Here is a 114552-nt window from a genome sequence, read left to right on the forward strand (position 1 = left end):
AACGTCTGATTCACGAGTTGGCCTTGACCTCGGCACAACAAGCCGAAATCGAACCGATCGTCAAACGGACTCATGTGGAAATTCTGCAGGTGCGCTTTCAACACCAGCCTGAAGTGGAACAGGCGCTGACCCGTGGGATGGCCGAGATCAAGACGAAGTTGTCCGCAGGACAGCAGGCAGAGCTGGATAAGCTCTATGCCACACTCCAGCGGCGTTGGCAGGCCTCTCGGGACTATTTGCAACCGGCCCAGGAACGGTTGAAATGAACGAAGTAGGAATGTGGTCGATTGATGTGATGGGCCTGTCGTAGCCTGCCTAGGCTACGGGTAGACAAGAACCGAGGAAGAACGAGATGCAAGAGTCTATTGGTTTCGCGAAGGTGCTCAAGCGTTGGCTGCTCGGGCTATTCGTAGCTTGTGTGCTTGCCGTCGGTCTCTATGCCCTGTTAACCAAGTCCGATGAGACGCCATTACGTGCCGCCGGCCAAGGGCAAAATCCCCAGGCTACGCGGACGGTACCAGTGCTGACCGCGACTGCGAAAACAGGTGATATCGGCGTCTATCTCAACGGACTGGGGTCGGTTGTTCCGCTCAATACTGTGACGGTGAGAAGTCGCGTCGACGGGCAATTAATGCAGGTCCGGTTCAAAGAGGGCCAGATCGTCCGCAGCGGAGACCTCCTGGCTGAAATCGATGCACGTCCATTTCATGTGCAACTGTCCCAGGTCGAGGGACAGATGGCGCGTGACCGGTCGCAGTTGAAAAATGCCCAACTCGATCTCGAACGATACCGGGGACTCTTACAGCAAGAGTTTATTCCCAAGCAACAACTGGATACTCAAGAGTCACTGGTCCGCCAGCTCGAGGGAATGGTCCAGACGGATCAGGCACAAATCGACAACGCCAAATTGCAGATTACCTATTCCCGCATCACCGCTCCCATTAACGGACGCATCGGGTTGCGCCTCGTGGATCAGGGCAACCTGGTTCGTACAAGCGACGCGAACGGATTGCTGGTCATCACGCAACTTCAACCGATTACTGTGATATTCACCATTGCCGAAGATAGTCTTCCCCCCGTGCTTGAAAAACTCAAAGCCGGGAAGCCGTTGTCGGTCGAGGCGTTCGACCGGGAGCAGAAGCGAAAGCTGGCCACAGGGACGTTGTTGACGGTGGACAATCAAATTGATCCGAATACTGGTACGGTGCGGCTCAAAGCGGTCTTTCCGAACGACGACAGTGAGCTGTTCCCCAATCAGTTCGTCAACGCGCGTCTCCTATTGGACGTTAAGCGCGGGACCACGGTCGTGCCTTCTGCCGCCGTACAACGGGGGCCGAAGGGAACATTCGTCTATGTCGTGAATGCCGACCAGACGGTGGGCGTGCGGCAGGTCACGGTGGGCGTCTCCCATGGCGATGAAACGTCCATCAATACGGGCCTGGCACCCGACGAACTTGTCGTGGTCGATGGTACAGAGAAATTGCGCGAGGGGAGCAAGGTAGAGGTCCAGGGTCAGAGCGGCTCGCCCGGAAAAGGCGGGCCCGATCAACCGTCCCAAGGGGCAGAAAATCCGCGGAGAGGAAAGCGGTCGTGAACCCGTCCCGTCTGTTCATCCTGCGACCGGTGGCAACGGCCCTGTCCATGGCCGCCATTCTGCTTGCCGGCTTTGTCGCCTATCGTCAGTTGCCGGTGTCGGCTCTTCCCCAAGTCGACTATCCCACGATTCAGGTACTCACCTTCTATCCTGGCGCAAGTCCGGACGTCATGGCCTCCTCGGTCACGGCGCCCTTGGAGCGCCAGTTCGGGCAGATGCCCGGTCTCAACCAGATGACCTCCAGCAGTTCAGGCGGCAGTTCGGTCATCACCCTGCAATTCAGCTTGGAATTGAATCTGGACGTCGCCGAGCAGGAGGTGCAGGCTGCCATCAATGGCGCGTCTACATTTTTGCCCCGCGATTTGCCGAGCCCGCCCGTCTATAGCAAGGTCAACCCGGCGGATTCGCCGATCCTGACGCTGGCGCTGACGTCGCACACTCTGCCGTTGTCTCAGGTGGAGGATCTTGCAGAGACGCGGTTCGCCCAGAAGATTTCCCAATTGTCCGGGGTCGGACTCGTGAGCATCAGCGGTGGACAGAGACCGGCGGTGCGGATCCAGGCGAATCCCAGAGCCTTGTCGGCCTATGGACTCACGCTGGAAGACCTGCGCCTCGTCGTGGCTTCTGCGAACGTCAATCAAGCGAAAGGCGCCTTTGACGGACCGAAACGGGCTTCCATCATCAACGCGACAGATCAGCTCCTCACGAGCAAAGAATATCAGCCCCTGATCATCACCTATCGCAACGGTGCGCCGGTGCATTTGTCCGACGTGGCCGATGTCATCGACGATGTGGAGAACGTCAAGCAGGCGGCCTGGATGAACGAGGAGCCTGCGGTCATTGTCAACATCCAGCGTCAGCCTGGGGCCAACGTCATCGATGTCGTGGACCGGGTTAAAAAACTATTGCCGCAGTTGCAAAGTGCACTGCCCTCGTCGGTCCAGGTCACCGTGTTGACCGATCGCACGATCTCCATTCGCGCGTCGGTCCGTGACGTGCAGTTCGAGCTGATGCTGGCGGTCGCGCTGGTGATCATGGTGATTTTTCTCTTCCTACGGACCCTGTCCGCCACGGTCATTCCCGCCGCGGCCGTCCCTCTGTCGCTGGTCGGCACCCTCGGAGCCATGTATCTGATGGGGTTCAGCCTGAACAACCTGACCTTGATGGCACTTACAATCTCCACAGGCTTCGTTGTGGATGACGCCATCGTCATGATCGAAAATATCTCACGATACATCGAGAAAGGCGACTCGCCGTTGCAGGCTGCCCTCAAGGGGGCGGAGCAGATCGCGTTCACCATTCTCTCTCTGACCGTCTCGCTCATCGCCGTCTTGATTCCCCTCCTGTTCATGGGCGACGTGGTGGGCCGGCTGTTCCGCGAGTTTGCCATCACCCTTAGCATCACGATTTTGATCTCAGCCGTGGTCTCGCTGACGTTGACGCCGATGATGTGCGCGCGGCTGCTTCGCCATACCCCGAAGTCGGAGGAGGGCAGGTTCTATCGCGTCTCCCAGGATCTGTTCGATCGGACCATCGCGGCGTACGGCAGGACATTGCGATGGGTGTTGAACCATCAGCCGGCAACGCTGGCCGTGGCAGGAGGCACGCTGATCTTCACCGTCCTGCTCTATATCGTCGTGCCCAAGGGGTTTTTCCCTGTGCAGGATACGGGAGTCATTCTGGGAATCTCCGAAGCCCCTCAGTCGATCTCGTTCGCAGGAATGGTTGAGCGGCAGCAGGCCCTGGCCGCCAACATTCTGACCGATCCTGCCGTGGCGAGCCTCTCCTCCTTTATCGGGGTGGATGGCACCAATAGCACGTTGAACAGCGGGCGCATCCAGATCAACTTGAAGCCTCTTGCCGAGCGGAGGATCAGTGCTGTCGACGTCATCCACCGTCTGCAAGCGCAAGTGGCGACGGTCGAAGGAATCGCGCTGTTCATGCAGCCAGTTCAGGATCTCACGGTGGAAGATCGCGTGAGCCGGACGCAGTACCAATATACCCTCGAAGATGCAGACCCGCTGGAGTTGAACCGGTGGGCGCCCAAACTCGTCGAGGCCCTGCAGACGCTGCCCGAATTGCGCGACGTAAGCAGCGACCAGCAGGATCAGGGGCTGGCGTCCATGTTGGTCATCGACCGCAACACGGCGGCACGCATGGGCATCACGCCACAAGTGATTGTCGATACCCTCTACGACGCGTTCGGTCAGCGGCAGGTGTCTACGATGTTCACCCAGTTAAATCAGTATCGCGTCGTGTTGGAGGTGATGCCCGAGTTTCAGCAGGGTCCAAACGCGTTGCAGTTCCTCGATGTCCGGTCACTGAGCGGCGGACAGGTACCATTGAACGTGTTCACGCAGGTCACGGAAACGTCCACGCCGCTGGTTATAAGCCGTCAGGGCCAGTTCCCCGCCGTCACGCTCTCGTTCAATCTCGCGCCGGGTAGCTCGCTCGGCGACGCGGTGACGACGATCGAGCGTGCGGCACAAGAAATCGGGCTGCCGCCCAGCATCCGTGGGAGTTTTCAAGGCACGGCCCAAGCGTTCCAGGCTTCGCTGGAGAACCAGCCCTGGCTGATTCTCGCGGCGCTCGTGACCGTCTACATTGTGCTCGGAGTGCTGTATGAGAGCTACATCCATCCCTTGACGATCCTTTCGACCCTCCCGTCTGCGGGAGCCGGGGCGCTGCTTGCCCTGATGCTCTTCCGGACTGAGTTCAGTGTGATCGCCCTGATCGGTATCATTCTGCTGATCGGCATCGTGAAGAAGAACGCCATCATGATGATCGACTTTGCCCTGGAGGCGGAGCGGAAAGACGGGAAACAGCCGGAGGAGGCGATCTATGAGGCCTGCCTCTTGCGGTTCCGGCCGATCATGATGACGACGATGGCTGCGTTACTGGGGGCGCTCCCTCTGGCCATGAGTACGGGAGTCGGGTCCGAGCTCCGCCGCCCGCTGGGCATTGCTATTGTCGGCGGGTTGATCGTCAGCCAGGTCTTGACGCTCTATACGACACCGGTGGTGTATCTGGCATTCGACCGACTGGCGCGACGGATCGGAGAGCGCCGATCCTCGATAACCGGTCCTGAGGTCATAGACCAGAGCTCGGCATGAACATCTCGGCGACCTTCATTCAACGACCGGTGGCGGCCACGTTGCTGACGATCGGCATCACGCTGATCGGACTGGTTGCGTTCCAACTCCTTCCTGTGGCGGCTCTCCCGGAAGTGGAATTTCCGACGATCAATGTGACGTCAAATCTGCCGGGCGCGAGCCCCGAGACCATGGCGACCTCGGTCGCGGCTCCATTGGAACGTCAATTTACGCGCATCGCCAGCGTCACCGAGATGACCTCCACCAGCACGCTCGGGGCCACGAGTATCACCTTGCAGTTTGAGCTGAGCCGCGACATCGATGGCGCCGCCCGTGATGTTCAGGCGGCGATCAGCGCCGCGCGCGCCGACCTCCCGGCCATTCTTCCCAGCAATCCCAAGTATAGAAAGGTCAATCCGGCCGATGCGCCGGTGCTGATCCTCGCCGTGACTTCGGAGATCGTCGGCCGGGGCAAGATGTACGATGCCGCGTCGAGCATTCTTCAGCAGAAGCTCTCGCAGGTGGAGGGAGTGGGGCAGGTGAACGTGGGAGGCGGCTCGCTTCCGGCTGTCCGCGTCGACCTCAATCCGACTGCGCTGAATAAGTATGGGATCGGGTTGGGCGACGTCCGCCGGATGCTGAGCAGCACCAACGTAAATCGTCCGAAAGGTCAACTGACAGATGGAGCCCGCACGTGGGAGATCAGAGGCAACGATCAACTACACACAGCCGAGGACTACATGCCACTGGTCGTGGCCTTCCGGCAAGGCCGGGCAGTGCAACTATCGGACGTGGCGACTGTCGAAAACTCAGTCGAGGACTTGCGGGCAACGGGGATGGCCAACGGCAAGCCGGCGGTCCTCGTCATTATCTATCGGCAGCCGGGGGCTAACATCATCGAAACAGTAGATCGGGTGCGCGCCCTGCTCCCTCAACTTGAAGCCTCCATTCCCGGCAGCATGGCGCTCTCGGTGGTGATGGACCGGACGCCGGTCATTCGCGCATCGCTGCATGACGTCGAACGGACGCTGATCATCTCCGTGGTCCTCGTCATCCTGGTGGTGTTCATTTTCCTCCGGAGCGCCCGGGCGACCCTCGTGCCCATCGTGGCGGTGCCGGTGTCGCTCATCTCCACGTTCGGCATCATGTACCTCTGCGGATACAGTATCGACAACCTCTCGCTCATGGCGCTCACGATCGCCACCGGTTTCGTCGTGGACGACGCGATCGTCGTGCTGGAGAACATCAGCCGGTATCGCGAACAGGGCATCCCGCCGTTCGAGGCGGCGTTGCGCGGAGCAAAGGAAATCACCTTTACGGTGCTCTCGATGAGTCTCTCGTTGGTGGCGGTGTTCCTCCCCATTTTATTGATGGGCGGCATGGTCGGGCGGCTGTTCCGCGAATTTGCGGTGACGCTCTCCGTGGCCATCATTGTGTCGCTCGTCGTGTCGTTGACCACGACGCCCATGATGTGTGCCAGGCTTCTCACGCAGCAACAGGCCACACCCCATGGGTGGTGGTACCGGGTCAGCGAGCGGTTCTTCGAGGGGATGCGGGGCGGCTATGAGACGAGTCTGGCCTGGGTGCTGCGGCATCCGCGTAGCATGTTGGCTGTGACGCTGGTCACCATGGGTTTCAGCATCTACCTCTATGTGATCGTGCCCAAAGGGTTTTTCCCCCAACAGGATACCGGCCGCCTCAGCGGTAATATCCAGGCGTCACAGGATATTTCGTTTCAGGCCATGCGTCAAAAACTGACCGAAGTGGTGGGGATCATCAAGAATGATCCTGCCGTGGACAATGTGATGGGATTCTCCGGCGGCGGCGGAAGCACGACCAATACCGGGCGCATGTTTATATCCTTGAAGCCGCTCGAAGAACGACAGCTCAGCGCCGATCAAGTGATCGCCAGGCTCCGCGGTAAACTCGCCAAAGTGCCCGGGGCGCCGACCTATCTCCAGGCGGTCCAGGATTTGCGGATCGGCGGGCGTGCCAGCAGCGCGCAATATCAATACACGCTGCAGAGTGTCGATCTAGGCGAACTCAGCACCTGGGCACCGAAGGTCGAGCGAAAGCTCCGCACCCTGTCGCAAATCGTGGATGTGAACAGTGATCAGCAGGATAAGGGCCTGCAGTCCCTCGTCATCTTCGACCGTAGCACCGCCTCCCGTCTTGGTCTGAGTCCCCAGCTCATTGACGACACCCTGTACGATGCCTTCGGCCAACGGCAGGTCTCGATCATGTATACCCCGCTGAACCAGTATCACGTCGTTATGGAGGTTGCGCCGCAGTTTTGGCAGAACGCCTCCGCCTTGAACGACATCTTTGTGCGATCGCCGACCGGGGCGCAGGTCCCCTTGAGCGCGATCGCCCGCTATGAGCCTACCGCCACGCTCCTATCCGTCAACCACCAGGGACAGTTTCCCGGGATTACGCTGTCGTTCAATATGGCGCCGGGGGCCTCGCTCGGGGAAGCCGTGCAGGCAATTGAGCAATCCATGCGGGAGATCGGCCTGCCGGGCGATATCCGGGGCAGTTTCCAAGGCACGGCTAAGGCTTTTCAGGCGTCGTTGGAGAATCAGCCGTTGTTGATCCTTGCCGCACTGGTCACGGTATACATCGTGCTGGGGATTCTGTACGAGAGCTACATCCATCCGCTCACGATTCTCTCCACTATTCCGTCCGCGGGCGTCGGCGCGTTGCTCGCCTTGCTCCTCTTCAAGACGGAGCTGAGCATGATCGCGCTCATCGGCATCATTCTACTGATCGGGATCGTGAAAAAAAATGCCATCATGATGATCGACTTCGCCTTGGATGCAGAGCGGAAACAGGGGAAGCCCCCGGAGGAGGCGATCTATGAAGCCTGTTTGATGCGCTTCCGTCCGATCATGATGACGACCATGGCGGCGTTGCTAGGGGCACTGCCTCTGGCCGTCGGGACAGGGGTGGGATCGGAACTGCGCCGGCCGCTCGGCATCGCGATCGTCGGCGGCCTGCTCGTCAGTCAGCTCCTCACGCTCTACACGACGCCGGTGATTTATCTCTACATGGACTGGTTGCGGCTCTGGTTCCTACGGATGCGTACGGGATCGGTCCAGCAGACTGAGCAAGGCGTGAGTGGAGCGGTGACGACGACACGTTAGCAGATTGCACGGGAGAAGCAGATGACAATGCGCGCACAGAGTCTCCGGCCCACACGATCGAGCGGCATCGTATTGCTGTGGGGCAGCCTGGTATGGCTCTCCGGCTGCTCGACGTCGCCAGTGCCGCCCCCTAATCCCGACGCCGTGCGTCAGCATGCGGACAAAGCGTTTCAACAGTTACATGCGCAGGAACAACCCCTGGTTCACACTGAGACGTCCTCACCGCCACAGTCTTCTGCCACCGCGGACCAGCCTTCCGGGCAAGCCTCGACCAAGAAGGCCTATGTCCAGGTTCCTTTAGCCGAAATTCAACAATCCGATGATGGGTATGTCCGAGCAACCGGATATGGGAACCTTTCAAAAGGACTCTCTCTCTGTCAGCATTCCGCCGATCTGGCTGCACGGGTGGAACTCTCGAAACTCATCCGCGTGAAAGTCACAGAGCGGTCGACCGATCGTATTCGTGAACGGACGGGGAAAGAGGCCGAACAGGATATCGAAATCGTCCGCGAAGGACTGGTCAACGAGGTGCTGTCCGAGGTCCGGATTATGGATCGTAACGTAGACAAGGATGCCGCCATCTGTTCGAGTACGGCGGTGATTCCCAAGAAGAACCTCACCTCCCTGCCGGTCTCCGGCAGCACGGCCAACGTCAAGCCACAGTAACGACCTGCTCGCCGGTCTTGCCGGACGGACGAGCGACGGATCCTGTATCTCACCGAAGAACAGCCAATCCATCCGAGAGGTCAGATGTCTCCGATACGACGATCACCTGTCAGCGGAGTATGATTGAGCCACATTCGCACTCTTGACAGATCGCCACGGTGCCACGTAGTTTTATCGGTTCTGGCCCCTGTCTTTTAGCGTTGGGACGACGTCTATATGGATCCTCTCACGATCAATCCTTCCTCCCCATCGGTGCTCCTCGCTCATTCATCGGACGACGGGAACCGGTGGTTCAATATCGACTCGCGTTTCATCATCGGGACGATCATGCTGTTTGGGATCGTGATCGTCACGGTGATTCGCTTCGGCCATGAAGTCTTTGACCCGCTTGCCGAGTCGCTGTCGATCCAGGGTTGGGCCGCCGTCATTGCGAGGCCGAGCTTGCTGTGGTTCACCATGGGGATGGTGCTTCTCGCGGTCCGTACCCTCCTCTGGTTGCGGTATCATCCGGTTGCTCCGGTCGAATGCGAGCAGGCTCCCAGGCTATCCGTGGTGATTCCCGCCTACAATGAAGGTGCGATGGTTCGGCAAGCGGTGGACGCTTGTGTGCGGGCCGAATATCCTCGCGATCGTCTGGACATCATCGTCGTGGATGACGGCAGCACGGACGACACCTGGACGCATGTGAGCCTGGCGGCGCAACAGCACCGTAATCTCGTGCGAGCGGTGCGGTTGCCGGTCAATCAAGGAAAACGTGCTGCGCTCGCCGCCGGATTTGAGAGAGCGGCGGGAGACATTATTGTGACCGTCGATTCTGACAGTCTCGTGGAGCAGGGGGCGCTTCTGGCCATCGCAGGTCCGTTCCGAGACGAGCGGGTCGGCGTGGTGGCGGGGAAAGTCTGTGTGCTGAACCGATTCCGTGGACTGCTGCCTCGCATGCTCCATGTCCGGTTTGTGCTGTCCTTCGATTTTCTGCGGAGTGCGCAGTCCTCATACGGCACCGTGTATTGCTGCCCGGGAGCCCTATCGGCCTATCGTGCATCGGTGGTCAAGCCTCTGGTACCCGCATGGCTCCGGCAGCGTTTTCTTGGTCAAGCCTGCACCATCGGCGAAGATCGTGCGCTCACGAACGACGTCCTGGCCTCTGGGTACAAGTCTGTGTACCAACGTACTGCCGTTGTCCATACATTGGCTCCGGAACGCTACAGGATCCTCTGCAACATGTTCCTGCGCTGGGAGCGGAGCTATATCCGGGAAGAAATCAGACTGTGGAAGATTATGTGGACGCTTCCGTTTCCGGCGATGGTCCTGACCCTGATCGAAACCACCGTCACGAACCTGCGTTACCCGGTCGCCTATAGCTCCCTCGTCCTCATGATTTATCTAAGCCTGCAAGACCCCTGGACGATTCTCCGCCTTCTGCTGTCGATAGGGTTGGTGTCACTGTCCTATACGCTGTACTTTCTTCACAGTGAGCGCTCGCGCGAGTTCCTGTACGGAGTGCTGTATGGCTATTTTTCCTTCTTCAGTCTCTTTTGGATATTTCCCTACGCGCTGATCACGTTGCGCAACCGGTCGTGGTTGACCCGCTAGGCCCCCAGGCCTTTTCTAGGTCCAGCTTTCTTCATAGTCGTCCCGAGTATCCATCACCACATGCGCGCGCCGGGATCCGCCGTATCCACGGATCTCCGGCACGCCTTCGCTGGGACCGGCTTCCCTGTTCTGCGTCTCCTTTCCTCCCGCGTTACGCGGCGATGCGATAGACCCACCGGGCATTGTTGCGATTCATCTCAGCCATGGCCTTTTGTTCCCGGATGGTCGCGGCCATCGTGAGTCCTGTGAAAAATATCGCCACTAAGCCGAATGCCGCCGCAGCCAGGGCACCGACCGGGATTGGCGGCCACGAAGCCTGGTCCTGCGTGGCAACGACCAGGGGCGCCGACGTGGGTTCGGTAATCGCAAGTTGCGTGAGTCGGTCCGTCAAGGCATCGGTCCGAACGGCTGCGACGATCAAACTGGCCAGTTGATATTCATTCTTGGTCCAGCTCTCTTCCAACGTCGCCTGGAGATGGGTCATCCGCAGAATGGCATGACCCAGTTGTTCCTGGATCGACAGGCTCAAGCTGCGATAGTCCTGCGCCGCTGCAATGATGCGGTGTCCGAGCGTGGCTTGCCAGGTCGAAGCAAACTCCCGGTCCAGCAATTCCCCTCTGGCTTCGGCCGTCCGGATCATACGGTCGTTGTATTGTGAGACGTATTGATCTGCGGACAGCATCTCGCTCCGTACGCCCCGTTTCGTGAAGTTCACGATCTCGCGTCCCATGACGGTTTGGACGCGGGCGGCATGGTGATCAGGAACGGTCACGGCATCTCGCAGGATCGAGCCGAAGGGCCCGCCGGGGATGGATTGCAGATTGTGCTCGGCCATGGTCGCCTTGTTCCATTCAGTGATGGCTTCGGCCATGCCCAGGTTGCTACGGCGGGTTAGAATCGCACGCTCGACGATGGCCTGGCCAAGAGCCGGCTGGAGCATCGCCACGCCGGCCTGTATCCCCGTCGGTTGTTCAAGCGGAGTATAGGCAACCGGCGCGACCAGGAAGGTGCCAGTCGCCGCGACGAAAAACAGGAGCGCGCCGAACACGATGGCGCAGAGGCCCACTCCCACGATGACATCGATGGTGGTGTATTTGTTGGACATAACGACCTCCTTGTTGCCTCGGGCCATTCTGGGAGCGGTCGAGTTCCGCAGGCTGTCCGGCTCGAGTGACGTGTGACTGAGTGAGGCGATTCGCGGGAATCGTGATGGGCACAGTCAATTGAAGCATGTGTCGAGAGGCGGGCTCGATGTCAGCGATGGACCGAGTGCGCGGAAGAGCCCAGCTGCGGGGTACCAGGGCAATGGGAGTGGGAGATATGAAACTGCAATGGAGGGTAAACCCAGCAGGCCCGAACCGGTGGATCTGTGTTCCACGGAGGACCATGACAAATGCCTCATAGACCGAGGCGATTCGATGAGCTCCATTCACTCTACGCCCCGGTCATAGGCCGGTCAAGAGGGTGAGGGCGCAGGATAAGCATGTTGATTCTTCTCTGCATCAGACGTAGCCTAGGCTCGCGATGGGGACTGTGATGTTGTCCGCAGTTGAGAAGGGGGCTGAGATGCAGAGACGTACAGGGGCAGGGCTGATGATTGCAGCGGTGCTTGGCTTGCTTGAGGGGTGCGCCGGGCAGAGTCCGTTTGCGACGTATGTGGACTCCACAAAAGATTGTGTGGAGATGCTCGTGCAACGGGATCTGCAGAAAGTTGCCACGATACGAGAGCGGCGATTTCTCGGAAAGGTTCCGGATACCACGGCTCGTTGCCTTGGGGGGAACCATGCCGAAGGTCTCCGCGAAGGGCCTTGGTTGGATTGGCCCAACTATTGGGCCGCAGGCGATAGCACCTCACGAGCCCCTGCGCGTCTGTTCGCTCATGCCAAGGTGCTGGGCCCCAACGCGCATGGGATTAACGGCGCACTCTACGATCTGGAGGTGCAACGGATCGAACTCATCAAGTTCAACCTCTTTGACAATAATGGGACCTACGAATCCTACGTCACGGGCCGCGATGGCGAGGCAGGGACGGTGCTCAAAACATGGCCGGAGCTGCGATTGCCGCAGAGCCATCCCGACTATACAGACGTCGGCGGCGACCGAACACAAGTTTGCCGAGGAGAACTCATTCGCTTCCGCAGCCTGAGCGGTATCTGCAACGACATTCGCAATCCGCTGATGGGATCGACGCAGCAACTATTCGCGCGGAATGTGCCGTTTGACACGACGTTTCCCGACCTGGGCCTGACCGAGACTGCCAGGAATCGCCATGGGGATCGTCTGGGGCTTTTGAAGCCAGACCCCCAGGTCATCAGCCGGAAATTATTCACGCGCCCGCAATCGCAGCCCGATCGATGCCGCGAGGGCCATGGGTTGGCGGGGAACGCGAAGGAAGCCGAGTGCGAGTACAAGCAGGCACCCTTCTTCAATGTGCTGGCCGCTTTCTGGATCCAGTTCATGACCCACGATTGGTTCGCCCATGTGGAAGAGGGGCACAATCGGCCAGATTGGATGCCGGTCGGCTGTGCGACGCAACTGGTTAAGAACGTCGAGCAGCCGCTGACCGGTGATGAGGTCAAGCAGTTGGGCTGCCGTCCTGACGACAAGATCGATGCGGCCTTGATCGCCGACAGCACGGAGCCCCGCTCATTTATGCAGGGCGGCAAGACCTATCTTACGAGGGCGCCGAAGACCACCGCCAATCACGTCACCGCCTGGTGGGACGCCTCGCAGCTGTATGGATATGACGAGCGTTCCAGTAAACGTGTGAAGCGCGACCCCAAGGACTCAGCCAAGTTGTTGTTGCTGCCGGTTGAAGCGGGAGACAACGCAGGCTATCTGCCGATCTTTGAATCGGGCGACCCGATCAATCTTGAATGGTCAGGGCAGGAAGCCACGGCCTTTCCCGACAACTGGTCTATCGGCCTGAGTTTTTTTCATAATGTCTTCGCGCGTGAGCACAATGCGTTCGTCGAGGCATTCAGAACCCAGACCGAACTCACGCCAGATGGCGACAGCGGCTTGAGAAATCCCGCCGAGCCGGACCGCGTCATCCGCTACCGGGACGTCACTCCGAACGAGTTGTTCGAAGTGGCCAGGCTGGTCGTTGCGGCGGAGATGGCCAAGGTCCACACCATCGAATGGACCACGCAGTTGCTCTACAACGAGCCCTTGAACCGGGGCATGCATGCCAACTGGCAGGGGGTCTTCGCGAATCAGGAGCTGGTGGCGGGTGCGCTGCAGGAAGTCGTGCGGCGCCTCGGCGATTCGGAGGATGCGAAGAAGGCCAACAGCCTCTACGCGGCGCTGGCAGCCGGGCCCGGCATCTTCGGCTTGGGCAACCGGGTCTATGAGGGCGTGCCGCTCGTGGGCCTGATCGATTCCGGCAAAGTCGACCGCTGGGATCTGAAGAACGACGACCACATCAACGGGGGCGTGAACCATTTTGGCTCCCCCTTCAATTTCCCCGAGGAGTTCATCACGGTGTACCGGCTGCATCCGCTGTTGCCGGACCTGATCGACTACCGCGAGTGGAACAGGGAGCCGAACGTCATTCGGCAAAAGGTGCCGGTGATCGACACCTTCCGGAGCAAGGCCACCAGGGCGATGCGGGAGAAGGGTCTGTCCAATTGGGCGCTCAGCATGGGCCGCCAGCGGCTGGGAGCCTTGACCCTGCAGAACCATCCGCAGTTTCTGCAGAACCTCACGATGAATCGGCTGCAGTCTCCCACCAGACAGATCGACGTGGCCGCCCTCGATCTCATCAGGGATCGGGAGCGGGGTATCCCGCGTTACAACGAATTCCGCCGGCAGTATGGGCTGACGCAGTTGACCAGCTTCGATGAATTCGTGGACCAGCGCGAACAGGATGTGAAGAAGCGGAGCGAGCAGGAGCAGCTCGTGAAGACCCTGCGCGAGGTCTATGGACAGCACCGGTGCGATGCCTCCAAGAGGATCACCGACGCACGGTTGAATGACGACGGCTCACCCGTCAACGATTGTCTGGGCCATCCGAACGGCGCCATGATCGACAACATCGAGGACGTCGATACGGTAGTGGGATGGCTGGCGGAGTTTCGGCGTCCGCATGGCTTCGCCATTTCCGAAACCCAGTTCGTCGTGTTCATCCTCAACGCCTCGCGCCGCCTCTTCAGCGACCGGTTTTTCACGTCCAGTTTCCGTCCCGAGTTCTACACGACGTTGGGCGTCGACTGGGTCATGCATAATGGGCCTGGCCCTGAGCAGATGGAGCAGGGGAAGATCAACGGGCACACACAGCCGGTCTCTCCCATGAAACGTGTGCTCTTGCGGACGATGCCGGAACTGGCAGGCGAACTGCAGGGCGTCGTGAATGTGTTCGATCCCTGGGCGAGGGATCGTGGAGAATATTACAGCCTGGATTGGAAGGCGAGGGCTGGAGCAGAACAAGATGAGGCGTTCGCCAACAAGAAATAGGGGAGGAGGGTGTCCTGTTGATCTCCTGTGCTCGCGCAACGCGCGGTCGCGGACTCCCCTCGTTGGACGCGCGCAGTGGGAGATCAAGCAGGCCACCCTCCTAGAGAGAGATTGGCGAATTGAGAGGGGGAGAGGAGAGAAAAGAAGGAAGGGGCCTGGTCGTCCTCTTGCTCGCGGAACGCACGCGCGGTTTACTTAAATTGCTCCCGGTCTTTTTGGAATTCCGGATGGTACGGTCCTGCGGGGAGGCCAGACCGGGGTTGTTTGGCGACGAGGGTATTCGCTTGAAGAGCGATGGGTCGATATTGAACGGTTGAAGCGGTAATTGCCGCCTGGACTGCTGCGACGACCAGGGCTCCAATGAGCCCGCCTCCGCCACCCCCGCCGCTATTGTGAACCACTTTTTGTTTTCCCGTCCACAGCAGGGCTCCCGTACCGGCATCCACGAGGCGATAGTCGGCTCCCACGATGATGTTTGAGGCAAGGACAACGTAAGAGGTCGTCCAGTCTGTGATCGTCACATACAGGATCGAGTCCGCGCCGAAGACCTCTTTAAATTTCTCCGGGGGGATGGCGGCGATGGCGCCTTCGTCGGTTGCGCCCAGATCGTTGAGGACGTCTTGGACGAGGAATACCGGGAATACATAGTATCCGCGCTCGGCGAACGCGGCGCTGACGGTCGTGAGGAACACAGCCGGGGCATCCACCGCCGTGGTCTTGTTGGCGGGTGGAACGACGAGAATGGAACGTGGTTGATGGTCGAAAAAGTTCGAGTAATCCGGGTTGGGCTGTGTGACGCAACCGGAGAGGACGAGGGCCGCGCACGCGACAGTAAGATACGAGAAGTGGCTCATGGCGCGGGTTTCTTCTCTTTCTCTTTATCCTTCCGTCCTTGAATCCTGGAGACCATCGTGTCCATCAGCGGTTTCGACTCCGGGTACAACGCCGCTTCTTTCTGCAGTTCTGCCATGGCCTCCTCGGCTCTTCCTTGTTTGAAGAGGAGATACCCATAGTCGCCATGGATCCCCGGGCCCACTTTGGCGTTGGTGGTCTGAGCGTCATTAATGGTGGCGAGGAGCATGGTCGCGGCTTCGGTCTCACCTCCCGCTCCGGCATGCTGTTGGCGCGAGTAGAGGCTGTCTTCATAAGAGCCCCAATAGAACTGGGAGGCGGGCATACAGGCCGTGACGCCCAAGACGCAGGCGAACAGCGAGGCGACGGTAACGAGACGTGGCATCATCGGATATCGATCGTCCTGGTTGAGCCGGTTCCGATAAACACTTTCTGTTTCAAGCGCACGAGGCCGGCCTCACGGATTTCGATCTCATGTGTGCCGGGGGTGACGCCGAGCTGGCCCCCAGACCGATAGGCTTCTCCGGTTCCGATCGCGGTCCCGTCCAGGAAAATTTCATGCTGGTTCGCGATATTCGAAAATCGAATATAACCTTCGTCTTTGTTCTGATCGACGTTCGAGGTCGTGGTTTGCGATACGGGTCCGAAGAGGGGGGCAAACAGGCCGCAGGCAGGCAGGAGCAGGAGGCCGAGCAGGAACAGGCTGCGCAGTAGGATGGTCCTCATGAACGGCTCCTTCCCGTTAGAACTGGATGATGTGATCGGTCGTCGGCATCGGCCCATTGACGATCCGGCAGATCGAACCCTCGTTGGTGTCCGAATCCCCGAAGAACGACAGCACTTCCAGTTCGCCCAGCTGGGTATGGGGCAGCTGGATATTGAATCCCGTTTGCGGACTCTTGATCACCTTGCCGGCGGCCATGACTTTGAGATGGTCCCCGACTCTCAGCCCCTGCCGCGCTCCGCCGGCGACCATCACGTTGGGACCTTCCACCGTCAGGATGCTCGTGGTCCAGGGTTTATCGGCCAGCTTGTTGATCAGTTTATCGATCAGGTTCACCACGGCGGCAGAGAGGGCCTTGTCGTTCAGGGTCGAATCGAAGGTCGCTCGATCGCCGAGTCCGAGAATCGTCGATTGCTCGAGCGTCGCGTCTCCGGCGCCGTCATCGCTGAAGAAGGCATGTCCGGTGCGGGGATCGACCAGCCGGGCGTTCACCTTGGCATGGGCGATCTGTTGCCGCGACCGGGAAAACATCTGGACCTCGCCGACGTCCTTGCGTCCGAATTCGGCGATGGACCCGAAGATCAGCGCATCGACACCGACCATGCTTTGCTTGAATTGTTCGCGGCTGAGGCCCATCAGCTCGCTTTCCGCTTCGAGTTTGTTGAGGTCCTGCCGTTCGAGCACGATAAATTTTCCCGAGCGGGTCAACTCGGTCGAGAGCATGTCGGCAGCCTGTTTACCGAGCCGATCGAAGTTCGGGTCCCGGTTGTAGGCCTCCCCGAAGAGACTCGGCGACGTGGTGCGGGCCTCATTGGTGAAGCGGGCCACCGCGATCTTTCGCTTGAGGATGCGGACGGACGTGTTGGATGAGGCCCCTGAAAGATTCGCCGGGGCCTGGGCGGCCGGATTTGATGGGGTGGGACGGGAGTCCACCACCTCTCGTTTATCGTAGCTGGCGCAACTGGTACAGAGGAGGAGGACGGGAAGGAAGAATGAGGAGCGTCTCATGGTCACCTCAGTCAAGGACGAGGAGTTGGCCAATCTCAAACCGGGCCCACGGTACCAGAAATGCGATGTCCGGGCAAGTGAGGGTTCCGTAGAGAGCGTTCAGTAATGTAAGTCAGGTCTCTGTAGCAGGATTGGGAGACGTCATTTGATTGTCTCTGCGTCCAGCCTGTACCACCACTGACGAGCTATCGCTCCCGTCTGATCGTCTTGTCTCCTGCCGCCGGCTTGGCGAATTCGAATTTCAAGGCATTGACCCTGGACAGGTAGCTGTTCACGTCGTGGTCGCCGCATCGTTGGTTGGGAGTCAGCCGGAATCCTCGTGACGCATAGGCATGGCCGGCACCGGCTCCGCAGAGGTGTATCAAGGCCGCGAGGTCCTGCTTCTGTCGAAGCGTGACTCTGCCTCCCAGCCTGGTGCCAATCGCCTTGGCGACCGCGCGATCGAGCGAGGCCGAGGTCACTTCGATGGCATGGCTCGGCAGGACGCGGGTGTAGAGGCTGTTGAACCAACAGGAGTTCAGGTCGTTCCAGGGGCCGTCTTCGACCACCACATGGTCGTGGATGCAATAACGCGTTGCCTCGCGAAAGGTCCCGTCGGTGATCTGGTACATGCCGACCGCGCTCGATGCCGGTTGGTACCACTCAAATGGATTCCAGGAGAGATGCCAGCGCCAATAGGTTCGCGCCACCGGATTGCCCGCTCCCTCCGTCTGTGCTAATGCCGCCAGCAGATCGGCCGTAATGACCGGGGTCGCATGTTCGCGGAAGAGTGAGCCGTATTCCTTCCAGGTCTCAATGGGGCGCTTGTTGAGGGCCCGGTCCAGAGGAAAGAGGACTTCACTCGGCTTGTTGAATACGTGATAGGCCCAGTTCAAGCCGAGCCACATGAGGAGAAGGAAGACGGCGATCAGGACGGCCCGCATCGTCGGCGGCGACTTGAGCACGGCCTTCATCACGCGACGAAAATTATTCCATCGTGCGAGCAGAAACCGCCAGAAAGCTTTGATTGGCCCACGACGCCCGCGCCTGGTTCGGCGGCGTGGGCGTTTGGGGGAGTGGCGATTGGGTCTGGAGGACATGGGGACAATATACCCGATTGGACGAGGAGGAGAGGGGGCAGCCTGGTCGTCCTCCTGCTCGCGGAACGCGCACGATCAGAATGTGCTCGTTCGACGCGCGCAATCGAGGATCAACCAGGCCACCCCCTTGAGTGGAACGAGCAAGCATAGAAGGATCATTTATATCGTTGGACGCACGCAGTTAGAGACCAATCGGCCCACTCCTTTAAGTTAATGGGATATTGAGAGAGGAAGGGGAAACGAGCAAGCTTGGAAGGAGAGGGAGGGAGCGGCCAGATGCCCTTCTTGCTCGCAGAACGCGCACGATCAGAATGTGCTCGTCCGATGCGCGCAGTAAAGGGCAGCCTTGGCCACTCCCGTGAAGTGAGGTGGAGGGAATTGACAGGCATCCCGTCTTGCTGAATGCGAGGCAGAAGGCAGCTCTTGCCATTGCGATGAGTTGACACTCACCGACAGCGAGTCGTAGCCTGTGCCCAAATTCTTGTTGGCAACCAGCCGAAAAGTAGAATGTCCCCGTTTTGGTTCCTGCGATAATGCCGGTGATACTCCGCAATTGCTGGAGGAGGGGCCATGAAGAAAGCGAATGGTAAAGCAGAGGCGAAGTCCTTCGCGCAAGACGTCGGACGTGCGCTGCGGCGAGCGGCTAAAGTGGCCAGAGCCACAGCGCGAACGCACCATACACCTATTTATGTGTGGGAAAATGGCAAGGTCGTTGCGAAGAAGCCCTAGCCCACGCATCGTTTCCATTCCACCCGCTCTTCCCTTCTCATCAGCATTCTCAACTCAGCCGCGCGTCAGCGATCCTTTCTAGGGGCCTATCTCTTGACGACTGACGATTGGCGCACCCCATTCCCAATCCCTATCCCAGCAGGCTGTTCAGAAAGGTCGTCCAGCAAGGCCGCAGTAAGCGGAGGGGCGAGGCATACTCTCGGCAGTAGGTTGAGCCACTCCGCGCCGCGAGAACGATGCTGGCGGCTTTTATCAACGGCTTGTTAGCAGCGCGGCAAGTTGAGGCAGCCAGGGAAGCAGTGCCACGCCGACACAGATCGAGAGGGCCACGATCGAGGCGACCAGATCTTCATCCAGGCCGGTTTCCGTCGCGAAGATTACCGCCGTCACCGCTGACGGCATCCCGGCGATCATGATCACGACCGCTCGTTCCAATCCGGTGAGATCCAGCAGCCAGGCTGCGACCCATCCCAGCAACAGTCCGCCCCCCATCCGCATCGCCGCACCCAGACAGGTCAATGGCCAGGTCCGCCGCAGCGCCGCGAAACTGATCGAGAGGCCGAGCACGAGGCTCGCGAGTGGCGTCGTCGTCAGATGGACCGGCGTCAGGATCGTGTGGAGCCAGGAGGGCAGATGGAGGGCGGCGGCCTTCAAGGCGAGCATGAGCGTCAAGGCCAGGAACGGGGGCGCGGAGAGCAGGCGCAACAGCGGCGAGCGCGCCGTGGGTGAGGCTGTGCCATGCCACAGGGCCATCGCATACAAGGCTGTGAGCGTGAGCGCGGTCTGGCCAAGGTCGAAGAGAATCGCCTGCGCGAGTCCCTCGTCGCCGAACGTCGCGAGCGCGACGGGATAGGCGAAGTACACGGAGTTGATACAGCCGACGGCGAGCAGGAATCCGCCCTGCGTCGGGCGGGCGAGGTGCAGCAGTCTGGCAAGCGGCCAGGAGGCAAGCACCAGCGGGAGCGACACGAGGCAGGCAGCGAGGGGCACCTTCCAGGCCGTCGGCGCGAAGGCCACGCGATCGAGCGACACGAGAATCGTGGCAGGGAGACTGACTGAAAAGACGAGCAGGCTGAGCCGTTCGGTATGGTGCTTGGTGAGGAGGCCGGACCAGCGCAGTGCTGCGCCGGCGATGAAGAGGATGAGGAAGGCTTGGAGGGAGGGGGGCATGGGGGGAGAGAGTAGCAGAAAAAGAGGAGCGGGTCGTGGCACTCACCAACCGGAGGGGGGATGCCGTCGCGGTTCGCGCACCGACCTCCCGGACCGATCCTTCCGGGCTGCACCGGGCGGAAGCCTTCTGGAATTCCCGCCGCCACGGTCTTGCGACCGTGGGCGTTGGTCAGTTCCAGCTTTCCTTCCCGGCTCCGCCTCGGTGGATACCTCGGTCCTCCGGTCAGGTGCGCAACCCGCGACGGCACCCCTTGGTGAGTGCCACCTGTGAAGAAAAATATTGGGATAGTGGGGGGAAGAGGGAAATTCGAGCAAGTTTGGAAAGAGGGGGGCAGCCTGGTTGTCCTCTTGCTCGCGGAACGCACACGATAAGTAATGTGTTCGTCCTACGCATGCACGATGGGACCGATTCAGGCCACTTCGAAGGCATGGTCCCCATGAAAGGAGGAGAGAAACGAGCAAGCGTGGAAGGGCGATTATGTTGCCCTTGACGCCCTCAAGCTTCCCAGGCTCCTTCTAATTGGAATAGTTGTGTTGTTCGCAGTACTCAAAACCTTTCCCGACTGGTTCGTATTTAGCGCATACGGCGCTGACATGAGAATTTTGAAAAATGTCCAAATAAGTTACCTTCCCAATAATAAGTATCTTCAACCGTCCAGCCTTGATTTCCGCAATAGATTTTTCCGTAGCTGGGCTGGTTGCTTCAGTCTGAATGGACAGTGTCGCATTGGGGAAGGTGGTGCCAATGCTTGGGCGATCCTTATGGCTTCTGGCCATTTGGTCCAGATTGAAATTCCCTATGTTAATGGGAAGCTCCTTTACTTCCATGTAAAAAAACCCCTTGGCTTTCAAGGCTGGACTATGACCAGTATTGGTGAAAATAATTTCAATGCGGATCGGCTTACCAACTTCGAAAGTCATTACTTTAATGTTAGTTAGTCCAACCCAAGCTCGCTGTCCCAAACGCGAAGCCTCAATAGTCGCCTCCAGCGCAGCTTTGCTTTGTGCTGCTCCTGTAGAGGCGGCCTCAGCAATTTTCTCTGTTGCGGCAATAAGCTTTCCTGTTTCAACACCACCCGCTTTCATCTCGGCAAGTTGAGCTTGCATTGAAGTGGTTTGCTCTCTCATGGCATTCAATTGATTGATAGCCGTCACGGCAAGGACTCCGGCTACAACCAGGCCAACGAGAGTAACGCCGCTCTCAATTTGGCGGTCGATGCCAAGGTCTTGCCATTTTTGATGCAAGGATTTGGATGGTTGCTTATCTTGGCTGCTCTGCCTCTCTCGGCTGGAGTACTCTACTATGTCCACGCCGGGAAATTCGTAATCGCATTCCTGTTCCTTGTTGCTATGTTGATCGTCACTCATTTTCCTCTAAACCCTATTTGGCCTTCGGCTGGTTACTCGCTGTCTTTGATGCATTCACTGATACACGGATATACGCTTGCAACGCAGACAGTCAACGAATAAGCTTGGTGAGAGGCCGGGCTACTTATTCGTAAGGTCTCCCCCTGCGAGTTGGCTAGCCCTGTGATGATCGATGTGTTCCTGCCGTTATCGTCCACGACTTCTACCGGTTCTCCGCTCTGCCTGGAGGAGGAAAAAGTGCCAGGAACCATTGTTTGGGTGAGTCCCTCGCCGTGGTTCTGCGGGGAGGCGTCAATCTCAGCGAAGATCACCGGTCTACATTTCGCCAAGACTCACCGGGTTAGATCATGATGCGTTTCGGGGGGACCATGGGCTGCCGCTCAGGGGCATTCTAGGGTTTCTTGTTTCTGGTGAAGGTATGCGGCCCTGAGCGTTCCTGCGATGGCGTTGACGGTCTTGATGTCGTCTTCGTGTCCCGCGAAGATTTTGTCCGCGACATCCCTGTGCTTTTTGATGTATTCAACTGCCACATCGAGCACGCGGGCTTCTTCTCTGGTCAGTTCCAGCTTCATGCTTCCCTCCTCTACTAGCTGTTTTTCAACCTATCTATCTATGTGGTCTAGAGGTCGATCCTGTCACCGTCCCAATATGTTTATCGTTAGGACAAGCATAACGCTATTCTCAATACGTACACAATCTATCGCGATTGTATGAACTGCCAAAACGGCGGACTGTGAGGATCGATGTGTTCCTGTAGCCGTCGGCCCCGCCTTCGACCGGTTCTCCGCTCAGACTGATGCCGCAGTGGTTCTGGCCAATCCTGCCCGGATGGGTTCGTTGACAGGCTGATGTGCCGGCGGTAGCCTACGGCTCTTATCTTTCATCCTCGGAGGGTGCCATGGCGACTGTTTCAGAGATTGCGCCGGACTTGTTTCGGATTTCGACCTTCGTGCCGGATTTCAATTTGCAATTCAATCAATTCCTGGTGCGCGATGCCGAACCGTTGCTGTTCCACACCGGCCCGCGCGGGATGTTTGCTGCGGTGCGTGACGCCGTGGCGACGGTGCTCGATCCCAAGACGATACGATGGATCGGGTTCAGCCATGTGGAGTCCGACGAGTGCGGTTCGTTGCCGGAGTGGCAGGCCCTGGCCCCGCAGTCGACGGCTGTCTGCAGTCTGGTGGGCAAGCTGGTGAGCGTCGGTGATTGCGTGGCGACGCGGCCTGCCTTGGGGATGCAGGATGGGGAGGTGCTGACTACTGGAAAATATCGCTTCCGGTTTCTCCATACGCCGCATGTACCCCATTGCTGGGAGGCGGGCCTGTTGTTCGAGGAGACGCAGCGGACGCTCTTGTGTTCGGATCTTTTTCACCAGGCAGGCGATGTTGAGGCATCCACACAGGCGGATGTGTTGGGCCGCTGCCGGCAGGTGCTGGTCGAGTATCAGCAGGGCCCCTTGGCCAACTATATGCCCTATTCCACGCTCACGGATCCGACGCTTCAGCGCCTGGCGGCCCTGCAGCCGAAGACCTTGGCGACAATGCATGGCTCGGCCTTCGTCGGCGACGGCTCCCGTGCGCTCCGTGACCTGGCTGTCGTGCTCAAAGAGGAGCTGGGCCCGAGATCGTAGGCTTGTTGGCTCGGCTCGCTTGCTCGTAGCAGGCGTGACTCGATAGTTGACGGTCGGGGAGCGACGCTCCGAACACTTCAGCCTTAAGACCGCCGTACACAGTCTCACTGTTTTCGCACCTCCCGCGCACCTCGTATACAGAGAGAGGGCCTGTTCCTGCATCCGTCATCAGCTCTTCGCGGCGCTATCAGCCGATATGAGCCGGTCGGATCTTGCATTTTGATTGAACCAGGCATAGCCTGTTGCCTGGAGGTCTGCTATGGCACAACCCGGTCAATTCACAATTGAATTGGAACAGGAAGACGATGGGCGATGGATCGGCGAAGTGCCGACATTGCCCGGTGTGATGGCCTATGGACCGACTCGGGCCGAGGCACTGGCGGCAGTCCAAGCCTTGGCGCTCCGCGCGATGGCGGATCGCCTTGAACATGGCGAGGCCCTTCCTGACGAGTTTTTGAGCGTGTCGTTTATCGCCGCATGAGCCGATGGCCTTCGACCCACGCTTCCCGCGTTCTTTCTGCCCTGCTCCGTATTGGCTGGTCTATCAAACGAACTACTGGGTCCCATCGAGTGCTGGCTCGACCCGGCTGGTCCGATGTCGTGTTCGCGTTTCATGATCGCGATGAGATCGGTCCCAAGATGCTGGCTCGTGTGGCGAAGGCGACAGGTCTTGCGCCTGAGGATCTCTGAGCCCGCAATCACATGGGGCAGAAACGTGTGTCGGGATTCCTGGTCTGCTGGCGACTCGTGATGGGAAGGCATCTGGCTAGTCCCGCGTTTCTCGTGTGTCTCGCTCAAATGGCGAGATTCCACCTCTGATCATGCAATAGGGCACTCCGAGCATGCCGTCATCTTTCTGTAGCGTCCGGAGGCGTCATCATCCGCAGGGAATGGGTAGCTGAAGAGGGGCGGCATTGCTTGGTTGCCTGTTGCTGGCCAAACTTGCCTGCTTCTCTTGACCTGTGGTTTGCGATATATTTCCAACCGTAGGAATTCTCTCCATGTCCAAGATAGTCCCTACTCCTCCTCCAGGGTTCGACGATCTCTCAGTCGACGCGCAGATCGATGTCGTGCAATCGCTGTGGGACCGGATCGCGGCGCCCCCTGAGCAAGTTCCTGTGCCGGAATGGCATCAGCAAATTCTTCGTGAGCGCTTGGCCTCATACAAGGCGAGCCCAGACTCTGGTCGACCGTGGGCCGATGTTCGCGCAGACATTGAGCGCAAGTTGCGCGATCGTTGATCTGACGGATGCACAGGGTCTCGTCTGGCCGCCAGAATCCCGTTTCGCATAGACATGGCTCAATTAGTCCATTCAATGGGTGCGTGAGGGTTTGCTGTGATTCCCAGTGACAAGCGCGGGTATGGGCTCAAGCGAGGCGAAGGTCATGCGATCGACTTTCGCGGGACGAAGATGACGGTGAAATTTCCTGGCGTGCAGCTGGGAGAATCCTACTCGCTGATTGAAATGGTCCATCCGCCGAACGCCGGCCCCGCATCGCACATTCACCCGACCGGCGCGGAAGCGTTTTATGTGCTGGACGGCGCCTACACGATTCAGAGCGGCGAGGAGGTCTATCGGGCTGCTCCCGGCGACTTCGTCTACATTCCGAAAGGGGTTCGGCATCTGTATCAGTCCGGCGCGAGCGGCGGGACGGTGCTGGTGCTGTCGCCTGCAGGACTCGAACGGTATTTCACCGAAGTCTCGGACTTGCTCCGGGTCGGCACGATCACCTGGGACCTGGAGCAAACGATCGCCAAGCAGTACGGCCAGGAATTTCTCGATAGACTCAAACATTGGGGACAGTGATCTGATCCATGATCGCCGTTCGACGGCAGGGAGCATTCGATGGCGCAACGATATCGCGAACTCTCCGACGCACATATCCAATTCATCGCCAAGCAGAGGATATTTTTTGTTGGGACTGCCACGACAGACAGCCGCATCAATATCTCACCCAAGGGCATGGACTCCCTTCGTGTACTTGGCAACGGGCGAATTGTCTGGCTCAGCGTCACCGGGAGTGGCAATGAAACGTCGGCCCATGTCCAACAGCAGCCGCGCATGACGATGATGTTCTGTGCCTTTGACGGTCCGCCTCTCGTCCTGCGGGTCTATGGCACCGCGACAGTCGTGCACCCGCGTGATCCCGAGTGGCGCGAGCTCTTGTCCTTGTTTCCTCCGCTCCCCGGCGCGAGGCAGATGTTCGATGTGGCGATCGACCTCGTGCAAACGTCTTGCGGGATGGCGGTTCCCTATTTGTCGTACGCCGGAGACCGGGAGCTGCTGAACGAGTGGGCCGACAAGAAAGGCGAGGAGGGGTTGCGGCAGTACCAGGAGGAGAAGAACCAGGTGAGTCTCGACGGCATTCCCACGCATATCGTTGTTCCTCATTCTTGACCTATGGCCGTGGCACGCGCAGGGTGCCCAGCGCTGAGAGGTGCGCATGATTCCAGTATTGGTCGGTATGCTCACGGCCGTCGCGGTTGCTGTTCTTGCCAAGTCCATGCGATTTGACCAGGACCGCAGCTTCTATCCTACCGTGCTTGTCGTCATTGCGGCGTACTACATTCTCTTTGCCGTGATGGGAGGTTCAGGCCAGGCGCTTGCTTGGGAACTGGTGGCTGCCGTCGCCTTTTCGGTGGTGGCGATCATGGGTGCGCTGCACATGCCAGTTCTTGTCGGAGTCGGGATCGTCGCCCACGGCCTCTTCGATCTCGTTCATCACATGATGATTGAGAATGCCGGTGTCCCGGACTGGTGGCCGGGCTTTTGTGGTTCGCTTGATGTGGTGCTAGGCCTTTGGGTAATCGGCCTCTCCCGTTCAGGTCGCTCGGCAGCCTGTCGATAAAGGCCACCAGCGGCGTTCTCGCGGCGCGCAGCAGCTCCACGCACTGCGAGAGTGCGCTTCGCTCCTCCGCTTACTGCGGCCTTTCTGAACAGCCTGCGACGATTTCTCCCCGTGCCTGCACCTGTTCTGGTCTGTGCATTTCTGCCGTGGCCTGGCAATGTGTGAGTAACCTGCTGGTCAGAACATCTTCTGGCTGAGGGCTGTGCGGGGAGCCGTCCTTCTGGTGGGTACGTATCTGGATTCGCTACAGGCCGATCCAATGAGGCGTGAGCGGCATTTGCTGAATAGGCAGCCGATCATCTCTGGGCGGCTCAGGTCCGTTTTAGGGTTTCTTGTCTCTGGTGAAGGTATGCGGCCCTGAGCGTTCCTGCGATGGCGTTGACGGTTTTGATGTCGTCTTCGTGTCCTGCGAAGATTTTGGTCGCGACGTCCCGGTGCTTTTTGATGTATTCAACTGCCACATCGAGAACACGGGCTTCTTCTAGTGTCAATTCCAGCTTCATGCTGTCCTCCTCTACGAGCCGTTTTTCAACCTATCTCTCTGTATGGTCTCGCGGTCGATCCTGTCACTGCCACAGCACGTTCATCGCTAGGATAAGAATAGCGCTTTTGTAAATACTTACACAATCCATCGCGATTGTATGGACCGTCAAACGGCGGACTGTGAGGATAATCACCGGCTTATGATCTTTGGTCGGAATGTTTTCGTGACACGATTGTCGAAGGGCAATGTTTTTTCCATGTCTCACGGTGTCTGAACGATTTTTAACTGAACTATCCCTGCTAGGGGCTTGCCTGGTCTGAGTCTGCTGTATCTGTCCGCCTGTTCGGATTTTACACCTGTCTCGATGGCCATAAGCATCCTTCGGTTGACGATTGACTGAAATGGCGGAGAATGGGGCTTTGTGTTGGGCGCGAGTGCGTCTGCTCGCGCTGAAGATCCGGGAGGAGTTCCATGCTAGTTGGTCCATCGATCATGGGTGCGATCCCGTTTGCGGGGGTTGCGCTCGCGGGATATGGGTGTGCCGGAGTCCGGCTCAACGTGGTGTACAGGAATATCGGTACCGTGGCTCCGTGGAAATTCAGCGCGGTCCGAACAGCCTTCGGTCTTGTGGTCGGAATGGCCTTCGCCTATTCCATGGCCCTTTGGGGCATGACGCATTCTATGTATCTGTGGTACCTGCTGCTGCTCCCGATCCGCTTGCTTGTATGGGTGGGTACGATCTGGTTGTTCTACGAACGAAAGGCCGTGCTCCCTAATTGGGGGAGGTTAGCAACGCACTCACTCGCGGGCTCTGCCTGGTCCTGTGTGGTGGATCTCCCCGCAGCCTTGGCCATGATTGTCGTGCCGGACGGAATATGGATTTGTTGAAGGAATTGTGATTGGATTCAGAGCGTGGACCTGCGACGAACCACCTCAATCTCATGGTGGTGAGACAACTCTTCGCAAGTGCGCCTTTCTGCGAACCATCGTGTGCTGCTCGGCCTTCATAGACATAAACAGAGGTCCTCAAACTCTCGCACCCGTTTTCAGGGTCGCAAGTCGATGGGCCCGCAAGCGCGTGTGGGATCATGGCTGACCGTGCATGTCGCGGGTGAGCGGTTCCCTCAAGGCCGTCCGTGCTTCGGCTGCGCCTGCGGTCCTTCAGGCCGATGAGCCTGCTCGGCCCTAACGCTTTTTACATCGCGGGTCGGCGGTTTGCAGTTCTGCGATCTTTGCATCGTCGAGCGGGACTGGCGCACAGCCATGTCCCTTTTCGCAGACGAAGTCGTATTTCACCGCTGGCTGATGACAGCTGAAGCAGGTCACTCCTTGGAAGTTCACCACGTGGTCTCCCCGGGTTTTTATTGTGGTACCCGCTGCCGAGAGGTCCAGGTCAAAGAACTCCCACCCATTGGTCTCGGGAAACTTCTGGCGCGAGTGCTTGACCATCGCCTCGCCCGGTAGGAGTTGGAGGAACGTGCCGACCGGGTATTCCGTATCTGCCACGCTGTTCTTGAAAATTCGCACGGCTTCCTTGAGCTTCTCGGGATCGGCATGCGTGATATAGGTGTTTCTGACCTTGGTCCCATCTGTCATGCAGCTGAATGAGCTCTCGGACACCGTGACGGTTTCGGCAGAGAGGCTGGATGCCATGGCGAGTCCCAATGCGGAAGCCACGACGACCCTCATGCAGACCAGACCCGACTTTCGTGATAGGGATGTGATGAGAGGGCGCATGCGAGTACTCCCTTCTGCTTGAAGTGAACGGCGTGGCAGGCTGAGCCGGCCCTTGTATCTTGCCCTATTGTAATCGTGAAAGGGGCAGGATTCATCTGTTCCTATACCGGCAAGAGACCCTCTCATAGTTGACTCTGTTTTCTTCCCCACGTAGCCTATCTCATTTTTTCCACTCTCAACCGGTTGTGGAGGATGAGGAAGGGGGAGGGATGGAGGGGCTGCATCAACTCGAGACCGTCATCCTGCTGCTCGCAGTGGTATTGGCGTTGACGACGGTCGCTCAGAAGATCTTCATTCCCTATCCCATTCTTCTTGTGATCGGTGGGTTGATCCTTGGTATGGTTCCAAGGCTCCCGGCAGTCACGCTCAGTCCTGATCTCGTCTTTCTGGTCTTCCTGCCCCCTATCCTTTGGTCCGCCGCCTATTTCACGTCGTGGCGTGAATTTCGCGACAATCTCAGGCCGATTTCATTGCTGGCGGTCGGGCTCGTGCTGGCGACGACGGCTGCGGTTGCGGCGGTTGCGCATGCGATGCTGCCGGGTATGGGATGGGCCGGAGCCATCGCGTTGGGCGCCATCGTCTCTCCGCCGGATGCTGTGTCGGCGACGGCGATTGCACGGCGTCTGCGCATCCCTCGCCGTATCGTCACGATCCTTGAAGGGGAAAGTTTGGTGAACGATGCCACGGCGCTCGTGCTATACCGTGTCGCCGTCGGCGCAGCCGTGGGCGGGAGCTTTGCGCTGGGTGACGCGCTGCTGCAGTTTGTCTTTGCCGCCGTGGTGGGCGTGGCAATTGGATTTGCCGTGGGCATGGCCGCACGCTGGGCGCTCTGTGCCACGGAGGACAGCTTTACTCAGATTGCGATCACATTGCTGGCGCCCTATATCGCGTGGGTGTTGGGCGAATTGACGCACGCGTCCGCGGTGCTCGCCTGTGTCGCGGGTGGCCTGCATGTGCGGCAACATTTTAGCGCGGCCGTCGCGCCGGCCACGCGGCTGCAGGCTCGTGCGGTGTGGGATCTGCTTATCTTCGTGCTGAACGGCTTCATATTCATTCTCATCGGTCTGCAGCTTGGGGGGTTGCTCGAGGCTGTGCCGTCCGGTCAGTTCAGGCTGCTGCTGATGGTCGGTGCGCTGGTGAGCGTCACGGCCATTGTCGTCCGTATGGGATGGGTGCCCTTGGCGGCGATCCTCCCCCGGCTGCTGAGCCCTTCGTTACGGGTGCGCGACCCCATGCCCCCTTGGCCTCCTCTCTTTCTGATCGGCTGGACCGGGATGCGAGGGATCGTCACGTTGGCGGCCGCGTTGGCGTTACCGGTCACGACTGCTTCCGGACAGCCGTTTCCCTTTCGAGCCGAAATCATCTTGATCAGTTTTTCGGTGATTCTGGCCACGCTGGTGTTGCAGGGGCTTTCACTGACCCCGTTGATTCGGGTCTTGAAACTCGAAGAGGACCGCGGGCAGGAGCAGGAAGAACGGCAGGCACGCGAGCATGCAGCCACGGCTGCAGTCCGACGGTTGGACGAATTGGCAGGGGAGGAGTGGTTGACTGAGAACCATGTCGATCGGCTGCGTGTCCATTATGTCCGGCAACTGGAACGCTTTGCGAGTTCCGGTACCGTGGACCCGGACTGTTCGTTGGAGTCGGGCGCCACGTTTCGGCGGTTGCGACATGAAACCTTGTCGGCAGAGCGCCTGGCCCTGATCGATCTGCGCAATGACGGAACGATCGGTGACGAACTGCTGCATCGTCTGGAGCACGAGCTCGATGTTGAAGCCTTGCGTCTCGGGATCGGAGAACGTCGAGTCGCGAGGCCTTGAGGTATGCCCATGAGGACGATATCGCCAGACATATTCTCGAAGAGGCCCGAAGCGGACATCACGATATCATCGTCGTGAGGCGGTATGGGACGTCCCGGACTATGGGACGAAAAAGAGCCGGGAGTTGTCGTCAGAGCGCTTCTTCTTCCCGCGGCACGACAGGCTGACAGAAGAGACACCGTTCCATGGCCACAGGGGTTGTTCCGCCACAATGAGCGGTCCTTGCGCGGTGCGATAGCAGGCGGCTTCGCCGCTATCGAGCAAGACGCTTCCTCACTGAATTGAGATCCTGCCCCGTGTAACATTGTAACCAGGCAGGGATCGAGAATTATCTGGAGCCTCGTTTCCTCTCGAATGTCGATCGTCGGCTCGGCGAAGGGCAGATACAGTACCAGCTATTGTGTTGGAGGGCGGCTCTGCCCTGCCAGGAGGTATGAGATTGAAGTAGTGGGATTAGGGGATCTTTTCGAGCGAAATAGCGCGACTTCCCTTGTTCCTGTTCGGCTCGACCGTGGGTATTGTGGAGAGGCGATGAGAAAGAGGAGAACCTGTGAGTCTGCGACTCGCTCGCGACATCCTGGCAGAGGGCGCCCCGATTCGTGCAGTGAGCAATATTGAGCAGGCCGACAGGCCATTCTTGGTCATAATGATCGCCATGTAGCCCTAGGTGCCACCGGATGCCGTCGGGGTAGAGAGCTCTGCCGAGAAGTGATGCCAGCGGCAACCTCACGACGAAGGAAGGAGCCATTATGAAACATGGAATGATTGCGTTGATGGCATTGTCGATCTGTGTCCTCCAGGGCGCTATTGCCGACGCTATGGAAACGAACCGGTCTTCTTATCTTGTATCGGGCCCGACAGATCCTCTGCCGCCCAAGCCGGTACCGGCTCCACCGTTGCCGGGGCCACCTGGGCCGAACCAGCCCAACCAGCCGAACCAGACTCTGTCACGTATCTAACGTGTATACGAGGAGAAGATGTCTGTGAAGATAATCCTGTTGTTCACACTCCTACTCACTCTGCCGTTGTTAATGACGGCAACCATGGCTGCATCACCTGAGCCTATGGGCCAGAATACGCATGTCGTTATCGGGACGCTCGAGGAGTTCGATCTATCCAAGATGAGTGGAAAGATTACAACAGATCTAGGTCAGACGGTTGTGTTCATGGTGACGAGGCCGGACTTGTTTAAGGGACTGTCGGTCGGACAACGCATTGCCGTCCGTCTGGACGACCAGGGATACGTGAGTAGAGTCATGGATACGACCGTACCGGAACTGCCAGGCCCTGACAAATAATCCGATCAGCCACGAGGTATTCTGATTCGGGCCTGGCCCGCCATGTCCTATTAGCCGGTCGCATGATCACCGTAGGAATGTCTGCGGGCGTTGCTGGACCTTGCATCTTGAAGTTTGAGTCACCGCGCGCTTCTTCTGTTGCGACCGCTTCCTCAGGCTCTTATGATTGAACTATGGATATGAAAGCTGTCACCCGCATCACGTCGAAGGAGCCTCAGCCCTACGAGCTCACGGCCATCCATCGGGATACCCACGATACGAAGACCTTCCGCTTTGCTCTGCCTGCCGACGCCACGTTGGATCTGCTGCCGGGGGATCATCTCTACCTCCATGCGACGATCGACGGGAAAGCGGTGAAGCGGCCCTATACGCCGTCATCGATGCCCGGCGCTACCGGGTACTTCGATTTGACGGTGAAGCGGTACGAGACCGGCTTGGTGTCGAAGTATCTTCATGCCCGGGAGGTCGGAGACCGCGTGCTGATGAGCGGGCCGAAATCCGGCGGCCATTGGGTGGACGGTATGGCAAAGAAGGTGGGGTTTATCGCGGGAGGCTCCGGTATTACCCCGATGATTGCCATCATTCGTTGGATTCTTGCCAAGAGCCTTCCGGTCGAGTTGTATCTGGTCTTCGCCAACAAGTCAGAGGCTGACATCATTTTCCGGGAGGAGTGGAACGAGAACGCGCGTGAACATGCAAACTTCCATTGCTATCATGTGTTGGGGGAGCCGCCCCCGGGATGGACGCAAGGCAAGGGCCACGTCACCGAAGCTCTTCTGCGCGAGCATCTTCCGCCGCCAGGCCCCGACACGGTGATCTTTCTCTGTGGTCCCCCGCCGATGGTCGATGCGCTGGAAGTCACGCTCAAAGCGATCGGCCATGCCGAACAGGCCATCATCTTTCCATAGCGAGCTCCAGGATCGCGCGTCCTTCGCTAAATGAAACCGCCTGTGGAGAGGCATCTCTCCACAGGCGGTCAGCCGATCCGCTTCTCGGATACGTTACTCTGTCTTGGCTTTGAGTTCCTTCGCCTCGCCTTTGATTCGCTCTCCGGCTGCTTTGGTTTTCCCCTTCGCCCGTTCGACTGCGCCTTTCACTTTATTCCCTTTGGCCTCTTCGGTCAGGGCTTTTGCTTCCCCCTTGGCCTCTTGGGCGTTGGCCTTCGCTTTGCCCTTCATGTCCTCAACCGCGGCTTTCATCTCATCGGCCTGAGCCGTACCGTGGGTGCCCACGCAGACAAACAGAAACGCCATAGCGACAATCGTAAATGTTCGCACGGGAACCTCCCTGGTAAGAATGTGGAGCATTGAGGTCTTGGATGGTGCGATGCACCATCATGAGTTGACCGTCGTAGTCTACCTGATGAGACCGGCTGAGTCTGGTCAGTATTGCACAGTGGTGAGCCCCACCGCTGCGAGGCTGCTAGGCGAGACCGGCTCGTTCATCGAGTGCCGGTGAGGGAGCCGGTAGCTCTCTTAATATGTAATCCTCCCGCTCGCGGCATTGCACTGTTGTTTCTGCCTCGTTAGAATCCTTCCATGCCGATCTTCTCTCCGGAACGACTCATGCTCATGAAGTATGTCGCAGGATTGAAGGTGAATCGCTGTCCTCTTGAGAGGAACGCGTCACTGTCGTTGTTGGTCCGGTTGGCCATTGTTTTGTTGGCGGTTCCTTGTGGTGCGCAGACGCCTGCACCAGCGCCGCCGGTTCAGAATCAACTTGGACAGAGTCCTCAAGCCGAGCTCAATGTCGGGGGCTCTGGCCAATCAAACGTGGGACCTACATCTGCGCCGGCTTCCGGAGTTGGCTCCTCGGCGAGTTCAAGTCTTGGGAAGAGGTTTGGCTCAGCTGGACGGGGACTCCCGGGGATGCCAGGCGGTCCGCCGATGAAGGAATCGATGGGGTCCCAAGATCCCTCGGGCCGATATATGACTCCTCCGACCATTCCGCCGTTGTTGTGCGATCCAGCCATCAATATTCCTTGCTAGTAGCAGGATGCTGAAAACGTCCGCCAGCGTCGTTCTCGGCTCATCGAAATCCTCAACGTACCCCTGAGGGTCCGCCTCCGGTTTCGACCAGCCTGCGGCCTTACTGGACGAACGTTTTGAGCATCCTACAGGGAAATGGAAAGCCTGATATTGCTTATGCGGCGCTCATCATAGGATCTGCCAGGCCAACCTTCTTTTCTTCCTGTCTAGTAGTTGTCTATACTCCTGCATCGCTTTCGCGCCGTTGAGTTTCTCTCACATCGTTACGCGAGGTCGGGACATGGCCCAATCGGAAGAATATGTATTTCGCCGAGTGGAGGATCAGCCGGAGCTTGAACGGCTGCGGATGATCGAGCGGGTGTTCGATCCGGCGAGTCGCCGCCGGTTGCTAGCGACCGGCCTGCAATCGGGCTGGCGTTGTCTTGAAGTCGGGCCTGGCGCCGGTTCGATTATGACCTGGATGGGTGAAGTGGTCGGGCCGACTGGCCGGGTCGTGGCGGTGGACCTCGACCCGAAGTTCCTCGGTGGAACGGTGCAATCGAATGTGACGGTGGTGCCAGGCGATGTTCGAGCCGTCGAGTTACCTGAACGGTCCTTCGATTTGATCCATGCCCGCTATGTGTTGATCCATATTCCTGACTATGAGACGGCGTTGAATAGGATGTTGGATTGCCTGAAGCTCGGAGGCTGGCTTGTGCTTGAAGAGCCGGACTTTTCCGCTTCGCTCGGTATCGCGGGAAGCGCGGAGGAATTGGTTGCAGTAGGGAAGGTCAATCAGGCAATCCAGGTCATGTATGACAGGCTCGGGATGGATTATGCGTTGGGACAGAAATTACAGGCTCTGCTGCAAGCGCGCAGTCTCGAATCTGTGACGATGGAGCAGGATGCTCCGCGATCTGCCGGAGGCTCCGGCATGGCGACGATCATGAGGCTGTCCACCGTGCAGTTGCGGGAGAAGTATCTGGCGACCGGCGTAGTGATCAACGAGGATCTTGATCGCTATCGCCGCTTCGCGGAGAATCCTGAGTCCCTGGCGATGTATTACGCCACGATCGCCGTGAGTGGTCGGAAGGTTGAAGGATAAGATGTTCGAATCAACTCCGGTATTAGTGCTTCCAGGTCTTGGCAATTCCGGACCGCAACATTGGCAAACGTTGTGGGAGCAGCGCCATCCCGAGTGGCAGCGCGTCGATCTGGGTCATTGGGATAAGCCGAACTGCGACGAATGGGTTCGTGCGTTGGATCTGGCCGTGCGGGCCTGTGCTTCTCCGCCCCTGTTGATCGCTCATAGCCTCGCCTGTCTTTTGGTGGCCCATTGGGCCCATCGCTCAGACTGTGTGCCGAAGGGCGCATTTCTTGTGGCATTGCCCGACCCGCAGAGGGCAGGCTTTCCTCCCTCGGCTCGTGGATTTTCACCGGTGCCAACGGCGCCGTTCGCGTTCAGGAGCCTTGTGGTCGCGAGCGCCAATGATCCCTTCGCATCGTCGATCTACGCTAGAGATTGTGCGGAGGCCTGGGGGAGCAACTTTGTCGATATCGGCCTGGCCGGGCATATCAATGCCGACAGTGGGCATGGCGAATGGGAAGATGGCTATGCGCGGCTGCAACTATTCATGAACTAGCAGGACGCTGAAACAGTCCGCCGGCGTCGTTCTCGGCTCATCGAAATCATCAACGGAGACCCGGCCGCCTCACTAACTCGGCGGCGCGCACAGACGTGGTGCTCCTTATTCGTCGCACCGTGCGCCCCCCAAGGGTCCGCCTCCGGATTCGACTAGCCTGTTATAAATGATGCTGGTGATAGTCCTGCGTCGCCAGCGTCTGCATCTCTAGATCCCACTCGATCGTGAATATGGCCGATCGTGCCGATGATAACGACAAAAGTCGTCGTCCGTCCTTCGCCACGACCGTCTCGGCTTGGCGGAAATCGAGGGTCTTGTCTGGTCCGGTTCTATTGCAGACGATGAGCGGGAGCCCTGTGTCGACGGTACAGCGTTCCCATTCCCCGTTCGGGCCATGATGGCCCGGGGCCCAGGCGGCCGAGGAAATCAGCAACTGGGCTCCTTGAGCCTGGAGGGTTCTGGCGATTGCCGAGGTATAGGCATCCGCGCAGATCAGCATGCCTATTCTGGTGAACGGCGCGACGGGAAGGGCGACCGCTTCTGTGCCGGGAGTCGACCAGGCCTCCGATCCCACCCGCAAGGTATGAATCTTTCGATGTGCGCCGACGATGGTCCCATCCGCTGCGATGACGAAGAGACTGTTGTAGAGTTTGCCGGACTTGCGGTCCTGTTCGGGGCAGGAGAGGAACAGCGTTACGCGCAGTTGCGCGGCAAGCCGGGCCATGTGCGTCATCCAGGCATCTGGCTGCGGAAGAATCCATTCCGTCCCGATGCTGTCGGCGAAGGTATAGCCCGTGACCATGAGTTCGGGTGTGATGATCCAGGTTGCGCCGAGTCGCGCGGCGGCGGTCACGGCCGTTTCAATGAGCCGTCGATTACGCGCGAGATCGCCTGGGATTGGCGCGAGATGGAGGAGCGCGATGCGTAAGTTGTTTGTCGGCATGATCGTCGATTCTTCGTGTCGCGTAAGCCTCGAAGGTATCATAAGCGACGGTGCCCCTGATACCAGAACCGAGCGCCGGGTAGGGGGCTATTTTTGACCGGTCTTTTAGATAGGCAATATCGCTTGGCCTTCTTGATTCATCGCTCGCTTTATCATTCGTTCAACTGCTGGAGATACCTTAGTAGGTATCAGGCGAATAGATGGATGGGCATTCTTGAAAACTCGGAAAATTTCGTCGGCAAATGCCTGACCGATGTCGGTTACGTCACTAAAATCCAAATACACTTCCTTGAACTTCTCTAAGCGAGATAAGAGGCGTTTAGCTTGGGAGCGGGACACCAAATGGTCACCTTCATGTTTTACCAACTGCACCGATAGGTTCGTTCTCGTAAATCCAAATTCATCTAAGTCTGCTGTGAATTTGTCAAAAACATCCTTGGGAGTTTGCGCTGAGTCTAGATATATGATCATGCTCACCCTTGTTCCGGGTCCAGAATTGTCCTCCTTAACGTCAAATAGCCATTCATCTCCTTCTTGAAACCTGCAAAACGTTAGCTTGTCGGAAGCGATGATGAATTTGTCGAACATGCGCGAAGTGAAAAATATTCCCTCACCTGTATGTCTCGCAGGGTCAGTGGTGAGCTTTCCCTTCGTTAGCTCAAGAAGCGCATGCCTCGGGTCATCCAGGTGACATTCTTCCTGTAACTTTCTCCAAATCCCTACGCCATAGTCTTGAATGACAATTTTCACGACTAAAGGATCTATTTTTATCCATATGTCTGCCGAGCTTGCCTTGGAGTGATCAATCACATTGTTGAACATTTCCGTAAACCCATAATGGCAGATTTCTCGAACGTTACTTTTTAGCTCACCAAGGACAGGGGAGACTGATTCATTCCAGATTCTATCTTCTTGTGACTCAGGCCCTACAGGAACCTTAACCCACGTATCTCTTAACGCCTTGATGGCATATGGATGATCTGCCGAACCTGTCTTCTCCAACGTGCCAGAAGCGATAAGCTCTCTTACATTCTTGGATACTGCCTGCCTGGTTATCTGAAACATTTTTGCTATTTCCATCACAGCAATCGTTCCCAGGTCGTCTACTTGACGCATTATGGTCGTGCGAATTTCTTGAGTTCTTCTTTTTATGGGCATATGGAAACTTTGTGATGTTTATATGTAAACTTTATGGAATTAAATGGTAAACTTTTAATTATCGTAATGTCAACTAGTACTCATGAGTTGGGAGTTTTCTAGATCACGAGTGGCAGGGTATCTTCGTTGGACAGAATCCGAAGTTGCTAACGTTTGAGTCGCCGCTTGGTTCAGGCTCCCACCACCATCCTGGTGGTAAAACTGGTTGCAGGATATTATAACCGCTTTCATCGAAGGTGTGTTCCACACATGAAATTGATAGCGGTTTGAAGCGAGCATGAAACCAGTTGTCCGGCTTGAACGAACTGGGTGCGGCATCGCTACCGTGGCAGCGCTGGCAGGCGTCACGTACGATCAGGCGAAGCAGATGGCGACTCGGCTCGGTATCGTTGCCGCCGATCCTGCATTATGGTCCGAGACGGACCATGTCCGTCGGCTGGTCAAGGAATATGGTTTTCGATTGGCTCGAACAGAAGCGCCCTTTACCTCATGGGAGGCGTTGCCGGATCTCGCGTTGCTGGCCATCAAATGGCACGAAGATCGGGGCCGCGCGTTCTGGCATTGGGTGATGTTTTGGCGAGGGCCTCACGGACCGGTCGTCCTCGATTCGAATCGTGCCCTTCGTCGTCATGTACGGACCGATTTCGGTCGTATGAAGCCGAAATGGTCTCTGGCCATTACCTCGACATAGAAGGCGGCTGAAGATTGAAGCCGAGTATTCGCTGATGACTAAGCTCCCTCCTGCGATGTCCGATGGAAAGACCCGTTGCGGCTGGGTCGGGACCAAGCCCCATTTCATCACCTATCATGACCGTGAATGGGGAGTGCCGGTTCACGATGACCGGAAGCATTTCGAGATGTTGCTGTTGGAGGGGGCCCAGGCAGGTCTCACGTGGGAGACAATCTTGCTGCGCCGTGAGGGCTACCGTCGAGCTTTTGCCGCGTTCGATCCGAAGAAGGTGGCGCGATTCACGGCGAAGCAGAAGGCCCAGCGGCTGACGAATCCCGGCATCATTCGCAACCGGCTCAAAGTCGATTCGGCGGTGACCAACGCGCAGGCGTTTCTTGCGGTGCAGCAGGAGTTCGGTTCGTTTGATGCCTATGTCTGGTCGTTTGTCGGTGGCGAGCCGATCGTCAATTGTTGGAAGCGAATGTCAGACGTTCCAGCGACGAATGTGGTGAGCGACACCTTGTCGAAAGATCTCAAGAAGCGAGGCTTTCGCTTCGTCGGGAGCACAATCATCTATGCCTATATGCAAGCAGCAGGTCTTGTGGATGACCATACGGACGATTGTTTTATCCGTGCCCGTCGCTAGCGATTCGCGCCCGCAGTAAAGTGAGGAGGTCTGGCGATGAAGACGATGTCGGTGCGTTGCTGCATTGCGGGGGGCGGCCCGGCGGGGATGCTGCTGGGCCTGTTGTTGGCCCGTTCCGGCGTCGAGGTGATGGTGTTAGAGAAACATGCCGATTTTCTCCGCGATTTCCGTGGAGATACGATTCATCCCTCAACGCTCGAAGTCTTATATGAATTGGGGATCTTGGATCGATTTCTCGCCTTGCCGCATCAAAAAGTCTCGCGGATCAATGGACAGTTCGGTGACCTGGCGCTGACGGTTGCGGATTTTTCAACTCTCCCGACACGGTGCCGATTTGTGGCGTTCATCCCACAGTGGGATTTTCTGGCTTTTCTTGCGAAGGAGGGCGCTCGATATCCGGGCTTTCACTTGCTGATGCAGGCAGACGTGACGGGCCTGATTGAAGAGGCCGGCTCAGTGGTGGGACTCAAGGCAAACACACAGGGCGGTCCGATCGAGGTGCGTGCAAGTCTTGTCGTGGGAGCGGACGGGCGGCACTCGACTGTTCGCAAGGAGGCTGGCTTGTCGGTGGAAGAGTTCGGCGCGCCCATGGATGTCCTATGGTTCTGTCTGCCCAGGAGGCCAAGCGATTCGGCAGATCCTATCGGTCGGTTCGATGCAGGGCGTATCTTTATCATGTTGAACCGCGGCGACTATTGGCAATGTGGCTTCGTGATTGCGAAAGGCTCGTTGGAACAGATCCGGGCCAACGGGCTGCCAGCGTTTCGTGATGCGGTTGCACAACTCGCGCCGTTCATGGCCGATCGTGTCGATGAACTTCAGGACTGGGAGCCGATCAAGTTACTGACGGTTCAAGTCGACCGGTTACGACAATGGTATCGTTCCGGTCTCCTCTGTATCGGCGATGCGGCACATGCCATGTCTCCGGTCGGTGGCATCGGGATCAATCTGGCAATCCAGGATGCGGTTGCGACGGCAAATCTGCTGACTGCGCCGTTACGGATCGGAAACCTGACAACCCGGGATCTCCAACTGGTACAGCAACGGCGGGAATGGCCGACCCGCATGACGCAATGGATGCAGCTCGCGGTTCAGAATCGCGTCATTCGGCCGGTCCTCACCCAATCGGGTAAACTTTCTCCGCCTTTCGCCGTCCGGCTGATCGCGCGGTTTCCCTTTCTCCGCCGGATTCCTGCCCGGATGATCGGACTCGGATTCCGGCCGGAGCATGTGCAAACATCTGCCGCCGAGACCGCACCGGTGTGAGGCAGGCTAGAAGGGGGAGAAACGGCGTGACGAACGGAGAATTTCCCGTGCGGCATTCGCACCGGCTATGCCCATGACTCCTCCGCCCGGATGGGCGGCGGCTCCGCAGAGATAGAGCCCATGGATTGGAGTCCGGTAATCGGCGAATCCCGGCACAGGCCTGCAGGCAAAGAGCTGGTTCAGCGTCATCGCTCCCTGGAAAATATTTCCACCTGTCAGGTTGAAGGTTCGTTCGAGATCGAGTGGCGTCAGGACTTGGCGGGCGAGCACGGCACGCTGAAAGTTCGGCGCGTACTCGTTCAAGAGGGCGAAACAGCGATCGGCGAAACTCTCTCGTAGGTCGTCCCAGGTGGCGCCCCGTAATTTGTAGGGGGCATATTGCACGAAGATCGACATGAGATGTTGGCCCGGCGGGGCCACCGTGGGATCCACGACCGAGGGAATGGTACATTCCAGAATAGGCCGTTGCGAGGGGTGCCCGTACTTGGCCTCGTCGAACGCCCGTTCAATGTAATCCAGGTCAGGGCTGATATGGATAGTCCCGCGATGGTGCGGGCCCGGCTCCAGCCCCGGGCAGGCGAGAAAGTCCGGCAGTTCACTCAGCGCGACATTAATCTTCATCGAGGCGCTGTCGTAGTTGATCCGACTGACGGCGTCTGAGAATTCTGCTGGAAGCTGCTTCGCATCCAGCAGGCGGGTGAAGGTGACCTGCGCATCCGCATTGCTGGCGACGACCGGCGCATAACATGCTTCTCCGCTGGCCAAGGCCACGCCTCGAACGGTGCCGTCACTCACGAGAATTCTTGCCACCTCTGCCTCGCAACGGATCTCAACCGTGAGGTCGCGTGCGGCCTTCGCTAAGGATTGGGTGATCCCGCCCATGCCGCCTTCCACATAACCCCAGACGCCTCTTTTTCCGTTCGTTTCTCCCATCACATGATGGAAGAGGACGTAGGCGGTGCCGGGCGTCGAGGGAGAAGCCATCGCCCCGATGACGGCATCGGTCGCAAGCGTAGCCTTGAGTTCCTCCGATTCAAACCAGCGATCCAGAATCTGCCGCGCGGGGGCGGTGAGGATCTCGAAGGCTTCGCTCATGGCGGGCCCCATGGCCTGGAAGGGTTTTCCTACTTGGTACAGAGTCCAGAGGTCTCGCAGCCCCGGCTTCGCCAGATTCGGAGGCCGCATCGTCAGCAGCGGTTCAAGGACCGTTGCCATTCGTTCGAGCATGGCTTCATAGGCCGGGTAGGCGTTCGCATCCTTGAGACTGAATTTCGCGATCTGCCGATGGTTCAGCGCGGGATCGGGGCCGAGCAAGAGATGTCTGCCATCGGGGAAGGGCGTGAACGAGGAGGGATTGCGTTCAAGAATCTTCAGTCCGTAGGACTGGAGGCCAAGATCCTGGATGATCTCTTTCCGGAAGAGGCTGTTCACATACGCGGCTGTGGAGACCTTGAAACCGGGGAAGGTTTCTTCCGTGACGCAGGCGCCGCCGACGATGTAGCGACGTTCCAGCACCAGGACTTTCCAGCCGGCCTTGGCCAGGTAGCAAGCTGTGACCAATCCATTGTGACCGGCGCCAACGATGATCGCGTCGTAGCGTGTTTCTCTCATGCCTATTCCTGCAGGACGCTGAAACAGTCCACCAGCATCGTTCTCGGCTCATCAAAATCCTCAACGTACCCCTTGGGGTACGCCTCCGGTTTCGACAGCCTGCGGCCTTGCTGTGTGGCCATTTTGAGCGTCCTGTATGGGCCGTCCTGCTGTGCTTACGGTCGCAGTGTACATCACCAGGTTATGGACATGAAATGGAGTCTGGTGTTCCATGAGTCCTCGATGACGAGGACGAACGAGTGCACGGCTTGCGTCCTTTTCCGGATGTCTCCGTCTATAGAAATGAGGGGAGGCATGGTGCCTCCCATTCATTCGAAAGGAGAACCTCATGAGACCCCATCTATCTCTTGATGTACGCAACGTGCCTGCTTCGGTGGCGTTCTATCAGAAAGTGTTTGGTGTCGCGCCGCAGAAACAGACGACAGACTATGCCAAGTTCGATCTGAGGGAGCCGGCGTTGAATTTCTCGTTGGTGTCATCTCCAGAGAGGGTCAGCAGGGTGAACCATCTCGGTCTCGAAGTCGAATCGGTGGATGAGATTGCAGGGTGGAAACAACGGCTGCAAGAACAGGGCATTCTGGCAAAGGTTGAAGCGGATATCGCCTGTTGTTTTGCGCGGCAGGACAAACTCTGGTTTTCCGACCCGGACGATAATGCCTGGGAGGTTTTTACCGTTCATGAGCAGTTGGAGGTGACAGGGCCATTGACGCACACCGGCTGTTGTGTGCCGACGAGCAGTGGGGCGGCTCAGCCGGTTGCTTGCGCGGCGTCGTAAGGGGCGTTACGGTATGGACCGAGAGTGAGGAGTGATGAACATGATGCCGGATAGTCAGCATCTCTGGGACGAGGTCCAAAGCGGGCTGCACGGCTTCATCCGGAAACGTGTGACCGATGAGGCGGCAGCCGAGGATCTTTCGCAGGAGGTCTTCATCCGGATGCAGCGAGGGCTTGAGGGTCTCAAGGACCAGAGCCGCCTCCTGCCGTGGATCTATCGGATTGCGCGGCATGTGATCATCGATTACTACCGTGTGCAAGATACGCATCCTGAGCGGCCGGCCGGTCTCGCGAGCGACCTTGAAACGTTGTATCCTGCGTCCCTGACTGTGAGATCGTCTGAGGATTCCGGTCAACTTCGCAGGGAGTTGGCCGGCTGCCTCCGCCCTATGATTGCGCGGCTATCCGAGGATTATCGGCAGGCGGTGACCCTGATCGATCTTGAGGGGTTGGCGCAGCATGAGGCGGCAGCCAGACTTGGGTTGACGGTCTCGGGGATGAAGTCACGTGTCCAACGGGGTCGGCGGCAATTGCGAGAGATGCTGGAGGCCTGTTGCGCGATTGCCCTCGATCGGCGTCGAGGGGTGGCCGATTACGACGTGCGGGATCGTTCGTGCCGAGACCGACCTCGTTGTTCTAGCAGGCTGCTGAAATAATTTTCTTGCCCGCTATGAATGTGCCTCCACATCCTCTTTGCCCAGAGACCTGCATCTTCACCTGCTGCGTAAAACATATTTCGTGGATAGGCGGAGTGGCTCGTTCATCGTATCAAGCTCGGACACCCAACCTGTAATCGTTCTCTGATCCTGCGCTCGGCCATCTGATTTTTCCGGATCCATCATTCCTGTCTCAGTCGTAATCTGCCTAATCGCTCGGCAGATTATTCCTGTTCAGCGCCTGAATGGTTCACCGCGAGTTGAACCAATCATGAGAATTCAGGGCAAACAGCACCGGCCAGGTGCGGCATACCCTTTGCGATATCGGCCAAGCACCACGGGATGATCGCGCAGATCGCTCGCGGGAGACCTGCGAGCGCGCCATCGATCCGCACGGCGTACAAGGCGGCGGCACGTGGGCGCTCTTCTCTCATGCTCGTAACGAGTCCCAAGGAGGATCGATGATTCCCGTACTCGCCCCGTTGCCGCAGGAGGTTGCAGTTGTTATGGCCCTCTTCCAGGAGTTTCTTGCAGCTCACGCCGATCCTGATGGTGGCCAGCATCTGCACGATCTCTATGCCGACGACGCGCCGGTTGCGTTCGACGGACGTTTATGCAGAAAAGGTGACACGGATCGAGAGGCGTTCGCGCAGGCACACCGTCATGCCTGTACGCAGGGCATCGGGAAATTGCCGGTGTTTGAACGCGTCGATCTGCTTGCGGGCAACGTGGAAACGGATGCCAGCTTGGCGGTCGGGTGGTTCAACGTTTTCGAATCGGGCGATGGCCGGGCCGCGACCGTGGGGTTGGGTGCTCGACATGAGGGTGGGCAATGGCGCGTGGGCTGGTGCATCGTTGCGCCCGCTATCCAGGACTGGTCCTATCGCCAGGGGCGGTTGCAGACGCTGGCAGAATATCCTTGGATGCTCTCCGACGTACCAGTCCTGTCGCGGAGTGCGCTCGATGCGTCCTACGGCCGTCTGTTCCGGCAGTCGGACGCGCAGTTGAGCTTTCTGCCAGAGGCGCGCTTTAGCTGCCATATGAGCGGGGCCTGCTGTAAATTCGATTACAGTATTGCTGTGCCTCCCGCCGCCCAAGTCCTGATCGATGCCATTCCCTGGGAAGAGATTCAGCCTGCACTCATGGGCACGAAATTGGATGTACGCACCGACGGTCAGTTGCAACTGAAGGAGAACCGCGAGACCTGCCGATTTTTGGGTGAACATTGTCAGTGCTTGATTCACAAGACCCTGGGCCGCCAACCGTTTGGACCCTGTGCCGTTTTCCCCTTTGCGTTTACGCAGACTCCGGAAGGTGTGGCGGTGACGACGAGTCTGGTGTGTGGCAGCGTGAGAAACCGGTTGGGCCCTGCATTGGCAGCGCGTCAAGACGATGTGCGTGAGCGCCTGTTCCTCGCCCCGATGCGGAGTCCGAACGGGTTTCGTCTCGCGCCTGGCCTGGACATCCCATGGGAATCGTTCCGCCAGATCGAAACGATTTTGCTCGACCTGCTGGAGAACTCGCAGGTGCCGCTCCGTCAGCGTCTCTACGCGGGCAACCGGTTGCTGGATGCCTTGCGCAGGAACGCACCGATCGATGTGGGGGCGTGGCTGGAGGAACCTCCGGGCCACTTGCCCGATGCGTATCGTGAGACGCTGCGAACCTACCTCGCTAAGATTTTTGCCTGGGACCGGCGAGGTTTCGCCAGTTTGCCGCAGGGCATGTCGCTGGATCACCCCCACGATCGGGTGTGGGAGGAGTCGGTCGTGGTGGACATACTCAGAAACCTTCAGTTTTCCAAGACCTATTCCTATCCTTACGATCTCACCACCGCCCACAATATGTCGATTCTGCTGTCCGTGCTGGCCGGTATCATGCAGGCAGCGTTCGAGGGCCCGCTCCCTGACGAGCTGTGGCAGGAACTCGCCGCATTGGGCGGGCATGGGTTACTGGCGTCGTTGCTGCCAGAGTCCGCGCCTCAGGAGCTCAAAGAATTTTTAGGGTCGAGCGAGTTCGGTCAGTGGGCGCTGTGGTACTGAGCGGTCTTCTGTCAGGCCATGCTCGCGTCTTACTGGGTAGGGCTTTCCGACGAGTTGATGAAGGCCTTGCGGTAGCCGGTCACTTTTCCCAAGTACTGTCGGGTCTCTTCGTAGGGCAGCTTTTCACGCAATTGGTCATAGACGGCGGCTGGTTGGAGTGAGTTGATCTGGTTGATGGCCTCGGTACGGGTACGCGAAAACGTACGGAAGACGTTGCCTGCTCCGGTGTTGTAGGCCGCAATGACACAGTATTCGCGCGAGACATTGTGGGCCACGCTTTCTAGCTGATTGAACATCAACACATTCAAATAGGCGGTGCCCAATTCGAGGTTGTTGGCGGGGTCAAACAGGTACTCCCGCGTCGGAGTCACATCCTGGCCTTTCGCCTTCCGATAGGCTTCTCGCCCACCGCTGGTGGGGACGAGCTGCATGAGTCCATAGGCCGGGGCCGAGCTGACGGCATAGGGGTTGAAGTTGCTCTCGGTGCGGATGACGGCGAACACCAGGCTGGGGCTGATGCGATATTGCTCGGCGAACTGATGCACCAGCGTCCGGTACTTGTCCGCCTGCTTCACGGCGAGATTGGACACCATCGGGATCTTGACGTAGTGAGCCGTCTTCTTGGCCCCATCCTGGTCGATCACCCGCGTCGAAGACTTCTTTTCAAGAATATAGGCGGCAAAGGGCTCGGCCTCTGCCGGTGTGCGCACCGGCTTACGCTGCTGATCGAGAACCAGGCCGTATAAGTAGGGCATTTTGTCGCCGGTGAGGACGATTTCTTTGTCGGAAAACAAATCGACTGCGCGGGGATCCTCCGGCGTCAGAATCGTCGTGACCAGGGCATTCTTGAGGCTGCGTTGGGGGTCTTGCTCGTCGAGGGTTTCGACCAGGATCTCGCCTGCGTCAAAGTCGACGATCGCCCGGCTCTTGTAGTTCTGCGTGTACTTCACATATTTCTTTTGTTCGGGCAGTTTGACTTCCTCCTTGCCCCAGGTCTTTCCGACATTCACCCCGAGGGCGGCAAGGAGCGTCTCGAAGTCCTTTTTTGCCGCGCGCAGATCTCTGATGAGGGCTTCCGGATCGCGCGCATACTGCTCGATACGTTGCTTCGCGACCTGCGCCGGATCCTTCCCCCCGGCGAGATCGATGACGGTCTGGCCGGTCCGGCTCCTCGTGACCCGTTCAGCAGCCGTAAGGATCTGGTCGGTCGTCTCACAGCCTGCTGTGGCGAAGGCAAGAGTGACGATCAGCAATGTGGCGAGCGAGGTGGGTGGGCGCATGGGGGCATTGTACAGAATTTTCACGGGGCTACAAGTGTGTACTCGGCATCTTCAAGGAGGGCTGTGAGTATCTCGGCAAGATGTTCCAATTCAAACGTGACTTCGAGTCGATCTTCTGCGGGGCGCGCAATCTCGACCAGTCGCGCGCGTTGAATCCCGCCTTGTAGACGTTCGACCAGTGGCTGGCTCAGAACAAGACTTATATTCCGCTCGAATAGTCCTCTCCTCATCTCGATCTCCCCAGCGAGGCCTTGCCCTCCGATCCAGGGCGGCAGGGCGGGTTCTCCCAGTCTGTACATTTTCTGAATTACGTAGGTCTACCCAGTGTTTGGCGTTATATTTTTCCTGAGGGTATCGTGTCAGCCCTTTCCGCCATTTCCTCGACTGTCTTCTGCGAGGAAAGATCGTGGAATGGCTGGAGCATGACGATTTTGCATCGATAGCAGAATAGGCCGACGGCGATATTCTCGAAGAACGTTTCTCTCTACCGGTGATGTAACGCATGACGAACCTTGAACTGATGACTCATCCGTGGTTTGTCAGGCTGAAGCCTGTGATTCCGGCATTTGTCTGGGTCACCACCCTCGGCACCTTTCTGATCGATCTCTACGTTCCGCTTGGTTTTGCCCCCTGGGTCTTCTACTTCTTTCTGGCATTCGTGGTGTCACGGTTCTATCCCTCAAGGGTGCTGCTTCTCTCCACGCTGCTCTGGTCGGTCTTGGTCTTGAGCGGCGCGGTCTTATTGGCGAAGGAGGGAGATCCGACTGCGGGTGTGTTTAATCGGGCGGTCGGTGTGGGGACGCTCTGGTTGATGGCTGGTCTGCTGTATCTCGATAGCCGATCGTTGCGCGCCCGCCTCGAAGCGGAGTCGCGGATCCACGCGGTCATAGAAGGCGCGTTGGATGCCGTCGTCACGATGGACGAACAGGGCCTGGTCGTCGAGTGGAACCAGCAAGCGGAAGTGACGTTCGGGTTTACGCGGGCAGAAGCCGTGGGGGTGACTCTGGCGGAACTGATTATCCCGCTACAATACCGCGCAGCCCATGTCGCAGGGATGCAGCGATATCTTAAGACGGGACAGGAAGCGATTCTCAGACGGCGGATTGAAGTTAGGGCCCTCCGAAAAAGCGGCGAGGAATTTCCCGTTGAACTCACCGTGATCCCTCTGCGCCTTGGCGAGCAGATGTTCTTCTCGTCGTTCATTCGCGATATTAGCGAGAGAAAACGAGGGGAGGATGCGCTTCGGCAGACCACGGCGTTCATCGAGTCCATGTTCGAGCATTTGCCGAATATGGTGTTCGTCAAGGACGCCAAAGATCTTCGTTTCGTGCGATTGAATAAGGCCGGCGAAGAATTGCTCGGTTATTCCCGATCCGATCTTCTGGGCAAGAACGACTACGACTTCTTCTCCAAAGAGGAGGCGGAATTTTTTACGGCGAAAGATCGTGAAGCGTTGTCAGGCGGTAGGCTGGTCAATATTCCTGAAGAGACCATTCAGAGTAGGGCCAAAGGCCTGCGCCTGCTCCATACGAAGAAAATTCCTATCTGTGACTCCCTCGGCATGCCGCAATATCTGTTAGGTATCTCGGAGGACATTACGGAAAGCAAAGAGATCGAGGTCGCGCTTGTGAAAGCCCGGTTAGCGGCTGAAGAAGCCAGTCAGGCCAAGAGCGATTTTCTCGCGAATATGAGCCATGAGATGCGGACGCCGTTGAACGCGATCATCGGCCTGACGGATTTTCTGCTTCGGACTCCGCTCTCGTCCGATCAGGTCGATCTCTTGAAGCGGTGCGAGAAGGCCGGCTCCGGCTTGCTCCGTATGATTGAAGATCTTCTGCAGGCGGCCAAAGTGGATTCCGGCATGCTGGAGTTGGTGCAAGAGCCGTTTGCGCTTCGAGGACTGGTTGCGGATACCGTCGGGCTCTTGACCAAGAAAGCCCAGGCGAAGGGGCTGTCTCTTTCGTTATCCACCGATCCAGGTCTTCCGGTACTCGTTCTGGGAGACGCGCTGCGTCTCCAGCAAGTCCTGCTCAATCTCATCGGGAATGCCGTCAAGTTTACGGCAGAGGGGGGCGTGGACGTCCGCGTCGGGCCAATGCCTGGTTCGCCTGACGGAAACACTGTGCGATTTATGGTGGCCGATACAGGAATCGGCATTCCTCCCGAGCAGCACCAAAATATCTTCGATCGGTTTGTGCAAGTCGATTCCCGTGCCAGCCGGTCCTATGGTGGAGTCGGTTTGGGGCTTGCCATCTGTCAGCAACTCGTTGGCCTGATGGGGGGACGTATCCTGGTCGAGAGCCAGCCTGCGCAGGGCAGCACCTTTACGGTGATCATTCAGTTTCAGGCGCTGTCGGAGGATCAGCCGCCTGGAGTCCTGTCTGAGCGAGGGGCCCTGCCAGTCCAGATGGCGACAGCAGGCGCTCAGATCCCTGGCGAGAGAGGTTTGACGATCCTCCTCGCTGAGGATTGCGTGGAGTCTCAAGATTTGATGGCGTTGTATCTTCGCGGGACTCCCCATCGGATGGATCATGCCGCCAGCGGCGCCAGCGTGGTCGAACGATATCAGACGGGCGGGTACGATCTCGTGTTCATGGATCTCCAGATGCCCGGCATGGATGGGTATGCAGCGACGCGAGCCATTCGGGCTTGGGAGGAGACGCAGGGCCGGACCCCTGTCCCCATCGTGGCGTTGACCGCGAATGCCGACGGCGAGGCGCAACGGAATAGCCAGCTAGCCGGTTGTACCGATTTTGTGACGAAACCCGTCAAAGTCGCTACGATTCTCGGCGTAATCCACCGATATATGGTTGCGCCGAGGAAAGAGACCGTATCCGGTCCGAGTGAGGGTCCGCGAGCCGTAACAGAGGATACGCTCGAGCAGAGCCTGCAGTCGCTCCGCCCAAAGTTCCTGCGTAATCGGCAGCAGGATGTGGCGATCCTCCAATCCGCGATCGTCGCGCAGAATGCCGATACGATTCGAACGATCGGTCACCGTATCAAGGGGCTCGCGGGTTCGTATGGGTTAGACAGGATAGGATCGATCGGCGGCTCCATTGAGGCGGCTGCCCTCGATGGTGACTTCGAGCGAGTGACCGAGGAGGTGCAGCGGTTGGTCGAGGCGCTCCGGGAGGCTGAAGGAGCCTGCTCGGAAGCGGGTAGCGACAAAATTCCCTCGAAATAAGGAACGACAAGGAGATGCCGCGATGAGTATTCTGATCGTCGATGATTTTGAAGAGCAGCGCGACATGTTGGCGGCCACGCTACAGGCCGCGGGGTATCGATCGTTGTTGTTTGCAGAGTCGGCTGCCGAGGCGTTGCAGTATTTGGGCATCGGTGCCGATGGCCGTTCCTCCGAGCGAGTCGACGTCGTGCTGATGGATCTCTTGATGCCCGATATGGATGGGTTGGAGGCCTGCCGGCGCATCAGGTCGGAAGAGCGCTTGGAACATCTGCCGGTCATCGTGGTGACGGCAAAAACTGACGGGTCTGATCTGACGGCAGCCTATACGGCCGGTGCGACGGATTACATCAGAAAACCGGTGATTCCCGCAGAGTTGGTGGCGCGTGTCTCGATGGCGATGACCTTGAAGGAGGAATACGACAACCGGGATGAACGCGAGCGCGAACTCGATGCCAAGACGAAGGAGTTGGGCCGGACGGTGCAAGAACTGAAAACGCTTCGAGGGACCCTCTGCCTTTGCGCGAAGTGCAAACGAGTCCGGACGAGCGGCGGGCTCTGGCTCCGACTTGAGGACTATTTGGAAGAAAAACTCAACGCCAAGATTACGTCGGGAGTCTGCACTCGCTGCGGAGGATAACGCGTTGATCTGGTCGATCTGGTTCGACCAGACCAATCATCGGTATTAGGCCTGGGGCTGGCCAGCCGACTCCGTCTGTTTTCCTTCGAGCTCAGTCCAGCGTGCATAGAGCCGTTCTGCAGCTGTCTTTGCGGCGTCCAGCGCGGTGGATCGTTCTTGCAGCGCCGCGGCATTGGAGGCGATGGCGGGATCTTCCACGGCGGCCTGACAGGTGGCAATGGTCTCTTCGGCCTGGAGAATCCTCTGCTCCATCTTCGCCCATTCCTTTTGTTCCCGATAGGACAGACCTGTCTTTTTGGCTTTCGGTGTCGCGTCCGACTCGGCGCGGGAGGCTTTGGATGGCCGTGACGTTGCCGCACGACTCTGTTCTTCCCTCATGCGCTCTTGCGCAGATTCCCATTGTGCATAGTCGGCGAACCATTCGGTCTGGCCTGTGCCGTCCAGTGCGAGCAGCATGGTGGAGACACGGTCTAAGAGCCATCGGTCGTGGGTTACCAGCATCAAGGCGCCCGGAAATTCAACCAGACTGTCTTCCAATACATCCAGCGTCGGAATATCCAAGTCGTTCGTCGGTTCGTCGAGGATCAAGAGGTCGGCCGGCTGGAGCATCAGCCTGGCGATGAGCAGCCGCGCCTGTTCGCCTCCGGAGAGGCGGGAGACCGGGAGATCCAACTGTTCCGCCCGGAAGAGAAATCGTTTGGCCCAGGAGACGAGATGCACCTCGCGGTCTTGATACACCACCGAGTCGCCATGCGGGGCGAGGGCTCGCCGGAGCGAGGAGGATTGATCCAGCGATTCACGGTGTTGTTCAAACGTGACGACGCGCAGCTTGTCCGCGCGGGTGACGGTGCCTGCATCCGGCTGCATGGTACCCGCCACCAGTTTCAGCAGCGTGCTCTTTCCGCTTCCGTTCGGTCCCAGCAACCCGATCCGCTGGCCCGGTCCGAGCAGCAGGTCGAGATTCGTGACGATCGGCTTCCCACCGAGCGATTTGCAGAGTTGTGTGGCTTCAACCAACTGTTTCGATCTGCGTCCCGAAGAGGTGAAGTTGATGCCGGCCGTGCCTTGGTCTTTTCTGGCGTCGGCGCTGTTCAGTTCCTCGATCAAACGCCCGGCTGAGTCGATGCGGGATTTGGCTTTCGTCGTGCGGGCTTTGGGACCGCGGCGGAGCCACTCCACTTCGCGCCGGACTCGATTGGCCAACGACGCTTCATAGTTGGCTTGTGCGTGGAGTGCGGCATCCCGCTGCTCCAGGAAGTCGCTGTAGTTGCCTTTGGCCTCGAACGCCCCGTTGGGGTAGCTGCGATTGATCTCGATCATCCGCGACGTCACGGCTTCCAGGAAACGCCGATCGTGGCTGACCACGAGAAAGGCGCGGGCTTCGGCCCGTAACAAGCGTTCCAGCCAGAGGATCCCTTCGACATCGAGATGGTTGGTCGGTTCGTCCATCAGGAGCACATCGGGCTCCAGCATGAGCGAGCGGACGATGGCGAGGCGTTTCTTCCATCCTCCTGAGAGTGAGGCGGTGGCCTGGTCGGCTGAGGGAAACTCTCCCAGACTGAGGGCCGCGGACGTGCGGCCGCTATGTTCATGGGGGTCCAGCCCTTCGTCGATCAGAACCTGTGCGAGCACTTCTTCGATCGTATGGGCTCCGTCAAATAACGGTTCTTGCGGCACATAGCCGATGCGGAGTTGCCTGCGCATCGATCTGGTGCCCTCATCCGGTTCTTCGAGTCCTGCCATGATCTTGAGCAAGGTCGATTTGCCTGAGCCGTTGGGCCCGACCAACCCGACATGATCGCCTTCGGCTAGCCCGACCGAGAGATCGGAGAACAGCGGTTTCACGCCGTAAGTTTTGCTGATGGACTGGCAGCTCAAGAGAATTATTGGTGGCATAGCTCTAGTGTCCGATATGGATAAATCAACTGATCGGCTGAATGGACGATCGGGCAGGACTATTCAGGCCAGGCTGGATCGCGAAGATAACAGTGTACGGGGTAAACGGTAGAACTACAAGGGGGGCTAGGAGAGGGCGGGTGAGATGATATCCTGTGGCGGTGCGGGCGCAGATCTAAAATGTCTTCGACGGCTGTCCTCGACCGCATATTGCGGTGCTCCTGTTGACGGCCGATAGGGAGAGGGATAAAGTATTGCCATGCAGCGACAATCCCCTCACGTCCGTTCGGTCCTGGTCTGCTCACTCGTCGTGCTCTTTTTCGCGCTGAGTTTCAATGCCTATGCCTGCCTCCTGCCGGTGAATGGCGCCCCGGCTGCCACAATGGGCAACGGCTGTTCGACTCCGGACGAACAGCCGGTCTATCAGTTCTGCGACGCGTTTAAAACGCTTGGTGTGCAATCTGTCGACAAGTCCCATTTCAGCAGTGACTGTCAGCCGATCTGTTCCGAAGATACCGCCTCATTAGCGCTGCTCGTCACCCATCGCCTACAGAGCAGCCGCTTGTTCGACCATCCCATAGCCGGGCTGTCCCGGGATCTCCTGCTCGAGATTTCCGTACTTCGCATCTGATCCTTTCCGTTCATCCCTCGTCATCGTTCCTCTGTCATTACGCGCGCCGCTCGACGCTATGCGTCAGCCCAACGGCTCTGTTCCCGTGGTTTCCTACGACCGGAGCGCTGGCAGGCATTGAGCATGCGGGAATTCTGGGAGGCTATTGATATGAGCCGGAATAGACGACGTCATTGTATGGCGGTCGCGTTGGGGCTGTTCATGTGCTTCAGCGGCGGGCTGTCGGGGGCAGAGGAATCCGATTCCGGACTGCGCAACCGGCTGCTGTTGCCGGAATTGATCCGGGAGGCCCTGGCGAGGAATCCCGAGCTGGTGGCGGCACGGAAGCAATGGGAAGCCGCGACACATCGGATTGCGCAGGTGCAGTCATTGGATGACCCGACCCTGTCGGTACAATTATGGAATGTTCCACAGAGCGTGAACGTCACGCAGACGCAGAACAGTATTTTCGGTCTTTCGCAGAATCTCCCGTTTCCCGGCAAGCTGGCGCTCAAGGGCGATGTGGCGAGCCGTGCGGCCGATATGAGCGAGCAGGCAGTGCGTGCCAAGGAACGGGAGCTGACCGCCCGCCTCAAACAGATCTATTACGATTTGTTTCTCGTGCAGAAAGCGGTCCAACTCCATCGTGAACAGGTCGAGTTGCTCAGGCAGTTCGTGGATATTGCGAACGCAAAGTTTCGAGCGGGCAAGGGAAGCCAGGCCGATGTCTTTAAGGCCCAAGTTGAACTGTCCCTGCTTCACCAGCAGCTCCCGGTCCTCGACCAGCGTCGCGAGACTGCCGAAGCGATGCTGAACACCCTTCTGGATCGAGACCCAGCCTCACCGTTGGGCCTCCCTCAAGAGCCCTCTCAGGGGCCGTTGGGCAAGACGGTCGAGGATCTGCAGCGTCTCGCGCTGAACGACAGACCGGAGCTGAAAGCCGCCGAACTGGCGGTGCAGCGAAACGAGCAGTCCCACGCGCTGGCCCAACGTCAGTACTATCCGGACTTCAATATCGCGGTTCAGCGGTTCCAGAACTTTCAGGCCAATGACGGATTCGGCGCCTACATGGCGATGAGCATCCCGTTCGCGTTCTGGACCAAGCCGAAGTACGACGCGGGCGTGCAGGAAGCCGCGGCTGCGGTCTCGTCCGCGCGGGCGCAGCACCATACCCTGGAGAACCTGACTCGTTTTCAGATCAACGATCTCCTGGCCAAGCTCAGGGCTGCCGATCAGGTCGCTACGTTGTATCGCACCACGATTTTGCCGCAGGCAGGGCAGAGTCTGGAGGCGGCGCAGACGGGATATCGTACGGGGAAGGCAGGATTTCAGGACCTGATTGAAGCGCAGCGGGCCCGGCGCACCTATCAGCTTGAATATTTCAAGGCCCTCGTGGACCAGCAACATCGACTGGCTGAGCTTGAGCAGGTCGTGGGGGGCGATCTCGACAGCAGAGTTCATGCAGACCAGCAGGAGGAACGCTCATGAACCGACACCCATTCAAAAGCAGTTTTGTGGTTGGGATGGCGGCGATCGGTGTGATCGCTGGAATCGCCGTTGGTTTCTTCATCGCCCACAAGATGATGGGCGATAGGGGAGGCATGACCATGGGAACAGGGGGCATCTCGGCGCCTCCTGGGCGGGCAGGTGAGATGGGCGAGATGAAGCGTCCGTCCGTGAACGAAAGAGACATACAGGGCATCGATGAGAGCGGGCGAGGCATGGAAGGCATGTCGGGTATGCCCATCGCTCCGTCCGGGGCTGTGGCGATTCCGGCAGTCATGAGGCAGCTGATCGGAGTGCGGAGCGCCCCGGTGGCCTTCGCAACGTTGGAACAGGACATTCGCGCGGTCGGGACTGTCGGCTATGACGAACGGGGGCTTTCGCAGGTCTCAGTGAAAGTCTCCGGCTGGGTCCGCGACGTCTTCGTCAATTCGATCGGTCAACCGGTACACAAAGGCGCCCCCCTCTTTACTCTCTACTCGCCGGACCTCCTGGCCACGCAGGACGAGTATCTCCTCGCCGTGAGGGCGCAGGACCAACTGGCCGCCAGCCCGCTTGCGGACGTCAAAACAAACGCAGCCTCCCTCGTGGCGAGTTCGCGAGCACGTCTGCAACTGTGGGATGTGACCGATCGGCAAATGGGAGCGCTGGCACGTCGAGGTACTGCGGAGCCGTTGCTCACGGTCTATGCCCCGTCCTCCGGGATTGTCCTGAAGCGGGAAGCCTTGCCCGGGAAATATGTGGAGCCGGGCACGACGCTCTATGAAGTGGCGGACCTCTCCACGGTGTGGGTCTCTGTCGATGTCTATGAATACGAGATGGCCGCAGTGAAGATCAATCAGCCTGCCTCGGTCACGTTTGCGGCCTATCCAGGGGAAAGGTTTCAGGGCACGGTGGCCTACATCTACCCGACGCTGAATAGCGAGGCGCGCACGGTGCGGGTGCGTCTGGAGTTGGCCAATCCCGGGCTGAAACTGAAACCCGGCATGTACGGCAATGTGACCGTGCAGACCGAAGTGGTAAGGACATTGGCCGTGCCCAAGGAAGCGGTGCTGGAGACGGGGCTCCGCCAACTGGTCTTCTTGGATCGGGGCCAAGGCCGGTATGAGCCGGCTGCGGTCAAGCTGGGTCGTCGAAGTCAGGACTCGGTCGAAGTGCTGAAAGGACTCAAAGAAGGGGATCGGATCGTGACCTCAGCCAACTTTTTGTTGGACGCGGAAAGCAAGTTGGCATCGGCCTCGAGCATGCAGGCCATGATGGGCCGGATCGGTATGGGCGATTGGCAGATGCGCGGGGCCCATGAGGGCAAGATGGAAGGGATGGATGGCATGCAGGGGATGGGAGGCATGCCGGGCATGGAAATGGGGAGCAACAACGCCATGACAGGGGGTGAGGCCCGTCAGGTAAACGGGCTCATGCTCTCTCTCACGACGGTGACGGAACGACCCAAAGCCGGTGACGTGTTCCTGAGACTCAAGGTGGCGGATCCGGTCGGCAAACCGGTGACGGATGCACAAGTCGTGTTCGTCTATACCATGCCCATGCCGGGGATGACCGATTCCAGGACGACGGCTCGCCACACGAAGGACGGGCTCTACGAAGGGAAGGTGTTGTTCGGCATGGGGGGCGTCTGGATCGTGACTGTCAATCTGTCTATACCGGGACGACCGCCTATTGCCGAGCAGTTTCAGTTCTCGGTCGCCGCGGGAGGCCTGTAATCCATCATGATCGCGCGACTCATTGAAGGAAGCGCCCGGAATCCCGTCCTGGTCCTCCTGTGTGTCTTGATGCTGACAGCCTGGGGAGGCTGGGCGGTCTTCCAGGTTCCACTGGATGCAATTCCGGATCTGTCCGATGTCCAGGTGATCATCTACACCGAATGGCAGGGCAGGAGCCCGACGCTCATTGAAGACCAGATTACCTATCCGGTCGTGACCTCTCTGCTCGCCGGGCCGAGAGTCAAACGAGTGCGTGGGGTCTCGGAATACGGAGTGTCCTATGTCTATGTCATCTTCGAAGACCGGACAGACTTGTACTGGGCGCGGAGTCGCGTGCTGGAATATCTTCAGAAGCTGACCGGCAAGCTGCCGCCCGGCGTCACGCCGACGTTGGGGCCCGACGCGACGGGTGTCGGCTGGGTCTACCAGTATGCCTTGGTGGACGAGTCCGGCAGGCACGACCTCGCTCAACTCCGCAGTCTGCAGGATTGGTCTCTGCGCTACCAATTGGAAAGTGTGCCTGGTGTGGCAGAGGTGGCGGCCATCGGCGGGTTCGTCAAGCAATATCAAATCGAAGTGGACCCGAATACGTTGGCGGCCTACCGATTGCCGATCAAGACGATCATTGAGGCAGTCAGGAACAGCAATGCGGAGGTGAGCGGCCGCGTCTTGGAAATGGCCGGGACGGAATATGTGATTCGGGGCCGAGGCTACCTGCGCTCGGTTGAGGATATTGAGCTGATCCCGGTCGGGACGGATGGCCGCGGCACGGCCATCCTGATTCGGGACATTGCCCATGTCCAAGTCGGGCCGGATCAGCGTCGGGGGATCGCCGAATTGGACGGCAAGGGCCAGACGGTGGGCGGCATCGTCATCATGCGAGCCGGCGAGAACGCCCTCACCGTGATCGAGCGGGTCAAAGCGCGGATACAAGAGATCACACCGGCGTTGCCCCAAGGCGTACGCATCGTACCGACTTACGATCGGTCTGATCTCATTCACCGGGCCATGGCGGTGCTCCGTGAAAAACTGGTGGAAGAAAGCATAATTGTCAGTCTGGTCGCGGTGGTCTTTCTGTTTCATCTCCGCAGTGCATTGGTGGCCATCATTATTTTGCCCGTGGCCGTGCTGCTGGCCTTTATTCCGATGGCCTACATGAAGATTACGTCCAACATCATGTCGCTCGGAGGCATTGCCATTGCCATCGGCGCGATGGTCGATGCCACCATTGTGATGGTGGAGAACGCGCATAAACGGCTAGAGCAAAATCCGCTGGCCAATCGGACCGATACCATTATTATCGCGGCCAAAGAAGTCGGCCGTCCCTTGTTTTTCTCGCTGTTGGTGATTGCCGTGTCATTTTTGCCGATTTTTGCCTTGGAAGCTCAGGAGGGCCGACTGTTTACGCCCTTGGCCTACACCAAGACATTCGCGATGCTTTCAGCCACTGCGCTTTCGGTGACATTGGTTCCGGTGCTGATGGTGATCCTTATCCGTGGCCGGATCCGGGAGGAAGCCAGGAATCCGTTGAGCCGGCTCCTGATCGCCCTCTATCGACCCATCCTTTCCGGCGCGTTACGTGTCAGGTGGTTGACGCTGGTATTGGCGATCGCGGCGGTGGTGATCACGGTCCCGATATTCACGAGACTCGGTGCTGAATTCATGCCGCCGCTGAACGAGGGGACCATCCTCTACATGCCGACCACGGTGCCCGGCCTTTCAATTCCCGAAGCGACGAAGGTGCTGCAGGTTCAGGACCAATTGCTCATGACATTCCCGGAAGTGGAACGGGTGTTCGGGAAAATGGGGAAGGCTTCGACTGCGACCGATCCGGCCTTTGTGGGAATGGCAGAGATTACGGTCACCCTCAAACCCGAAGTGCAATGGCGCCCCGGCATGACCTGGGATCGTTTACTGGATGACATGGATGAGAAGCTCCGGATCCCGGGCTTCCCGAATATCTGGTGGATGCCGATTCAAACTCGCACGGAAATGATTACGACCGGCGTCCGGAGTCCGGTCGGCATCAAAGTCCTGGGACCGGATCTGAAAATCATTGAGAGAATCGGATTGGAGATCGAACAGGTCTTGGCAGGCGTGCCAGGCACCAAGAGCGCATTCGCGGAACGGCTCAACGAAGGCTATTACCTGGATGTGATCATCAATCGGCGCGAAGCGGCTCGGTATGGCTTGACGACGGGAGATGTGCAGGCGGTCATCACCTCGGCCATCGGTGGAGAAACCGTCACGACGACGGTCGAGGGGCGGGAGCGATATCCGGTCAATGTCCGCTACAAACGTGAACTGCGCGATGACCCAGACCGGCTCAAACGGGTATTGATTCCCACGGCAAGCGGGGCCCAGATCCCGCTCGGACAAATTGCGGAGATGGTGATCACACAGGGACCGCCTTCGATCACTGATGAAGCGGGAGCGCTGGCCGGTCTGGTGTCGGTCGCGGTCAGTGGGCGAGACCTGCGAAGCTACGTCCGGGACGCTCAGCGAGCGGTTCAGGATCGGGTCACATTGCCTCCCGGATACCGCCTCATCTGGACGGGTCAATACGAACATTTGGTTCGAGCAGAAGCACGCTTAATGCTGGTCGTTCCCGTGACGCTTGCCCTGATTCTGTTGCTCCTCTACCTCAATTTCCGATCCCTCGTGAAATCGCTGATTGTCCTGCTGTCGGTCCCCTTCGCCGCGATCGGAGCCATCTGGTATCTTGACTATTTGGGATACAACCTGAGCGTGGCCGTGTGGGTAGGCCTGATTGCCTTGGCCGGCGTGGCGGCGGAGACGGGGGTCGTGATGCTGGTCTATCTCGATGAAGCCTATGAGCGACGAATGCGTGAAGGGGGCATGACGACGGCCCAGGACCTGCGCGAGGCCATCATGGAAGGCGCGGTCCAGCGGGTGCGGCCCAAGATGATGACCGCGGCGGCGATCATGGGAGGATTGCTTCCGATCATGTGGACGACAGGGACCGGCGCGGATGTGATGAAACGGATTGCAGCCCCCATGGTTGGGGGCATGGTCAGTTCGACCATTCTCACTCTGGTGGTCATTCCGGTCCTCTATGCCTTATGGCGAGGCGTCCAGCTTCGTTCCACGAATTCGAGCCCTGAAACGTAGAGATTTTTGGTAGTAGGATGGACAGCGATTCAGACGAAGCGATGCACATAATCAATGACGGAGGAGCGTGAAATGAGAGGGAAGGAGGTGCTCGCGATCTTGACACTGGTCGGAGCGATGGTAGGCCCAGGATGTCAGTCGACGGCCAAGCGGACGGTGTTAACCGCGCCAGCTCACACGGACGTCGCTGCCGCGCGGCACCATGAAGAGGGAATTCACGCGTATCGACAGCAACAGTGGGAAAGTGCGAAACACCATTTTGAGGCGGCGATCGCTGTGTCCTCCGAGTTCGCCGAAGCCCACTACAATCTAGGGATGACGCTATATCGACTCAACGCAATGCAAGAGGGCGACATCCATTTCATTGCGGCGGCGAATTTGGCGCCAGGTAACAAGGTCATTTGGGATGCGCCTCCTCTACGGGGTGTGACGATTCCGGAGAAGGAAGTTTCAGGAGTGTCGTCGGATGGTCACAGGCACAGCCACTAGGTGAGAGAATGGAACGGTCGATTCATTGAAGCGCTCCAACCCAATTCAGGAAAGCACAGCATGACTTCAGCCCGTATCTCCAGACGATTCCTGTTGAAGCGCGCGGCGGCGTTGGGGCTGCTCGCCGCGGTGGACCGCCTCCTTCCTTCCTATGCCTGGGCTCGCGCGCCGCATAGTGCGGCGCAACTTTCTCCTCTAAGCGGTGACCTCATCGATCTGATCATCGCCGAAGCTCCATTTCACCTCGACGGGCGAACTGGAATGGCCATGACGATCAATGGGACCGTACCGGGTCCCGTGATTCGCCTGAAGGAAGGTCAGCAGGCGACTATGCGAGTCACAAATCGTTTACAAGAAGACACGTCGATCCACTGGCACGGAATACTGCTTCCCCCCGACATGGATGGGGTGCCCGGCGTGAGTTACGCCGGCATCAAGCCGGGCTCGACCTTTACCTATCGGTTCCCGATCACACAGAGCGGCACCTACTGGTTTCATAGCCATTCAGGAGGTCAGGAACTCAGGGGGATGTATGCGCCGCTGATCATCGATCCCCTTGAACCGGAGCCGTTTCGCTACGAGCGTGACTACGTGATCATGCTCTCGGATTGGAGTTTCGAATTGCCCGAAGGCCTGTTCGACAAACTCAAAAAGCAGTCGAACTACTACAACTTCCAAAAGCGTACGGCGGGTGAGTTCTTGACAGATGTGAAGCGCATGGGGCTCTGGACGGCGATACAGAACTACTTGATGTGGGATCAGATGCGGATGGACCCCACCGACTTCGCGGATGTCACGGCGAATACATTTACCTATTTGATGAACGGTCGAACTCCCGCCGGTAACTGGACGGGGCTATTTCGTCCGGGAGAACGGGTGCGCCTGCGGTTCATCGCCGCAGCCTCGATGACTATGTATGACGTGCGCATCCCGGGTTTGAAGATGACGGTGGTGCAAGTCGATGGGCAGAACATCCAACCCGTCGCCGTGGACGAGTTCCGCATCGGAGTGGCGGAAACCTATGACGTGATCGTTGAACCGACGGAGGATCGCGCCTACACCATCTTCGCTGAGACGATGGATCGCAGCGGTTACGCACGGGGCACGCTTGCCGTGCGAGCAGGCATGACAGGGGAAATTCCTGATCGTCGTCCCAGACCGCTCCGTACGATGGAGGACATGGGTATGAGCATGGAAGGCATGACCAGTTCCCATGGCGGAATGAAAATACCCGGCATGGACCCGTCCGGCAGCATGCCCATGATGAGCCCCTCTGGCGATGCTTCAGCCGGGAAGCACCTGCACCACAATCCTGGAACTCCGCCTATGCAGGGCATGCATGAAATCCAGGATACGAGTGCAGGCGATCATCGCCACGTGACTCCGCCCGCTATCGAACCAGTCAAGCATGGCCCCGACGATCATGGCCCCGGCAATCAAACGGTAGCCGAGTATTCGCAGAGCCGGATGGGGGAACCGGGGAGAGGGCTCGGAGGCAGCGACCGGAGGGTGCTGCTCTATACCGATTTGAAAAGTCTTGCCCCCTACCCCGACCAACGTGAGCCGGAGCGTGAAATAGAACTCCACCTCACGGGCCACATGGAGCGTTATATGTGGTCCTTCGATGGCAAGAAGTATTCGGAATCCCGGGAGCCGATTCACTTCCGATACGGCGAGCGGCTGCGGTTGACCTTTCTGAACGACACGATGATGGAACATCCGCTGCATCTACATGGGATGTGGATGCACTTGGAAAACGGCGCAGGCGAGTACCTGCCGCGCAAGCATACCGTGATCGTGAAACCGGCGGAGCGGCTGTCCGTCGTGGTCAGTGCGGATGCGCCGGGCCGTTGGGCGTTTCATTGTCACCTCCTGTTTCACATGGAGGCGGGGATGTTCCGCGTCGTCGAGGTATCAGCATGACCGGACCTGCTCTTCCCGTCCGATTGTCTGCGGGCTTCCTCGCGACTGTTCTGATCGGCATATTCGGCCAGGCCGTCGTAGTAAGGGGCGTCGAGGCGCAATCTTTGTCCGGTCCCTCCCTTAACATTACTCGGCCGGAAAGGACCGATGCCGCCGCGTCACGGGCTGCATACGGATTCACTATGACGAGTGAATCGCCGGGGAGCCATGGCTCTCACGAGCCGGATGGGACGCGACCGAATGTCTTGCCGCAAGGGGACTGGCCTCCTCCCGTCAACGATCAGGAGCATCGTCTCTTCACGCTCGTCGATGTCCTCGAATACCGGCCAAGCACAGCGGGAGGGAAAAGCACAAGTGACTCCCGGTGGGACGTTGAAGGCTGGTACGGCGGGGATTACAACCGACTCTGGTTCAAAAGCGAAGGGCAGCGCAATACGGCCTTCAAGGCAGATTACGATGTGGACCTGCAGCTCCTGTATGGGCGGTTCATCCAGAAGTATTACGATTTTCAGATCGGTCCGCGCGTCGAGACTCAGACGTTTCGTGGCCGCAACGTGACCCGTGGGCTCGGCGTAATCGGAGTCCAGGGCCTCGTGCCGTACAGCTATGAATTCGAATCGGCTCTATTCATCGATCAAAACGGGGCGGTGTCCGCACGTCTTTCGTTTACCAAGGATATGTTGCTGACGCAACGATTGATCCTCCAGACCCGCTTCGAGACCAACGCTGCCATACAACGAGTTGAGGCGTTCACGACCGGATCGGGTCTCAATAATCTGGAATTTGGGTTTCGCCTTCGCTATGAAGTCCGGCGTGAGTTTGCGCCTTATGTGGGGGTCTCTCTGGACAGGAGTTTTGGTGAAACCGCCACGTTTGTGCGCCGGCAGGGTGGAGACTCAAGCCAGGCCCGGTTTGTCGTGGGAGTGCGGGCGTGGTTTTGAGCCTACAGGGCAGATGGCGCAATGAACATTTTAATGGGAAGGCAGGACATCCGAAGTCTGTGCTCCGGTCCTGTTGGCCTGGCCGATGGAATGAGAGCCGGTCATCACTCGGATCGTCATTCCTATCCAGACCATGGTTGCAATTGCTGGATTACGGGTTCGGGATTTCCTGATTCGAGAGCGAGCAGGGTAGTGCCCTGCTCGCCCTCGTGGGGGAGATAGTACGAATCTACTTGGCTGCGACGATTTCGAGGAGTTCGACTTCGAACACCAGCGTCGAGCCTGGCTTGATCGTGGGGGGCGCGCCTTTGTCGCCGTAGGCGAGGGCCGACGGGCAGGTCAGCTTGCTCTTGCCGCCGACTTTCATCATTTGTACGCCTTCCGTCCAGCATTTGATGACTTGGTTCAGTCCGAACGTGGCCGGTTCGCCCCGCTTGACGGAACTATCGAAGACCGTCCCGTCGGTCAGCGTGCCATGGTAGTGCACCTTGACCGTATCCGTGGCTTTCGGGCTCGCGCCTTTGCCTTCCTTGATGGTCATGAGGATTGCACCGGATTCGGTTTTCTTGGCGCCATGCTCTGCGGCGGCTTTCGTGAGGAACGTGGCTCCCGCTTTCTTTTCCGCCTCTGCGACGACCGATGCGCGGGCCTGTTGCAATTGTTGAATCTTGGGTCCGAAGGTCTGAAGTTCTACTTTGGGCGTCTTTTTGAAGACCCCATCGGAGATGCCGGACTTCACGAGATCAAGCTCCGATTCGGTCAGGCTGAAGGCGCTAAGCGATTGGCTGATGGCCAATCCCAGGGCATAGAGGGTTTTTTGTTCATCATTCGTGGGTTCCGGAGTTGCCGCGAATGCCGCACCGGTTCCAAGGCTGAGTAGGGCGACCAAACAGGAGACGACGAAGCGCATGAGCGATCCTTTCTTTGTATGTGACGGCGATGGACCTGATATCGCAAGTCCCGAAGCGTTGTAGAGTATGCGATGTGAGAGCCGGGCTCAAGACAATTATGCCTAACAGGGTGCTGAAACAATTCTCCAGCTTCGTTCTCAGCTCATTGAAATCCTCACGGGTACGCCTCCGGTTTCGACTCGCCTGCGGCCTTGCTGGGCGAACTGTTTGAGCACCCTGTGCGCTACATTCAAGAAAACGAATCGGTCGTAGTGCCTCCTCGCTACCAGCGGTGGCCACGGTGATGTCCATAATAGCGGGGGCCGAAGATGTAGGGAGGATAGTAGTAGGGTTGTCCGTAGATCCAGGGGCGTCCTAGATAGAGGCCGAGTCCCACAGGCGGATAGGTATAGAGGGGAGGAGCCACTTGCACGATGGTGGGTGCTTGGGCCAGTGGCTGTTGTGCTGCTGCTCCGGCGGAGGCTTGGCGATCCATTTGTGACTTGAGTTGATTGACGGTATCTTGCTGGGCTTGCACGCGTGCTTGAAGCGCGGCGATCTGGTCGCGCTGCGACTCGACGAAGGCCGCCAAACAACGGGTATGGGCGTCGCCGGTATAGTTCGAACATTCCCACGGTGACTGCGACTCGCCCGCCTGGGCTGGCAGCGAAGCCAGCAACATGCCGATCCCCAGTACGCCGCCGAGAAGCCCTGGCCAAGGTCTGGTTGTTGTTCTCGCGGAATGTTGACGGATTGCATAATCGTTCATGGCGCCCTCCTGGTAGCAACTCGTTTTAGCCTAACATGCGTTTGCCTGCTGTGCCACTCCTCCGTTGCACCCTTGTCGACGCCTCGCTAGAATCCGCTTACAAGGATGCCCAAGCCGTTCCTATGATTCTTGGATTCGTCATTCTCTATCTGTTGCTGTCGGTCGGGATTGGGCTGGTTGCCGCCAGGCGGGTCCATACCACGAAAGATTTTGCGGTCGCTGGACGGAGTCTTCCGCTGCCGATTGTGACGGCGACGGTCTTCGCGACGTGGTTCGGCGCAGAAGCGGTGCTCGGGATTTCTGCCACGTTCGTGAAAGAGGGGTTGCGTGGCGTCGTCGCCGATCCATTCGGGTCGAGCATGTGCCTGATTCTCGCCGGACTCTTCTTCGCCCCTCGTCTCTATCGACTCAATCTGCTGACCGTCGGCGATTACTATCGAGTTCGCTATGACCGCAGCATTGAAGTCCTCTGCACCCTCTGCGTCGTCGCGTCGTACCTGGGCTGGGTCGCAGCCCAATTCAAGGTGTTGGGGTTGGTGTTTAATGTGGTCACCGATGGCGGGGTCAGCCAGTCGGCCGGCATGGTGATCGGCGCCGCGATCGTGTTGATCTACACGACATTCGGTGGGATGTTTTCCGTGGCGATCCTGGACTTTGTGCAAATCTCCGTGATCATGGGAGGGCTGCTCTATATCGCGTCTATCGTGAGCGGCTTGGCGGGGGGAGTGGGCACGGTCATCGACCATGCAGCGGCTGCCGGCAAGTTAGATCTTTTCCCTCCCGCCACGTTCTCGGCTTGGATTCCGTTCATCGGGGCCTGGATGACGATGATGTTGGGGTCGATCCCGCAACAAGATGTCTTCCAGCGCATTACCTCCGCGAAGGACGAACGGACGGCCGTGAGGGGGGCGCTGTTGGGCGGCATGCTCTACTTTCTCTTCTGTTTTGTTCCGATGTTTTTGGCCTATGCGGCGACATTGGTGGACCCGGTGAAGTTCGGTCTGCTGTTGGAACAGGATTCGCAATTGGTCTTGCCGACGCTGATCGTGCAGCACACACCGATGGTGGCTCAGGTTCTGTTCTTCGGCGCCGTCCTTTCCGCGGTCATGAGTTGTTCGAGCGCCACGTTGCTGGCGCCGTCGGTGGCCTTGAGCGAGAACGTCATCAAGCCGATGTTGTCGCCATTGAACGATTCAGCATTTCTTCGTCTGATGCGCGTGGTGTTGGTGGGGTTTGCCGTGACGGTCTTGGCGATCGCCCTCTGGTCGGACGCCAGTATCTACAAGATGGTGGTGAATACCTATAAGGTGACGCTGGTGGCGGCGTTCATTCCTCTGTTCGCGGGGCTCTATTGGAAACGAGCCACGACTCAGGGTGCGCGTTGGGCCATTGTGGCTGGCCTCACGAGCTGGCTGGCACTCGAAGGCTTCAGTTCGCCGACTGCCATATGGCCGCCGCAACTTGTCGGTTTTCTGGCCGCGGGGGCCGGCATGATCGCAGGATCGCTGTGGCCGTCGCAGTCCTCTGGCGCAAGGTAAGCAAGTTGGGCCTCTGTTACTGGGCCAATGTGATGCGGACGAGACGACGGACATCTTCAACGGTGAAGGGTTTTTGGATGACGTGCCGTGCGCCGAAGAGTTGGGCGATGTCCAGAAGACTTCGGGCATCTGTCGCACCGCTCATGGCAATGACATGCGCCTCCATGAACTCACGCGTCAGCGCGAGTGTGACCTCTATTCCATCCCGTTTCGGCATCAGGATGTCGGTAATCATCAGATCGGTCGGGTCTTGGCGATACAACTTGAGGCCGATCTGCCCATTGGCCGCTTCGCGGACCTCATGGCCGTCTTCCTCCAGAATGCGGCACAAGAATGTTCGAATGGTTGCGTCATCGTCAACAATCAGGATTGTAGCCATGTGCCTCCCGGCCAGAGTTGGATGATGTCGTTGAGACATTTCGTGGGACTGTTCCCTTGAAGAAGCCCGTTTCGCAGGCTGTTTAGGCTGCCTGCATGACGAACGACTCAGCTCCCAGATGGACATCTTCGCCTTGGTAATCTTGTTCGTCGTGCGAGTGTATGGACGTAGGCTTCCGTCGCGACAGGTGATACTGCTGAACGGGGGATTCCTGGATCTGCCCGCAATTCATGCAGCGATACCCGTCCATCCACATGCGTCCGGTCGCTCCTTCGAACACCAAGAGCTGATCCTTTGCCATGAGACTGTAACAGCGTGAGCAATGCATGGTGCCCTCCTCGGTTGTCGTCCAGGAACTCGTACCCGCTGTGAAAAGGATAGCGGAATCCCCGGAGGGCGGTAGACCCGGAGGAAGTAACTCGGAAGGGGGGGGAAGCACGGTTAAAATATTCAGCCCAGCAATCTGGGGGCTGAAGGGGGAATATGTCGAGGTTTGTCTGCCGGCCTTTTCATCGGCTACGGCGCATTGTGATCCTGCCTGACGCAGAGATGATGGTGAGTCTTGGCAATGCTCCGATTTCCCATTATGATAGCGCGGATTTTTCGGTGAAACGGTTCCCTTTATTTAACGTCCCAAGGAGGTGTCTTCGATGAAACAGGTGATCTTGTCTGCCACGGCTCTACTGGTCGCCCTTGGTTTTGGCGCATCGACCTTTGCGCAGGAGACCGCTCCTGTGCCAGCTCCGACTGCGCCAGCAGCGTCCACTGCTCCGGCGTCCGGGGAGATGAAGGCGGAAGGCAGCCCGAAGACGGATCGTGCGGCGAAGAAGGCCGAACGTAAAGCCGCGAAGGAACGGCACAAAGCAGAACGCAAAGCGGAGAGAGCAAAGCGCAAGGCCGAGAAGAAAGCCGCCAAGGAAGCGCCTAGCGCAGGCGGCGACATGAGCAAGCCCTAAAGGACTTGTCGTATTAGCCTACAGAGGGGGGAGACGGAGGCGAGCGTTTCCGTCTCCCTGATCCGTAGCGCTCTCGTGTTCAGCCCCACTCCGTCACAGCCTCCGTCGTGCCTCTGCAACATTTATGTCTGCCCCTCTTTGCCAGGTACCCGTGGGGTGGACTATCCAATGTTGACGAGATCGGTCTTGCCTCGTGACAGGGGCGTTTCGCATCCTCGTGAACGATCGCGTATGCTGTCCGGAAAGGAGTGCGTCTCATGGCGATTGTTCATCCATGGATGAAGCGGGGAGCGGGGGCATTGCTGCTGTTGGTCGCAAGCGGCCTGGCCGGACTCGCGATCTATGGTGCGATCCTCTCAATGAGTCTTGCCCTGCCGAAGAGCGACGAGCATCCGCCGCTGCGTCTGTACAGCGGCCCCTTTCTGTTGCAACCAGATCTCTCGCTGGCGCATAGCCATCTGTTTGAACGGCTGCAACGGTTGGGGTATCGGCGAGTGAGCGTGCCGGTGCAGTCTTCCGGCGACTATCAGCTGACCGATGAGGCGCTGACGGTCTACCTCCATCCGCAGCCGGAGGGCCATGTCGGCGCGACGAAGGTGATGTTGCTGTTAGAGCAAGGGCGCGTGACGGATGTCCGGTCTCCCGTCGATGGCGCTCCGCTCTTTCCCATCTTTCTGGAGCCTGAACTGTTGAGCGGCGTGCGAGGTGCCTCACGTCAGGTGCGCGAATGGATTCCGTTGGCGCAGATTCCTCCTCACGTGATCGCCACGGTTCTGACCATCGAAGATGGCCGGTTCTATTCTCACTTCGGCATCGATCCGGTAGCCGTGGGACGGGCGCTTTGGACCAATGTCACCAAGGGTGGTGTGGTGCAGGGCGGCAGCACGATCACGCAGCAACTGGCGAAAAATTTGTTCTACTCGCCGCAACGAACGATGGGACGGAAATTCAAAGAAGCCTTGGCCGCCCTGATTCTCGAAGCGAAGTATACGAAACAGGAGATTCTCGAAAGTTACCTGAATGAAATCTATCTCGGGCAGGCGGGATTCCTGTCGATCTACGGGGTGGGCGAGGCCGCGTATCGCTATTTCGGGAAGACGCTGGGGGAATTAACGGTCGAAGAGATTGCGATGATCGCCGCCTTGATCAAGGGGCCCAATAGTTATGCGCCGACGAAACATCCTGAGCTCGCGAAGCAGCGGCGCGATGTTGTGTTGCGGCGGCTGCGGGATACGGGTGTGCTGACGGAAGCCACCTGGACGCGCGCCGTCAATGAACCGGTGCGTGTGACTCCATCAGAAGACCTGTTGACCGATGCGCCGTATTTCGTCGACGCGGTGCTGCGGGAAGTGGAAGAGGCCGGTGTCGTGCCGTTGCCGGAGGGTTTGCGGATCGACAGCACCCTCGATCCCATGGTTCAACAGGCAGCCAGTGAATCGTTGGAGAAGAGCCTCGCGAAGTTAGAGGCGGCGCATCCCCATCTCACGAGTGGGCTGGAGCCGGTGCAAGGGGCGGTGGTGGTGCTCGATCCGAAGAACGGGTCTGTCCTGGCGCTGGTTGGAGGGCGGGATTACAGGCGGAGTCAATTCAATCGTGCGGTGCAGTCACGGCGGCAACCGGGATCGCTCTTCAAGCCCTTTGTCTATCTGGCGGCGCTGGAGGCCGCTCGTGAAGGCGAGGCAGGCCGTCTGACGGCGGCGAGTTTGTTGGCGGACGAGCCGGTGACGTTTGACTCGGAGACTGGTCCCTGGTCTCCGCAGAACTACGACAAACAATTTCATGGCCATGTCACCATGCGGCATGCGCTGGAACAGTCGTTGAATGTGCCGGCCGTGCGTGTGGCCAAGACCGTGGGGACGAAGCCGATCGTGCAACTCTTGCATCGCATGGGCGTAAAGAGCGCCATTGGCGAGGATCTTTCGTCGGTTGCGTTGGGCAGTTCGTCGGTGTCGTTGCTGGAAATTGCGGCGGCCTATGGGGCGGTGGCCAACGGAGGGATCGCGGTGAAACCGACGGCGGTTCGTACGACGAGGGATCGGCAGGGCGATATGCTGTGGAATGCCGTGCCGAATCGGCAACAGGCGACCACTCCTCAAGGGGCCTATGTGTTGACGTCTCTCCTCGAAGGCGTGATGCAGCGGGGCACGGCGAGTAAGGCTCGGGTGATCGGATTGCAGGGTGCGGTGGCTGGAAAAACCGGCACCACGGACGGCTATCGCGACGCCTGGTTCGTGGGCTACACGTCCGACGTGGTGATCGGAGTCTGGGTGGGATTCGACGATGAACGGCCGCTGCGTCTCACGGGATCGCAGGCGGCGTTGCCGATCTGGATGGAGCTTGCACAGCGGGTGATCCCGCCGAATGTTCCCGCCTTCGTGATGCCCGCCGGTGTCGTGGCCCGCACCATAGATCCGAAGACCGGGCAGTTGGCCACGTCTCAGTGCCCGGAGCAGGTGCCGGAGGTGTTCATCGAGGGCACGGAGCCTAGCGTCTATTGTGAAGTGCATGGAGGAGGAATCTGGGAGCGGCTCCGGCATACTTTTGGATTCTCCTAGGCCGCGCTGAGACGAATGGTGTAAGCTTGCGTGAATGATGGCGTGTGAAGGGGGAATCACGGATGAAACATAGTGGCTTTGCCGGAGATGACAACATTACCCTGTTGGCCAAAGGGGTCTTGCTGAAGGGCGAGATCCATGTCGATGGGACGGTGCGGATCGATGGCCGCCTCGACGGCGTGATTCAGACCAAGGGGCAAGTCATTATCGGCGAAGACGGACTCGTGCAGGGCATGATTACGGCCGGCACGGTGATCAGCAGTGGTCGCATCAAAGCCAAGGTGACGGCGATGGAGCGTGTGCAGTTGCTGAAGACGGCGACGCTGATCGGTGAAGTCCATACGCCATTGTTCATCATGGAAGAAGGCGCTAAGATGCAAGGGATCACGGATATGGGAGTGACCTCCTGGCCTGAGGAGCAACCGAAGTTGCCGGGCAGCGTCCGGGATCTCTCCGCGCACCGGGCTAAGCAGGTGGTGGTGCTCGATAAAGATTCCCGAGGCGAAGCGCTCCGATAGGACTTCCGGTTCTCTCCTGTTCATAGCCAACCCATGACGAAGCCGCAGCTCTTCACCACCGTATTTTTCGCATTCTTCTCACTGCTCCTCTATCAGATTGCCCTGATGTTTCAGCCGTTTCTTTTCCCCGTATTGTGGGCGGTGATTCTCGCGCACATGACCTTTCCGCTTCATGTGCGGCTGACCGCTCGCATGAGCGGACGCGATGCCCTGTCAGCCTCGTGCCTGACTCTGGGTATCTTAGCCATGGTGGTCGTGCCGGTATTGCTGATGGCGGTGATGCTGGTGCGAGAAGCGGTCGGCGCAGAGCTGGCGGTGCAGAACTGGATCGAAGCCGGTGGGGTCCAACATGTGCCGGAGCAGCTCTCGAAGTTGCCGGTGATCGGAGGCGCACTCCAGGGTCTGATCGGACGGTATCTTCTGCAGCCGGACGCGTTAGAGGCGTTGGTTCGGTCGAGTGCGCAAGTGGTCTCCAAGTTCTTTATCGATCAATTAAGCGACCTGCTCAAAAACGCCTTTGTCCTACTCACCGATTTTCTCATCATCCTATTTACGCTCTGGTTTCTGTACAAGGATGGTCACCGCTGGCTCCAGTTTCTCTACGAGCTCGTTCCGCTCGGGGAAGCGCAAAAACAGAAAATTTTCGCGCGAATGGATATTACGATTCGCGCCGTCGTGAAGGGTGTACTCCTGACCGCCATCGTTCAAGGCCTGTTGGCCGGTGCCGCCTATGCCGTGCTGGGCGCTCCTTTTGCCGTGGTGCTGACCGCGCTCACGATCCTTCTCGCGCCGATCCCGTTCGGTGGCACGGCCTTCGTATGGGGCCCTGTTGTGCTGTATTTTCTCACGGTCGGATCGATGGGGAAGGCGCTGGTGATGCTGATCTGGGGAATTGGCGTGGTATCGACTGTCGATCAGTTTCTGCGACCCTGGCTCATCGGACAGGGCGTCCAGATGCCAGTGCTGTTTCTCGTCTTTAGCATTCTCGGGGGTCTTGCGCTCTATGGTCTGATCGGGCTGTTCGTGGGGCCGATCCTCATGAGCATTCTGATGACGGTGATTGCCATCTACCGCGAGGATTATCACGCCCCGGTTCCCGTTGTCTCGCCGAATCCCCCCGCGCCGGTATAATGCTAGCCCCTAGCCATTGGCCTCTCGCCACCGCCGTTATTCCAGCGGAATGGTGATCGCAATCCCACCCATGACGTCGTTGAGCTTAAAATCCCGTTTCGTACTGAGCTGATGGCTGTTGTGGCAGTTGATACAGGCCGGTGACACGGCGACGTCCGGATAGATGGCCTGAAAAAACTGCTTACGCCCGCTGGTGACGATTCCCGTCACTGGTTGGTCGGGATTCTTCTTGAGCGACTCCAGCGCGCTCCGCTCCAGGTCGCTCGCCGGCGCATTGCGGCGGTAAATAGGCCAGAGACTGATCAATCGATACCGGATTCCGCTTCCGCTCTCGGCTGCCAGTTTGCCAGCATGTTGGAGGAACTGGGCCGGCAACATGAGCGCGTTCTCCTGCTCCCAATGTTCAGAGGCCGTGGTGACACCTTTCTCTTGAAGTCGATTGACGACCTCCGTCGTGTAGATCGTGCGATCGGCCTTGATGACGGCGTAGAGATACGCCGCCACTTTTTCAGGCGGGATGCCGGGTGGTCCCGGGCGTTCTTTGGCAGAGAAGGCAGAGGGGCCCCACCATCCAGCGATTAAGATGGTGAGGGCTGCGGCATAGAGCGAGACGTGGGCTCGGTGCATGAGGCCTCCTGTGGGGGTGGCGAAAGCGGGATGACCGGGAGGGTGACGATGCAGGAGGTGCCGTTTCCCTCCTGGCTCTCAATCCTGATGTCCCCTCCAAATTTCTTGATGATCCGGCGCGCGACGGTGAGGCCAAGCCCGGACCCGTCGCCTTGTCCCTTGGTCGTAAAGAACGGATCGAAAATTTTCGACAGATGTTGTTTCGGAATGCCGGGGCCTGAATCGACAATTGTGGTCACCACGGATGTACCGGTCGGGACCGTCGTGAGGCGCAGGGAGCCACGGCCCTTCATGGCCTGGATGGCATTCATCAATAAATTTGCGAAGGCCTGTCTGAGTTGGTCGGGGAGGGCGATCACCGTGGTGTCTCCTGCGTAGGTTTTCTCGATCGTGAGTCCTGATAGGTCCATGCTGCCTGTGAGTGTCGCGATGGCCTGATCGAGTTCTCGTTCGAGGTGGACCGGTTGCCGTTGGTCCGATGTTTCGCGGGTGGCGACGCCGGTGAAGTCTCGAATGATCGTCGCCATTCGGCGGCCATGCTGGACGATATCGCGGGCATACGATCTGACACGTTCGAGGTCGGTTTCGTCTTCGATAGCCTCTCCCAGCCCGAGAATGCCGAAGAGGGGATTATTCAATTCATGCCCGATTCCAGCGGTAAGGGTTCCGAGACTGCCAGATTTCTCGGCTTGGATGAGCTGGTCTTGCAGGCGGCTGTCGTCAGTCGTATCCCTGAAGACCAGGCCGATCCGATCCTCCCCCTGGTCCCCCCCCGCCATGCGGAACCATTGATAGTGATACCGTCGTGAACCAATCTGAATGTCCTGCCGGCTACTGGGGTCTGCTGCGCCGATCGCGGGGGCCAATGGGTCACGGGCGCGGTTGACGTCCACGGCCTCTTTCGTTTGGGATGCAATGGCGGCGACATCCTCTCCGCTTCGCACACGTCTGAGTTCTGTTCGCAGGTGCTCGCGCACCGCCGCATCGACGGGGAGGATCTCGAACAACGGAGTCGAGTGAGTCGATTCCAGTATGGACTGAAAAGAATCCCGTCCGACCCGATTGATGTATTGCACCTGTTCGTCTTGATTGACCATGATGATCGGGGTCGGGACGGCATCCAGGATCTGGTCCGTCGAGTGAATCAAGGACTCCACTTGTTGGGTTTTCCTCGCCACTTGGTCGGCCAGGCCTGCAAAGGCCGCTTCCAATTGGCGATGCATACGATTGAATTCGTCGGCGAGATCCTGAATCTCATCGCCGGTTCGAATGTCGATGGGCTCCAACAGCTGACCGCGCCCGATCAATTGTGCGGCGGCCTGTAATCGGCGCACGGGTGTGACGATTCGATTGGCTGCCAGGTAGCCGAGCGATGCCATTAATCCGACTGAGACGAGACTGAAGACGGCCATCCAGGTGAGCAAGTGGCGGATCGGGGCGAAGAGTTCGTCGGAGGCTTGCCACACGAAGGTATGCCAGGATCCGTTGTGGAGATCGCCGTTGGTGGCACGGCTGGTTTCCGGCACCGGGGCGAACCCGATAATCGATCGGGATTGTCCGCCATGGCCATCGCTCGGAGCACTGACCCAGCCAGGCTGAAGGGGCGTGACGAGGGGGATGAGCTGTACGTCGGAGAGCGAGACGCCGGTCGGCAGGATGGGACAGCTGATGACGATGCCACGATAGTCGATCAGCATCACATGTCCGGTTTTGCCGAAGCGAATCGGCGCGATCGATGGCGAGAGAAATTCCTTGGCATCGATGACGCGATGGATCACCCCGATTGCTCCATACCGTATGCGGTCCATGATGGGAAGCGAGATGGTGATGACATAAGTCTGGGCTCGTTCGTCGAAGTGCACATCCTCGATGAAGAGTTGCCCGACTCCGTGATGGAAGGCGCCGTTCCACCAGACCGTGTCTTTATTGGCAAAGGGAGGGTTCGTGGTCATCGCGGTAACCAGATTGCCCTCGATGTCGGTGACATACAGCATCTTGGTGGCGGATCGGACCACTTGCGGGATCAGTTGGTCTGCGTCACTCTTGGCTCCCGAGAAATATTCCTGAAGGAGGCGGGCCAAGTTGCTTCCCGTGATGGCCTGGACAGCCACGGGATCTTTGGTCTCCCAGTCCTCCTTGCGCTTCGCCACCGTGCGGCGGCGTTCATCGTCGGTCATGTCCTGGAGGGCATCGCGCCGTTGTTCCAGTTCACGGATAATCAACGGGTCAGCCGCAATTCGTGACGTTCGTGCCACTTCGTCAGATACCAATAAATCGATTTTTCTGGCCGACTCCTCCGCCAGGGCCTTGAAGCTTTCGCCGTTGACCGTCTGGATCTCGCGTGAGCCCTGCCAAAAGGCGAGGCCGAGACCCACCATGAGAGGAACGACGCCCACCAGCAACATGGAGAGAATCAGTTTGAGTTGGAGCCCCCATCTCGAGTCGGTGCGCGCTGGAGGGGCCGCGGGAGTCATCATAGACCTCCCTCTCCGGCCGATTGGGCATGGGGGAAGGTCAGGGTAAAGGTGCTTCCCTGATCGACCTTGCTCTCGACCGTGATCTGGCCATGCATTTTGCTGACGATGGTGTTGACGTTATAGAGTCCCAGACCCGTGCCTTTACCCGGAGCCTTCGTCGTGAAAAACGGCTCGAAGATCTCGGGGATTTTCTCCGGAGCGATGCCACAGCCTGTATCGGAGATTCGAATATCGACCTGTCCGCCGAGGACTCTGGTCTCGAGCGTCAACGTGCCGCCCGCCTGCTCCATGGCATGAACCGCATTCGTGATCAGGTTGACGAAGAGATGGAGGAGCTCATCCGGATTCCCTTTGACGGCGGCGCCGGGCTGGTATTGTTTGAGCATCTCGATGTCGTGAAAGCTCGATGCATACCGTGCGATCTTCAGCGCCTCGTCCAATTTTGCGTTGATCGATACCGATATGTCTTCATGCGGGGATGCGCGTCGTGAGTAGCGGGTGAGATCCCGACAGATGGCACTCGTCCGTTTGACGGCTTCAACAATGTCTAACGCCTGTTCGTGGACCGCAGCCAAGTCGCGTTCCTCTGCGAGGTTTTCTGCTAAGCCCAAAATGAGTTGCAAGGGGTTGTTGATATCATGCGCGATGCCCGCGGCGAATGAGCCGATTCCGGCAAGCTTCTCGGCTTGAAGAAGTTCGGCTTCGAGCTTGGATTCATGTTGAATCATTTTCCACAGCAGGCGGGAGGCCGATCCGCTCAGGATATCTGCGGTCGGAGGTTTATGGGCCTTCAGATAGGTCTCCATCTCTGGATTGCCCGTGACATCCATAATCAGCTGTACGCCGTGGTTGTCGATCAAGTCCCGCACAGTGGTGGTCACGGGGATGTGGAGCATACGCGCGCGTTGCAGCCCTGGCGCAGAGGGGTCACGGTCTGTAATGCCGACGATCTCAATCGAGGGGAGCTGGTGCAGCAGATCTAACAACGCGCGGCCGCCGCGACCTGCCCCCAAAATGGCGACCTTGGTGGGGTCGGAATATTCCATTCAAGCGGTCTCCCTATGGCAGAGTTGGAACTCTTGTGCCGAGGAGGGGAAGGTCTCTCCTCGGCATAGAGGGGGGTGGAGGCTCATGGTTACAGTCGCGCAAGCTCCCGCTGTTCCATGGCCCGTGCGACGGCTGACCGCAGTTTCTCGCCTTCGACCGGTTTGACGAGATAATCTACCACGCCTTGCCGGAGGAAGGAGGTCGCCATATCGGTATCCGGGAAGCCGGTCAGCACGATGAGCGGGACATGCGGATAGTTGCTGCGGAAGTAGGCGATGGCTTCGGCTCCATTGACCTTTGGCATGCGGATATCGCAAATCATCACATCCAGCATGAGCCGGTTCTCACCGCTGTTGATCGTCTCAATGGCTTTCTCACCGTTCTCAGCCTCAAGCACGTCATAGCCTGCTTTCTGCAGCGTCATCTTCACGACTTTACGAATATCCGGCTCATCGTCCACCACCAGCACCCGTCCGTTACAGGCTTCCCCCCCGACAAAGAACCCAGATTTAAATTCACTCATGGTGCCCTCCTTGGTTGATAGTGAGATGTGGTTTCCTGCTGGCTCCCTCACATGCTCTTGAACTACGTAGGTCGCAATGTGCGTGCCAGCCTGGCTTCGTAGAAAGGGTCCGAGTTTCCCTGCAAACATGCGTTTTCGGATAGAGGGCGCGTAGGCACGTGGTTGATACCCACCAGCATGTGCTGAAAACCACCACCAATGAGACTTGAAGGTGACGGGAGCCTGCCATTTCTGCTATTCGCCGAGAACGGGGAAGAAGGAACGTGGTGACGAAACGAGCATGGTCCCTGCGGTGACATGCGAGCGAAAGGCCTGTAGCTCGTCGATCGGATGAATCACATGGGATACGGGCCTGGATGAGAAGGGATACAGGGCTCAATCGCGTTCATGCTTTCGGAATGGGTCTTTCGAGCCTGCTGCCGCGATTAAGCCCTGTTCGTTGGCTTTGAATTGCCTTTCAGTCTGGCGCTAGGGTATCCTGACTGCACAATGAAATTGGAGAGTCTATGATCACGCCAGACGTGTTGACTGATTTTGTACGACGGGCGATGCCGGATGCTGCGGTGACGGTCTTGGACCGGACCGGTACGATGGATCATCTCAAAGTGGTGGTGATTTCGGCAGCATTTGCGGGAAAGAACCTGCTGGATCGACACCGCATGATTTATCAAGCATTAGATGTTCCGATGAAGGACGGGCGGATTCATGCGCTCGAACTCACAGCCAAAACCACAGACGAAGCCTAGGAGGCCGACCCATGGCAGATTCCATTCAAGATGAAATTAACAAAGAAGTCGCCGCACACAAGATTTTGATCTACGGCAAAGGCACCAAGCAGATGCCGATGTGCGGGTTCACGCGAGAGACGATACAGTTCTTCGATAAGTACGGGTATCCGTTTGAACTGATCGACGTCCTCACTCAGCCGAGCAAGCGAGAAGCGCTCGCAAAAATGACCAACTGGCCGACGCTCCCCAAGGTGTTCATCGACGGGCAGTTTTACGGCGACACCGACGTGCTGGACCCGATGGCGGCCAAAGGCGAGATTGAGCCGCTGCTGAAAAAAGCATTCGGAAAGTAAGAATAGATTCGAAGAGACGAGGGCGACGGTCATGCTCTTTTGCTCGCGCAACGCGCGGCCTCCGAAGGCCCTCGTTGGACGCGCGCAGTGAGAGCATAACCGTCGCCCTCGTTATTTTCTGCAGCAGCGGGTGGGGGGAGAGAAGTAGGGAAGGGTGGCTGTCATGCTCTTGTGCTCGCGCACCCCTCACTTCAGAAGGTGTGGTGCAAAGGAGCAAAGAACCAACGGGGGTGCCAGTCCTCTCCCTACCTTTTTGCTTCCGGAGGCGGCCAGTTCATTTCGGTGTGCCTGCCGCAGTAGTAGCAGGAGAGGCGATAGCGGCCTTTGCGGCGGGGATTCGGCAATGAGGTAAAAGTGATGGGGGTATCGTCGAAGGGGCAGCTGGGTTGATCATGCAGGAGATGCACCTCGGCCATCATCGTGATCGATCCGTCATCCCAGGGTGGGGTGGTCTGCTCTTTGCCGGTGATCTGTTCCTTTATATGGCATCGTTCGCATTCAGCTTCGTAAGTCTTGATCCTTGCGAGATGGGGAGTGGTGTCTGTCACGTCCATCGCTCCGCCGCAGCCTGGCTTGGCGCAGGTCACGTGTTCGTGTTGTAAGGCCTGAATGAATCGGTCATGTGCTGTCCGTTCCTGCTCTGATTTCATAAGACCTCCCTTGTATCCCACTTCTTTGTCATTCCAGGAAGGCTGGACAGCCTTGGCTCAACTGCGCGCGTCCAACGAGGGGAGTCCGCGACCGCGCGTTGCGCGAGCACAGGAGATCATCAGGCTCCATCCCCTCACACCCCCCATGCACCGCTGATTTGAATATTGGCTCCGTTCACGTACCGGGCTTCGTCACTCAGTAAATATCTCACCGCAGCCACAGTGTCGCTCACCTCGCCAATATAGCCGGCAGGGATGCGCTTGGTCATGCCGGCGAGTTCTTCCGGCGGCGCACTGCCGGAATCGATAAAGCCTGGCGAAATCGCATTGACGGTAATACCGTGCGGCGCCAGCAGTTTGGCTAGCGTGCGAGTGAGAATCAAGACGCCGGCCTTGGCGATGTAATGGGCCGTCACGTCCGGCTGTGAAATCATCTGGTCGGCGTTGGCCATGCTGAAGTTGATGATGTGCCCGGATTTGCGGGTCTTCATGCCCGGCGCGACGGCTTGCGCCAGATAGAAAATCGGATGGAGGTTGCCGTCGAACATCTCGTTCCAGCCTTCGACGGTTTCGTCGAATAGGTTCACGCGATGGTAGGGCCCTGCGCCGTTGATCAGGGCGTCGATCCGTCCCCATTGCTGTTCAACCTGGGCCACGAGCCCTTTGGCCGCCTGGGGTTTCGAGACGTCACAGCGAATCGAGAGCGCACGGCCTCCAAGACTGGTGATGGCTTCAGCTGTGGCTCTGGCCTCCGCGTCGCTCGTGCGGTAACAGATGGCGACCGACCATTGTTGTGCCGCGAGGTCGAGTGCGATCCCCCGTCCGATGCCTTTAGCTCCGCCTGTGATGAGCGCTACTCTCTCTGCCATCAGTGATCCCTTATGCGGTGTGGCCGATTGCGGATCTTATCGAGTCTTGAGTCTGGTTGCGAGCAGCTGCAAGGTGCCGGCTGTTCGCATGGAAAATGTCCGGTCTTGTTTGGGCTTCTTATTGTCTTCCTGGCATTCTGTGGTGAGCGATTGCAAGTCTGCGATGGTATCCACGTCGCGCCAGGCGGTGGTGAGTCCGACGGATAAGCCCAGCGTCTTGGCTTTCTGCTGCGTGACGGCGAGGACTTGATCGGTGGACCAGGGCACTCCGGTAAAGAGTTTCTCTGTGGGCTGTTTGAGGCCGATCAAGTAGTACCCGCCGTCGATAGCCGGCCCTAAGACCACGTCCGAACGGCCTAGGAGCGCAAACGCCTCTTGATACACCGAGAGAGGCAAGGTCGGAATGTCGGTCCCCACGATGATCACGTGTTTGTAGCCTTTCGCGAAGAGATCGACTGAGGTGCGGTGCATCCGCTGGCCCAGATCCTCTCCTATTTGATCGAGCAGGTGGACGTTCTGTCGCTCTTCCATGATTTTGAAGAACACCAGCTCAGAGGAGGGCGAACAGGCCAGGTAGCGATGGAACGGGAGCTGCAGTTTTGCGACGGCGAGTTTGGATCGTTCCAGCATGTCGAGGACGAAACTGCCGTGCAAGGTGGCCGCCTCGTCAGGGGTCAGTGGCGGGCAGAGCCTGGTTTTGACCTCGCCAGGGATCGGAGCTTTAGCAAAGATTACCAATGCCGTGTGAAGCGTAAGGCGTGAGGTGTCAGGCGATTGAGAGGAAGGCTGTTTCATCGTTTATCTCACTATTCCATACCATCGATTGAGTGTATGAGGGGGCACCCCGATCCAATAGAGGAACCGCAGTGCCCACATCAAGAGGATTGTCGGCAATGGTCCCTGCTGCTCCCAGCGACGGAAGGAGGTGGTGACGGTTGTGGTCAGGGCCGCAGTCGCGCCCCTTCGTTTGAGTCTGTGGGAGAAATCGATATCCTCCATCAATGGCACATCGGCGAAGCCTCCCATCTGTTCGAAGATGGGACGACGGACGAAGAGGGCTTGGTCGCCGGTGGCAATGCCGCTTACTCTTGAGCGCCAGTTCATCATGCTGCTGATGATGGATCCCCACCGCGAGGGGCGATCAAATCGGACATCGAACCGTCCGCCTATCAGGTCTGGTCTGGCCATCGCCGTCTCGATCACGGTCTTTGCGTCATCTGGAAGCTGCGTGTCGGCGTGGAGAAACAATAAAATGTCTCCGCGGCTGACCTTTGCGCCTTCGTTCATCTGGCGGGCCCGTCCGCGTGGGCCAGGCACCAGTCGAACGGGGCTGAGCACTGAGTGTTGAGTCCTGAGTCGATAGGACTCGACGAGTAGGGGGGTCTGATCAAGGCTGCCACCATCCACCACGATCAGCTCATCGAAGCCGAGGGCTACGGTCTGTGCCAGGGTGGCCATGATCGTCCGTTCTTCGTTGAGCGTCGGGATGATGACGGATATCGTCATCGCCATGGTTGTTAGCAGTCAGTATGAACGTTGCTGGCGACCTGTTTCAGCATCCTGCTAATCGGGCTTCTTCGGTTCGTTGAACATGAAATACATGACGACCACTACGGTCGACCAAAACACCACCTGTTTGTGCCAGAAAAGGACTTCTCCATAGTGGAAGAAGATGGCTGCGAGCAGGAGGGAAGCGCCGATGAGGCTGTAGCGGAGGGTCATATTTTCAACGACCGCATTGGCCCATACCGCGACTCCGCCGAAATAAATTAAGAGAGGAATCACATCGATCTCGAATCCGCCGCTGATCGAGAGAAAGATGTCGAGAAAGCCGATGAAAATCAGGGCAGTGCCCACGATCATCCCGGCGACACGCATTTGATTGTCGCTCCCGGAGTCGTCATCTGGCTCGTGGCGTGCCGGTTGGTTGGTTGGCTCTAGCGGCATGGGCAACAGATTCCTAACTGTTCGTGAAATGTGAAACGTCCGAATAGGGAGCAAAGTACGCATGTTGCCGGATGTTCAAACAGGCTGTCCCGCAAGGCCGCAGCATGTGAAGGCCCGAGGCGTACCCTTGAGGGTACGTTGAGCCTCTGCGCGAAGCGAGGACGAAGCTGGCGGTCTGTTTGAGCATCCGTCTAGGCCTTAAAATGTTTGCTCAGGGTCAAGCCCTGGCGCTGATACGAAGAGCCAAGCGCCGAGCCATAGAGCTGACCGGGGCGCGCGAGCATCCTGTCGTATACAACCTTGAAGAAGGTTTGTCCATCATGGATCAGGAAGGGCACGTCGTGGGGGCGGACTTCCAGCACGACTTGGGTACCGTGCAACTCGCCTTGGCCGTACCCGAATCCCGGATCGAAAAATCCTGCGTAGTGGGTCCGCAACTCGCCACAGGCCGCTTCGAAGGCGACCATCTCGGCCGCATAGCCGGCGGGCACGCGAATCCGTTCCTTCGATGCGAGAATATAAAATTCTTCCGGTTCCAAGAGCAGGCTGTCCTGGCGGTGGCGGTAGAGGGGCTCCCAAAAATCGAGCGCCGCATAATGGCCGACCTTGGAGAGATCGATGACGTGACTATTCTTCTTTGCTCGATAGCCGATAATCGGCGAGGTGCTTCGGTCGTCTCCCTTCAGATCGATGCGGAGAAACAGGCCGCGGTCCGTTCGGAAATCGCGGGTGGCCAGCGCCTGCTTCGTGGGGAGGTTGTGGTAGAGCAAGGGCTCCCGCTTGTGGAGCGTCTGCAGCGACCGGTCCGGCACGGTGGCGTCGCCGCGCACGAAGCGAATTTGATTGAGCGAATACCCGGTCTTTACCTTGATCGTGAACGAGCGAGGGACGATCTCCAGATAGAGGGGCCCGGTATAGCCGGCTCTGATTTCATCGAATCCCGTATTGAGATCCGTCACGACGCGGGTAAAGACGTCCAGCCGTCCGGTCGTACTTTTGGGGTTGGTCCTTGCCCGGATGGCCTTGGGTAACGTCACCCGTTCCAGCAGCGGCACCAAATAGACATGGCCTTTTTCGAGGATGGCGCCCTCGGTCAGGTCGATCTCGTACATCACGAGATCGGACTGATAGAAGTCCAGCACGTTGAGTCGGCTCGTGATCTCGGACAGCTCAGGCAAGAAGCTGCTGAGCAACCGATAGGCTTTGCGCCCGAGCCGCAGGTCGAGGCTGGCCGGCTGAATCTGGCGGTCTTCGATCGGTACGTCGGCCTGGATGGCCCCGCTTGCGATCAGCTGCTTGATCTGTTGGTAGGGCAAAATGCCCTCCGGGGCTCTGGTGCTCACAGGTCGTCGTGCTCTCCATTGCTGCAGGAGTTCAGTGAAGGCCCGGCGCTGACCATCGGCAGCTCGCGGGACGAGCTCTGTTTCGGCTGAGGATAGTGGAAGGCTTTGTTTTCGTAATTCTTCAAGAGGACCCCCTCGGCATCCATGTGGACCATGTAGTCGCCGGGGAGCAAGGGAATCTTGCCACCGCCGCCTGGCGCATCGATCACGAAATGTGGGACGGCCATTCCGCTGGTATGGCCCTGCAGCGATTTAATGATATTCAATCCCGTTTCAACCGTGGTGCGGAAGTGATTCGTGCCCTTGGTCAGATCCGCTTGGTAGAGATAGTAGGGTTTGATGCGCGCGAGCAGGAGTTGGTGCATCAAGCGTTTCATGATCTCAGGGTCGTCGTTGACGCCTTTCAATAATACGGTTTGGGCGCCAAGCGGCACACCGGCATCGGCTAACATCCCACAGGCTGCTTTGACGGCCGGGGTGAGTTCGTCCGGGTGATTGAAATGCAGATTCATATAAATAGGATGGTACTTCTTCACGATCGCGCAGAGTTCCGGAGTGATCCGTTCCGGCAGGGTGCCGGGCACCCGCGATCCCAAGCGAACCAGTTCTAAATGCGGAATGGTGCGCAGGGCCTTGAGGATCCGCTCCAATAAATGATCCGGCAGGAGCAGCGGGTCGCCGCCGGAGAGGATGACGTCGCGCACCTCGGTATGTTCACGCAAGTAGGCGATGGCTTGATCGAGTTCGCCCTTCTTGAGAAACCCGGGTTTTCCGACCAGCCGTTTTCTCGTGCAGAATCGGCAATAGATCGGGCACTGATTCGTGACCATGAGCAGGACGCGATCCGGATAGCGGTGGACGAGGTGCGGGACCGGGCTCATGAGATCTTCTTCGAGCGGATCGTCTTCCGCCTCGAAGTCGTCCATTTCGGCGATATCGGGAACCACCTGTTTCCAGATCGCGTCGCCTTTTGTCTTAATCGTCGCCAGCACCGTGGGAGTAATGCGCATTGGATAGTCGCCCACGATAGCTTCGATTTCTTTCGCATCGACACCGAGCTGCGCCGCCAAGTCTTTGGGTTTCACGATGCTGTCGGCGAGTATGCGTCTCCAAGCTTCCATGCGGTCTCCTTTGCTGTCGATATGGAACGGCAGGCTGTTCGACTAACGACCCTGGATCCGCTCCTGACCGTACGTCTTGTCCAAATAGTCGAGAATGTCGTCGGTTTCCGTCAACACCAGGTCTCCATCCTTCAGGACGGGAACATAGTACTGGCCTGAGACCTCGTGGACGATTTTGCGCATCGGCCGGATGTCGGGCACGATGACCGGCTCGTAGTCGAGGTGGAGGTCCGCCAACTTGTCGCGCACGACTTCACAGTCGGGACACCAGTCAACATGGTAGAGCGTTAAGGCCATAGCGTTCAGCCCTCAGTACTCAGGTTCTTCATCGCTGCGCAGGGCACCATGACGGCGTCCTTCATTCCGTGGATCACTTTCTTGTCTGATGAGCAGACCGTTGCCAGGATACCAGCCAGCTCGATCGTTTCGCCACTCACGAAATAATAGGGGGAGAGCCTGGCGCGACCGGACATCCGGTTCATCTCGCCGCTGAGGGGATCGAAGTAGTCGAGGTCGTAGAGGCGACCCTTATGAAACTCTTGCAGGACATAGGGCGTTTTGGGAAACGAGGCTAGGGCGTTGTCGATGGCCGCAGTCCATTCGTGTTGCGGCATATCGTGACCAACCGATACCCCTCGGCTGCCCCAGGCGAGTTCGGAGAACCCCGATGGCTTGATCACGAAGTGCCGTTCTTTCTGAGTGGCCGTGGTCAGATCGCGCCAGTTCATCACGGCCCGTCCGCCCATCGTCAAACCAGGAATCGTGGCGGATGGAGGGATCGGCGCAGGATCGAGAATCCACGTACGCGGCATAATCGTCGTCAGGTGGAGGAAGACCTCTTCTCCCAAGGCCTGCTCCCAGAAGGGTCGTAGGGCCGGGTGATGGAGCAGGGCAAAGGCGAGTTTTTCTTCCAGCGCCGGCTTATAGGGAGGCGTGACGGCGACCCGGTCCTTCTTGACCGCATATTGGACGAGTTCTGATTTGGGAATATTGAGCAGATCGAATAACTCATAGAAGCGATAGATCAACGCGATCGGTTGGTCCATCCCCTCATGGGTGAACCGGAGGCCTTCTTCCGTGAAGCGAACCTGGCGGGGCTCTACGCAATAGGCGTCGACCCCGATCGCTCGCAGCCGGGTCGTGAGCCACGTCATTTCCGGCCGATAGTCTTTGGCCTCTTCCGACAGCAGAATGGCGATGCAGCCGGTCTGTTGAGCGAGCTGGGCCTTCAACATGGCCGCAAATCCTTGCACCATCCCGTCAGGACCTCCCACGAGCGACAGACCATCAGTCTGTGCATCGGTATAGAGCGACGAGAGGCAGGCCGTCATGCCGATCCCGCCTGGGACTGAGTCGAGTTCGGTGATGACCATGCCATCCTGGGTGGGGATGACGTCCGGTCGGATGACGGCGGGAAGATGATCGCGAAATCGCTTCATCCGGCTGTACGTGATCAGCCCTTCCGGCTTGCCTTGATCGAGGTATCCCGCGACCCAAGCCGGTTGGAGGCCTCGCACACTGTCGAGGTAGAGGCGGTTCAGCGCTCGATAAAACGAGAGGAGCTGCGGGCCAAGCCGGTGAAAAAAACCTAACTGCTCTTGGGTGACGGTGAGTGGCGTGGTCGCGATTCGCCAGGTCGTCGTTGCGGCAACCGCTCCAGGGACCGGTTCTTGTCCTGGCAGAGCCGGAAAGAGGCCAGCGTGGCTCAGTTGGTCACGGATGATCGCGCAGCGATGAATGAGGTCGGAGGTAGCCAAATCAGACAGAGGAGGTGTCCATGTCAATGAGAGCCTTTCATGCGAGGGCCACGAACTCTAACACGAGGATTTAGGATCGTACAAGGGGCGAGGGCGCAAAGGGGAAGAGGCGGTGGAGCCCGTCGTAAGGTTACGGCAACAAGTGCCGATGGAACGGACACATGGATGTAATATTTTACGACAGATGATGAGGAGGGACGTCAGTGAAAAGGTGACATCCCCTTGGGCACTCCTGCAGAATGGTGCTAGTATAAGCCGCCTATCGATTGGAATCCTCCCATGTCCGACTGTACAGGTGAACTGCTGAGTCCCTCCGTGACAGTACCGACCGCGTTGCCACAACTCGTGCCGAGCCGTAGCTGTCTCCAGTGCGATGTCTGTTGTCGCTTTCCGGACCCCGACAGTGCCCTGCGTCCCTATTTTACCGGGGACGAAATTACCAGAGCCCTGGCTGGTGGTATTGAGGGGACGGCCTTTCCCGATCGGGGGGGCTCGCAGGTGACTCTGGTTTCAGTCCCTCATGGAGAGGGCTATCTCTGTCCGGCATTCGACTCAACGACGTCACAGTGCCGTATCTATGAGCAACGCCCGCTCGATTGTCAGCTCTATCCATTGGCGCTGATGTGGAACGAAGCGCACGACCAGATTCTGTTGGGGTGGGATACGAAATGTCCGTTCATGCGAGAGGAAATTCCTGGGGAGATCCAGCAGCATGCCGACCGGGTGATGTCGCTGCTCAATCAACCAGGCATCCGTGAAGAGCTTGTCGCGCACCCTCGGCTCGTCGGACGGTTTCAAGAGGACGTGATTGTGCTGGCCCCCCTTCCAGATATGACAGCCGCAGTCGCCGCTCGGTGGGGGACTCTGTCGCTGCAGCGTCTGACAGTGGACGATATCCCTCGACTGACGATAGCCCTGGATCGGTCTGGATTCGGCGGGCCGCAATCGCCTGCCGCCTATTCGCCGGTCTATCATTATATGAGTAACGGGCTGTTAGCCTATTGGTGGATGGAGCTTCACGGGGCCTTGTGCCTCTTTGCGCAATCGCCGGATGGGTGGTTCATGCTCCTGCCTCCTCTGGGACCAGGCTCCATCGATGCACCATTGGCTGCCGCAATGGAGCTGTTGCGGCGCTGGAACGGTGGCTCGTCGGTCAGCCGAGTTGAGAACGTGTCGGCCCGGTTGGTGCCAGAGTTTGAGCGGCTGAGATATCGTTTGACGCCCAAGGAACCGGACTATCTGTACCGTGCGACGGACCTCGCCGCTCTGGCGGGCGACAGATATAAATCTCAGCGCGCATTGTGCAATCGATTTGAGCGAGAGCAGACCTGTGAGGTGGGCCCCTATCAGCTTGGCGATCGTGAGGGCTGCCGTGCCCTCCTCGAGGACTGGTCACGCCAGAAGCAGGCGGAAGGACTTGAGTCGTTCGGCGTGATGCTGCTGGCTGATGCGGAGTCGGTACATGATGTCCTGTGGTCGCATGCACCGGTCCTTCAGATCATCGGGACGGTCGTCAGGGTTCAAGGCCGGATCTGCGCCTATACCTTCGGCTATTGGTTGACGAATACGACATTCTGTGTCCTGTTAGAGGTGGCAGATCGGGCACGTCCCGGTTTGGCGCAATATCTATTTCGTGAGACCTGCCGGATGGCGTTGTCACAAGGGGCCGATGCTATTAACACGATGGATGATGCGGGGCTCCCCGGCCTGCGTGCATCCAAACAGGCCTATCATCCAGCGCTGCTGATTCCCAATTTCGTTGCGTCCCCGGTGCGCGAATCATGAAGACGTCCATGGCCCTCTCATTTCTCGACCTTCGCCGCTATCGCTGGCTGCCCTATCTCATTATTGCCATGACCCTGCTGGCGTTCGTGGCCGGCGCCCAGTTGCTTCAGTTCGTTGAATCCCGCCTGGTCGTGGCGACAGGGGAAGAACTCACACTCGCCGCGGTGGAAGTGGCCGAAAAAACCGATCGGATGTTGTTTGAACGTCAGGGCGATGCCCTCATGATGGCCCGCGCATTTTCGTTGCGCGCCTCGGACCCGACGTACCTGTCCGAGTATTTGAAGTGGATGAAGACCGCCTATTCCCCGGTGTACCTGTGGCTCGCGGTCACGGATAGTCAGGGCTCAATTGTGGCGGCGACAGAGTCTTCGTTGACGGGGCATGACCATAGCCAGGCTCCATGGTTTTTGGCCGCGCGCGCGTCGCGACGATTGGACGTGGCCGATGTGGCAGCCCATGAGGCGGGCAGCGGCGTCGATACCATTGCCTTTACGGCTCCGATTCTCGACTCACAAGGCACGTTTCTAGGCGTGGTGACCACGCGGGTCGCGCTCCCATTTTTGGAGGAAGTCACCACGAGGACTATTCGCGCCATTGAAAATCGACAAGACGGAGGTGGGCAAGTCGAATATCAAATGGTGACCCGGCAGGGTAAAGTGTTTGTCGATTCGATGGAGTCCTCTCCGGAGAGTCTCAATCTGAAGACCATGGGACTCCCGTCGGTGCTGCTGAGTGAGGCGGGAGAGCCGGGGTTTATCGAAGAGGAGCATCTGCGCCGGCATGTTCAGGTGGTGACGGGCTATGCGAGGACTCAGGGGTTTGGAGAGTTTGTCGGGTTGGGCTGGACGGTCCTGGTGCGCATGGATCGGCAGGATATTTTAGCGCCGATTCATACGTTCATGTGGAAAGCCGGGATCATTGCCGGAGTGGTCTGGATTCCCATGTTGGTGTTGTTGCTCTGGTCCACGGCGCGATTGCGTGCCGAACATCGACAGGCGCAACAGGAAAGTGCCTGGGCGAAAGCCGCCGAGACGGCGCTCCTCCAAAGCCAGGAGCGAAACCGGGCCATCGTCGATACCGCGCTCGATGGGGTGATCACGATCGACTCGACCGGGATTGTGACCGATTGGAACGCGCAGGCCACGGCGATTTTCGGATGGTCTCGCGAGGAAGCGCTGGGAAGGGCCCTGGCAGAGACCATTATTCCTGAGCGGGATCGTCAGGCGCATGAACGGGGCCTTCGTGAGTTTCTCCGGACAGGGGCTGGCGCAATCCTGAACCGCCGGATTGAAATTATCGCGCAACACCGGAACGGCTGGGAGCTTCCCGTCGAGCTGGCGGTGTCTCCGGCAAAGATCGGGGACGCCTATATTTTCAGCGCCTTCATTCGGGACATTACCGACCGTCGCCGGGCTGAACGGCGCTTGGCGTCTCAGTATGCAGTGACGCGAGTCCTGTCCGAGTCGACGACCCTGGAAGAGGCGGTTCCGAAAATCATCCAGGCGATCGGGGAGAGCTTGGAATGGGATCTGGGTGTTTTCTGGCGGGTGGATAAGTCGGCGGGGTTGTTGCGCTGCCTCGATCAGTGGAAGTCGTCATCCGTGCAAGCCGATCCGTTTACGATGGTCACCTGGCAGCAGGCGTTTCGTCGGGAAGAAGGCTTGCCGGGTCGTATTTGGGCCAGCGGCAAGTCGGCCTGGGTGACGGACGTCGCGCTGGATACCAACTTTCCTCGTGAGGTGCAGGCTCAAGAGGCTGGGCTCCACGGGGCGTTTGGATTCCCTGTGCTCGTCGGGAGTGAGATCGAGGGCGTCATCGAACTCTTCAGTCGTCAGGTCCGTCAGCCCGATGACGAGTTGTTGCGAATGGTAGAAGATATCGGCCTCAAGATCGGCCAGTTCGGTGAGCGGGCTCGAACGGAAGGGGTGCTTCGGGAAACCGAAGCCCAATTGCGTCAAGCCCAGAAAATGGAAGCCGTCGGGCGATTGGCCGGCGGCGTTGCGCACGATTTCAATAATCTTCTGACCGTGATTCGAGGGTACAGCGAGTTGCTGCTTGGTCGATTGGGACCCACCGATGCCATGCGGAAAGATATGGAGGAGATCAAGAAAGCGGCCGACCGGGCGTCCGGGCTGACTCGTCAATTGCTGGCATTCAGCCGCCGGCAGTTCATCGCGGCGAAAGTGCTGGATCTTAATGCTCTCGTCGCCAATATGGACGGCATGTTGCGGCGTCTCATCGGTGAAGATATCGTCGAACTCTGTACGGAGCTGGATTCGTCAGCCGGCGCCATCAAGGCGGATCCCGGACAGATCGAGCAGGTCATTATGAACCTGGTGGTCAATGCGCGCGATGCGATGCCCAAGGGTGGGCGGCTGACCATTCAAACGAAAAATGTGACGATCGATAAAGGGGCGAGGCTGGATGCCGTCGGGGTCGAGCCGGGATCCTATGCGCTGCTGTTGGTTCGCGATACCGGCCACGGGATGGATGCCGAGACCCGATCGCACCTGTTCGAGCCGTTCTTCACGACGAAGGAGCAGGGGAAAGGGACAGGGCTGGGACTCTCAACCGTCTATGGCATTGTCAAACAGAGCGGAGGGAGCATTACGGTGGAGAGTGCTCCTGCCCGGGGCACGACCTTCCGGATCTACTTTCCACGGGTCGAAGCCGAGGCGCCTGGGGTAGCGGGGGCGACCGAAGCGATCGATCCGGCGAGGGGCCGCGAAACGATTCTCTTGGTCGAAGACGAGCCGGCGGTTCGGGGGCTGGTACATGAAACGTTGCGGCTTCAGGGCTATACGGTGCTGGAGGCGCGTCACGGTATCGAAGCGCTCCTCACCAGTACAAAATACGTGGGGCCCATCCATCTGTTGTTGACGGATGTCGTGATGCCACAGATGAGCGGCCCCGAAGTCGCAGAGAAACTCCTGACCGTTCGGCCGGGGATTAAAGTGCTCTATATGTCGGGGTACCCGGACCATCCGGTGTTCGATCAGGGCGGCGTAAGCCGAGAGACGGGGTTCCTGCCGAAGCCGTTCTCCCCTCACGTGTTGGCACAAAAGGTGCGGGAAATATTGGACGGTGTAAAAGCCGCTTAGTTTGCAGGATGCTGAAAAAGCCCGCCAGCATCGTTCTCGCCTCGAACGCATCCTCAACGTAGCCCAAGGCTACGCTTCCGGTGCCTTCGTCGGCCTATCCCTGCCGGATCGCTTGATCTTCAGCCTCGGTTCCGTTTATCGTGCCCTACCACAGCACGCAGCTGTTTGAACATCTACAAAGGGCAAGAGTCATGAGTCAGCAGGGACGCGAAGTCGACGTTGGACAATATCGGATCGAGCGAGAGCCGTTCTACGCGGAGGTTCGTGGCGAGATCGGGCTGTTCACCATCGCGGCGAACAGTAAGATGCCGGTGATGCTCAAGGGCCCGACCGGCTGCGGCAAAACCCGATTCGTTCAGCATATGGCCTACAAGCTCGGCCGTCCCTTGATTACGGTGGCCTGTCACGAAGATCTGACGGCGTCCGATCTCGTCGGCCGGTATTTGCTGAAGGGCCAAGAGACGGTCTGGGTCGATGGGCCGCTCACGCTCGGCGTCAAACATGGCGCGATTGTTTATTTGGACGAAATCGTCGAGGCGCGGAAGGACACGACGGTCATTATCCACCCGCTGAGCGATGATCGCCGGCTCCTGCCGATAGAAAAGAAGGGCCAGGTTCTCGAAGCGGCAGACGACTTCCTGCTCGTCATTTCTTACAACCCCGGTTATCAGAGCGTGCTCAAGGATTTGAAGCAAAGCACGAAGCAGCGCTTTATGGCGATCGAGTTCGACTATCCGGCGCCCGACATCGAAACCACGGTCGTCGAACGAGAAGCTGGGATCAGCCGTGATCTTGCTGCCAGTCTGGTGAAACTTGGCGGCAAGGTGCGGAACCTCAAGAATCATGGCTTGGAAGAAGGGGTCAGCACCAGATTGTTGATCTATGCCGGGACATTGATACGGCAAGGTGTGGCGACCGATCGAGCCTGCGATGTGGCGATCGCTCGTCCGATTACCGACGATCCCGATATGCAGCGCAGTATTTTGGAGTTGGTGAAGGCCATTTTCTAATTCCTTCTAGGATGCTGAAAAATCCCGCCAGCGGCGTTCTCGCCTCGAATGCATCCTCAACGTAGCCCAAGGCTACGCCTCCGGTGCCTTCATCGGCTGCGGCCTTGCTGGACGGTCTGTTTGAGCATCCTGGGACAATGTACATAAGCAAGCTCTGTTAGGTTCCTGGCTCTGTCACAGATGAATGCGCTGATCGTGCAGGACACCAAAGCTGGAGCGGTCCTCTCCGTTCACATTCAGCCAAAAGCCTCCACTACAGAATGTGTGGGCCTTCACGGCGCCGCGATTAAAATCAGAATAGCCGCCCCTCCGGTCGATGGCGCTGCCAACGACGAATTGATCCGATTCCTGGCCCGTCAACTCTCGACGCCTCTTGCTTCGGTGCAGATCCAATCCGGTGCGAGTGGGCGGCACAAACGTGTCCTCGTGAAAGGAGCCACGGCGCAGCTGGTGATGGCTCGTTTGAACCTGGGATCGCAGAAAGGATCGGTGTAGTCATGACGAGGAGACGTCTGTCCGTCATCGGGGGATTCCTGCTACTCACCGCCTGTTCGTCGGCGCAGCCGGTACTCTATCCCAATGCGCATCTGCAATCTGTCGGGAAGGACGTCGCGGAGCAGGATCTTGAGGCCTGCCGGCAATTGGCGGAAACGGCTGGGGCGGAAGAGGGCAATGGCAAAGCCGGTCGTGTGGCGGCCGGTACCGCGGTCGGGGCTGGTGTCGGAGCGGCAAGCGGCGCAGTCGGCGGCGCCATTTCTGGTGCAGCAGGCAGCGGTTCTATCATCGGGGCTGCGAGCGGGGCGGTGTGGGGATTACTCACGAGTCTGTACTACGTGTTCGCCGGGTCGCCGCCGAATCAAGCCTACACGAATTTCGTGAATCGGTGCTTGCAAGAAAAAGGATACGAGGTGACGGGATGGCAGTAGCGGGATGGGGGCAGATGGATCGATGCTCTTTGCTCGCGGAACGCGCGGCCTCGGAAGGCCCTCGTTCGACGCGCGCAGTCGAGCATCAATCCATCCGTCCCCTCATAGAAAGAGGGAATGAATGATTAAGAGGTTGATGTGGCAGCGTCTCATCATGGTCGGAATAGCCGTTGGTCTCGTGGCCTGTGCGGGGCCGGAGCCGTTGTTGCGGTCGAATGCGAAGGTACAGCTGCAGGGGCGGGAGGCGTCGAAGCTCGATGTGGCGCTGTGTCAGAAGAAGGCTGACGAAGCCGGACTGAAGCCGGGCACCCGCGCTCGAAGCAGTAACGTGGCTGCGGGAGCTGTCTTGGGTCTACTGACCGGCGCTGGAATCGGGGCATCGAGCGGGCTCATTGGCGGCGTACCTGGTGTGACGATCGGGGCAGCAGTCGGCGGCACGCTCGGAGTGATCGTCGGGTCGTTTGGTGGCGCCTACAAACCGCTGGAGCCGGATCCTCCGTATGCCGATGCGGTGGTGCGGTGTTTGATTGAAAAGGGGTATGATGTGAGTGGCTGGCAGTGAGGAGAGCCCTCCTTGCTCGCGGAACGCGCGGCCTCAGAAGGCCCTCGTTCGACGCGCGCAGTAGAGGGCTGCTCCTCTCTGCCAGCCTGTGAGAGTGGAAGAGATAAGGAATTGGAAAGATGGCCGTGCGATGCAGGCCTGTGAGAAAGTCGGCCAGCTTTCTTGCTCGCAGACCGCGCACGATGAAACAGTGTTTGTTCGACGGACCAGTCTGGATTGCCCTGGCTGTGAGACCTGAGAGAGCGATGATTGCGGAGTAAGGAGCCTCAGCAGAGACTGGCTTTGCAGTCGGTCACGACGAGATTTGTGGCTTTTTCACCTGCCTCGAGTTCTATCACCAGCCAGGCTAGTCCGGACAGTCGTTCTTCTTGGTGTGTGCCAGATCCTCCTTCGATCAGACTGACGATGTAGTAGCGCCCGGCGGGAACCTTGGTGAACCAGAAATGCCCGGTGGGATTGGTTCTGGTGGTGCGGAGATAGGGAGCTAGCCGCTTTTCTGTCTGGAGCCTGGTCACTGCTTCGTGTGCGCAGTCAGCTGGAGAGCGTGGGGCTACGGTGTTTTCAGCGGAGGCCTGGGTTCCTGTCGCCGAACAGGAAGTTGTTTTGACTTGGTGGTCAAACCAATAACGGGTGTAGGGAGTCATGGGGATGAGATGGATTGGCGCGCCTGCTTGGGTGATGGCTTTTCCTGATGGTGAACTGAGAAACGCCTGTCCAGTCAGACTGCCTTGCCCTTTTTGCTTGTAGGGGAAAAAGTCTTTTTCGTTCAACGGTGGTTGGTTCGACGAGGTTGGCTCAAGCGCTTGCCCCGATAGGGGACAGAGGCTCCCGAGGAGTAGGAAGAGCACGAATCCGAACCGGAGTCGGTCAGGGTATCGCATAGCGGTTACGGTGTCGGTGTTGATGAATCCTTGTCTGCTGTCTGTGGTGCCTGGGCCGCTTTGTGTTTGAGTGCCCGGCCTTTGTCGGGAGTCGGGTCTGTGACGACGCCATAGATCTCCCGCCCTTCGTGGCCTTCCGGGAGATATTCCGTGATCGGCATGCCGTCTTCCCGCACGAAGAGCAGACAGTGACAATATTTGTAGATCTGCATCTCGTCGCAGGCGCACATCCAACGGCGGAGTTTGGCTTCCGCCTGTTTATCCTTGTAGAAGTTACAGGGACAGAGGGGTTTACCCAGTTCGTCGATGTGCATCGCGAGGCCTTTGACCACGGCTTCGGTGACGGCGGGCATGGGATGCATGGCGGTTCCGCTCTTGTCTGCAAAGCCCTTTACGTACTTCCACATTTTGTCGAGACTTTCTTGCTTGGGATCGGCCATCACAACTCCTTTGGCAAGGGGCTATTGGCGAGAGGAAGGACGAGGATTTCTGCCCCCTAGCCCTGTGCCTCTCGCCCCGTACCAGCGCGTCAGCGCCTAGTTTACAAGCGCCAGGGCGTCCTTTACAATCCAGCCCTCCCCTCACATTCCGCAGTATTGGATCGAGAATCGAGATGTCGGATACCCATCAGCAATTGATCGCAAAGCTGGCGGAGGAGCTAGGACCATCCACGGCCCAGCACCTGGTCGCTCGCCTCGTCGAAGTCTCGGTCAAGCCGAATCAAGCGGAAGGCGTGTTGCTGCTGCTCGATGAACTAGATGAAATATCTCCGAAGGTTGCCCGCGCTGCGATCGAGTCGTTCCCTGACTTGCAGCGCCGGGATCGGCTCAGCGATGCGGTGTCCTGGCTGGATTTGGGGATTGCGCTCGCCGGTTCATCCGGTGCGATCGGATTGAAATATTTCAAGGAGAGCCCGCTGGTGTTGGGCTTGATCGAGACTCCCTCTGGCCGGTCGTTGGTTCTGAAAACTGCGTTGGAACTGGCCGAGCAGGATGCGAATGTGGCGCTGGAATTCCTCCGCGTGTCGGCGGAAGCGGTCACGGTCATTTCGCCGGATCAGCTAGAGGCCTGGTTGGAAATCGGGTTCGAGCTGACGCAGGTCGATTTTGTCGTCGCCCTGGAGTATATCCGCCAAATTCCCGCGGTGGCCCGCGTATTGCCGATCGAAGAGGCTAGAGCCTGGGCGACGTTCGGGATGAAACTCATTTCCCAGAATAGTTTCGGTAAGACCGATTATTTCGGGACCATCGAATTCCTCCGCACCAGCCCGCTCATTCTCGGCGATCTCGAAGACCAGTCGGTGCGGGCCAAGGTCATTACCGTCGGGTCGTTGCTGGCTGAACGGGATCCCGGGGCCGGCATTGCCTGGTTATCGGAATCGCCCCGTTTGTTGCGTGCCGTGCCAAATGAGGGGTGGCGACTGAAAATATTGCAGTACGGGGCCTTAGTGGCCGAGCGCGATGCCGACACGGCGTTGACTTATTTGCGCCGCGCGCCTGAATTGGTGGCGGTGATCGGCGCGTCTGCCGAAGCCATGGCGCGATTTGAGGCCTGGTTTACCGCGGGCATGGAAGTGCTGGCCTATAGTGTCGAGGGAGCCAGAGCCTATTTTGCCCTGGAGTCGCAGAAGGCGCTGACCTCGGTGGAAGCGGCCTTAAGCGGTGTGCCGCTTCGGCAAGTCGCGCGGACCATCAAGCTCTTCGTGCAAGGGCTCTGCGGCACGGACCTGACGATTCAGGCGCTTCCAGATTCGCTGAGCCAGGAGACGGCTGCGCGGCCTACGGTGAGCCAGGACGGGCGCACGATCTCGCTGCCGGCACTCCTTCGCCGCTATCCCACAGCCGAGGAGAATACGCGATTGTATCTGGTGATGGCGGCTCACGAAGCGGGGCACGTCGAGTTCGGGACCTACCAGTTGACGCTTGAGCCGCTCGCGGACGTGGTCATGGCTCTGCGCCAGAAGTATGGCCGGGTGAAACAGGTTGACCCGGACAGTTTGGCATCGCTATTCCGTTTCTATCCCCATCCGGGCCTGATCCAGGACTTATGGACGCTGGTGGAGGATGCGCGGGTTGAGTATCTGTTGCAGCGAGAGTATCCGGGGCTCCAGCGGGATCTCCAACAATTCGCGAGAGAGGCGATCACGACGCGGTCGTTGACACATGGGCTGACGGTCAAAGAGCTCGTCGTCGATCAATTGCTCCAGTTGTCCACCGCCGCGTCGCAGCCTGTTGCGATTCATGAGGCTATTAAGGACGAGATCGCTGTCCTCTGGCCGATGTGCCAGGCCATTCAAGCTCCAACGGCGACGGCGGAAGAGGCCGTGCGTCTGGCCCATGCGCTCTATGTACAGCTCGAAGAATTATTGGCGCCGAAAGGGGCGATGATCCAGGCCGATCAGGCCGGTGACGCGTCAGAAGAGCTGGGTGTCGGCCCCTCCGCTTCCGATCAGACGGGTGAGGACTATCGCCCCATCACCAACTGGGTGTACCGTGGGGCCATGAATCCTGAGTTCATTCGTCAGAATGCACAGGACGGACGGACGGCGGACGATCAGCAGCAGTCTGAAGAGATTCAACGGATGGCGAGCGCAGCAGGCGGATCGCAAGAAGCTTCGTCGCAGGGTCAACAGAATCGAGGGGGTACACGCACGGAGACGGAAGGGGATCGGCTCGCCGGGGGGCGGCAGTTGCCGTCCCAGGTGGAAGAGCTGTTGGCCGTGAAGGTCGAGCAGCCGGCGCCGATCGATCATGCCGGACCGGGCGATCGTGCTGTGCGTTATCCGGAATGGGATCAGGGGATCGATGACTATCGCCTCAACTGGTGTCGCGTCGTCGAACGTGCCGCAGAGGAGGGGAGCGGGGATATTGTGGCGGCGACGTTGAGCGCACATGGTAGTGAGGTCTCCGCCCTTCGACGGTTCTTTGAAGGTCTGCGGCCCCCGGGGCTGCGGCGGGTGCCTGGCCAAGCCGATGGCGACGAGCTGGATGTGGATGCGGCAGTTCGTATGTGTGCGGAGCGCGCGGCGGGCATCGATCTCTCGGATCGTATTTATGTCAGGCGGGAGCGAAAAGAGCGGGATGTTGCGGCGGCCTTTCTGGTCGACGTGAGCGGGTCGACCAGTCGTCAGCTAGGGAGTGGCCGCCGCGTGATCGACCTGGAAAAAGAGGGGCTCGTGCTGCTCTGTGAAGCGCTTGAGGCGGTCGGAGATCAATATGCGCTCTATGGCTACTCGGGCCAGGGCCGCGGGCAAGTGGACTTTCTGGTGATCAAGGATTTCGACGACCAGTTGGGCGGGAAGGCGGCGCAGCGGTTGGGCGGACTGGTCCCCATGCAGCAAAATCGTGATGGGGCGGCCATTCGCCATGCGACCGCCAAATTACTGGCGCGCGAAGCCAGGACGCGGCTGCTCGTCCTCATCAGCGATGGACGTCCGCTCGATGACGGCTATAAAGATGAGTATTCGCTGGAAGACACCAAAGCGGCGTTACGAGAGGCGCGGCAGCGGGGGGTCCATCCGTTTTGTATTACGATCGATCGGGAGGCCGACGGGTACGTCCGGAGAATGTATGGGGACGTGCAGTTTGCCGTCATCGATCATCTGGAAGCGCTGCCGAAGCGATTGCCGAAGATTTACCAACGGCTCACGACGTAAGACATGAAAGGTCGGATATCGCGGAAGGATTGCGTCGTAATTTCGGGCTCAACTTTTCACGTTTCACGAGAAATACAACATGGCCAATGAAACTGACCGACCGACTGTGCCGCCTTGGCTCTATAAGTTGTTTTCAGGGAATCAGTATCCCTATGTTCGTCGCTTAGCGAAGTTCGCCCAGCCGACCAAGCCGGGAGAAGATCGCCAAGAGCCGACGAAGGAGATGATCGATGCCAAGTTTTGGGAGGTCTATCCTCGCTGTTGGGCCAAGATTCTTCAAGAGGTGAAGGTGGGCATGATCGTCGTGTTCCACGACCTTGGAGAATATCCAGCGGGAGGATTTCAAGAGCTGGTCGACGATCCGGACGCCTTTCTTGCCAAGAACTATGGCAAGAAAAAGATCAAAGTGAATTTCTACGACGGAGACAACTTCGTCTGCACGATCAATTTCAAAGTCGCGGGTTGGACGGAGCATGAGGGGGGGCATTGAATACAAGCCGGTTGCATTCTGGCCCTGCAGAATGCGAATGATGAGGCGGGCTTGTTCGCGGTGCGCAGATGAAGGCGCACATCGCCCTGAGAGTAGGGAGCCAGTACGAACCATAGAGGTGAGATGATGGGGAGACCGAAGATTACGGTGGTGGGTGCGGGGAACGTCGGAGGCACGACGGCGCAACGGCTGGCAGAGAAGAACGAGTACGAGGTCGTACTCGTGGATATTGTCGAGGGGGTTCCGCAGGGGAAGGCGCTCGATATCTCACAGGCCGGTCCCGTCTGCGGCTATAGCACCTGCGTGGTAGGCACCAACGGCTACGATGAAACGGCCGGCTCAGCCGTGGCGGTGATCACGTCTGGTATTCCCCGCAAGCCGGGGATGAGCCGTGACGAGCTCTTGACCACGAACGCCAAGATCGTGAAGTCGGTTGTCAAAGAATTGGTGTCTCGATCGCCGAACGTCATCCTGATTCTCATCACGAACCCGTTGGATGCGATGGTCCATGTGGCGAGGCTGGTCAGTGGTTTGCCAAAATCCAGGGTCTTGGGGATGGCGGGCGTGCTCGACTCTGCCCGCATGCGCGCGTTCATCGCGGCCGAATTGAATGTGCCCGGGCCCGACGTGCAGGCCATGGTCTTGGGGGGACATGGCGACACGATGGTACCGCTGGCTCGTTATACGACGGTGAAGGGGAAACCCGTTTCTGACATGATGTCGAAGGAACGGTTGGATGCGATCGTCAAGCGGACACGCGAAGGCGGAGCCGAAATCGTAGGTCTCTTGAAGACCGGCAGTGCGTTCTATGCCCCATCGGCCTCGGCGGTCGATATGGTCGAGGCGATCATGAAGGACCAGAAGCGGGTATTGCCCTGTGCCGTGCTCTGCGAGGGCGAGTATGGATTGAAGGATGTGGTGGTGGGGGTTCCGGTCAAGCTGGGCCGAGGCGGGGCGGAACAGGTGGTCGAATATGAATTGACGGCAGAGGAGCAGGCGGGGTTGGCGAATTCGGCTCATGCCGTGCGCGAGCTCTGCGCGACAGTCGATCGGTTGATGGCCTAATGTGATCGTGTTCGAGGTCAGCGCGACAGCAGAAACGGGCCGGCGGTAGAGATAGCGACGTGGCAGTACACTTAATAAGGAGATGCAATGAAATTTCTTGAAGATGCGTTTCAGACAGCGGGGGTAGGCTTTGTCCTTGCAGTTGTATTGATTGCGGTGTTTTTGGGCGTTACGGGCATCGGTGCCGGTGAGGTGGATTGGGTTGGGATGATCTTCCGATGGATTCACTTCATCGCGGGGATTACCTGGATCGGTATTCTCTACTTTTTCAACTTCGTGAACGGAGGCTTTCTCAAGAGCCTCGATGGTCCCACGAAAAATATCGTCATTCCCAAACTGATGCCCCCCGCGCTCAACTATTTCAGACATGGGGCGACCGTCACGGTGCTCGCCGGGATTGCGCTGTATGGTTACCTGTATGCCAAAGGGGGAACCGGCGCGATTGCGCTGGGAATCGGCGGGACCTTGGGCATTATCATGATGATCAACGTCCATGCGATTATTTGGCCGGCTCAAAAGAAGATCATTGCCGCGGTGACGGCCGCAGCCCAGGGAACTCCTGCGCCGGCAGAAATGGCTCAATGGGGCCGGACCGCGCTCCTGGCTTCACGGGTCAACGTGCTCTTGTCGATTCCCATGTTGTTTTTCATGGGAGCCGGCAGCCACTTCAAGTAAGATGTTGAACAGCAAGGCTGGCGGGGAGACCTGCCGGCCTTGTTCCTTTCTTCCCGTCCCTGCCTCAGCCCCCTCCATCGTTCCCCTGCCATGCACAGATGGCCCATATGTCCTGTATTGCATGGGTCGCTGGCCCTAAGTCGTTGAGATTCAGGCCTATTATCGTGCCATTGCCTTGACGAATACCGGCCAGGCACTTTATAGTAACGCTCCGCATTGTGAGCCAAACCGGTAAGGAAGGGCGCATGACGACTGCGACTGACCCGCGAGTTCTCCAAACGCTTGACGGCGACCCATGGGATATCGATGCCTACTTGAAGATCGGGGGCTACGAGGCCTGGAAGAAGTGCGTCAAAGAGCTGAGTCCGACCGATATCGTCAATGAACTGAAGAAAGCCGGGCTCCGTGGCCGAGGAGGCGCGGGCTTTCCCACCGGCATCAAGTGGGAAAAGGTCCTCAACCACCGGGTCAAAGAACATTACTTCGTCTGTAATGCGGGCGAACATGAGCCGGGTACATTTAAAGACCGTCATCTCCTCAAGTTAGCGCCACACCAGCTCATCGAAGGCTGCCTCATCGGGGCCTATACGGTGCAAGCCAAGGCGGCGTTTATCTATGTGAATCACGAGTACCACGAAGAACGCGAGAATTTGAAGAAAGCGTTGGCTCAGGCGAAGGAACGAGGGTTCCTGGGCAAGAATGCCATGGGCAGTGGGATGGATATCGATCTGCAAGTGTTCGAGGGCCATGGAAGTTATGTGGCTGGTGAAGAAACAGCGATGCTCGAATCGATGCAGGGGCGGCCGGCGATGCCGAGGCAGAAGCCCCCGTTCTACCCAACGGACTTCGGGCTCTACGGGAAGCCGACCCTGGTCAATAATGTCGAAACGTTGTGCAACATTCCACGGATCATCCATAAAGGCGCAGCCTGGTTTACGGAGGTCGGCACGGAGAAATGTCCCGGCACGATGATGTTCTCTCTCAGTGGCGCCGTGAATCGGCCTGGCGTGTACGAGAGGCCGATGGGGATCACGATCCGGGAACTCATTGATACCTGCGGCGGCGGCGTGCCTGGTGGACGCAAGATCAAGGCTGTGTTCCCCGGTGGACCGGCCTTTTCGATGGTCACGGCCGATCAGCTCGATCTGACAATGGATTTCGATTCGCTCAAGAAAGCCGGCACCGGACTCGGGTCAGCCGGCATGATTGTGGTCGATGATGCCACCTGTATGGTGGCGAAGACGCTGCATTTTTCGAACTTTTTCAAAGGCGAGAGTTGCGGACAATGCCCACCCTGTCGAATGGGGACCATTAATCTTGCTGCACTGATGACCAAGATCGAGCAGGGAGAGGGGACGCAGAAAGACTTGGATAGCCTCCTTCAGCTTTGCGGGTTTGTGAAGGGGACGGGTTATTGCACGCTGGTCACGGGGGCTGCGGTGTTGGTGCAGAGCAGCATGAAACTGTTCCGTCACGAATTCGAGGAACATATCCGGTTGCAGCGCTGCCCCTATCAGCCGGTGGCGGCTGGTGCAACGGCGCATTGAGAGGGATTGCGATGCCGCGCGTGACATTTCTCCATCCTGATGGCAAGAGCGGAGAAGTTCCGGAGAATACGTCCCTCTTGGACGCGTCGAAGGTTCTCGGGTTTACGTTGAATAACGATTGTGGTGGGAATGCCTCCTGCACCACCTGTCGGGTTGAAGTGCAGATGGGCGCCGAGAATCTGTCGGAGATCGACTTCGATGAACAGGATCTTCTCGATCGGGAGGCGCTCAGTGAACCGTGGCATCGGCTTGGATGCCAAGCCAAAGTGCTCGGAGACGTGGTGGTTCTGGTCCCAGAGGGTAAGTGGGTTGCACCCACGACGACGCAAGTAGAGTCGCAGGGTATTGAAATTCGGTAAAGAGATGTTACACTAAGCCATTCCAGGCAGGTCTTCGAAGGACGGCCTGGTCACACGAGGAGGATTAGATATGGTTACGATTACGGCGATTGCAGAGCAGAAGATCAAGGAATTGATGATTGAAGAGAAGGATATCGTCGGCTTGCGCGTCTACGTGAAGGGCGGCGGTTGCCACGGGTATCAATATGGGATGGCGTTCGAGTCCAAGATGGGCGATGACGACACGGTGGTTGAGAAGGGTGACGTCAAGGTCATCATGGATTCGCAGAGCGCGCCATTGTTGCAGGGAGCTGAAGTCGATTACGTGGACAGCCTCCAAGGGTCCGGGTTCTCGATCAAGAATCCACAAGCGAAGACGACCTGCGGCTGCGGCAGCTCTTTCAGCGCCTAAGGGATGTGCGCTGGAGTGGCGCGAGTTGTTTCGTTGAATGAATAGGGGAGCCAGGATTGTCCGTGTATGTGGGCAATTCTGGCTTTTCCGTTTTTCCGGATGAATGTGAGCTGAATCCACGATGGCACAGGCGAGTGTGACAAGGCGGTATCGGTTTTGCGCGGCACATCGGCTGCATACGGATCAATTATCCCCCGCTGAAAATGTGGCGGCATTTGGAAAGTGTAATAATGCCAATGGGCATGGCCATAACTATGTCGTCTTGGTGACCGTCAACAGTACGGTCCCGACCGCGACGAATACAGGAGTGGACCTTGATCAGCTGGATCGGACCGTGGCCGACAAGGTGATTACGCGATTCGACCATCAGGATCTCAACCAAGATCCTGAGTTTGCCGATCTCACCACGACGGGAGAAAACCTGGTGTTACTGATCTGGGACCTTCTCCTGAAGCACCTGCCCAACGGGCAGTTGGAAAAGGTCGGGCTCATCGAAACGCGCGACAATTACTTCGAGTATGCGGGGTCGGCAACACATGCCCCGGTGCTCAGAGAGGGACGAAATGGCTAAGCAGGGAGTCAGGCGGAAGAGTGGGCGTCCGATTGAAGACGTCAACGGAAGTGGGAAACCGGCCGATCTGGACGTGCTGCAATCTCTCGTCACCGAGATGTTGCTTGCCCTCGGCGAAAAGCCCGGCCGCAACGGCCTCATGAAGACCCCAGAGCGCGTGGCTAAGGCATTAGCCTTCATGACTCAGGGGTACCAGCGGAATATCGACCAACTCTTAAACGGCGCGCTGTTCCCGATCGAGTACGACGAGATGGTCATCGTGAAGGACATCGATTTCTTCAGCATGTGCGAGCACCATTTGCTTCCGTTCTTCGGCAAGGTCCATGTGGGCTATCTGCCCAATAAGAAGGTGGTGGGGCTGAGCAAGATTCCGCGCATCGTGGATACCTTCGCGCGCCGGTTGCAGGTCCAAGAGCGGCTGACCGTACAGATCGCCGAAACCCTCAAGACCAAGCTCAACGCCCATGGAGTCGGCGTGGTCGTTGAAGCGCGGCACCTCTGCATGATGATGCGGGGCGTCGAAAAGCAGAACACGGTCGCGGTCAGCAGTTCGATGCTGGGCGCCTTCCGTACACAGCCGCAAACCAGGATAGAGTTTCTCAAGTTGATACGTCGGAGCAACGTCGGCGACTCCGACTAAGCAGGACGTTGAAAAGGTCTCCCTTCTCATCCGCCCAACCTCAGCGCGCCAAGACGCGCCTTTCCCTAGGCTGCGCTCTCGCCTCGAAAGCATTCTCAACGTAGCCATGAGGCTACGCTTCCGATGCTTCCATCGGCTGCGGCCTTGCCGGATGAACGTTTTGAACGTCCTTCGTGGCAGGTCCTATCGCCCTCCTCGTTCCCTCGTATGCTCCTCCACTCGCTGCCGCTCGTGTTGTTCCGTCTGGCTTCTTGGGAATGGCATCCCGCTGATTTTTAGGGCACAGGGCACACACAAGTTCATGGGACCAAGTCGAGCCAGGGGTCAATGCGTGACCCCTGGACGAATGTGGAGGCAAAGACTGCGACGATGTGGCTGGCGTTTGCGATCATCTCGCCCGGCGTATACAATTCTCCCCATTCTTGAGGATTCAGATGACCCCTTCACACGATCAGACGTCCGATTTGTTTGGGACTCCAGAGGGAGAGAAATCCGTTGAGGCTCCGTTGGCCGAACGTCTGCGCCCGCGAGAGTTTGCGGACTTCGTCGGGCAGGATGATATTACGGCGTCGGATCGACCGTTGCGCCGGGCGATCGAGGCAGATCAACTCTCCTCCGTCATCTTCTGGGGGCCGCCAGGTTCTGGCAAAACCACGCTGGCTCATCTTGTCGCACGTCATACCAAGGCGCAGTTCGTGCCTTTCTCGGCGGTTACGGGGGGTGTTCCTGAGTTGCGGGCCATCATCAAGACTGCGGAGCAACGTCAGGCGATCAACGGTCAACGGACGATTCTCTTCGTCGATGAGATTCATCGCTTCAATAAGGCACAGCAGGATGCCTTTCTCCCTCATGTCGAGCGGGGAACCATTATCCTGGTTGGCGCGACAACGGAAAATCCCTCCTTCGAAGTGATCTCACCGCTGCTGTCTCGTTCCCTGCTCATTGTGCTCAAGCCCCTATCGGATGAGGCGCTTGGGCAGATCCTTGATCGGGCGCTCACAGATCTAGAGATCGGGTTGGGGAAATGGAATGCTCGCCTTTCGCCAGAGGCCAGGCAGCGATTGACGGCCTATGGCAACGGCGATGCGAGGGCGCTTCTGACCGCGCTGGATTTTGTCGTTAGACAGCAGCCGGCTGGGCCTGATGGGACGCGCGTGATCGATGGCGCGGCGCTGGAAGCCGCGTTGATGAAAAAGTCGATCCGGTACGATAAGTCAGGGGAAGAGCATTACAACGTCATCTCCGCCTATATTAAGAGCCTGCGTGATTCCGATCCGGACGGCGCGCTCTATTGGCTCGCCAGGATGTTGGAAGGGGGAGAGGATCCGAAGTTTATCGCCCGTCGCCTGGTTATTTTTGCTTCCGAAGACGTAGGGAATGCCGATCCGACGGGGCTGCTAGTGGCAACCGCGGTCGCCCAGGCCGTGCAGTTTGTGGGGCTCCCCGAGGCGCAGATCAATTTAGCCCAGGGGACGACCTACCTCGCCACCAGGCCCAAAGATAATGCCTCCTATGTCGGACTCCTTGAGGCGATGGAAGATGCAAAAGCTCATGGAAATCTAGGGGTTCCGCTCCATTTACGGAATGCCGTTACCTCCATGATGAAGGGGCTCGGGTATGGCAAAGGTTATCGCTATGTCCACGACGATCCTCAGGCCAAGGCGCAGGGGCACCTCCCTGAATCGCTCAAGGGCCGTCGGTACTATCGACCTAAGGACGCATAAATAGGGGGCAGGCAGAGTGGTGGACAAAGATTTCTAATCGGTTATACTTAGGCTCATGAAACGACAGAGCCCGAAGCTAGCTGCATCGATTGCCGCCACAAACGAACGGCGTAAGCTTGTGCGGGCAACGTTGGTCGGCTCCGCGTTGATTTCGCCGAAGAGTGGCTCGAAGGCAATTACGGCTGTGTTGGATAACGTCAATAAAGTCGGCGCGGGCCTGCATACGAAAGAGAAGTTGGCGGAGGCTCAGTCAGTGACGGTGTCGTTGGCATTTCTCGATTCTGACCGTGCGGAACAGATGGAGCGTCTCGACGGAAAAGTCGCATGGGTGAAGCCGTGGGAGAAGAGGTTTTTGATCGGCGTCGTCTGGGACGAGTTGGTGACGAAAGAGAAGAACCGCTGGTTGTACTATTATCTTGAAGAAACTGTTCGATCCTCGGTCTAGTCAAGGCCTCGACAGGCAATTCCTGATTTCTTACCTCTCGCTTCTCCCGCTAGTCTTGCCTGTCCCGCAGTGATTTTACTACGCAAAAGCCGTCAGTTTTTGTTTCACGTCTTCCAGTTCAGCTGAGAGTGTTTCCCACTTGGCCGTGAGCCGCACAAGATCCTTCTTCCAGCCGTCATACTCAATCTGCAGCGCACTCCACTTGGTGGATTCATTTTTATAGAGTGCGGGGTTGGCCAGTTCGAGGTCCCGAGCTTTGATCTTCGTTTCACAGTCGGCGACCTCGGCTTCGGCCCGCACGAGCTGCTTCTCCAGGCGGGCTTGGGCCTTGCTCAAATCGCGGCGATCTCCGGATGAGGACTTGGCCGGGGCTTGCGACGCCATGGCTCTGGTCGGCCCGACGGTTTTTTCACGATCCACTCCCTTCAGGTCGTCACTCGATTCCTTGATGGATTCGAGTTCCTGCGCTTTCTTCCACAAGTAATATTCATAGTCACCGGTGAAGCTGCGGGCCTTGCCCTCTTCGATTTCAATGACGCGCGTGCAGACTCTGGTGAGAAAGGTGGGGTCGTGGGAAATGAAAATGATCGTACCGGGGAACTCCGAGAGTGCATCAGTCAACATATCGACCGACGCCGGGTCGAGATGGTTGGTCGGTTCGTCGAGCAGCAACGTATTCGCCGGTTCGACCAACATCCGCGCGAGTGCAACGCGATTGCGTTCCCCTCCGCTCAGTGCCTTGATGGGTTTCTTTTGATCGTCACCGGTGAAGAGAAAGGCGCCGGCAATTCCGCGGAGGAAGTTCGTTTCCGCCTGGTTGGACACTTCGGTGAGAGATTCCAGGATGGTATGTTCCGGGTTCAACGTCTCGGCCTGATGCTGAGCAAAATAGTGCAGCGTGACACCATGGCCGACCGTTCGTTTGCCTTTGTCCGGCTCCAGCGCGCCTGCCAGCATCTTGAGCAACGTACTTTTCCCAGCCCCGTTTTCTCCCACCAGCGCCACTCGCTGACCCCGTTCGATCGAACACTCGACTTTTTCGTAGACCACTTTTTCTCCATAGCGTTTGGATGCGCCCTGGAGTTCGAGCACTTGCCGGCCGCTCGCTGGGGGGATGGGGAATTTGAACTTCACCCGTTTGGGATCGCGCTTCACCTCAATCATCTTGACCTTATCAAGCTGCTTGATGCGCGATTGGACCTGGCTGGCTTTGTTCGCCTGGTAGCGGAATCGATCGACGAAGGTTTGGACGCGTGCGACCTCTTTCGCCTGGCGTCCTGCGGCGGCCTCTTGCTGTGCGTCTCGTTCGGCGCGGATCTTTTGGAACGAGGTATAGTTGCCGCGATATTCTTCGATCTTACGATGCCGGAGATCCCAGATGTGCGTGACGACACGATCCAGAAAGGCCGTGTCGTGGCTGATGAGCAACAGGGTCATCTCCGATTCCAGAAGGAATTGCTCGAACCAGCGTTGCGTCGGTTTGTCCAAGTGGTTGGTCGGCTCGTCGAGCATGAGGACATCTGGCTTGGTCAGCAGCAGATGCGCCAAGGCCACACGCATGCGATAGCCGCCTGACAACTTTTCGACTTCACGGGTGAAGTCGATCTCGGAAAAACCAAGCCCCATGAGGATACGTTCGGCCTCATGCTCTGGATAGAGATCGCGGTGCGTGGCGTCCAGGACGTTTTTGCCCGTGATGGTTTCAAGTTCCTGAGGGAGGTACCCGATGCGAAGTCGAGGCCGCTTCCGGATGCTGCCTTTATCCGGTGATTCCTCTTCGAGGATCATGCGGAAGATCGTGGTCTTGCCGGCGCCATTGGGCCCCACCAGGCCGACCCGCGAGCCGGGGCGGAGATGCGCTGTGGCACCTTCAAGCAGAACCCTCGTGGAATATTGTTTATAGACGGACTCGATTTGAAGCATGTTTCCCCGGACTGGCTAGGGGCTAGCGGCGTAAAGCTAGAGGCGATGAATTGAGGAGTCTGGATTGGCGTGAGACTTAGGAGCTACTTCTGAAGATTGCTCGTACCTCTAACCCCTTGCCCTGTGCCGCTGACCTGAAAATTTGGTGGAGCTGGCCGGGATTGAACCGGCGACCTCGTGAATGCCATTCACGCGCGCTCCCAACTGCGCTACAGCCCCACGTCGATTGGCTTGGAAATAGGCGAAAATCCTTGCAAAACAGCGGTGATGCTAACACGGCATTCCCTCAGCAGTCAAGAAAAGTAACGCAGGCTGGCCCACCAGTTTCTAGTGCTCGCGGAACGTGCGCATAAGAGACGGAGCGGTAATGCCTCATCACGGTTCTTGACAAACGATAGAGGCATCCCTACCATGGCCCCTCGGCTCTGGCTTTCGGTCTGGCCAGGGCTCTTTTTTTGGGAGTATTTCAGGCGATGGGCAATCTCGTAGTCATCGGGGCGCAGTGGGGCGACGAAGGCAAGGGCAAGATTGTGGATATCTTGGCTCGCGACGTCGATGCGGTGGTGCGTTATCAGGGTGGGTCCAACGCGGGGCACACCGTGATCAATGACCAGGGCACCTTCGTGTTTCACCTCATCCCCTCCGGCATTCTCTATCGCGGAACGCTGTGCGCCATCGGAAATGGCGTTGTCGTGGATCCTGCCTCATTAATCGAGGAGATGGACCATCTCGAGACGCAAGGGGTGAAGATCGGCAATAACTTTGTCGTCAGCCAGCGCGCCCATCTCATTCTCCCGTACCACAAGGCCATCGATAAAGCAGCTGAACAGTCGAAGGGCTCACGCCGAATTGGCACGACGGGTCGCGGGATCGGCCCTTCCTACGCCGATAAGATCTCGCGGATCGGCATCCGAATGGGCGATCTGCTCAATCCGAAAGCCTTTCGAACCAAACTCGAAGAGAACCTCGTTGAGGTCAATTGGTTTGTCGAGAAGCTCTACAAGATGGAACGGTTCGAGGTCGACAAGATATTCCAGCAATATATGGGCTATGCCGATCGGCTGAAGAGCCATATCGTCGATACCGTGATGCTTGTCAATAAGATGGTCGACGCGAAGAAGACCGTCCTGTTCGAAGGGGCGCAAGGCACGCATTTGGATGTGGACTTCGGCACCTATCCATTCGTCACCTCCTCCAGTTCAACGGCCGGCGGTGCCTCGACCGGAACCGGCGTGGGCCCGACGAAGATCGATGCGGTGCTCGGCATCGTCAAGGCCTACACTACTCGTGTCGGCAGCGGGCCGTTTCCGACGGAACTCACCGATGAAGTGGGCATGGGGCTCCAGGCCCGAGGCAAGGAATTCGGTTCGACGACCGGACGTGCGCGCCGCTGCGGCTGGTTCGACGGCGTCGTTATGCGGTATGCCACCAAAGTGAACGGACTCACGTCCCTTGCCGTGACCAAGCTGGACGTGCTCGACGGCTGCAAGGAGCTCAAAGTCTGTACCGGCTATCGTTATCAGGGAAAACTCTACCGGGACATGCCCTCCGACCTTCAAGCCCTGACCGACTGCGAGCCGGTCTATAAGACCTTCAAGGGGTGGACCGGAGCCACGACCGGCGCGACCACCTATAAACAGCTTCCCGCAGAAGCGAAGCGCTATCTCCAGTATCTCGAAGAAATCGCCGAATGTCCGATCGACATCATCTCGACCGGCTCGAATCGCAGTGAAACCATCGTGCTCCGCAACCCCCTCAAGACCCGCCCACGTGCGCGGTAATTGGTGAATTTTCTCTCTAGGCAGAGGCCGATCGTCGGTGGTAGAATTCGGCCCCTACATTCAGTGAGCCGGTAGCTCAGTTGGTAGAGCATCGCCCTTTTAAGGCGAGGGTCCTGGGTTCGAGGCCCAGCCGGCTCACCATACATCTTCCATAGATGACGCAGTTCGGACTGTCCGATGGCCAGGATTGGACGGTCATGGGATAGTTATCCTCCCTTGACCGCGCATCAGCGGCAACCAACATTGCAGCCCTGCAATCGACCTCTCTCGCGTCTGTCCCCGCCACATCCAGTTGCCAGAAAACTGCTTCGGTTCTCCTTCCAGGGGATGGCCCGGGACTCACCGAACAGACCGTATTACTAACCAACCCTCAGTCGGGCAACCTGGCGTGACCGAGCCTATCGCCGTAGGAGGGCGATCCAGCGCCACAGCTTCAGCAGGCTGGCAAGGGAGGCCGCCACGTAGGTGAGCGCGGCTGTGGTGAGGATGCTGCGCGCTACCGCTCGTATTCGGGCGACAGGTAATTGCCCTGTCGGAAGACTGGAAGGGCACGTCTGAAACTGGCGTCCCACTCGACCGGCAGCGTGACGAGGCCGACTAGCGTAGAGATCCCCACCGTCGCCAGTCCGGCCACCATGACGAGGAGGCCTGCCGCAGGGCTCTTGGCCAAGGACGCCGCGATCGGAATCTCCATCATCAGGACCACCCCGACCTTCTCCGCCCCCTGCGCGACCCGCACGAGCTCCGTCCGTTCCGCGAGCGGCTGGTAGCCCTGGAGATCTTGCATAGCATGGCCGATGACTGTCCTCGCTTCCCTCTCCGGTTCAGCATCTACCCCAGAGGGGGTTACGTCTGTCTGATTCAGTGTGGGATACTACGCGACCGCTCCGTCGTGCTCCGATCAATGCCCGCATCACGTCTGAACCGATTGCCTGTCGACATTCTCAAAAAGTCTTCTGAGTTTAGAATCAATCTTATAGACTGGCGGAAGTGGAACAGGCTCATCGCCGTTGGGCTGGCCTGGCTGCTTACCCTCGGCTGCTGTTCCTTTCTGCCTGAACCGGGGGCTAGGGATTCCGGGATACGGTCGTTACAGACGGAGTGCACAGATGTCCTCTGCATTGAAAGCGATTCGCCAGTTGAGCGAAGCCCTATTTCAGTACACCCATGTAGACGACATGGTTCGTCAAACTCTGCATGCCGCGCTTGATGTCATCGGAGCAGATGCGGGGTCCGTGTTACTCGCGAACCCTGAGACTCGGAAATTGGTGTTTCACTACGTCGTCGGAGAGACTGCCGCGTCGTTGCAAGGGACCAGCATTATCTGGGACGAGGGCATTGCCGGCGCGGTGTTTACCTCCGGCAACCCGGAAGTGATCTCTACGGTGCAAAAGGATGCGCGCCATTACTCCGCGATGGATATGCTGACCGGATTTCAATCCCGTGACATGATCGTCGTGCCCCTGAAGCGGCATGGAGGCAACCCGATCGGCGTTATCGAAATCCTGAACAAGAACACGGGCCCGATCACCCGTGACGACCTGGATACGCTGGTCGTGCTCGGCGCTATTGCCGCTTCCGCCATTGAACAGTCGAAGACCGTTGAGGCGTTACGCGTCAAGGACGTCCAGCTTCAGCAGGCGCAGAAAATGGAAGCGGTCGGTCGCCTGGCGGGAGGCGTGGCGCATGATTTCAATAACCTGCTGACGGTGATTCGAGGCTATAGCGAACTGATCGTCATGGGCGCCAATGGCAATTCGCCGACGCGATTGCATGCCGAAGAGGTGCTGAAGGCTGCGGACAGGGCCACGGGGCTTACGACCCAGTTACTGGCATTCAGCAGGAAACAGGTCCTTGAGCTGCGAGTCGTGCGATTGAATGAGGTCGTCGCGAATGTGGAGAAACTGTTGCGGCGTTTGATCGGAGAAAATATCCAGTTCATTTCAACCGTCGGACCCAGCCTTGGCTGGGTCAAAGCCGATCCGGGGCAGTTGGAGCAGGTCTTGATCAATCTCGCGGTGAATGCGAGAGACGCCATGCCTCAGGGCGGGACCTTGACCATCGGGATCGTCCAACGTGACCTCGATGAGACGTTTACCAGCCGGTACCTGGATTTTGAGCCGGGAGCCTATTGCGTCCTCTCGGTGACTGACACCGGATGTGGGATGAACAAGGATACCCTTTCGAAACTGTTTGAACCCTTCTTTACCACCAAGGATCCTGGCAAGGGGACCGGGCTGGGCCTCTCCATCGTCCATGGGATTGTGAAACAAAGCCGTGGTCAGATCCTGGCTTCCAGCGAGCCGGGGGTCGGTACGACCTTCAACCTTTACCTGCCCTCCGTGGGGGCGCCTGTCGAGGTGGCGGCATCTCCTCACGAGGCTCCTGCCGCTTCGCTCGGAACAGAGACGGTCCTGGTCGTGGAAGATGAGGGGCAGGTCCGCACGCTTGAGTGCGGACTGCTTGAAGCCAGCGGCTATCACGTGTTGGCAGCCAGCCATGGCGGAGAAGCGTTGCGTATTTGCCAGGAATATTCAGGTACCATCGACCTTCTAGTGACGGATCTTATCCTGCCTCACATGAACGGACGGGAGTTGGCCAGCCGGGTCGTTCCGATCCGCCCGTCGATGAAGGTGCTCTATGTGTCCGGCTACCCTGACGAGACGCTCGTCGCAGCCGGGGTCGCGAGGAGCAAAGTGCCCTTTCTCCAGAAACCCTTTGCGTCTGATGCCCTGTTGCAGAGCGTGAGGACCGTGCTCGACGGGACAGGCGATACTCCACTCTGACACGGGACCATGGCAGACCATTCCCTCAGACAGATTCAGGAAATCAGCGCGCTGCTGAATTCCAGCCTCGATCCGACGACCATCCGCACCCATGCCATCGAAGCGGCCACCCTGCTCATGAACGCCGAAGCCGGTTCCCTGCTCTTGCTGGATGGCGCGACCGGGGAGTTGTACTTCGAGGTGGCCCATGGCGAAAAGGGCGCAGCCGTTCGCGCCTCACGTCTCAAGCCTGGACAGGGCATCGCAGGCTATGTCGCACGGACCGGTCAGCCGCTCATCGTCAACGACGTCCAGCGCGATCAGCGGTTTTTTGGACAGGTGGACCAGGCCAGCGGATTTGTCACACGTAACATGGTCTGCGTACCGGTCACGGCACACGGGCGTCTCCTGGGTGTACTCCAAGCGATCAATCGTAACGCCGGTCAATCGTTCGATGAGGACGACCTTCAGAACTTCGTCGCGCTCGGCCATCAAGTCGGCATTGCCATTGAAAATGCCAATCTCTACGAGGACATTCATCTGCTTTTCGAGGGATTCATTTCCGCGAGCGTGCAGGCCATCGAAAGCCGTGACCCGACCACCAGTGGCCATAGTCAGCGTGTGGCCACCTTGACCTGTCGCCTTGCGGAGGAGGTCAGCCTGACCCGGTCCGGACTCTATGCGGGGATTCAGTTTACGGCGGATCAAATGAAGGAAATCCGTTATGCCGCGGTGCTTCACGATTTCGGGAAGGTCGGTATTCGTGAGAACCTGTTGCTCAAAGCCAAAAAACTATATCCGGCCCAGCAGGAACTGATCAAGGCACGATTTGATTTCATCAAGCGGACGATGGAGGTTGATACATTACGCCGGAAACTCCGTGTCTATGAATCTACAGCTGGAGAAAAGAAGCAGGCTCTGTTGGCCGGACTGGATGAACAACTGGCGCGGCGGATGAGCGAAGTCGACGAATTGCTGTCCAGTATCCTCACTTGCAATCAACCGGCGTCTCACTCTCACAGTCAAACAGGGAAGCTGAAGGAGATCGCCCGTATGGAGTACCGTTCATACGACGGGCCCCGTCCTTTCCTCACGGATGAGGAACTCGGTGCGTTGTCGGTGCTCCATGGAAGCTTGACGCGGCAGGAACGGAACGAGATCGAACGGCATGTCACCCACACATTCGAATTCCTGTCGAAAATTCCCTGGAGCAGGGCGCTGCAGCAGGTTCCTGCGATCGCGTGGAGTCACCATGAAAAGCTGGATGGCAGTGGGTATCCCCGCGGGCTGTCGAGCGATCAGATCCCGTTGCAGGCCCGCATGATGACCATCTGCGATATCTACGACGCCTTGACGGCCTCGGACCGGCCCTACAAAGCGGCGATTCCGTCCGCCACTGCGCTCGGATATCTTGAAAGTCAGGCGAAGGAGGGGAAGCTGGACTCTGAACTCGTCGACTTATTCGCAGGCCATCACGTATACCAGGCCACGCAGTCCCACCAGACGATTCGCAAGGTCGGCTGAGCAGGCTGCGCGGCCTGCGACCTTGCGAATCGACCATTTCAGCTCTGAAATGCGCAGGGGCTCAACTCGCGCGGGATTCCAGTTGCGCCTGTCCGGCGTTCGCCGCTCGATATTTTATGGTATAGGTTCCCACCGGCTCCTGGCGGCCTTTGACGGTGACGATCTGAAGCTTTCTGACCTGCACCTGACTGCGCCAGTCTCGCAGAGGGTCCGCTGTGTCACGACGGATTTCCAGGGCCAGCTTCGATACGGTGAATTCGGTCAGCAATATCGGATGGCCCAACGTTCTGGTGAGTCCTTGGATACGCGCGGTCAGATTCACTTGATCACCAATCATGGTGTAATCCATTTTTTTGCCTTCGGCGCCAATGTTACCGACCAGGGCGATGCCCGTGTTGATGCCGATTCCGCTGTCGAGGATCGGTTTTCCCTGGGCCCTCCATCCGGCCTGGAGTGTCGTCAGGCTGGCCCGCATTTCCAACGCGCATTGGACGGCCAATTCGGCATGGTCCGGCTGGTCCAGCGGCGCCCCCCAAAAGACGACGATCTCATCACCGACGAATTTGTCCAGGGTGCCATTCCACTTGAAAATGACGTCCGTCATCGCGCTGAGATATTCATTGAGCTGCTCGACCACATCTTCTGCCGAACGGTGCTCGCTGAATGAGGTGAACCCGACCAGGTCGGTGAACAATATCGTCAACTCCTTGCGCTGCCCCCCCACCGTCGCCTTCGAAGGGGACTTCATGAGTTCCTGCACGATTCGAGGGCTGACGTAACTGGCAAACATGGAATGAATCTCTCGAGCCTGTCGCTCTTTGAAGACATAATTGAGGACGGTGGTCACCATGAAGACCGATCCGATGGCCAGGGTCGGCATCACCAGCGGCAGGCAGATGCCCTTGATGACGAACAGTGCCTGTGCTGTACCGACGTAGGTCAACCAGGTTATCCCTGCCAAGGATGCTCCATGGATGGCCCGCACCCGCGGCAGGGCATGAGTCAAGGTGAGCCCGAAGCACAGCACCAGGGCTAGTTCGACGGGGCCGGCCCACAATCCGCTGGACAGGAACCGCTGATGCAGGATGTTCTCGACCACGGTGGCATTTTTTTCGACACCGGGAACATTGGCCGAAAACGGGGTGCTGAGTTGATCGTAGGTTCCCAGGGCCGCCGTGCCGACTAAGACGGCTTTTCCCCGGAAGTAGTCGGTGGGGATGCGATCGTGGAGCACATCTGTCGCAGACACCCAGGGAAATGAACGTTCGCGACCGGCATAGTTGATCAGCAGGCGCAGCTTCTGATCCGTCGGAACGGCCATCGGACCGATCTGGATTCCCTCTCCAAGCACTAAGGCCATTTGTTCTCTCGTGCGTCCGAGATACAACCGCGCGATTTCCAGCGCGAACGAGGGATAATAGGCATCGTCATGGCGCAGGACGAGTACTTCTCGGCGGGTCACGCCGTCGTGATCCGGCAATCGATAGACATGTCCGAGCCCTTGTGCCTGCCTGGCAAAGATGTTGAGTGGAGGCAGGATGCCGGATGCGTCATAGGGGTGGAAATCTGCCGAGGACCCTGATTGCCGGACCAGCATGAACTCGCTTTTCTTCAAACTCTCGGGGACCCCGTGAGCCTTGTCCTGAGTGGTCTCGGCGACGGGGCCTTCCGGCACAAAGAAAGGCATGGCCAAGACGACGGTGCCTGCCCGGGCGAGGCTTTCCGCGAGACGCTGATCGCTGTCTAACGCAAGGAGTCCTTGCTCCAATAGGCGACCTGTTTCGCCCTGCAGGGGTTCACCCCTTCCTGCTCCGGCCAGCCTGGCCCTCAGGTCGCGAATCTCATCGGAGGTTTCCGTCTCGGCGTAGATAATGTCGAGGCCGATCAACGCCGGTTCGCCTGCATGGATTCGATCGAGGAGGCGGGCCTGTGTGTTGCGGGGCCAGGGCCATCGTCCAATCTCTTTCAGGCTCTTCTCGTCGACCAGGACGAGCACGACTTCCTGGCCGGGAGTTCGTTCGCCTCGCAGCCTGAATTGTAAATCCAATGCAGTATTGTCGAGCCGCACGATGAGGTTGGGGCCCAGCCAGGTCAGGAATACTAATCCGATCGTGACAGACAGGCCCAGCCAGAGCCCGAGTCGAAATCCGGTATCCGAGTAGTTGTGTGTCGAGAGGCTCACGACAGTCCATCCAGCGTTCGAGGCCAACGAAGGGGCTTCCCACTCACTGAGTACCATTGTGCCTGGATGTATTGGCGGGACAAGACAATTTGCACAGTCCGCAGCAGCTTTTGTCCAGGGGAGGCGTGATGTGGGGGCGGGAAGTTGCAGAGGAGGGTCTGGGGTATGTAGGGCTCGATCACCGGCCTAAACTGCTGCGGCCCTTGCCCGGTTGGGGCAAGGGCCGCAGGAGCCACAGCGATGATCGATGGACCCTAATGTCCGAGCAAATTCAGGGCGCCATTAATGACCGCAGGGGGAATCGCAAGGACCGCCGGGATTATAGGTACGACCGGTACGACTGGCACGACAGCCACGACTGGAGCTATAACCGGCGCTACGACAGCCACGACCG

105 protein-coding genes and 2 tRNA genes (2 of these 107 running past the window's edge) are annotated in these 114552 nt (G+C 58.4%); 65 read left to right on the plus strand and 42 right to left on the minus strand.

From position 1 onward, the window contains the following. The 6 genes from Q8N00_05385 to Q8N00_05410 all read left to right on the plus strand — a co-directional run. Positions 1 to 266, plus strand: partial view of a hypothetical protein gene (locus Q8N00_05385; GenBank protein MDP2382218.1) — the 3' portion only. It extends 148 nt beyond the left edge of the window; only the last 266 of its 414 coding nucleotides appear in the window; its start codon lies off the left edge, out of view; it ends in the stop codon at positions 264 to 266. An 86-nt stretch (positions 267 to 352) separates the two neighbouring features. Beyond that, a complete protein-coding gene (locus Q8N00_05390; protein MDP2382219.1) occupies positions 353 to 1594 on the plus strand; it encodes an MdtA/MuxA family multidrug efflux RND transporter periplasmic adaptor subunit in 1242 nt (413 codons plus the stop codon). Next, positions 1591 to 4707, plus strand: a complete 3117-nt coding sequence (locus Q8N00_05395; protein ID MDP2382220.1) for an MdtB/MuxB family multidrug efflux RND transporter permease subunit — start codon at positions 1591 to 1593, stop codon at positions 4705 to 4707. Before Q8N00_05390 ends, Q8N00_05395 begins: the two co-directional genes overlap by 4 nt. Beyond that, entirely contained in the window at positions 4704 to 7829 is a 3126-nt protein-coding gene (locus Q8N00_05400; GenBank protein MDP2382221.1) for a multidrug efflux RND transporter permease subunit, read from the plus strand. Before Q8N00_05395 ends, Q8N00_05400 begins: the two co-directional genes overlap by 4 nt. Before the next feature lie 21 nt (positions 7830 to 7850). After that, positions 7851 to 8495, plus strand: a complete 645-nt coding sequence (locus tag Q8N00_05405) for a hypothetical protein (protein MDP2382222.1) — start codon at positions 7851 to 7853, stop codon at positions 8493 to 8495. Positions 8496 to 8711: 216 nt separating this feature from the next. Further along, entirely contained in the window at positions 8712 to 10088 is a 1377-nt protein-coding gene (locus Q8N00_05410; protein MDP2382223.1) for a glycosyltransferase, read from the plus strand. Between the two features lie 151 nt (positions 10089 to 10239). Here the strand turns inward: Q8N00_05410 and Q8N00_05415 are convergent, their stop codons facing one another. Beyond that, entirely contained in the window at positions 10240 to 11193 is a 954-nt protein-coding gene (locus Q8N00_05415; protein MDP2382224.1) for a hypothetical protein, read from the minus strand. 461 nt (positions 11194 to 11654) lie between these two features. Here Q8N00_05415 and Q8N00_05420 point away from each other — a divergent pair, with 461 nt between their 5' ends. Continuing rightward, positions 11655 to 14543, plus strand: coding sequence for a peroxidase family protein (locus Q8N00_05420; protein ID MDP2382225.1), 2889 nt, complete (start codon positions 11655 to 11657; stop codon positions 14541 to 14543). A gap of 191 nt (positions 14544 to 14734) precedes the next feature. On the opposite strand, the gene Q8N00_05425 is transcribed toward Q8N00_05420, so the two are convergent. From Q8N00_05425 to Q8N00_05445, 5 genes are all read right to left on the minus strand, one after another. Next, on the minus strand, positions 14735 to 15397 hold the full coding sequence (locus tag Q8N00_05425) for a DUF799 family lipoprotein (protein ID MDP2382226.1): 663 nt from the start codon (positions 15395 to 15397) through the stop codon (positions 14735 to 14737). After that, positions 15394 to 15783, minus strand: a complete 390-nt coding sequence (locus Q8N00_05430) for a DUF4810 domain-containing protein (protein MDP2382227.1) — start codon at positions 15781 to 15783, stop codon at positions 15394 to 15396. The genes Q8N00_05425 and Q8N00_05430 overlap by 4 nt, the downstream gene beginning before the upstream one ends. Further along, positions 15780 to 16121 carry a hypothetical protein gene (locus Q8N00_05435; GenBank protein ID MDP2382228.1) on the minus strand — a complete coding sequence of 114 codons (342 nt, stop codon included), beginning with the start codon at positions 16119 to 16121 and terminating at the stop codon, positions 15780 to 15782. The genes Q8N00_05430 and Q8N00_05435 overlap by 4 nt, the downstream gene beginning before the upstream one ends. A 16-nt stretch (positions 16122 to 16137) precedes the next feature. Continuing rightward, positions 16138 to 17127 carry a CsgG/HfaB family protein gene (locus Q8N00_05440; protein MDP2382229.1) on the minus strand — a complete coding sequence of 330 codons (990 nt, stop codon included), beginning with the start codon at positions 17125 to 17127 and terminating at the stop codon, positions 16138 to 16140. 185 nt (positions 17128 to 17312) lie between these two features. Beyond that, entirely contained in the window at positions 17313 to 18080 is a 768-nt protein-coding gene (locus Q8N00_05445; GenBank protein MDP2382230.1) for a lytic transglycosylase domain-containing protein, read from the minus strand. Between the two features lie 696 nt (positions 18081 to 18776). Here Q8N00_05445 and Q8N00_05450 point away from each other — a divergent pair. Then, a complete protein-coding gene (locus Q8N00_05450) occupies positions 18777 to 18935 on the plus strand; it encodes a hypothetical protein (protein ID MDP2382231.1) in 159 nt (52 codons plus the stop codon). A 252-nt stretch (positions 18936 to 19187) separates the two neighbouring features. Here the strand turns inward: Q8N00_05450 and Q8N00_05455 are convergent, their stop codons facing one another. The 3 genes from Q8N00_05455 to Q8N00_05465 all read right to left on the minus strand — a co-directional run bounded on the left by Q8N00_05455 (position 19188) and on the right by Q8N00_05465 (position 22045). Continuing rightward, a complete protein-coding gene (locus Q8N00_05455) occupies positions 19188 to 20147 on the minus strand; it encodes an AEC family transporter (protein ID MDP2382232.1) in 960 nt (319 codons plus the stop codon). A 474-nt stretch (positions 20148 to 20621) separates the two neighbouring features. Next, entirely contained in the window at positions 20622 to 21473 is an 852-nt protein-coding gene (locus Q8N00_05460) for a hypothetical protein (GenBank protein MDP2382233.1), read from the minus strand. Between the two features lie 380 nt (positions 21474 to 21853). Beyond that, positions 21854 to 22045 (minus strand): hypothetical protein, encoded by a 192-nt coding sequence (locus tag Q8N00_05465; GenBank protein MDP2382234.1) that lies wholly within the window; start codon positions 22043 to 22045, stop codon positions 21854 to 21856. A 326-nt stretch (positions 22046 to 22371) separates the two neighbouring features. Here Q8N00_05465 and Q8N00_05470 point away from each other — a divergent pair, with 326 nt between their 5' ends. The 7 genes from Q8N00_05470 to Q8N00_05500 all read left to right on the plus strand — a co-directional run bounded on the left by Q8N00_05470 (position 22372) and on the right by Q8N00_05500 (position 25953). Next, on the plus strand, positions 22372 to 23103 hold the full coding sequence (locus Q8N00_05470) for an MBL fold metallo-hydrolase (GenBank protein MDP2382235.1): 732 nt from the start codon (positions 22372 to 22374) through the stop codon (positions 23101 to 23103). A gap of 259 nt (positions 23104 to 23362) precedes the next feature. Next, a complete protein-coding gene (locus Q8N00_05475) occupies positions 23363 to 23584 on the plus strand; it encodes a type II toxin-antitoxin system HicB family antitoxin (protein ID MDP2382236.1) in 222 nt (73 codons plus the stop codon). Continuing rightward, positions 23581 to 23793, plus strand: a complete 213-nt coding sequence (locus Q8N00_05480; protein MDP2382237.1) for a type II toxin-antitoxin system HicA family toxin — start codon at positions 23581 to 23583, stop codon at positions 23791 to 23793. Before Q8N00_05475 ends, Q8N00_05480 begins: the two co-directional genes overlap by 4 nt. A 311-nt stretch (positions 23794 to 24104) precedes the next feature. Further along, positions 24105 to 24344 (plus strand): addiction module protein, encoded by a 240-nt coding sequence (locus tag Q8N00_05485; GenBank protein MDP2382238.1) that lies wholly within the window; start codon positions 24105 to 24107, stop codon positions 24342 to 24344. A gap of 96 nt (positions 24345 to 24440) precedes the next feature. Next, a complete protein-coding gene (locus tag Q8N00_05490; GenBank protein ID MDP2382239.1) occupies positions 24441 to 24911 on the plus strand; it encodes a cupin domain-containing protein in 471 nt (156 codons plus the stop codon). Between the two features lie 39 nt (positions 24912 to 24950). Further along, positions 24951 to 25502: a pyridoxamine 5'-phosphate oxidase family protein gene (locus Q8N00_05495; protein ID MDP2382240.1), complete on the plus strand. Its 552-nt coding sequence runs from the start codon at positions 24951 to 24953 to the stop codon at positions 25500 to 25502. A gap of 46 nt (positions 25503 to 25548) precedes the next feature. Beyond that, positions 25549 to 25953: a hypothetical protein gene (locus Q8N00_05500; protein MDP2382241.1), complete on the plus strand. Its 405-nt coding sequence runs from the start codon at positions 25549 to 25551 to the stop codon at positions 25951 to 25953. A 311-nt stretch (positions 25954 to 26264) separates the two neighbouring features. Here Q8N00_05500 and Q8N00_05505 read toward each other — a convergent pair whose 3' ends face one another. Continuing rightward, positions 26265 to 26456, minus strand: a complete 192-nt coding sequence (locus tag Q8N00_05505; protein ID MDP2382242.1) for a hypothetical protein — start codon at positions 26454 to 26456, stop codon at positions 26265 to 26267. A gap of 452 nt (positions 26457 to 26908) precedes the next feature. Here Q8N00_05505 and Q8N00_05510 point away from each other — a divergent pair, with 452 nt between their 5' ends. Next, a complete protein-coding gene (locus Q8N00_05510; protein MDP2382243.1) occupies positions 26909 to 27325 on the plus strand; it encodes a hypothetical protein in 417 nt (138 codons plus the stop codon). A 297-nt stretch (positions 27326 to 27622) separates the two neighbouring features. Here Q8N00_05510 and Q8N00_05515 read toward each other — a convergent pair whose 3' ends face one another. Further along, entirely contained in the window at positions 27623 to 28174 is a 552-nt protein-coding gene (locus Q8N00_05515; GenBank protein MDP2382244.1) for a hypothetical protein, read from the minus strand. A 209-nt stretch (positions 28175 to 28383) separates the two neighbouring features. Here Q8N00_05515 and Q8N00_05520 point away from each other — a divergent pair, with 209 nt between their 5' ends. The 4 genes from Q8N00_05520 to Q8N00_05535 all read left to right on the plus strand — a co-directional run bounded on the left by Q8N00_05520 (position 28384) and on the right by Q8N00_05535 (position 32200). Further along, positions 28384 to 29994, plus strand: coding sequence for a Na+/H+ antiporter (locus tag Q8N00_05520; GenBank protein ID MDP2382245.1), 1611 nt, complete (start codon positions 28384 to 28386; stop codon positions 29992 to 29994). Positions 29995 to 30743: 749 nt separating this feature from the next. Next, positions 30744 to 30953: a hypothetical protein gene (locus Q8N00_05525; protein ID MDP2382246.1), complete on the plus strand. Its 210-nt coding sequence runs from the start codon at positions 30744 to 30746 to the stop codon at positions 30951 to 30953. Positions 30954 to 30971: 18 nt separating this feature from the next. Further along, positions 30972 to 31292: a hypothetical protein gene (locus tag Q8N00_05530; GenBank protein ID MDP2382247.1), complete on the plus strand. Its 321-nt coding sequence runs from the start codon at positions 30972 to 30974 to the stop codon at positions 31290 to 31292. A 173-nt stretch (positions 31293 to 31465) separates the two neighbouring features. After that, on the plus strand, positions 31466 to 32200 hold the full coding sequence (locus tag Q8N00_05535) for an NADH-cytochrome b5 reductase (protein ID MDP2382248.1): 735 nt from the start codon (positions 31466 to 31468) through the stop codon (positions 32198 to 32200). Between the two features lie 93 nt (positions 32201 to 32293). On the opposite strand, the gene Q8N00_05540 is transcribed toward Q8N00_05535, so the two are convergent. Then, positions 32294 to 32569, minus strand: coding sequence for a hypothetical protein (locus tag Q8N00_05540; GenBank protein MDP2382249.1), 276 nt, complete (start codon positions 32567 to 32569; stop codon positions 32294 to 32296). A gap of 991 nt (positions 32570 to 33560) precedes the next feature. Here Q8N00_05540 and Q8N00_05545 point away from each other — a divergent pair. Together Q8N00_05545 and Q8N00_05550 are read left to right on the plus strand one after the other, a co-directional pair. Continuing rightward, a complete protein-coding gene (locus tag Q8N00_05545; GenBank protein MDP2382250.1) occupies positions 33561 to 34364 on the plus strand; it encodes a methyltransferase domain-containing protein in 804 nt (267 codons plus the stop codon). A gap of 1 nt (position 34365) precedes the next feature. Further along, positions 34366 to 34902: an alpha/beta hydrolase gene (locus tag Q8N00_05550; protein ID MDP2382251.1), complete on the plus strand. Its 537-nt coding sequence runs from the start codon at positions 34366 to 34368 to the stop codon at positions 34900 to 34902. A gap of 160 nt (positions 34903 to 35062) precedes the next feature. Here the strand turns inward: Q8N00_05550 and Q8N00_05555 are convergent, their stop codons facing one another. Both Q8N00_05555 and Q8N00_05560 read right to left on the minus strand, forming a co-directional pair. Then, positions 35063 to 35845: a carbon-nitrogen hydrolase family protein gene (locus Q8N00_05555; GenBank protein MDP2382252.1), complete on the minus strand. Its 783-nt coding sequence runs from the start codon at positions 35843 to 35845 to the stop codon at positions 35063 to 35065. A 105-nt stretch (positions 35846 to 35950) separates the two neighbouring features. After that, a complete protein-coding gene (locus Q8N00_05560) occupies positions 35951 to 36925 on the minus strand; it encodes a DUF4325 domain-containing protein (GenBank protein MDP2382253.1) in 975 nt (324 codons plus the stop codon). 355 nt (positions 36926 to 37280) lie between these two features. On the opposite strand from Q8N00_05560, the gene Q8N00_05565 reads away from it, so the two are divergent. Genes Q8N00_05565 through Q8N00_05575 form a run of 3 tightly spaced genes read left to right on the plus strand, consistent with a single transcriptional unit; the run spans position 37281 to position 39585 of the window. Next, positions 37281 to 37694 (plus strand): hypothetical protein, encoded by a 414-nt coding sequence (locus tag Q8N00_05565; GenBank protein ID MDP2382254.1) that lies wholly within the window; start codon positions 37281 to 37283, stop codon positions 37692 to 37694. Between the two features lie 34 nt (positions 37695 to 37728). Further along, positions 37729 to 38319, plus strand: a complete 591-nt coding sequence (locus Q8N00_05570; protein ID MDP2382255.1) for a DNA-3-methyladenine glycosylase I — start codon at positions 37729 to 37731, stop codon at positions 38317 to 38319. Between the two features lie 36 nt (positions 38320 to 38355). Beyond that, the gene (locus Q8N00_05575; GenBank protein MDP2382256.1) at positions 38356 to 39585 is read left to right on the plus strand and encodes an FAD-dependent oxidoreductase; all 1230 of its coding nucleotides are present in this window, start codon (positions 38356 to 38358) and stop codon (positions 39583 to 39585) included. A gap of 6 nt (positions 39586 to 39591) precedes the next feature. Here the strand turns inward: Q8N00_05575 and Q8N00_05580 are convergent, their stop codons facing one another. Continuing rightward, positions 39592 to 41196 (minus strand): NAD(P)/FAD-dependent oxidoreductase, encoded by a 1605-nt coding sequence (locus Q8N00_05580; GenBank protein ID MDP2382257.1) that lies wholly within the window; start codon positions 41194 to 41196, stop codon positions 39592 to 39594. Positions 41197 to 41524: 328 nt separating this feature from the next. Between Q8N00_05580 and Q8N00_05585 the strand changes: the two genes are divergently transcribed. From Q8N00_05585 to Q8N00_05595, 3 genes are all read left to right on the plus strand, one after another. Beyond that, positions 41525 to 41971, plus strand: coding sequence for an ArsI/CadI family heavy metal resistance metalloenzyme (locus Q8N00_05585; protein ID MDP2382258.1), 447 nt, complete (start codon positions 41525 to 41527; stop codon positions 41969 to 41971). Positions 41972 to 42011: 40 nt separating this feature from the next. After that, positions 42012 to 42626: an RNA polymerase sigma factor SigZ gene (gene sigZ, locus Q8N00_05590; protein ID MDP2382259.1), complete on the plus strand. Its 615-nt coding sequence runs from the start codon at positions 42012 to 42014 to the stop codon at positions 42624 to 42626. 461 nt (positions 42627 to 43087) lie between these two features. Beyond that, a complete protein-coding gene (locus Q8N00_05595) occupies positions 43088 to 44665 on the plus strand; it encodes a hypothetical protein (GenBank protein MDP2382260.1) in 1578 nt (525 codons plus the stop codon). A gap of 29 nt (positions 44666 to 44694) precedes the next feature. Here the strand turns inward: Q8N00_05595 and Q8N00_05600 are convergent, their stop codons facing one another. Beyond that, entirely contained in the window at positions 44695 to 45945 is a 1251-nt protein-coding gene (locus tag Q8N00_05600; protein ID MDP2382261.1) for a murein transglycosylase domain-containing protein, read from the minus strand. A 20-nt stretch (positions 45946 to 45965) separates the two neighbouring features. Next, complete coding sequence (locus Q8N00_05605; protein ID MDP2382262.1) at positions 45966 to 46175, minus strand: hypothetical protein; 210 nt, start codon at positions 46173 to 46175, stop codon at positions 45966 to 45968. 272 nt (positions 46176 to 46447) lie between these two features. On the opposite strand from Q8N00_05605, the gene Q8N00_05610 reads away from it, so the two are divergent. Then, entirely contained in the window at positions 46448 to 49129 is a 2682-nt protein-coding gene (locus Q8N00_05610; protein MDP2382263.1) for a PAS domain S-box protein, read from the plus strand. Between the two features lie 22 nt (positions 49130 to 49151). Continuing rightward, positions 49152 to 49766, plus strand: coding sequence for a response regulator (locus Q8N00_05615; GenBank protein MDP2382264.1), 615 nt, complete (start codon positions 49152 to 49154; stop codon positions 49764 to 49766). A gap of 45 nt (positions 49767 to 49811) precedes the next feature. Here Q8N00_05615 and Q8N00_05620 read toward each other — a convergent pair whose 3' ends face one another. Further along, the gene (locus Q8N00_05620; GenBank protein MDP2382265.1) at positions 49812 to 51662 is read right to left on the minus strand and encodes an ABC-F family ATP-binding cassette domain-containing protein; all 1851 of its coding nucleotides are present in this window, start codon (positions 51660 to 51662) and stop codon (positions 49812 to 49814) included. Between the two features lie 259 nt (positions 51663 to 51921). On the opposite strand from Q8N00_05620, the gene Q8N00_05625 reads away from it, so the two are divergent. The 7 genes from Q8N00_05625 to Q8N00_05655 all read left to right on the plus strand — a co-directional run bounded on the left by Q8N00_05625 (position 51922) and on the right by Q8N00_05655 (position 61978). Then, entirely contained in the window at positions 51922 to 52293 is a 372-nt protein-coding gene (locus Q8N00_05625) for a hypothetical protein (protein MDP2382266.1), read from the plus strand. 150 nt (positions 52294 to 52443) lie between these two features. Then, the gene (locus Q8N00_05630) at positions 52444 to 53760 is read left to right on the plus strand and encodes a TolC family protein (GenBank protein ID MDP2382267.1); all 1317 of its coding nucleotides are present in this window, start codon (positions 52444 to 52446) and stop codon (positions 53758 to 53760) included. Then, positions 53757 to 55493 carry an efflux RND transporter periplasmic adaptor subunit gene (locus tag Q8N00_05635; GenBank protein ID MDP2382268.1) on the plus strand — a complete coding sequence of 579 codons (1737 nt, stop codon included), beginning with the start codon at positions 53757 to 53759 and terminating at the stop codon, positions 55491 to 55493. Before Q8N00_05630 ends, Q8N00_05635 begins: the two co-directional genes overlap by 4 nt. A gap of 6 nt (positions 55494 to 55499) precedes the next feature. After that, positions 55500 to 58625, plus strand: coding sequence for a CusA/CzcA family heavy metal efflux RND transporter (locus Q8N00_05640; protein MDP2382269.1), 3126 nt, complete (start codon positions 55500 to 55502; stop codon positions 58623 to 58625). 72 nt (positions 58626 to 58697) lie between these two features. Next, a complete protein-coding gene (locus Q8N00_05645) occupies positions 58698 to 59114 on the plus strand; it encodes a hypothetical protein (GenBank protein ID MDP2382270.1) in 417 nt (138 codons plus the stop codon). A 60-nt stretch (positions 59115 to 59174) separates the two neighbouring features. Next, a complete protein-coding gene (locus Q8N00_05650; protein ID MDP2382271.1) occupies positions 59175 to 61037 on the plus strand; it encodes a copper resistance system multicopper oxidase in 1863 nt (620 codons plus the stop codon). Beyond that, the gene (locus tag Q8N00_05655; GenBank protein ID MDP2382272.1) at positions 61034 to 61978 is read left to right on the plus strand and encodes a copper resistance protein B; all 945 of its coding nucleotides are present in this window, start codon (positions 61034 to 61036) and stop codon (positions 61976 to 61978) included. The genes Q8N00_05650 and Q8N00_05655 overlap by 4 nt, the downstream gene beginning before the upstream one ends. 229 nt (positions 61979 to 62207) lie before the next feature. Here the strand turns inward: Q8N00_05655 and Q8N00_05660 are convergent, their stop codons facing one another. Then, positions 62208 to 62888: an FKBP-type peptidyl-prolyl cis-trans isomerase gene (locus tag Q8N00_05660; protein MDP2382273.1), complete on the minus strand. Its 681-nt coding sequence runs from the start codon at positions 62886 to 62888 to the stop codon at positions 62208 to 62210. A 263-nt stretch (positions 62889 to 63151) separates the two neighbouring features. Continuing rightward, positions 63152 to 63637 carry a hypothetical protein gene (locus Q8N00_05665; protein ID MDP2382274.1) on the minus strand — a complete coding sequence of 162 codons (486 nt, stop codon included), beginning with the start codon at positions 63635 to 63637 and terminating at the stop codon, positions 63152 to 63154. A gap of 122 nt (positions 63638 to 63759) precedes the next feature. Between Q8N00_05665 and Q8N00_05670 the strand changes: the two genes are divergently transcribed. Beyond that, positions 63760 to 65175: a sodium:solute symporter family protein gene (locus Q8N00_05670; GenBank protein ID MDP2382275.1), complete on the plus strand. Its 1416-nt coding sequence runs from the start codon at positions 63760 to 63762 to the stop codon at positions 65173 to 65175. A 16-nt stretch (positions 65176 to 65191) separates the two neighbouring features. Here Q8N00_05670 and Q8N00_05675 read toward each other — a convergent pair whose 3' ends face one another. After that, positions 65192 to 65554 carry a response regulator gene (locus Q8N00_05675; protein MDP2382276.1) on the minus strand — a complete coding sequence of 121 codons (363 nt, stop codon included), beginning with the start codon at positions 65552 to 65554 and terminating at the stop codon, positions 65192 to 65194. 82 nt (positions 65555 to 65636) lie between these two features. Continuing rightward, the gene (locus Q8N00_05680) at positions 65637 to 65882 is read right to left on the minus strand and encodes a hypothetical protein (protein MDP2382277.1); all 246 of its coding nucleotides are present in this window, start codon (positions 65880 to 65882) and stop codon (positions 65637 to 65639) included. A gap of 322 nt (positions 65883 to 66204) precedes the next feature. Here Q8N00_05680 and Q8N00_05685 point away from each other — a divergent pair, with 322 nt between their 5' ends. The 4 genes from Q8N00_05685 to Q8N00_05700 all read left to right on the plus strand — a co-directional run bounded on the left by Q8N00_05685 (position 66205) and on the right by Q8N00_05700 (position 70714). After that, entirely contained in the window at positions 66205 to 66510 is a 306-nt protein-coding gene (locus tag Q8N00_05685) for an acid-shock protein (GenBank protein ID MDP2382278.1), read from the plus strand. 257 nt (positions 66511 to 66767) lie between these two features. Beyond that, positions 66768 to 69065 carry a PBP1A family penicillin-binding protein gene (locus Q8N00_05690; GenBank protein ID MDP2382279.1) on the plus strand — a complete coding sequence of 766 codons (2298 nt, stop codon included), beginning with the start codon at positions 66768 to 66770 and terminating at the stop codon, positions 69063 to 69065. Between the two features lie 62 nt (positions 69066 to 69127). Then, a complete protein-coding gene (locus tag Q8N00_05695) occupies positions 69128 to 69583 on the plus strand; it encodes a polymer-forming cytoskeletal protein (protein MDP2382280.1) in 456 nt (151 codons plus the stop codon). Between the two features lie 33 nt (positions 69584 to 69616). Next, positions 69617 to 70714, plus strand: coding sequence for an AI-2E family transporter (locus Q8N00_05700; protein ID MDP2382281.1), 1098 nt, complete (start codon positions 69617 to 69619; stop codon positions 70712 to 70714). 36 nt (positions 70715 to 70750) lie between these two features. Here the strand turns inward: Q8N00_05700 and Q8N00_05705 are convergent, their stop codons facing one another. The 4 genes from Q8N00_05705 to Q8N00_05720 form a co-directional block, all read right to left on the minus strand. Continuing rightward, positions 70751 to 71341 carry a DUF3365 domain-containing protein gene (locus Q8N00_05705; protein ID MDP2382282.1) on the minus strand — a complete coding sequence of 197 codons (591 nt, stop codon included), beginning with the start codon at positions 71339 to 71341 and terminating at the stop codon, positions 70751 to 70753. Continuing rightward, positions 71293 to 73818, minus strand: coding sequence for an ATP-binding protein (locus Q8N00_05710; GenBank protein MDP2382283.1), 2526 nt, complete (start codon positions 73816 to 73818; stop codon positions 71293 to 71295). Before Q8N00_05710 ends, Q8N00_05705 begins: the two co-directional genes overlap by 49 nt. Further along, positions 73815 to 74864, minus strand: coding sequence for an ATP-binding protein (locus Q8N00_05715; protein MDP2382284.1), 1050 nt, complete (start codon positions 74862 to 74864; stop codon positions 73815 to 73817). Before Q8N00_05715 ends, Q8N00_05710 begins: the two co-directional genes overlap by 4 nt. Positions 74865 to 74953: 89 nt before the next feature. Further along, entirely contained in the window at positions 74954 to 75388 is a 435-nt protein-coding gene (locus tag Q8N00_05720; protein ID MDP2382285.1) for a response regulator, read from the minus strand. Positions 75389 to 75894: 506 nt separating this feature from the next. Here Q8N00_05720 and Q8N00_05725 point away from each other — a divergent pair. Both Q8N00_05725 and Q8N00_05730 read left to right on the plus strand, forming a co-directional pair. After that, a complete protein-coding gene (locus tag Q8N00_05725) occupies positions 75895 to 76134 on the plus strand; it encodes a BolA family protein (GenBank protein MDP2382286.1) in 240 nt (79 codons plus the stop codon). Between the two features lie 11 nt (positions 76135 to 76145). Then, positions 76146 to 76469 carry a glutaredoxin domain-containing protein gene (locus tag Q8N00_05730; GenBank protein MDP2382287.1) on the plus strand — a complete coding sequence of 108 codons (324 nt, stop codon included), beginning with the start codon at positions 76146 to 76148 and terminating at the stop codon, positions 76467 to 76469. Positions 76470 to 76714: 245 nt separating this feature from the next. Here Q8N00_05730 and Q8N00_05735 read toward each other — a convergent pair whose 3' ends face one another. The 9 genes from Q8N00_05735 to Q8N00_05775 form a co-directional block, all read right to left on the minus strand. Continuing rightward, the gene (locus tag Q8N00_05735) at positions 76715 to 77119 is read right to left on the minus strand and encodes a hypothetical protein (GenBank protein MDP2382288.1); all 405 of its coding nucleotides are present in this window, start codon (positions 77117 to 77119) and stop codon (positions 76715 to 76717) included. 134 nt (positions 77120 to 77253) lie between these two features. After that, positions 77254 to 77988: an SDR family oxidoreductase gene (locus Q8N00_05740; protein ID MDP2382289.1), complete on the minus strand. Its 735-nt coding sequence runs from the start codon at positions 77986 to 77988 to the stop codon at positions 77254 to 77256. A gap of 36 nt (positions 77989 to 78024) precedes the next feature. After that, the gene (locus tag Q8N00_05745; GenBank protein MDP2382290.1) at positions 78025 to 78783 is read right to left on the minus strand and encodes a TIGR04282 family arsenosugar biosynthesis glycosyltransferase; all 759 of its coding nucleotides are present in this window, start codon (positions 78781 to 78783) and stop codon (positions 78025 to 78027) included. 3 nt (positions 78784 to 78786) lie between these two features. After that, positions 78787 to 79500 carry a TIGR04283 family arsenosugar biosynthesis glycosyltransferase gene (locus Q8N00_05750; protein MDP2382291.1) on the minus strand — a complete coding sequence of 238 codons (714 nt, stop codon included), beginning with the start codon at positions 79498 to 79500 and terminating at the stop codon, positions 78787 to 78789. 51 nt (positions 79501 to 79551) lie between these two features. Beyond that, positions 79552 to 79935, minus strand: coding sequence for a hypothetical protein (locus tag Q8N00_05755; protein ID MDP2382292.1), 384 nt, complete (start codon positions 79933 to 79935; stop codon positions 79552 to 79554). Between the two features lie 191 nt (positions 79936 to 80126). Further along, positions 80127 to 81278, minus strand: a complete 1152-nt coding sequence (locus Q8N00_05760; protein ID MDP2382293.1) for a 2'-deoxycytidine 5'-triphosphate deaminase — start codon at positions 81276 to 81278, stop codon at positions 80127 to 80129. Then, positions 81275 to 82399 carry a KamA family radical SAM protein gene (locus Q8N00_05765; protein ID MDP2382294.1) on the minus strand — a complete coding sequence of 375 codons (1125 nt, stop codon included), beginning with the start codon at positions 82397 to 82399 and terminating at the stop codon, positions 81275 to 81277. Before Q8N00_05765 ends, Q8N00_05760 begins: the two co-directional genes overlap by 4 nt. Positions 82400 to 82441: 42 nt before the next feature. Next, positions 82442 to 82696: a glutathione S-transferase N-terminal domain-containing protein gene (locus tag Q8N00_05770; GenBank protein ID MDP2382295.1), complete on the minus strand. Its 255-nt coding sequence runs from the start codon at positions 82694 to 82696 to the stop codon at positions 82442 to 82444. Positions 82697 to 82701: 5 nt separating this feature from the next. Next, a complete protein-coding gene (locus Q8N00_05775; protein ID MDP2382296.1) occupies positions 82702 to 84183 on the minus strand; it encodes a hypothetical protein in 1482 nt (493 codons plus the stop codon). A 252-nt stretch (positions 84184 to 84435) separates the two neighbouring features. Here Q8N00_05775 and Q8N00_05780 point away from each other — a divergent pair, with 252 nt between their 5' ends. From Q8N00_05780 to Q8N00_05805, 6 genes are all read left to right on the plus strand, one after another. Continuing rightward, the gene (locus Q8N00_05780; protein MDP2382297.1) at positions 84436 to 85941 is read left to right on the plus strand and encodes a phosphatidylglycerol lysyltransferase domain-containing protein; all 1506 of its coding nucleotides are present in this window, start codon (positions 84436 to 84438) and stop codon (positions 85939 to 85941) included. Continuing rightward, on the plus strand, positions 85938 to 89042 hold the full coding sequence (locus Q8N00_05785; protein MDP2382298.1) for a PAS domain S-box protein: 3105 nt from the start codon (positions 85938 to 85940) through the stop codon (positions 89040 to 89042). Before Q8N00_05780 ends, Q8N00_05785 begins: the two co-directional genes overlap by 4 nt. A gap of 191 nt (positions 89043 to 89233) precedes the next feature. Further along, the gene (locus Q8N00_05790; protein MDP2382299.1) at positions 89234 to 90052 is read left to right on the plus strand and encodes a CbbQ/NirQ/NorQ/GpvN family protein; all 819 of its coding nucleotides are present in this window, start codon (positions 89234 to 89236) and stop codon (positions 90050 to 90052) included. A 180-nt stretch (positions 90053 to 90232) separates the two neighbouring features. Continuing rightward, positions 90233 to 90547: a DUF167 family protein gene (locus Q8N00_05795; protein MDP2382300.1), complete on the plus strand. Its 315-nt coding sequence runs from the start codon at positions 90233 to 90235 to the stop codon at positions 90545 to 90547. Between the two features lie 2 nt (positions 90548 to 90549). Then, positions 90550 to 90978: a glycine zipper family protein gene (locus Q8N00_05800; GenBank protein ID MDP2382301.1), complete on the plus strand. Its 429-nt coding sequence runs from the start codon at positions 90550 to 90552 to the stop codon at positions 90976 to 90978. Between the two features lie 121 nt (positions 90979 to 91099). Continuing rightward, complete coding sequence (locus Q8N00_05805) at positions 91100 to 91540, plus strand: hypothetical protein (protein MDP2382302.1); 441 nt, start codon at positions 91100 to 91102, stop codon at positions 91538 to 91540. A gap of 266 nt (positions 91541 to 91806) precedes the next feature. Here Q8N00_05805 and Q8N00_05810 read toward each other — a convergent pair whose 3' ends face one another. Together Q8N00_05810 and Q8N00_05815 are read right to left on the minus strand one after the other, a co-directional pair. Next, positions 91807 to 92421 carry a carboxypeptidase-like regulatory domain-containing protein gene (locus Q8N00_05810; protein ID MDP2382303.1) on the minus strand — a complete coding sequence of 205 codons (615 nt, stop codon included), beginning with the start codon at positions 92419 to 92421 and terminating at the stop codon, positions 91807 to 91809. 5 nt (positions 92422 to 92426) lie between these two features. Next, the gene (locus Q8N00_05815) at positions 92427 to 92861 is read right to left on the minus strand and encodes a ferredoxin-thioredoxin reductase catalytic domain-containing protein (protein MDP2382304.1); all 435 of its coding nucleotides are present in this window, start codon (positions 92859 to 92861) and stop codon (positions 92427 to 92429) included. A 173-nt stretch (positions 92862 to 93034) separates the two neighbouring features. Between Q8N00_05815 and Q8N00_05820 the strand changes: the two genes are divergently transcribed. From Q8N00_05820 to Q8N00_05870, 11 genes are all read left to right on the plus strand, one after another. Then, positions 93035 to 96076 (plus strand): VWA domain-containing protein, encoded by a 3042-nt coding sequence (locus Q8N00_05820; GenBank protein MDP2382305.1) that lies wholly within the window; start codon positions 93035 to 93037, stop codon positions 96074 to 96076. 79 nt (positions 96077 to 96155) lie between these two features. After that, on the plus strand, positions 96156 to 96566 hold the full coding sequence (locus Q8N00_05825) for a hypothetical protein (GenBank protein MDP2382306.1): 411 nt from the start codon (positions 96156 to 96158) through the stop codon (positions 96564 to 96566). 126 nt (positions 96567 to 96692) lie between these two features. Next, positions 96693 to 97631: a malate dehydrogenase gene (gene mdh / locus Q8N00_05830; GenBank protein ID MDP2382307.1), complete on the plus strand. Its 939-nt coding sequence runs from the start codon at positions 96693 to 96695 to the stop codon at positions 97629 to 97631. A gap of 87 nt (positions 97632 to 97718) precedes the next feature. Next, a complete protein-coding gene (locus Q8N00_05835; GenBank protein ID MDP2382308.1) occupies positions 97719 to 98306 on the plus strand; it encodes a urate hydroxylase PuuD in 588 nt (195 codons plus the stop codon). A gap of 245 nt (positions 98307 to 98551) precedes the next feature. Further along, positions 98552 to 99853 carry an NADH-quinone oxidoreductase subunit NuoF gene (gene nuoF / locus Q8N00_05840; protein MDP2382309.1) on the plus strand — a complete coding sequence of 434 codons (1302 nt, stop codon included), beginning with the start codon at positions 98552 to 98554 and terminating at the stop codon, positions 99851 to 99853. A gap of 11 nt (positions 99854 to 99864) precedes the next feature. After that, the gene (locus Q8N00_05845; protein MDP2382310.1) at positions 99865 to 100212 is read left to right on the plus strand and encodes a 2Fe-2S iron-sulfur cluster-binding protein; all 348 of its coding nucleotides are present in this window, start codon (positions 99865 to 99867) and stop codon (positions 100210 to 100212) included. A gap of 70 nt (positions 100213 to 100282) precedes the next feature. Then, positions 100283 to 100603: an iron-sulfur cluster insertion protein ErpA gene (gene erpA, locus Q8N00_05850; protein MDP2382311.1), complete on the plus strand. Its 321-nt coding sequence runs from the start codon at positions 100283 to 100285 to the stop codon at positions 100601 to 100603. 121 nt (positions 100604 to 100724) lie between these two features. Beyond that, the gene (locus Q8N00_05855; GenBank protein MDP2382312.1) at positions 100725 to 101174 is read left to right on the plus strand and encodes a 6-carboxytetrahydropterin synthase; all 450 of its coding nucleotides are present in this window, start codon (positions 100725 to 100727) and stop codon (positions 101172 to 101174) included. After that, positions 101167 to 101814 (plus strand): GTP cyclohydrolase I FolE, encoded by a 648-nt coding sequence (gene folE / locus Q8N00_05860; GenBank protein ID MDP2382313.1) that lies wholly within the window; start codon positions 101167 to 101169, stop codon positions 101812 to 101814. The genes Q8N00_05855 and folE overlap by 8 nt, the downstream gene beginning before the upstream one ends. A 434-nt stretch (positions 101815 to 102248) precedes the next feature. After that, a complete protein-coding gene (locus Q8N00_05865; protein ID MDP2382314.1) occupies positions 102249 to 103538 on the plus strand; it encodes a replication-associated recombination protein A in 1290 nt (429 codons plus the stop codon). A gap of 55 nt (positions 103539 to 103593) precedes the next feature. Further along, positions 103594 to 103983 carry a PilZ domain-containing protein gene (locus Q8N00_05870; GenBank protein MDP2382315.1) on the plus strand — a complete coding sequence of 130 codons (390 nt, stop codon included), beginning with the start codon at positions 103594 to 103596 and terminating at the stop codon, positions 103981 to 103983. Positions 103984 to 104061: 78 nt separating this feature from the next. On the opposite strand, the gene Q8N00_05875 is transcribed toward Q8N00_05870, so the two are convergent. Together Q8N00_05875 and Q8N00_05880 are read right to left on the minus strand one after the other, a co-directional pair. Then, a complete protein-coding gene (locus tag Q8N00_05875) occupies positions 104062 to 105906 on the minus strand; it encodes an ABC-F family ATP-binding cassette domain-containing protein (protein MDP2382316.1) in 1845 nt (614 codons plus the stop codon). 143 nt (positions 105907 to 106049) lie between these two features. After that, positions 106050 to 106125, minus strand: a tRNA-Ala gene (locus Q8N00_05880). A gap of 254 nt (positions 106126 to 106379) precedes the next feature. Here Q8N00_05880 and Q8N00_05885 point away from each other — a divergent pair. Continuing rightward, positions 106380 to 107687 (plus strand): adenylosuccinate synthase, encoded by a 1308-nt coding sequence (locus tag Q8N00_05885; protein MDP2382317.1) that lies wholly within the window; start codon positions 106380 to 106382, stop codon positions 107685 to 107687. A gap of 65 nt (positions 107688 to 107752) precedes the next feature. Then, positions 107753 to 107828: transfer RNA gene (locus tag Q8N00_05890), tRNA-Lys, on the plus strand. A 355-nt stretch (positions 107829 to 108183) separates the two neighbouring features. Here the strand turns inward: Q8N00_05890 and Q8N00_05895 are convergent. Next, on the minus strand, positions 108184 to 108474 hold the full coding sequence (locus tag Q8N00_05895; GenBank protein MDP2382318.1) for a zinc metallopeptidase: 291 nt from the start codon (positions 108472 to 108474) through the stop codon (positions 108184 to 108186). 322 nt (positions 108475 to 108796) lie between these two features. On the opposite strand from Q8N00_05895, the gene Q8N00_05900 reads away from it, so the two are divergent. Both Q8N00_05900 and Q8N00_05905 read left to right on the plus strand, forming a co-directional pair. After that, positions 108797 to 110473: an ATP-binding protein gene (locus Q8N00_05900; protein ID MDP2382319.1), complete on the plus strand. Its 1677-nt coding sequence runs from the start codon at positions 108797 to 108799 to the stop codon at positions 110471 to 110473. Positions 110474 to 110482: 9 nt separating this feature from the next. Then, the gene (locus Q8N00_05905; GenBank protein ID MDP2382320.1) at positions 110483 to 111976 is read left to right on the plus strand and encodes an HD domain-containing phosphohydrolase; all 1494 of its coding nucleotides are present in this window, start codon (positions 110483 to 110485) and stop codon (positions 111974 to 111976) included. 61 nt (positions 111977 to 112037) lie between these two features. On the opposite strand, the gene Q8N00_05910 is transcribed toward Q8N00_05905, so the two are convergent. Both Q8N00_05910 and Q8N00_05915 read right to left on the minus strand, forming a co-directional pair. After that, on the minus strand, positions 112038 to 114158 hold the full coding sequence (locus Q8N00_05910; protein ID MDP2382321.1) for an adenylate/guanylate cyclase domain-containing protein: 2121 nt from the start codon (positions 114156 to 114158) through the stop codon (positions 112038 to 112040). 254 nt (positions 114159 to 114412) lie between these two features. Then, positions 114413 to 114552: the 3' portion of a FecR family protein gene (locus tag Q8N00_05915; protein MDP2382322.1), read on the minus strand. It continues 1075 nt past the right edge of the window; the window shows 140 of its 1215 coding nt (coding positions 1076-1215); its start codon lies off the right edge, out of view; its stop codon occupies positions 114413 to 114415.

This window comes from Nitrospirota bacterium, from assembly GCA_030684575.1.
Lineage (GTDB): Bacteria > Nitrospirota > Nitrospiria > Nitrospirales > Nitrospiraceae > Palsa-1315.

Excerpts from the sequence above, each read along its gene's own strand:
- erpA (MDP2382311.1), top strand. The coding sequence starts at position 100,283 with ATGGTTACGATTACGGCGATTGCAGAGCAGAAGATCAAGGAATTGATG.
- Q8N00_05835 (MDP2382308.1), top strand. The coding sequence starts at position 97,719 with ATGAAATTTCTTGAAGATGCGTTTCAGACAGCGGGGGTAGGCTTTGTC.
- Q8N00_05555 (MDP2382252.1), bottom strand. The coding sequence starts at position 35,845 with ATGCCGACAAACAACTTACGCATCGCGCTCCTCCATCTCGCGCCAATC.
- folE (MDP2382313.1), top strand. The coding sequence starts at position 101,167 with ATGGCTAAGCAGGGAGTCAGGCGGAAGAGTGGGCGTCCGATTGAAGAC.
- Q8N00_05480 (MDP2382237.1), top strand. The coding sequence starts at position 23,581 with ATGAGCCGATGGCCTTCGACCCACGCTTCCCGCGTTCTTTCTGCCCTG.
- Q8N00_05460 (MDP2382233.1), bottom strand. The coding sequence starts at position 21,473 with ATGAGTGACGATCAACATAGCAACAAGGAACAGGAATGCGATTACGAA.
- Q8N00_05795 (MDP2382300.1), top strand. The coding sequence starts at position 90,233 with ATGAATGCGCTGATCGTGCAGGACACCAAAGCTGGAGCGGTCCTCTCC.
- Q8N00_05390 (MDP2382219.1), top strand. The coding sequence starts at position 353 with ATGCAAGAGTCTATTGGTTTCGCGAAGGTGCTCAAGCGTTGGCTGCTC.
- Q8N00_05435 (MDP2382228.1), bottom strand. The coding sequence starts at position 16,121 with ATGAGGACCATCCTACTGCGCAGCCTGTTCCTGCTCGGCCTCCTGCTC.
- Q8N00_05635 (MDP2382268.1), top strand. The coding sequence starts at position 53,757 with ATGAACCGACACCCATTCAAAAGCAGTTTTGTGGTTGGGATGGCGGCG.
- Q8N00_05750 (MDP2382291.1), bottom strand. The coding sequence starts at position 79,500 with ATGGCGATGACGATATCCGTCATCATCCCGACGCTCAACGAAGAACGG.
- Q8N00_05630 (MDP2382267.1), top strand. The coding sequence starts at position 52,444 with ATGAGCCGGAATAGACGACGTCATTGTATGGCGGTCGCGTTGGGGCTG.
- Q8N00_05550 (MDP2382251.1), top strand. The coding sequence starts at position 34,366 with ATGTTCGAATCAACTCCGGTATTAGTGCTTCCAGGTCTTGGCAATTCC.
- Q8N00_05875 (MDP2382316.1), bottom strand. The coding sequence starts at position 105,906 with ATGCTTCAAATCGAGTCCGTCTATAAACAATATTCCACGAGGGTTCTG.
- Q8N00_05445 (MDP2382230.1), bottom strand. The coding sequence starts at position 18,080 with ATGAAGGCCGTGCTCAAGTCGCCGCCGACGATGCGGGCCGTCCTGATC.
- Q8N00_05805 (MDP2382302.1), top strand. The coding sequence starts at position 91,100 with ATGATTAAGAGGTTGATGTGGCAGCGTCTCATCATGGTCGGAATAGCC.
- Q8N00_05475 (MDP2382236.1), top strand. The coding sequence starts at position 23,363 with ATGGCACAACCCGGTCAATTCACAATTGAATTGGAACAGGAAGACGAT.
- Q8N00_05640 (MDP2382269.1), top strand. The coding sequence starts at position 55,500 with ATGATCGCGCGACTCATTGAAGGAAGCGCCCGGAATCCCGTCCTGGTC.
- Q8N00_05585 (MDP2382258.1), top strand. The coding sequence starts at position 41,525 with ATGAGACCCCATCTATCTCTTGATGTACGCAACGTGCCTGCTTCGGTG.
- mdh (MDP2382307.1), top strand. The coding sequence starts at position 96,693 with ATGGGGAGACCGAAGATTACGGTGGTGGGTGCGGGGAACGTCGGAGGC.
- Q8N00_05740 (MDP2382289.1), bottom strand. The coding sequence starts at position 77,988 with ATGGCAGAGAGAGTAGCGCTCATCACAGGCGGAGCTAAAGGCATCGGA.
- Q8N00_05695 (MDP2382280.1), top strand. The coding sequence starts at position 69,128 with ATGAAACATAGTGGCTTTGCCGGAGATGACAACATTACCCTGTTGGCC.
- Q8N00_05735 (MDP2382288.1), bottom strand. The coding sequence starts at position 77,119 with ATGAAATCAGAGCAGGAACGGACAGCACATGACCGATTCATTCAGGCC.
- Q8N00_05885 (MDP2382317.1), top strand. The coding sequence starts at position 106,380 with ATGGGCAATCTCGTAGTCATCGGGGCGCAGTGGGGCGACGAAGGCAAG.
- Q8N00_05820 (MDP2382305.1), top strand. The coding sequence starts at position 93,035 with ATGTCGGATACCCATCAGCAATTGATCGCAAAGCTGGCGGAGGAGCTA.
- Q8N00_05515 (MDP2382244.1), bottom strand. The coding sequence starts at position 28,174 with ATGCGCCCTCTCATCACATCCCTATCACGAAAGTCGGGTCTGGTCTGC.
- Q8N00_05755 (MDP2382292.1), bottom strand. The coding sequence starts at position 79,935 with ATGCCGCTAGAGCCAACCAACCAACCGGCACGCCACGAGCCAGATGAC.
- Q8N00_05565 (MDP2382254.1), top strand. The coding sequence starts at position 37,281 with ATGAAACCAGTTGTCCGGCTTGAACGAACTGGGTGCGGCATCGCTACC.
- Q8N00_05900 (MDP2382319.1), top strand. The coding sequence starts at position 108,797 with ATGTCCTCTGCATTGAAAGCGATTCGCCAGTTGAGCGAAGCCCTATTT.
- Q8N00_05690 (MDP2382279.1), top strand. The coding sequence starts at position 66,768 with ATGGCGATTGTTCATCCATGGATGAAGCGGGGAGCGGGGGCATTGCTG.
- Q8N00_05495 (MDP2382240.1), top strand. The coding sequence starts at position 24,951 with ATGGCGCAACGATATCGCGAACTCTCCGACGCACATATCCAATTCATC.
- Q8N00_05680 (MDP2382277.1), bottom strand. The coding sequence starts at position 65,882 with ATGCATTGCTCACGCTGTTACAGTCTCATGGCAAAGGATCAGCTCTTG.
- Q8N00_05810 (MDP2382303.1), bottom strand. The coding sequence starts at position 92,421 with ATGCGATACCCTGACCGACTCCGGTTCGGATTCGTGCTCTTCCTACTC.
- Q8N00_05710 (MDP2382283.1), bottom strand. The coding sequence starts at position 73,818 with ATGATGACTCCCGCGGCCCCTCCAGCGCGCACCGACTCGAGATGGGGG.
- Q8N00_05725 (MDP2382286.1), top strand. The coding sequence starts at position 75,895 with ATGATCACGCCAGACGTGTTGACTGATTTTGTACGACGGGCGATGCCG.
- Q8N00_05745 (MDP2382290.1), bottom strand. The coding sequence starts at position 78,783 with ATGAAACAGCCTTCCTCTCAATCGCCTGACACCTCACGCCTTACGCTT.
- Q8N00_05485 (MDP2382238.1), top strand. The coding sequence starts at position 24,105 with ATGTCCAAGATAGTCCCTACTCCTCCTCCAGGGTTCGACGATCTCTCA.
- Q8N00_05415 (MDP2382224.1), bottom strand. The coding sequence starts at position 11,193 with ATGTCCAACAAATACACCACCATCGATGTCATCGTGGGAGTGGGCCTC.
- Q8N00_05400 (MDP2382221.1), top strand. The coding sequence starts at position 4,704 with ATGAACATCTCGGCGACCTTCATTCAACGACCGGTGGCGGCCACGTTG.
- Q8N00_05865 (MDP2382314.1), top strand. The coding sequence starts at position 102,249 with ATGACCCCTTCACACGATCAGACGTCCGATTTGTTTGGGACTCCAGAG.
- Q8N00_05715 (MDP2382284.1), bottom strand. The coding sequence starts at position 74,864 with ATGGAATATTCCGACCCCACCAAGGTCGCCATTTTGGGGGCAGGTCGC.
- Q8N00_05615 (MDP2382264.1), top strand. The coding sequence starts at position 49,152 with ATGAGTATTCTGATCGTCGATGATTTTGAAGAGCAGCGCGACATGTTG.
- Q8N00_05815 (MDP2382304.1), bottom strand. The coding sequence starts at position 92,861 with ATGGCCGATCCCAAGCAAGAAAGTCTCGACAAAATGTGGAAGTACGTA.
- Q8N00_05520 (MDP2382245.1), top strand. The coding sequence starts at position 28,384 with ATGGAGGGGCTGCATCAACTCGAGACCGTCATCCTGCTGCTCGCAGTG.
- Q8N00_05670 (MDP2382275.1), top strand. The coding sequence starts at position 63,760 with ATGATTCTTGGATTCGTCATTCTCTATCTGTTGCTGTCGGTCGGGATT.
- Q8N00_05560 (MDP2382253.1), bottom strand. The coding sequence starts at position 36,925 with ATGGAAATAGCAAAAATGTTTCAGATAACCAGGCAGGCAGTATCCAAG.
- Q8N00_05645 (MDP2382270.1), top strand. The coding sequence starts at position 58,698 with ATGAGAGGGAAGGAGGTGCTCGCGATCTTGACACTGGTCGGAGCGATG.
- nuoF (MDP2382309.1), top strand. The coding sequence starts at position 98,552 with ATGACGACTGCGACTGACCCGCGAGTTCTCCAAACGCTTGACGGCGAC.
- Q8N00_05575 (MDP2382256.1), top strand. The coding sequence starts at position 38,356 with ATGAAGACGATGTCGGTGCGTTGCTGCATTGCGGGGGGCGGCCCGGCG.
- Q8N00_05650 (MDP2382271.1), top strand. The coding sequence starts at position 59,175 with ATGACTTCAGCCCGTATCTCCAGACGATTCCTGTTGAAGCGCGCGGCG.
- Q8N00_05905 (MDP2382320.1), top strand. The coding sequence starts at position 110,483 with ATGGCAGACCATTCCCTCAGACAGATTCAGGAAATCAGCGCGCTGCTG.
- Q8N00_05505 (MDP2382242.1), bottom strand. The coding sequence starts at position 26,456 with ATGAAGCTGGAATTGACACTAGAAGAAGCCCGTGTTCTCGATGTGGCA.
- Q8N00_05790 (MDP2382299.1), top strand. The coding sequence starts at position 89,234 with ATGAGTCAGCAGGGACGCGAAGTCGACGTTGGACAATATCGGATCGAG.
- Q8N00_05425 (MDP2382226.1), bottom strand. The coding sequence starts at position 15,397 with ATGAGCCACTTCTCGTATCTTACTGTCGCGTGCGCGGCCCTCGTCCTC.
- Q8N00_05895 (MDP2382318.1), bottom strand. The coding sequence starts at position 108,474 with ATGCAAGATCTCCAGGGCTACCAGCCGCTCGCGGAACGGACGGAGCTC.
- Q8N00_05450 (MDP2382231.1), top strand. The coding sequence starts at position 18,777 with ATGAAGAAAGCGAATGGTAAAGCAGAGGCGAAGTCCTTCGCGCAAGAC.
- Q8N00_05845 (MDP2382310.1), top strand. The coding sequence starts at position 99,865 with ATGCCGCGCGTGACATTTCTCCATCCTGATGGCAAGAGCGGAGAAGTT.
- Q8N00_05605 (MDP2382262.1), bottom strand. The coding sequence starts at position 46,175 with ATGAGGAGAGGACTATTCGAGCGGAATATAAGTCTTGTTCTGAGCCAG.
- Q8N00_05610 (MDP2382263.1), top strand. The coding sequence starts at position 46,448 with ATGACGAACCTTGAACTGATGACTCATCCGTGGTTTGTCAGGCTGAAG.
- Q8N00_05720 (MDP2382285.1), bottom strand. The coding sequence starts at position 75,388 with ATGAGTGAATTTAAATCTGGGTTCTTTGTCGGGGGGGAAGCCTGTAAC.
- Q8N00_05660 (MDP2382273.1), bottom strand. The coding sequence starts at position 62,888 with ATGCGCTTCGTCGTCTCCTGTTTGGTCGCCCTACTCAGCCTTGGAACC.
- sigZ (MDP2382259.1), top strand. The coding sequence starts at position 42,012 with ATGATGCCGGATAGTCAGCATCTCTGGGACGAGGTCCAAAGCGGGCTG.
- Q8N00_05510 (MDP2382243.1), top strand. The coding sequence starts at position 26,909 with ATGCTAGTTGGTCCATCGATCATGGGTGCGATCCCGTTTGCGGGGGTT.
- Q8N00_05765 (MDP2382294.1), bottom strand. The coding sequence starts at position 82,399 with ATGGAAGCTTGGAGACGCATACTCGCCGACAGCATCGTGAAACCCAAA.
- Q8N00_05470 (MDP2382235.1), top strand. The coding sequence starts at position 22,372 with ATGGCGACTGTTTCAGAGATTGCGCCGGACTTGTTTCGGATTTCGACC.
- Q8N00_05785 (MDP2382298.1), top strand. The coding sequence starts at position 85,938 with ATGAAGACGTCCATGGCCCTCTCATTTCTCGACCTTCGCCGCTATCGC.
- Q8N00_05655 (MDP2382272.1), top strand. The coding sequence starts at position 61,034 with ATGACCGGACCTGCTCTTCCCGTCCGATTGTCTGCGGGCTTCCTCGCG.
- Q8N00_05770 (MDP2382295.1), bottom strand. The coding sequence starts at position 82,696 with ATGGCCTTAACGCTCTACCATGTTGACTGGTGTCCCGACTGTGAAGTC.
- Q8N00_05570 (MDP2382255.1), top strand. The coding sequence starts at position 37,729 with ATGACTAAGCTCCCTCCTGCGATGTCCGATGGAAAGACCCGTTGCGGC.
- Q8N00_05530 (MDP2382247.1), top strand. The coding sequence starts at position 30,972 with ATGTCTGTGAAGATAATCCTGTTGTTCACACTCCTACTCACTCTGCCG.
- Q8N00_05665 (MDP2382274.1), bottom strand. The coding sequence starts at position 63,637 with ATGAACGATTATGCAATCCGTCAACATTCCGCGAGAACAACAACCAGA.
- Q8N00_05675 (MDP2382276.1), bottom strand. The coding sequence starts at position 65,554 with ATGGCTACAATCCTGATTGTTGACGATGACGCAACCATTCGAACATTC.
- Q8N00_05800 (MDP2382301.1), top strand. The coding sequence starts at position 90,550 with ATGACGAGGAGACGTCTGTCCGTCATCGGGGGATTCCTGCTACTCACC.
- Q8N00_05430 (MDP2382227.1), bottom strand. The coding sequence starts at position 15,783 with ATGATGCCACGTCTCGTTACCGTCGCCTCGCTGTTCGCCTGCGTCTTG.
- Q8N00_05595 (MDP2382260.1), top strand. The coding sequence starts at position 43,088 with ATGATTCCCGTACTCGCCCCGTTGCCGCAGGAGGTTGCAGTTGTTATG.
- Q8N00_05545 (MDP2382250.1), top strand. The coding sequence starts at position 33,561 with ATGGCCCAATCGGAAGAATATGTATTTCGCCGAGTGGAGGATCAGCCG.
- Q8N00_05705 (MDP2382282.1), bottom strand. The coding sequence starts at position 71,341 with ATGCACCGAGCCCACGTCTCGCTCTATGCCGCAGCCCTCACCATCTTA.
- Q8N00_05870 (MDP2382315.1), top strand. The coding sequence starts at position 103,594 with ATGAAACGACAGAGCCCGAAGCTAGCTGCATCGATTGCCGCCACAAAC.
- Q8N00_05620 (MDP2382265.1), bottom strand. The coding sequence starts at position 51,662 with ATGCCACCAATAATTCTCTTGAGCTGCCAGTCCATCAGCAAAACTTAC.
- Q8N00_05410 (MDP2382223.1), top strand. The coding sequence starts at position 8,712 with ATGGATCCTCTCACGATCAATCCTTCCTCCCCATCGGTGCTCCTCGCT.
- Q8N00_05405 (MDP2382222.1), top strand. The coding sequence starts at position 7,851 with ATGACAATGCGCGCACAGAGTCTCCGGCCCACACGATCGAGCGGCATC.
- Q8N00_05625 (MDP2382266.1), top strand. The coding sequence starts at position 51,922 with ATGCAGCGACAATCCCCTCACGTCCGTTCGGTCCTGGTCTGCTCACTC.
- Q8N00_05440 (MDP2382229.1), bottom strand. The coding sequence starts at position 17,127 with ATGAGACGCTCCTCATTCTTCCTTCCCGTCCTCCTCCTCTGTACCAGT.
- Q8N00_05600 (MDP2382261.1), bottom strand. The coding sequence starts at position 45,945 with ATGCGCCCACCCACCTCGCTCGCCACATTGCTGATCGTCACTCTTGCC.
- Q8N00_05700 (MDP2382281.1), top strand. The coding sequence starts at position 69,617 with ATGACGAAGCCGCAGCTCTTCACCACCGTATTTTTCGCATTCTTCTCA.
- Q8N00_05825 (MDP2382306.1), top strand. The coding sequence starts at position 96,156 with ATGGCCAATGAAACTGACCGACCGACTGTGCCGCCTTGGCTCTATAAG.
- Q8N00_05465 (MDP2382234.1), bottom strand. The coding sequence starts at position 22,045 with ATGAAGCTGGAACTGACCAGAGAAGAAGCCCGCGTGCTCGATGTGGCA.
- Q8N00_05525 (MDP2382246.1), top strand. The coding sequence starts at position 30,744 with ATGAAACATGGAATGATTGCGTTGATGGCATTGTCGATCTGTGTCCTC.
- Q8N00_05730 (MDP2382287.1), top strand. The coding sequence starts at position 76,146 with ATGGCAGATTCCATTCAAGATGAAATTAACAAAGAAGTCGCCGCACAC.
- Q8N00_05500 (MDP2382241.1), top strand. The coding sequence starts at position 25,549 with ATGATTCCAGTATTGGTCGGTATGCTCACGGCCGTCGCGGTTGCTGTT.
- Q8N00_05535 (MDP2382248.1), top strand. The coding sequence starts at position 31,466 with ATGGATATGAAAGCTGTCACCCGCATCACGTCGAAGGAGCCTCAGCCC.
- Q8N00_05780 (MDP2382297.1), top strand. The coding sequence starts at position 84,436 with ATGTCCGACTGTACAGGTGAACTGCTGAGTCCCTCCGTGACAGTACCG.
- Q8N00_05855 (MDP2382312.1), top strand. The coding sequence starts at position 100,725 with ATGGCACAGGCGAGTGTGACAAGGCGGTATCGGTTTTGCGCGGCACAT.
- Q8N00_05685 (MDP2382278.1), top strand. The coding sequence starts at position 66,205 with ATGAAACAGGTGATCTTGTCTGCCACGGCTCTACTGGTCGCCCTTGGT.
- Q8N00_05580 (MDP2382257.1), bottom strand. The coding sequence starts at position 41,196 with ATGAGAGAAACACGCTACGACGCGATCATCGTTGGCGCCGGTCACAAT.
- Q8N00_05420 (MDP2382225.1), top strand. The coding sequence starts at position 11,655 with ATGCAGAGACGTACAGGGGCAGGGCTGATGATTGCAGCGGTGCTTGGC.